Below are 112,497 nucleotides of genomic sequence, written 5' to 3'. Positions count from 1 at the left end.
CCTGAAGCAACGGAACAAATGTGAATGCCGTCGGTAACGCCTCTAACGCAAACAATCCGGATGCCGCTACGAATTATTTTGCCCCGGACGCTGTGTTCGACTGCGCCAGCGGCCCGAGGTGTTTGCCCGCAGGTTCGAGAGTGCAAAGACCCTGAATTGGGAAGCGTTGGGAAACCTAAGCAACCATCCATTTCAGACGCGCATGCGTGCGCTTTGCAGGAATCGAAAGCCGATCACGTTTCTTTTGCCGACCGCGATTTTAGCCAGTTTACGACTTGCATCACCGCGTGTTGGTTTGCGGCCGAACGCTCTATGAGGAGGTAAAAATCGCTACCACCGATGTCTCTTGCCGCACCAACCTCTACCAGGCGTCCTGCCTCAAGATCTCGGGAAACCATGAAACGGCTGACAAGGGCCACACCCTGTCGCGCGATGGCAGCGTCAACTGCAAGCGCTGTCTGGCTTAATCGAAGGCCGCGTTGCGATTTGTCACGAACCCCTAGGTCTGCAAGGTATCGCGGCCAAAGGTCATGCGTGTCATGAATTTTGGGCAGGCTTGCAAGGTCATCTGGTGTTAACGAATCGAATGCGTCGCTGATAAACTCGGGTGCGGCTACGGCAATCACCTCTTGTCTGAAAATAAGCGCCGCCCGAAGCGCGGCGCCAAACGGCGGCGATCCCTGCCGGACGGCAAGGTCGATCCCGTCGCTGTGAAAGCTGGAGACTTTTTCAGTGGCCATGATCCGCAAGTCGATTTCCGGATGGCTCTCAGCAAAGTCCGGCAGATTCGGGATCAACCATCTGGCAGCAAAAGTCGGGGTGACGCTTATTATAACCTTGTCCGGTTCCGGCTTTAGCTCGGCGGTTGCAGATCTAAGGCTCGCAAAGGCAACCGATATACGTGCGTGATAGCTACGGCCAACCGAGGTGAACTCCAATCCTTTGGGCACCCTTTCGAACAATGTGACTTCTAGGTGAGCTTCCAGCAGTCGCACCTGCTGCGCCACCGCCCCTTGTGTTACGCCCAACTCATCGGCAGCGGCGCGGAAACTGAGGCGGCGCCCAGAGACTTCGAATGCCCGTAAACCGTTGAGGGGAGGAAGATCAGCCATGAGACAATAGTATTTCTACTGTAATGAAACATCAAATCTCAATCGAATGACCCATCGAAACAGGATATTTTCGCAGAATACATAAGGGGAATCGTCAGATGGCAGTAGAAAAAGTAGCTTTGATTACCGCGGGCGGGAGTGGCATGGGGGCTGACGCGGCGCGCCGGCTTGCCAAAGATGGCTTCAAAGTCGGCATCCTCTCTTCTTCGGGTAAAGGCGAAGCACTCGGCGCCGAGCTGGGTGGTTTTGGCGTCACTGGTTCTAACCTCAGTGGTGACGATCTGACTGCTTTGGTCACGGGCGCGACGGAGCGTTGGGGCCGCGTCGATGTCTTGGTCAATTCCGCCGGTCATGGCCCGAAAGGGCCTGTATTAGAGATCGGTGACGATGACTGGCATCAAGGGATGGAAGTCTATCTGATGAATGTGATCCGCCCAACACGGCTGGTGACACCCTTGATGCAGCAACAGGGCAGGGGGGTGATTATCAACATCTCTACTTTCGCGGCGTTCGAGCCCGATCCGCTGTTTCCAACATCAGGCGTCTTCCGGGCAGGATTGGCCGCCTTTACCAAACTCTATTCCGATAAATATGCCGCAGAGAATATTCGCATGAATAACATCCTGCCGGGTTTCATCGACAGCTTGCCCGAAACAGAAGACCGCAAAGCCCGGATTCCGATGGGACGTTACGGTCATGCTGCGGAGGTCTCTTCGCTTGTCTCATGGCTGGCGTCTGAAGGCGGTGGCTATATGACGGGTCAAAACTTGCGCGTTGATGGGGGATTGACCCGCGCTGTCTGAGGCAACGTATCTGTTTGCACAACATCAAGCCTCGATGCATTTGTGCATTGCCTGAGGCAGTACAAAAGGAAGCGGGCCGGTCGGCACAATGCCGATCGGTAGGTTGATGCCGTAAACTTGCTGCATCAGGTCGTCGGTGAGGATATTTGAAGGTGTACCAGAGCCCCAGACAGTGCCCTGTGACATCACGTAAACACAGTCTGCAAATAGCGCGGTGAGGTTCAGATCGTGCATCACCACCACCACACCTCCACCTTGGGCGGCAAAATCGCTTGCGATACCAAGGACCGTAAATTGATGCGCGATATCCAGGCTGGCAACCGGTTCGTCCAGTAAAAGCCAACTGGGATGATCGGCCCGTTGTGCCTGCCAGACCTGCGTCATAACACGGGCTAACTGTACGCGCTGCTGTTCACCCCCGGACAGGGTCTGGTAAGACCTCTGCTCGAACCCGGCTAAGTCGACATGTGCCAGGGCGGTAGTGACCGAACTGTCATCTTGTGCGGCCAACCCGTTTGCCAGCCCCAGTCTGACAATCTCGTGCACTTTGAAAGGAAAGGCCACGCTGGTCGATTGTGGCAGCACGCCCCGTTTTGCGGCCAGTTGCCAGGGCTTTAACTCTGAGATGTCGTGGCCATTCAGGGTGATGGTTCCGGTCGAGGCAATCTCTCCGGCCAATGCCTTTAGTAAGGTCGACTTGCCCGATCCGTTGGGCCCGATGATTGCGGTGACCTGACCGGGATCGGCCTTGAAATTCACGTCGTGCAAGATGTCCTTTCGGCCCAGACTGACGCAGATATTCTTACCTTGCATGATTTACATTCCCATAATGCCGTGGCGGCGCAGGAGGATCCAAAGAAAGACCGGTGCGCCGAGAATTGCCGTGACGATCCCGATTGGCAGTTCCGCCGGGGCCACCACGACCCGGCTGATCATGTCGGCGCATAGCAGCAGATTGGCACCCAGCAGGGCGGAATTCATCAAAAGCCTGTGGTGGTCCGGCCCGGTTGCCAGACGTAGCAAATGGGGGACCACAATTCCGATGAATCCGATGCCGCCGGACACGGCAACAGCGGCCCCTGTTGCACCGGAAACTGCAAGAATGGCGATGTTCTTGCTGCGCTGAACCGGGATGCCCATGTGATGGGCCACAGCCTCTCCCATCGCCAGGCCGTTAAGCGCGCGAGCCAGAAATTGTGTGCTTGCAAGGGCAACCAAAATGATTGGCGCAGCCGAGGCGATTTTGGTCCAGGTTGCCCCAGCTAACGATCCCATTCCCCAGAACGTCAGGTCGCGTAATTGCTGATCATCGGCCATGTATACCAGAACACCCGATGCGGCGCCGGATAAGGCACCTAATGCAATGCCGGCCAGTAGCATGGTTGCGACCGAAGTCTGCCCCCCGCTGGTCGAGACACGGTATAGGATCAGAACAGACGCCCAGCCACCAAGAAAAGCAGCAATGGCCACTAACCCGTTTCCTGTCCAGACCAAAACCGACACTGGCAAGTGGCTGCCAAGGATGATGGCTGAAATTGCGCCCAGACCTGCGCCCGCGCTGACGCCGACAATTCCGGGGTCCGCCAACGGGTTTCGGAAAAGCCCTTGCATGACCACCCCTGAAACAGCCAGCGCGGCACCGACCAGAATCCCCATGGCAAGCCGGGGCAAGCGTATGTCCCAAAGGACAATCCGATTCAGGTCAGACAGGGACCGCCCATTGATTAGGTCGATCACCGCCATGTTTAACGACGCATCCGAAGCACCGACTGAAATGCTTGCGGCGCTGGTCAGGCCAAGCAATACCAGTAAGGCCAAAGTAACCCGCCGTGCGGTTGCTCGCCGATTGTACCCAGGTGCCTCGGCGCTCATATGATCCAACGTCAGCGTCATGAGCCACCTTCATCCTGCAGGGCTGCTGACAGATCAGAAATGGCACTGGCGGTTCTAGGTCCAAACCCAAGAAGATATGCACCCTGCATGCGGATCAGCATCTTGTTCTGGCCCGCCGGGGTCAGCTTGACTGCGGGCAGTGAAAAGAGCGCGGCATCCTCGGTATTATGATCACCCCGCCGATCCATCATAAGGATGACATCAGGCGCAGCCGACACCAGCGCTTCAGGCGTCATTGGCTTGTAACCTGACACTTTGGCGGCGGCATTTACACCGCCAGCCAATCGAATGATGCTGTCTGCTTGGGTATCCACACCTCCCACTGTGATCCGGTTATCCTGCACCGACAGAACAAACAGAACCCGTTTCGGGTTGGATCCTGCGGCACTACTAGCCGCCAATTCCGCCTGATTGATCTGGCGTATGGTTTGCGCTGCCAATCCCTCGGCAGCAACGTCAGCGCCCAGCACGGCCCCAACGGTTTGGATTTTTTCGACCACGCCTTCCAGAGAGAACTCATCCTTGATCGTGACGTATTGCACGCCCGCTTCCTGCAGAACCGCAATCGCCTCTGGTGGTCCTGAACCTTCAAGCGCCAGGATCAAGTCTGGTTCTACCGACAAAACGCCTTCGGGCGACAGCGCGCGTCGGTATCCGATATCGGGCAGGTTCATCGCTTCTGTCGGGTAGGTTGATGTTCGGTCGCGACCAACAAGCCTGTCTTGCTGACCCAGAGCGTAGACGATTTCAGTGATGGAACTGCCGATCGCGATGATCCGCTTTGGTTCGTCGTCCGCAGCCTGCGCGACCTGTGTACTTAGCAGCATAGCCAAGGCAGGCCAGATCACTCGCATCCTGTTCATGTCAGCGCGGCCTCGGGTTGTGGTTCAAGTTCGGCAACCAGCGCGTCCCAGACCGGGCGATGGTCGGTTTCGCTAGTGCGCAGACCGAATATCTGGAAGATCAGCCCACCTTCGGCATCGAACGCCTCGACAGAGACGGCGGGGCCGCGCTGCGTCGGTTTGGTGACAGCCCAGACCTCTGCAATATGGTCCGTCCTCAGATGCAGATTGAAACGCGGGTCAAGCACATTGAACCAGGGTCCCATCTGCTTGATCGTTCCGATAAGGCCACCGTGAATTTCGATACATCCACGATTGCCAACAAAGATCATCACCTCAATTTCCTTGTCGCACACCTGTTCGAACATTGGTGATATTACCGACGGCGTCAGTTCCCTGACAAGCGGTTGGCCGGCGATGCGATAGGCCCCCAATCGGTTCATCTTGAGCTTTGAGGTCAAGCGCATGAACTGGTGGGTGCCCGTCATCTTGGCCCATTCCGCACGTAGGATTTCCGTCTTTTCGGGGTTGGCCTTGGGCGCTTCGGTCGGTCGGCGCGGTTCTAAATCAAGAGTTTGCGATTGGTCCTCAGACGCAAGGGCGCTGACAAGCTTATCCCAATGGTCCAGATCCGATCTTTCGCGCAGGAATATCTTGTGCACCGCATCGCCTGCGGCATCAAAGACTTGAAGCGAGCGTTTCACACCGCTGTCGGTTTTGCGTTCGATCGCAAAGGCATGGACCCAGTGGCTGGGAAACATGCGCAGATCAATCTCATCCGTCAGAACCATCGAGGCATGCGCGCCCGAATGGTAATTGTCGTATTGTCCGACCTTTTCGATCACGCATGAGGAATTGCGCGTCAAAGCCATAACCTCTCCCAGACCGTTAAGCCTTGGAAAAAGGTCATCAAGTTTTGTCGTCAGCCGTGTAACGTCGTTCCCGGCGAAGGCAGCGACCAACTGGCCTTCGGTAAGTCCAATCGATTCTGCCAGATCGCGGTCACGTTTGCCGCTGTTTTGCGCATAGGCTGCACGAATTTGAGCCGGGGTGTTAGGCACCTGTTCCGTCATGGGTTTTCCCATCTTCGAGTTGATTTTCAGAGGTGCTGGCCCGGCAGCCGAATTGTTCGGGTGCCCGCTGGCGAGAGTCGGCGATGCGACTGCGATTTATTGTTGACTGTTTTAGTAACCTTTATTAACGAGCACAAGTCGCCAAAAAAAGGCGGCTCCAAAAAACAATAAAACAGACTGACCAAAGCCAGCATGGCGCAAGCATTTCAGGTCCTCCTACTGTTTCGAAGGGACAGAGATGCGTGTGCAAATACGGAAGATAGCTTTGCTGGGAACGGCTTCGTGCCTCAGCATGATTGCGGCTGGCGCTAGGGCGCAAGAACAGAATGACGGTTTCCTGGGCACCCTGATACTTGGGGAAAGCAAACGAGAGATTCAGACAGACACTGCCGTGCCGGTCACAAATATTGATCAGGAAGAGATCAACGACCGGCAGGCCAATACGGTTGCTGAGCTGATCGACTCGGTTCCGGGGGTAAGCCTGGTGAACGGCTCGACCCCTCAGGGATCGGGCATCAATATTCGCGGCTATGGTGCAAACGGCACGTTCGGAACCGACCAGAAGGTACTGATCCTGGTCGATGGCGCCACAACGGGCGCGGAAGAGCTGTATCGGATCGGCAACCAGCTTTTTACTGACCCCCAGCTTTACAAAAGCGTCTCGGTCATTCGGGGCACTGTCGGGTCATTCGAATATGGGTCCGGGGTTGTTGGTGGTGTCGTTCAGCTGGAAACCAAGGACGCGTCAGATTTCACCGGTGGAGAGCCGGGTTTCCGTTTCCGTCAAACCTTTGAAGGGTATTCCAACGGCAACGGTTTTGCCTCGTCCTCTATCCTGGCTTGGCAGCCGAATACCCAAACGGAATTCCTGTTCAACTACACCTATCGCGATCAGGACGATCAGGAGGATGGAAACGGCAATACGATCGGCAACAGCGCGTTCACGCTGCCGTCGCTTCTGGCTAAGGGCAAATACAGTTTCGGCAACGATCTCGAACATTCGTTCACCGCATCCTACAACCAGTCCACATCTGAAGAGCGCGACGTCCCTTATGACTCGTTTGGCACCACGTCGGATGCCTTTGGTAATGTAGACCGTGATATCGAAACAAAGATCGGTATCCTGCGGTATCAATATCAACCCACTGGAAATGATCTGGTCGATCTGGATGTGAACCTCAGCTATTCTGAGCAGGCGATCGAAAGCAGCTATGTTCCCGGGTCTTCCAGCCTTGAAGGCACGCCATTCTTCCCCGGCATTCAGGCCCTGGCAGATGCCACACATAACTATGAAACGACAAAGCTGACGATCAAGAACACGTCGTATTTCCAGACCGGCATCGCCTCGCATGATCTGCGGGCTGGGATTGAATTCATCAACCGCGAACGGTTGGACGCGGCATCGGCCCCGGGTGGAACCGACCGTCGATTTGCCCTGTTTGCTGTGGACGATGTGCAGATCGGTGACAATCTGACGATTACCCCCGCGGTGCGATATGAGATGCAGGACATCGACGGTGATGACGCCGCCGCGGCCCCGTTCAACGAAAGCTATGACAACAACGCGCTTATGGGCGGGTTGTCGGCGCGGTACGCGTTCAACAGCGGTTTCGCGATCTTTGGTGGTGCGGCCTACACGGAAAGCCTGCCGATCATCGATGATCTGGGCACGCCGCTTTACATGACGCAACCCGAGAGATCCCGCACGTGGGAAGCTGGTTTTTCCTATGATCGCGGTGACGTGTTTGCCGAGGGCGACGTGATCCGCGCCAAGGTCAATTTCTATCAAACGACCCTGTGGGATATCACCTCCTACGTCTCTGGCACCCCGTCTCAACCCCTGTCCGAAGTGGAAACGAAAGGTGCCGAAATCGAAGCCTCTTATGCCAATGCGGGTGGGTTCTACGTCGATTTCAACTCGAACATCGTGACGGGTACGGAAACCAGCGCCACCGGCGATGACTCGCGTTGGCGGAATGAGCCGTCGGATTCCGCGCGCCTGACATTGGGCAAGCGGTTCGGTCAGACGTTGGACGTCAGCTGGGAAATCTTCGGTGCCCGGGCCGGAACGGACTCGAGCGGAGAAGCGACCGCGGGATACGGAGTAAACTCTCTGCGTGCGACCTACATGCCGCAAGATGGTGTGTTTGAAGGCTTTGAGCTGCGCGCCGGTATCGAGAACATCCTTGATAAGGACTACCGCCCGAACCTGTCGACCCGCAATTCGACGGGCCGGACCTTCAAGCTCGGCCTGGCCAAAACCTTCTGATCCCAAGGAAAGGACCCGTTATGCGAAGTGCGGCAGCAAACAAAGCCAGCGCTGTCCTGTCGACCCTGCTCTCAGTCTTGGGGGCAGGGATCGCCAACGCAGAAGACGTGCCCAAGACTGGCGGCGTATCAATCGAACTCAGCTCTGCCGAAGCAAGGGGGCAAAACTGTCTGCTCAGCTTTGTCGCCGAAAACATGCATGAGGTCGACATCAACGGTGCGGTCTATGAAACCGTCCTGTTTGGCAAAAACGGTGCGGTCGCGTTAATTACCCTGCTGGATTTCGAAGAACTGCCCGCAGGCCGCCCACGGGTCAGGCAGTTTCAATTCACCGACATGGCCTGTGACCAGATCAGCCGGATTCTGTTCAACGGCGTGCAGGAATGCATGACCCAGAGCGGTAACAAAGATGCCTGCATGAATGGCCTCAGTCTAAAAAGCCGCCTTGAAACTGAGATGATAGGATAAAGCCATGTCCAAAATGCTGCAAAAACTGATGGAAATCCTGCAATTAGGGGGCCCGGTGGTGGCGATCCTGATTGCAGCCTCAATCGCGACTCTCGCCTTGGTCTTTTACAAAATCTGGCAATACAAAGCGGCGGGGGTCGGCCGTCACGTCGAATTGTCCAGGGCGATCGACGCATGGGACCGAGAAGACCCCACGGCCGCCAGAACATACCTGAACAAAAGCCGTAGTTATCTGGCGCCGGTGATCGCAATGGCATTGTCCGGGAATGATCGCACCTTGTCCGAGCGGGTCGATGCCGAGGCTGAGACGCAATTTGCTCAGCTGGAACAGGGCCTCAATGTTCTGGACATCGTCTCGCAACTTGCGCCCCTGCTCGGATTGTTCGGCACGGTGCTGGGCATGATCGAAGCTTTCCAGACTCTGCAGGGGGCGGGCAACGCCGTTGACCCGTCGCTGCTGGCTGGGGGCATCTGGGTGGCGCTGATGACAACAGCAGCGGGGCTGGCCGTAGCCATGCCGACGTCACTGATCCTGACCTGGTTTGAGGCCCGCGTGAACCGAGAACGCGTCTTTACCAACCGTGCGCTCAGAACAATATTTGCCCCCGGCCATGCCGAGGAGGCCGAGCAAACGGCAGGGGCGTCAATTACGGCGCTGGTACATGGCGCTTAATGTGCAAAGAAAGCGGCGCAAACGCCTGTCAATGACGTCGCTTATAGATGTCATCTTTTTGCTGCTGTTGTTTTTCATGCTGACATCCACATTCTCGAAATTCGCCGAGATTCAGTTTTCGACGGCCTCTGTCGGCGGCGCGGAGCCAGACCAAGCCATCCGGTTTATTAAACTGGATGCAGACCGAATTCTGGTCGATGGTGCGCCTGTACCATTGGCGCAGGTGGCCCCAATGCTGCTCGACGCCAAATCCCAAATCGCGCTTATCAGCCTGGGTCCGAGGGCAACCTCTCAGCAGCTTATTGATCTGCTCATCGTGCTGGCACCTGTCGAAAACCTGCGCACTCAGGTTTTGGGCTGATGCAGTTGAAATCGAAGCCCAGACAAAGCCGAGAGCCAACCATTGCGCTGATCAATGTCGTGTTCCTGATGCTCATATTCTTCATGATCGCAGGCACCCTTACGCCGCCGCTCAACGGATCGGTTCAGCTTGTCGAAACCATGGATCTGGAGGGGCGCGAGCCACCTGATGCATTGGTTATCCGTGCGGATGGCACACTTGAATATCGCGGGGCAGAGCTGACCAATGCTGCGGCCTATGTCGAGCGGGCGGCTGTTGATCTGCCCCTTGATGCGGTTCGGATCGTGCCGGATCGATCCTTGCCTGCGGTTGCGCTCAAACAGATCAGCGATGATTTGCGCGGGTTGGGTGCAAGTCAGGTTTATGTCGTGACCGAAAGGGGATTACGGTGATAACCAAATCCCGCGTGGTAGTTGTGATTTCTGTCGCATTGGCCGTAGCGACACATGGCCTTGCGCTTTTGGATTATTCGACCGCCGAACAGGTGCAGGTCGAAGGTGGCGGAGAAGAGAGGGCCGCCGCGCTGGGATCTGTATTCAAGGACTTCGTCGCCGGAACAAATGCACCAGCACCGGCCAGCACGCGCAAGAAATCGGCAGCACCTCATCGGTTGCAACCCAAGGCCCGCCCTGTCAAGCAGCAGCGCACAACGTCGCCGCAAACTCTCAGCCCGGTTGTGAGCAGCGCTACGGCCGCGACCGCTGTTGCGCCAAGCCCTCTCAGGCCTCAGGACGCTGAAACACCGAACAGACAGGGTGATGCTGCTTCGGTGTCGCCGACCGAGGATGCCAAGCCGCCGGAACCGAAGAAACAGGCAAGCAATCAAACTGCCACCGCGCATGGCAACGCGAAACAATCGGGGAAAAAAGGCGACGCCACCGGGAAAACCACGAAAGGCGCGGCAAAGGTTGTTACATCCACGTCAGCGCTGACCGCATCCGGCAATGCCGACGCCAGCAACTACGCCGGACAGATTAAACGCAAGATTATCCGCGCCCGGAGAAAGAGCGCCAATATTCGAGGTGCCGCGTTGGTGGCCTTTCGAATAGCTGAGAACGGGACATTACAGGCGGTTGGAATAGTACGCAGTTCAGGGTCAAAGCGGTTGGATCAGATCGCCCTTGCCCAGGTGAAAGCGGCTGCACCCTTCCCGCCACCTCCGGCAGGGGTGAGACGAGATTATACTTTCGAAATCATCGGGCAGCAATAAGTGCCATATCCGATCGAGCCAAAGGGCCCCTTCGTAAAGATGGGGACACGGCTGCGCTTTGCGCCATCAACTATGAACACCGGTGATCATGGCGACAATTTCGTTCTTGTCGGTCTCGGCAGTTGTCCTGACGCCTATCTGTTCACCCCGGCGTAAAATACAGATGCGGTCGGCAAGACGAAAAACCTGATCCAGGGAATGGCTGATGATCAAGATTGCCAGATTGCGATCCTTAAGTGACGCGACAAGGTCCTCAACCTTCGCAGTCTCTGCAACGCCAAGTGCTGCAGTGGGTTCATCCAGAAGGATCAATTTGCTGGCCCAATGGGTTGCGCGCGCGATAGCAATGCCCTGTCTTTGGCCTCCGCTCAAATCACGTATGGCTGCGCGCTCAGAGGGGATGCGCACGTCAAGCTGATCAACAAGGCCTTGGGTTTCGGCACGCATGCGTGCTTTATCCAGCAGTCCAAAGGGTTTGCGCGTCAGTTCGCGGCCCAGAAACATGTTCATATAAACCGGCTGTTCGTCAGCCAATGCGAGGTCCTGATAGACCACCTCAATACCATGTGATCGAGCCGCGCTTGCATCCGAAAAACCGACTTCTTCGCCGTCAAGCGCGATCTCACCGCTGGTTGGTCGATGCACGCCAGAGATGATCTTGACGAGCGTGGATTTACCCGCGCCATTATCACCGACCAGAGCCACGATTTCACCGGGGTAGAGGTCCAGTGAAAAATTCTGGATCGCGACCACTCCGCCAAAAGATTTGTGGATTTGCTTGAGGGAAAGAACCGGAGTCATTGCGCAAAGGCTCCCGGCCAGCTGACGTGGTCGCCAAAGCCGTTTTCGATTGAGGTAAGCTCTGGCATTCCGCTGTCTACGCCTTTTATCCCGGCAACCAAAGCGCGGGTCACAAAGGCCTGCCCACGGAAACCGAAGACAACCGTGTCGCCTGGTGCGGGGTTTTGATCGCTGTCGCTGTCGATCATGGCGTAGTAATCTATTGCGGAATAATCAGGAATTTCGACATTTCGCAGGGCTGACCGGCTGATTGTCGGGCTGCTGCTGACCAGCGCCCGAACCTGGTATTTCGGGAAAACCGGATCGATATAGAGCCCGCCGCCAAAGCAATAGGCTTTCCCGCCGTGATGGTGCGAGACCTCGGAAAGGTAAAGTACGGCGGGATCCTCAGGAAGGTCTTCTACCGCATGGAGAGGCGTCGTGCCATGTAGGCCATTGCCCGGTTCAACCTGCGTGGCCCCGGCTTCGGCTAATGCTGGAAGAACAGCTGAAGATGTCGTTCCGGGGGCATTGATTTCGATATCCGTACGCCCAGCACGCGCCAGAGCTTCTGCAGCCATGTTGAGCGTGTGGAGGTTTGGGGTCGGCACAACCTTGCGGGCATCCTGGTCGAAAAGCAGGGCGGGAAAGGTTGTAATGCCTGCAAAGCGCCCGCCCTGCAGCGCATCCAAACGGTCGGCCACCGCCAGGATATCATTCGCGTCAAATCCTCCCTCGTGGCCACGATAGAACGTATCCCCTTCGGTCTGGATGCGCGCCATCAGTGCCTGTTCTCTCTCGGCCCGAGCCGAGGCGTCTGCCGCCTCTTTTGCCTTGTTGTCCGAGAATACCGTCCAATAGTCCGGGCGTAGTTTGGCTGCGGCGAAGAAAGCTTCTTGGCGGGGTACCTGTACAAGGTGACCCAAATGACCTGTCCTTAAGCCAGCGCGGTCACATGCCAAGGCGCAGGCCATATCCACGGCGACGGACCGGCTGATGCCACCGCGCATGACCGCCTGACAAAAGCCGGAATGGCGGCCCACCTGTTTGGTCATGGCAAAAGTTGTAAGGCCATGCCCACGGGCCGCATCAGAGAAAAGGCGCGCGTTGCGTTCGACGACATCCAGGTCAAGCACATAGGCGTTTGCGGGGATCTTCCCTTGTTGATGCAAGGCCATGGCGGCCTCGATGAACTTGGGGTTGCGACGTATGAGAAGATCAAGAAACATTGGGTTGCTCCGGTGTCTATCGGCGGATTTCGCGGAGTGAAATTGCTACGGCGATCAGTATGATCAGCCCGCGTACGATCATCTGGTCCGAGACCTGAAGCCCCATCAGGATCAGCCCGTTATTCAGCATTCCCATCATGAGCGAGCCCAAAAGCGCACCTATTATGGATCCCTTGCCGCCATTAAGCGCAGTGCCACCTACGATGACAGCGGCAATGACCGTCATCAGGTCGCTTTCGCCCATTGTATATTTGGCGGCTTGAATACGCCCGGCATAGAGCAAACCAGCCAGCCCAGCGGTTGCACCGCACAAGGTTAGAACCATCAGCCGGATACGGGGAACCCTGATGCCAGAGACTTGGGCTGCGCGGGCATTGTCCCCAACGGCCAGAACGTGTGCGCCAAAACGTGTGTGTCGGTAGATGACATGGCCAATCAGCACTGCAATCACGGTCCAGATAACAAGTGAAGGTACACCAAACAGCTTGCCCGAGCCGAAGACCCCGGTGAAAGTCCCGTTAACGACAGGAATGGATCGCAGATCGGTCATCGAACGCGCAATTCCGGCAAATAAACCCATGGTGGCCAAGGTCACCAGAAATGATGGCAACCGCAGATAGGCCACCAATGCACCATTGAACGCGCCGATCAGAATGCCTGCGCCAAGCCCCGCTGCGACACCCAGGATCATTGGGCCGTTCTGCATCGCAACAGCTGCCGAGAGGGCTGCAACAGCTACGACAGAGCCAAAACTCAGGTCGATCTCTCCGGCTGACAGGGCAAAGACCAATCCGATGGCCATGATCGTGGCCGGGGCTGTCTGAAGGACGATATTTGTCAGATTCCGACTGGTCAGAAACCCGTCATCGTAGAGAGTGATCCCAAAAAACAGAAAGATCGCAAGAAAGCCGAAATAAATGACGCAGCGCTGTAGATCCAAGTCGCGCATACGTTGAAAAGCCTGTTCCATGGATGCCTCTGGGAATATCCGGTTGCGGCAGGTCGCCAGAGGCGACCTGCCCATCAGGTCTCTACTTCGATGTCAGACTGGCTGGTGCATCAATATTCAGCGAGTTTTGCCATCCATCGGCAACGTTGTCCGCTGTCACTGTCAATGCAGGGGCTACAACAAAGGATGGTACGTCCTCGCCCAGCAGGTCGAGCACGGCACTGGCGGCCATTGCACGCCCCAGTTCATAGGCTTCATCGGCAACAATCGCCGCGACATTACCACCCTTAACCATATCAAGGGCAATCGGCTCTGACAGATCCAATGTCACGATCTTGGTCGAGGTGTTTCCGTTCGTCCGCAGCGCTGCAAGAATACCCTCTGCCGGACCAGCCCAGGTTACGTAGATTCCACCCAGGTCTGGGTTTTTCAGCAGCATCGCATTGGCAATCTCTTCGGCGCGCGCAGGATCAGATATGCCTTGTTCTGCAACGATTGTGATGTTCGGATAGTCGTTCTCAATCGTGGTCTTGAAAGCGTTGTCGCGTTGATTGGTCACATAATAATCTGCGTCGTGATAAATCCATCCAACTGTTCCTTCATTGCCCATGGCAGCCGCAAGCGCATCCGCCGCTTGTTTGCCCATCTGAAACAGGTCATCCGTCACGATTGCCGCATAGTCGTCCGGGTGCTTGTAGCCGGCCGGCAGGTTCGAGAGGAAACTTAGGGCAACTCCGGCCTCTTTTGCCTCTGCAAATGCTGCGGCAGAGGTCACCGGGTCCAGAGGAAGCGACAGAATGATATTGGGCGATTTGGCCATGACCGTCTCGATATCGCTACGTTGTTTTGCAGCATCAAATCCTGCGCTTGTCACGGCAACAACCTCTATCCCCAGACGCGCAAATTCATCGCTGGCACCTGCTGTTACCGCATTCACAAAGTCGGATTGGTCATGCCACAGCAAAGCAGCGGAATATCCAGCCTCTTTCACCTTTTCGACATCATCATCAGCGACAACAACCATTGATGAAGGGGTGGCACTTTCCCCCGCTGGACCGATGGTTTCGGCGTATAAGCTGCCCGCCAGCGCGAACATCGCGGTAGCGGCAAATGTGCTTCTAACAAGTGACATGTTTGTCCTCCTCAGGTTGGATGCATTGCGAGCGTGTCCGACGCACCGAACTGCGCTATGAAAAGCGCAAAGGCCCGGACGGCGGCGAGGTATTCTTCGACCTCAATTCGTTCTTCAAAAGTATGCGCCACGGCGATATCCCCCGGTGCGCAGTAAACGGTTGGACAGCCGATCTGTTCTGTTAAAAATGGCATCTCAGACCAGTAGGGCGCGCCGCCGATTTCTACTTTTCGGGACAGAGTTTGCTGTACACAGTTCTGCAACAGGCGAACCGCCTCAGTATCGGGGTCGTTTTCAACTGGTGAGCCGCCCTTGGGATGATCACGACCGGCTGGGTAGTCGATGCACACCTCTATGCCCGTGGGTAGGTGATCCAGGCCAAGCGCTGATTCCAATGCTGCCACTGCAACATCAAGCATTTCGCCAGGTCTAAGTTTCCGGATCAGCGAGAGCCTGCATTCTCCGGGCACTGCGATAAACCCGCCGCCATCGATATGCGTCACCAGAACAGAAGAGGCACCGACAAGGTCATGACGCGGGCCCGCGTTCAGTTCTTTTTCATGATCCCAGATTTTCGACAGAAGCGTATGCGTTGCTTTCAATGCATCGACCCCCAATTCGGGTCGGCCGAAATAAGCTGTTTTTCCAGTTATCGTGATCTCGGCGATAAAGAACCCGATCTGGGCGGAATAAATGTCCAAACTCGTTGGCTCGACATAGATCGCGAAATCAGGACGGGGGATCTCGGCGGATTTGATGCGTCCAACCAGATCTTTCGCCCCGGCGCTGACGCCGCTGCCAGGTTCACCGCTTTCTTCGTCACCGATGAAGGCAAAGGTCAGACTGGCTGAAGGCATAGCGCCAAGTTTTTGCAGCAGGCGATACCCGGCAATCGCAGCGCAAATCCCACCCTTGAGGTCGCTTGCCCCACGTGACCAGATGTGCCCGTCCTTTTCGGTCGCGCCGAATGGATTTTTGCGTGCATCGTCTTCCCAATATTCCTCCCAGCCCCGGATATGCACCGTATCCGTATGGCCCAAAATCATGAGGTTGGGTCCCTCCACAGAAGCAATTCCCCAGACATTTTCGCGTTCACCCGCGAAACAGCTCCGTCCGGTATTCAGCCCCAGGGCCATAAGTTGCTGGTCCAGAAAACGCGCAAAACGTGTTTCATTGCCCGTCACGCTTTCGATGGACAGGGCATTGCGCAACAGAGTCAGGTCTGCATCAGCATCCTGTTCTTGACGCAAGCGTTCTGAAAGAGCCATAGCGGTCATGACATACTTGCCTTGAAGGTATCGAGCGCTGGAGGTGGTACGTTGATCTCGGCACCTTTCTGACCCTCGGCGAAAAGAGAAATATGTAGGTGCGACAGGGCTATAGACACACCTCCGGCAAGGGCAGCATGCGGACCCAGCTTTGAGGGCTGGATCTCTATTTCACGGGGGTAGCACTGAGCGGCAAAGCGTCTGATCCGGTGCATCAACTCGTCACGCGCGCCGATAGAGCCCCCCATCACGATAAGGGACGGATCAAGGACCGCTACAATCGACGCCGAAGCCCGCGCGATCTGATAAGCGACATTGTCCAGCGTTTGCTCGGCTGCTTTGTCGCCGTTATTGGCAGCCTCAAAGATCGCAGGAACTGAGCAAGTTTCGCCCGTAAGCATCCTGTATTCGCCGATGATTGCATCGGTGGCGGTTACGCGTTCTAGCGCGCCTATTTTATGGCTTTCCTTTGCAATGGGATCGGCACCAAAGGGAAGAAAACCTATTTCGCCAGCTGCACCAGATGCGCCACGCAGCAAAATACCTCCGACGACGATTCCTGCACCAATTCCGGTTCCGACGGAAACGAAGACCAGGTCATCCTGGTCGCTTCGATGATCCATCCAATGCTCGCCCAGAGCGGCAAGGTTCACGTCATTTTCGACAAGGATTTCTATCCCAAGCCGTTCGTTCAAAGTGCCAGCAAGATCAATCTGATCCAGCCCGGTTATGTTAGGCGCCATCAGGACCGCGCCGGTCCTGCTGTCCGGCACGCCTGGGACACCGACGACAGCTATTTTCAATTCGCCTGACGGGCATTGGGGGTCGTCTGCGGTTGCGCGAACCATACGGGCAACCTGATCGACCACTTGTCTGCCGCCGCTTTGTTCTGTCGGCTCTACGCGCTCGGCCAGAACGCGACCGGTCAGATCGCATAGTGCGACCCTGATCTTTGTTCCACCCAGATCGACGCTGGCGACCGTTGCCGCATCCGGAGCGATCTCATATACCACAGCGCGGCGTCCGACATGCCCCTCGGTCTGACCGACTGTCCGCACCCAGCCATCGCTTTCTAGGTTTCCGACAATTTCCGAGATTGTCTGTTTCGAAAGACCGGTCAGCTTCGACACGCTGGCGCGCGAAATGGGCCCATAGGTCGCAATCGCCTGAACGACCGCACTTTGAGACATTCGTCGAGAGATTTTCGTCTGCGTTGCCACGTCGATTCCATTTATTCGTTCTGTTACCGAACTAAATATGGAGTGCGATTTGAGTCAACCCGGTTTTTCTGCGCTAAAGCATGAAATACGAAAAATGAGCCTGCTGCGTCCGGGTCGAATTTTGGCTAAAGGCTTGGAAGCCGTTCTGAAAATTGGTGCTGGGTCAGAAGGTTTGGGTAAGGGTGCCCGAACCAGAAAGAATCTGATTGCGGGCTAAGAAAACCGGCTTATCCTAAGATGGCCTCGATCTTTTCAAGGGTCGCAATATTTACAGCCACGCCTTGTGTGGCCGATGCGACGCGTTTTGCGCGTCGGCCATCGCCAGGCAAATGTGCATCGTCTTGCGATCGAATGGCGTCGACGAGTTCCTCGATGCCCTGAGCAAAGCCACCCGACGACGATGTCGCCACAGGGTCGATCGCAATGAAAAACTGTCCGGTCTTGGGCGGGCCGCCAGCGGTTCCTGAAAAGGGCGAGGCGTTGATGCCCAGAGTGGCCCCTGTAAGAGCGGCCGCCATAACTTCGGTCAGAAGGGCCACACCGACGCCCTTGTACCCACCAGAAGGTGCCATGGAGCCCTTGAGGCCCACATTGGGATCAGTGGTCGGGTTGCCCTCGGCGTCCAATGCCCACCCAACGGGGATCGGCCTTCCTTCTCTGGCATGTTTCATGACCTCGCTCTTGGCGATTGTGCTGGCGCTTTGATCGATCAGCAGGGCGGGTTGCCCATCTGTACCGGGTACGGCAACGGAAAAGGGGTTGGTCCCTACAACCGGCTTTGCGCCACCCGATGGCGCGATCGAGGCTGGCGCGTTGGTAAAACCAAGCCCGACAAGCCCGGCCTGTGCCAGACGATAGGTGTGATAGCCCAGCACGCCGCAGTTATAGCTGTTGCAGATGCTCAGCACGGCAACGCCCTGTTCGCGCGCAGCGGTGATCAGCGTCTCATACCCGAGATCGATGGCTGAATGGGCAAATCCGGTTGCGGCATCTACGGTAACTACACCTGGCTTGGGCCGTGTCATGACCGGTTTGGCAAGCCCGTCGACCTTGCCACATTGGACATGCTCACAATAGATCGGGATATAGGCCAGTCCATGGCTTGCCACGCCGTCCGCCTCGGTTGCCGCGGTCGCAACCGCCAGCGGGCGGGCGTTTTCCGGTGAAGTCCCCGCAGCAACAAGCGCGCGAAACGACAGGTCTTCGATTTCGTTCAGAGTAAGGGTCCGGGTCTCGGTCAAATCAGTACCTCATCAGTCATTATCAGAAAGCCCGGCCCCTGCACCCAGCAGGCGGGATTCCTCGGTTGCGGGGGCATAGGTGCGGTGGGCAAAGCGATTCAGCGTTGCCCAAGCCTGATCAGTCGGGGCGGCGCGGGTCTGATGTGGGCTGGGGCCTGTACGCTGTTCCCCCAGCGAAACCACCACCCTGCGCGCCTGGGCGGGTAAGGTATCTGAGGTCGACACGGAATACCCATCACATGCCGCCAGATGCCCATCACAATCAAGCACCACACAGCCCTTGAGTTCACGTGCCGCATAGGCAGCAAAGGGCAGTAACAGGGCAGGGATTGCAATGTTGGCCATCTCAACCGGTCCGGCGCGCAGCTGTTCGGCACAATCCGACAGCAAGGTGCCAGTGGCCAGAGGGCACAAAGCGCCCTTGCCCTGCCATGGGCCCTGCATCGCATCTGGTCTGTGATCTGCCGGCGCCGCAGCCAAACCCAAGTCCAGCAGGTGGGCCAGCTCTGCAGTCCCGTTCAGCCCATGCCCGCACAACCAGCGTGTGGCTTTGGCGGCCTCTTCTGCCAGACCCCAGGCATACCCTGCCCCTCGGGCAGCGCGTTTAGAGGTGGCTTCGATCTCGTTCAGTGAATAGGTCATTGCGGCAACTCCGGATAAACCCACAGATCGGCATTTTCCGGCGTTAGCTCATCAGGATATGGTGCGCCGGAATACATGCAGATCCGCACCCAGCGGTCCGACCGGGGGTCAAAATGGGTTGCCCCAAAAAACGACAGCTTGGCCCGCAGCATGTCGATAGGCAGGACAGTGGCGCTAATCGTGTTGTCGTGGATTTCACCATAGGGGGCTACTCGGCTCATTTGAGCGCGGCGCAGGGTGTGGCGATGTTCAGGATGGCGCAGCAGAAACTCTGCAACGGAGGAGCGAGTATCCCATTCGGCAAGCGCCTTATACGCCATCGCGGCGTCACGGGCCGGGGCAAGGGGCTGTTCGTAACCGGATATCGGTTCCTCAAAGCGCTCACCCAGTCGCGGCTCCAGCTTCTCCTCGGAGACATACCAGGCCCGCGCACAGTTTTCCGCTGCGTTCCAATCCAGATCCAAGGCCCAGCCAAAACTGTTACTGATCAGATCGCGCGCAGCGCCTACCGACATTGATCCATCAATCACATGGGCACTTGAATTACTGTCGGCCATACAACAGCTCAGCCCATCGACCAATTCGCCATAGGGCTCAAGGATAAGCGAGGCGAGCAGTTCCTGGCCCTCCTCGCTCAGCGCGGATTGCGACCACAGGATCAACCGATCCCAGGGTTGGTTCTGCGTCAGATCATCCCTGTCCAGATACCCAGAGATTGCCTGCAGATCGTTGTTGAGCGCCGCCAGCTTATCGCGCTGAACCGGATGCTCAGACTGCCACCAGGACATCGAGAGTTTGCTACGATCATAGATGCCACGGAATTGACGGGCCTCATCTTCCGAGGCGGTCAAGAGCGACCGTACCCGGGCGATGGCCTCCTCTCGCGCCATGATCCAGTTATTGAACAAGATCGGATGGTTGACGATGAACGGGGCCATGCCCAGACCTGTGGAATTGCCAATGCCGAGCCAACTGGCGATCTGCGGATCTAACTGCGCGGTTTGATCGCCGCCCTTCACTTGGGCCATATGCTGCACCAGATCGCGCACAAAGGTCCGGGTCAGGTAGACCGACAACATCTCGGTCTGGAACGGGCCGTTGACCTCGGGGCGACTGGCTGTTTTCTCGCGATCTGCAGCCCCAAACTTGCCGGAACCATACACGGCGGTTGTCCGCATCAGGTAGCCAACCTGATAAATCTGTTCCAGATCGGGTTGTTGACCAGCGGCCAGACGGTCGACCACATGTGCCCACAGGCGGACTGACCGGTTGGCGCGCGACAATGACAGTTCTGACTCGCTGACGCGCCCGGCCTCTTGCACTGGTACGTTTTGCGACAGGCGGTGAATATCATCCGCCGTCGGAATGCCGTCAAATAGCGCGAAGGTGGCATCCCAGGCCTCGGCGATGACCCGGTCCGAGCGTTTTTCGGGCGGCAGATCATGGCCAAACGCCACCAGAGAATATGCGTGATCAGGGCCTTGCGCGGTATAGACCGCATGGCCAACGCCGTGTTCGTCAATCTCGAACGCAGGTCGGGAAAAACTCCAGTTTTCCTGCGCCATACGGCGGGTCAGTTGCCGCATAAAGCTGAGACGGCATTGATGCAGCGAGCCCAGCCGCGACAGCCGCATGACCATCGCGGGATCACGTCTGACATTTTCAGTCTGCACGCGTGTATACATAGTGTTACCCTTGTGGGACGAAGTTCTCGGCGAAGAACTGATACCAATTCCTGCCCATGATCCCGGCCACTTCGTCATCGTTCAGGCCGGTCGCGCGTAACCCTTGTTCGATGTTCCCAAAATCTCGGTTGTCCTGAAACCAGCCCGGCATGGGCGGAAAGCCTGGAGCCGAAGCGGATCCCTCGCCATAGTCGATTTCCTTGGTCCAGCGGCCAACCCGCATCCATTCCACAATGCTGTCGGGTTGATCCTGACACAGGTCTGTGCCGATCCCCAGATGCTGCGCGCCGTATTTGTCGGCGGCGCGTGCGATCATCTCGCAAAAACTGTCCAGCGTGCAATCGGATTTATCTTTCAGATGGTGGGGATAAACCGAAAAGCCAAGCATCCCGCCATTTTCCGTCACCGCACGAATGACATCGTCACGCTTGTTACGCAGCGCGGGCGACCAATCATACGGGTTCGCGTGAGTGATGGCTATGGGACGCTCGGACAATTCAGCGGCCTCGATGGTGGAACGGTCCGCCGAATGGCTCATGTCCACTACAAGACCTACGCGGTTCATCTCTTTGATCACCTGCTTGCCCATACGGGTTATGCCTGTGTCATCGGCCTCATAACAGCCGGTCGCCAGCAAGGACTGGTTGTTATAGGTCAGCTGCATGAAACGGGCGCCAAGATCGTGCAGGATTTCGACCAGCCCGATATCGTCTTCGATGGGCGAGGGGTTCTGAAAGCCAAAGAACACAGCCGTCCGGCCCGTTTTACGAGCCGTATCGATATCGCTGGCCCAGCGCCCTTTCATGATCAGGTCCGGGTTTTGTTCGAACCAGCGGTTCCATTTCTCGAAATTCAGAACCGTTTCGCGAAAGTTCTCGTGGTACGAGATGGTGACGTGGATCGCGTCCACGCCCCCGTCACGCAGTTGGCGGAAAATCTTTTCCGACCAGTTGGCATATTGTAGCCCGTCGATCCGCATCACACGGGGCCCGCGCTGATATAGGCGGTTTTGACCGTGGTATAGAACTCGGCCGCAGCCTTACCCTGTTCGCGCGGCCCGTAAGAGCTGTCGCCGCGGCCGCCAAAAGGCACGTGGTAGTCGGTGCCTGCAGTGGGCAGGTTCACAGTCACAACACCAGTGCGCGCATTGCGACGGAAATGCGTGGCGCGGGCCAGCGATTTGGTCACGATGCCCGAGGTCAGGCCAAAGTTGGTGTCGTTGACGACGCTCAGCGCTTCGTCATAGCTGCCAACCTTGATGACACTGGTCAGAGGTGCGAACATTTCTTCGCGGTTGATGCGCATGTCGTTGTTGGTGTTCAGAAACACGCCCGGCGACATGTAGAACCCGTCATGAGGCATCTCCAGCCGGGTTCCGCCACAGGCCAGCTCGGCCCCTTCGGATTTGCCCAGATCAACATAGGCCAGGTTTTCGCTCAGCTGCTGTTGGCTGACGACGGGACCCATCTGCACGCCTTCCTCCAGCGCGTGGCCGACCTTCATCGCTTGCGCACCGGCCACCAGCTTTTCGACAAACGCGTCATGGATACCCGCATGCACGACAAGGCGCGAAGACGCCGTGCATTTCTGTCCGGTGCCTCCAAACGCTCCTCCCAATGCCAGAGTAACGGCCAGATCCAGATCGGCATCGTCCATCACTGCCAGCGCGTTTTTTGATCCCATTTCCATCTGAACTTTGGTCAGGTTCTGGATGGCGGCTGCTGCGATACCCTTGCCGACCGGGACTGACCCGGTAAAGGAAATTGCATTGACCTTGGGGCTTTCGACCAGGCGTTGCCCGATGCTGCGCCCCGAACCCATGACCAGACTGAACAGACCTTTGGGGATGTCCTGACGTTCGATGATTTCGGTCAGTGCGACAGCGGATGCCGGGGTGATGTTGGCGGGTTTCCACACAACCGCGTTGCCATAGCACAGTGCTGGAGCAATCTTCCAAGAGGCAGTCGCGGTAGGGAAGTTCCATGGGCTGATGATGGCGACAACACCGACAGCTTCGCGGCGAACGTCTACTTCGATATCGGGGCGCACAGAATCCGCGTTCTCACCGATTTGACGCAGGCATTCAGCTGCGTAATAGGTAAAGAACTGCCCGGCGCGGAACACTTCGCCTTTGCCTTCGGCCAGCGGCTTGCCTTCTTCGCGCGCCAAGAGCGTACCCAGTTCTTCGGCCCGGACCATCATTTCATTACCGATAGCGTTCAGAACAGCTTGCTTCCGTTCGATGCCATAGGCGGCCCATTCAGCCTGTGCAACACGGGCTTGATCCAGCGTCGCCTCAAGCTGGTCAGCGCTGGCCTGTGCAAACATGCCGACCAGATCGCTCAGGTCCGAAGGATTGCGGTTTTCGATTTCAGACTCACCTGCCAGCCATTCGCCAGCAATCAGATTCAGTTGTGTCACGTTACGCCCCAGTGCGATTTCATTTGACCTAGGATGGATTTTTTGGCGAACATCAGTCAAACTCAATTAAATGAAACAAATTGCAGAAAAACTGAAGTATGGCGATCAAGATTGAAACACTGCGCAGTTTTTGCACGGTTGTGCAGACTGGTAATCTGACCGAGGCCGCCGACCGTCTTGGGCGAACGCAATCGGCGGTGTCGATGACGCTGAAGCAGCTTGAGGAGCACCTGGGTAAGAAGCTGTTCGAGGGAGAGCGCAAAAACCGACTGTCGGAAGTGGGTCGGCAGGTTCATGATTTGGCTTTGAAGCAGGTCAGACAGTTCGATCAAACAGTTCAGGATATCGAGGCAATAGCCAGCGCAGAGTACGGGCTGTTGCGGATCGTGTCTGTGCCGTCGGTGGCGGCTCTTGCCTTTCCCAAGGTGCTGAGTCACATGAATAGCCATTTCCCCGATATCAGGATCGAGCTCCGCGATACCGATACACAGCAGGTACTGGACGCGGTTGTGCAAGGAAAAGCGGATATCGGCATTGCATCCGGGTATCTTGCGCTAAACGGGGTCACAGCCACGCCCTTGTTCGAAGACAGGTTTGGGGTGGTTTGCACGGCTGCACACCCGCTGGCACAGCAATCGGAGATGCCAACCATCGAACAGGTGGCTTCGGTTCCCTTCATACGCAATGCTCTGTGCGATCTGGTTCAGTCCCCGCGGTTTCACGCGGCGATTTCGAAGGCCGGTGTGACCATTCAGAACACCCATTCACTGATCGCATTGGTGCGCACCGAGGAATGGGTGACGGTTTTACCGCAAACCGTTGCACGGTCTCTCCCTGAGGCTATCGTCTTCCGTCCTATCGCTGATCTCGAAGATCAAAGGCAGGTGTATCTTTATGTCTCGCAACGCTCGCGCTTTCAAACGCTGACGGACGCGTTTGGGGACTTCATCCTGAAGCAGGATCTTGTACTGGGATCTGAGGACTGACTGGATAAAATCTGTACCCCTGTCTGAGATGGCGCCGCTTAGGGGATATTGATGGCAGACAAGCCCACTCAAGAATCGGCTGCACCTATTTCAGGCGTCATATCGACCAAGATCAGAATAAACCGAATCTAATATTCGAGAAAGACGCATATATTGATTTGTGGCATGTTGTTCTTGATGGGTCATGTGTCGGCATGTTTGAATTTTCCTGTCAAACCGGCGCGCCCGGTAACTGGCTAAGAAAGGGGGATGGAACGTCATCCCGATGTCGTTTGGCAGGCGTACCGCTGCCCATAGGGTAAGAAGAAAAGCGCCTCGAACGCCCAACACGGAGAAATAATATGAACAAACTCACTATGTTACTGGGAGGCGCGTCGATGATAGTCGCTGTGCCTGCTTTTGCTGCTGACATTGTGATCGGTGTGCCGAACTGGCCATCGGTAAATGCAACAGCGCACATTCTAAAGGTTGCGATCGAACAAAATCTGGGGCTAGAGGTCGAGCTTCAGAATGGCACCAACCCGATCGTGTTCGAGGCGATGGATTCCGGCGCCATGCACGTACACCCCGAAGTGTGGATGCCGAACCAGCAGAACCTGCATGACACCTATGTAACCGAAAAGGGTACAGTTACCTTCAATTCCAATGGCGTTGAGGCGTTTCAAGGAATGTGTGTCGACAAAGCGACCGCTGATGCCAATGATATTCGGTCCATTGACGACCTGACCAATCCCGACATCGCGGCACTGTTCGACAGCAATGGCGACGGGCAGGGCGAAGTATGGATCGGTGCCCCCGGCTGGGCGTCGACCAATGTCGAGAAAATCCGGGCCAAATCATATGGCTATGACCAAGTCATGGAACTGACCGAGATAGACGAAACCGTCGCCTATGCGAACCTTGATAACGCGATCAAAGCGGGTGAGCCTTGGGTGGGTTTCTGCTATACGCCGCATTACGTGTTTGAACTGCATGATCTTCAGATCCTGGAAGAGCCGGCCTATGACGCGGCAAAATGGAATGTCCTGCAGCCCACGGATGATCCGGATTGGCTGGAGAAATCCGAAGCAGGTGTCGCCTGGGATTTGGCCTATCTGCACCTTCACTATGCCAAATCTCTTGAGGATGAGTACCCCGAAGTTGCTCGGCTGTTGTCCAACATGAAACTGGATACTGCCGCTGTCTCGGCCATGACTTATGCGCTTGTCATAGATGGCAAAGAGCCGCTCGCATATGCCGAAGAATGGGTCGGTGCGAACGAAGATGCAGTTCTGAACTGGATGTCAGAGTGATCGGTAACGCTCGGAACTGAATTACAGATAGGCCGCCGGGAATGCCTGGCGGCCTGTTTTGCATTGAAGGGGCAAGTATGACCGAAACAGTCGTTAAGCTGACAGATGTCTGGAAGATTTTCGGTGCGCGGGCAGAAGAGGCCATGACCGCAGTACGGGATGAAGGGATTGGAAAGCCTGAAGTTCTTGAAAGGTATAATTGTGTGGTCGGCGTACAGGGTGCGTCTTTCGAAGTCCCGCGCGGCGAAATCTTCTGCATTATGGGTCTTTCGGGATCCGGGAAATCCACGCTGGTGCGCCACGTGAACCGCTTGATCGAGCCGACCTCAGGCAAGATCGAGATTCTGGGCCAGGACGTATCCAAAATATCCGAGGCTGAGCTGCGCCGTATCCGCGCGCAGCAGATCGGGATGGTTTTCCAGCATATGGCGCTGATGCCGCACCGATCTGTCAGAGACAATGTGGCCTATCCTTTGGAAATTCGAAAAGTGTCCAAATCCAAGCGCTGGGCCGTCTCGGACCATGCGCTGGGTTTGGTGGACCTGACCGGGTACGAAGATCGCCTGCCCAAAGAATTGTCAGGCGGGATGCAGCAGCGTGTTGGAATTGCCCGCGCGCTGGCCTCTGATCCGGAAATCCTGTTAATGGACGAGCCCTTTTCTGCGCTCGATCCGCTGATCAGGCTGCAGCTGCAGGACCAGTTCAAAGCGCTGGTCGCCCAGTTGCAGAAGACCACATTGTTCATCACCCATGATCTGGACGAAGCTATCCGCATTGGCCACCGAATTGCGATCATGAAAGATGGTGTCATCGTTCAGATTGGCACACCGGAAGACATCGTGATGAATCCGGCCGATGACTATGTGCGCGAGTTTGTTCAGGGCATATCCAAACTGAAACTGGTCAAGGCGCATTCAATCATGGAGCCACTGGACAGCTATTCCGGCCCGACCGACGGCGCGCCGCGCGCGGATGAGGGGGCCGATCTGGATCAGTTGATCGACCTGGCTGTCGACACGGACCTGCCGGTGATCATCACCGATGCAGGACAGGACGTGGGCGTCGTGACCAAACCGCGCCTGCTGCGCGGAATTCAGGGGGGCAAGAATGACTGATGTAACCACCGAAGTGAAAGTCACCGCCGCCTCGGATATCGAGGTCGACCATGAGGCACTGGATCGGTCCATTCACGAGTTTGCTGGTCCGAATGGGGACTATTACGTCAAGGCGTTTCACAAGATCCATGATGCAACCAGCGCGGTTCCGAATACGTTCAATCTCTGGGCCGGGGTTCTGGGGCCTTTGTGGTCAGCATCACGAGCCATCTGGGGGATGTTCTGGACCTTTCTGATCCTGGAAATCATCGCTTGGGTTCAGATCGGGCGTGGTGCCTGGGGCAATCCGGGCGCTGACATGGTGGAACGTGCCGAACGTCAGCAGGCACGCGCCGACGAGCTGCTGGCGCGGGCGGCCGATGCGACAGAGAAGGCCGATATTGACCGTTTCACCAAGCTGGCAGCGAATATACAGAAAGCCGCCGATGCCAGCTTTGGAAAAGCCGCGGCCGCGCAGTCTGAAGCGCTGGGCATCATGATCACCGGATTGCTGATGCTGCTGGTCTTCAAACTGGCACAGGGCTTCTATGCCGACCGCGTCTATGAAAAACAGTATTCAAAATGGCGGACCGATCCGGACAGTACCGAAAGTGGCCAGTCCAGGCGAAATATGGTGCTGGGGGCTGTGCTTGTTGCGGCGATTGGGCCGTTGATCGTCTACAAATTCACGGTCAATGCTTCGCTGGCCATGTTGGATGCATTCCCCGAAAAAGAAGTGTCCGCACTGATATTGGGTGAGGGCGGCGGGACCCTGTTTTCAAACCTTGCAAGCTGGATGGAGGCGCAGATAGATGCGGCCGCTCTTGCTGGCGGGGACGTATTCGATGGGATTGTCGCTGGGGTTCGGTCGGTTCTGGATGCCCTGACCATTGCGCTGATCGGGTCGCCCTGGCCGGTTGTGATGCTGGTGATATGTGTGACGGCTTGGCGGGCTGCAGGCCCCCGAGTGGCGATCTTCACGGCGTCTTCATTGGCCTATATCGCCTTGCTGGGATATTGGGATGTGGCGATGGAAACCGTGGCGCTGGTCGGTGCGGCGGTGCTGTTATGCGTTGTTTTTGGCATTCCACTGGGCATTTGGTTTGGCAAGTCCAGGCGTGCCTACCGCGCGGCAGAGCCCGTGCTGGACTTGATGCAGACTTTGCCGGCCTTCGTCTATCTGATCCCGATTATCGCCTTCTTTGGCACCGGCAACCCGCCCGGCATTCTGGCCACGATCATCTTTGGCATGCCGCCGGTCATCCGACTGACCGCGCTGGGCATGCGCGGGGTGCCCGACAGTATCAAAGAGGCTGCTGTGGCCTTTGGGGCTTCGAAATGGCAGTTGCTGAAGGATGTCGAGATACCTCTGGCCTTGCCGTCGATCATGACCGGGGTGAACCAGACCATCCTGATGTGCCTATCGATGGTGGTGATCATTTCGCTGATCGGTGGCGGAGGGCTGGGCAAGGAAATCCTTGAGGCGTTGCAATACGCAGCCAAGGGGCCCGGCCTGTTGGGCGGCTTTGCCATTTTGTTCCTTGCTATGGTCATGGACCGTATTGTTCAGGGTGCATTCCGGCGAGAAGACGAAAGAATCTGAACTTCTATGCCCTCGGCCCAGGCCGGGGGCATTTTTTTACCGGAGGATGAAATGGTCGACCGCTATGAGCAGTCCATGATGGACAATTTGTACTGGTGGGGCATACCGACGATGTTTCGCTGCCCCAATATCGGACCCGAGGGGCAGGATATTGCACTTGTCGGTGTGCCGCATTCGACCGGAAACGGGACAACCGAAAGGGATCAGCATCTGGGCCCGCGCGCCTTGCGGAATGTCTCGGCGGTACAGCGCAGGGTCCATTCGGTTTTTGAGATCGACCCCTGGAGCCGCGCGAAGATTGCCGATGTCGGCGATGTACCCTTCCCGCGCGCCAACGATAACGAAGATTGCATCGAACGCATTACCGCCTTTTACAAGGACATAGATGCGGCAGGTGCACGCCCGGTATCCGTTGGCGGTGACCACTCCATTACCGGCGGGATCGTACAGGCCCTAGGATGTGGGAAGCTGGCCGGAGGAGAGCCGATCAGTTTTCTGCACCTGGATGCCCATACGGATGTGTTTACAAAGGTCGATCACTTTTTGGGGGCAAAGAAGTCGGCCGCTCATTGGGGGGCTTATCTGGCCGATCAGGGGCAGGTTGATCCTACCTGTTCGATGCAGATCGGCCTGCGAGGCCATCCGCGCAGCCTGGACTGGTTGCAGCCGTCCTACGACTACGGGTACAACATCGTCACCATGCGCGAATTTCGTCAGCGCGGGCTGGCCGATGTGGTGGCGCAGACCAAAGAGGTTCTGGGTGACCGGCCGGTCTATATCACCTTCGATCTGGATTGCCTTGACCCGACTATTGCCCCGGCGGTGTCCAATCTGGAGCCGGGCGAGAAGGGGTTCGACATTGATGAGGCCGTGGGCATTCTGCGCGCCGCGCGCGGCTTGAACATTGTCGGCGGTGACGTTGTTTGCATGATGCCCACCAAGGACAGCCCCAACGATATCACCGCCCTGACCGCAGCGGCGGTGATGTTCGAGATGATCTCGATGATCGCCGAAAACACCGGTTAGCGGCGGGCGTCCACAGCCTCTGCCAGAACACATAACAGCTCGAACATCAGTGAGATGCCCAGCCAGGCCGTGCCCCCAGCGGCATCGAAGGGGGGTGCGACCTCGACCAGATCAGCACCAACCAGATTGACACCGCTTAACTGGCGGATCACCTGCTGCGCCTGAAAACTGTTCGGCCCGCCGATCTCTGGCGTGCCGGTGCCGGGGGCATAGGTGGGGTCCACAAAGTCGATGTCATAGGTGCAATAGGTCTGACCTGTTCCGACGATCTCCCGCACCTCCGCCATGACATCGTCAATGCCGCGGTCGAACAGTTCTTCGATGCGGATGATGCGGATGCCCTGTGCCTCGGCCCAATCGATATCTTCTGTGTTATAGGCCGTACCGCGTATGCCGACTTGGACAAAGCGCTTGGGGTCCACAAGGCCCTCTTCAACGGCACGACGAAACGGTGTGCCATGGGTGTATTTGTAGCCACCGAAATAGCTGTCGAACAGGTCGGTGTGGCTGTCGAATTGAATAAGGCCCAATGGCTCCGACTTGGCCAGAGCGCGCAAGACGGGCAGGGTGGTCAGGTGGTCGCCGCCTGCGGTTAGCGGCGTTATGCCCCGTTCGGTCAGATCGTCATAGAAAGACGTGACTCGGTTCATGGTGTCTTCGATGTCCACCGGGTTCGGCGCGACATCACCCAGATCGGCGCAATTCACCATGGCAAAAGGAGCTACACCGGTGACCGGGTTCATTGCGCGGATCATGGTCGAATAGTCGCGCAACTGCCGAGGCCCATGCCGCGCGCCTGGGCGGTTTGTGGTGCCGCCATCCCACGGGATCCCGATGATCCCAATATCAACTTCGTTGATCCGGTCGTCTTTGGGGGTCAGTCCGGGAAGGCGCATGAACGTGGGGACGCCGGCGAAACGCGCAAGCTCCATTGCCGAGACCGGCTGAAAGAAGGGGTTTGTCATGAGGGCCTCATCTGAGTGTATGTGCTGCAAGCCTACTGGCTAGAGTCGGTCGACGTAAGTCTAATAGAGAATGCGAAACCGTCTGCGGATTTCAGCGTCCTGTTCTTCGGTCAGGTATTGCGGATGATGTCGTGCCAGGATGTCCTTTGCGTGCCGGCGGGCAACCGTCCACGCATCTGCGGCCCCTTCGGTCTGCCATGTCCGGGGTTCGTTCCGGTCAGCCAGCGCTGGATAGAAGTAGTCCCGTTCCATCGCAGCATAGGTGTGGGCGCTTCCCAGAAAATGACCGTCGCCCAGTACCGCATGACAAATGGCGTCGAATCCCAGGTTTTCGTCGGTCACTTCGATGCCGCGCAAAGCGCGATAGGTGTGAGAGTGCATTTCGTCGTCAAGGACGAACCCTTCGAAACTGACGCCCAGCAACGAAGCGGTCATGCCCGAGCTTTCGTAGATCAGATTGCCGCCAGCCAGCGCCGCAGCGAGCGAGGTCATTCCTTTCTCGGCCCCGTACTGTGCGTCGATAGCTTTGGCATCAGTCATCGAGGCGGCCACTCCCGAAGGCAGCCCCAGTGCGTTAGTGATCTGTGCCGACGCCGCGTTCAGGATGGCGGTCTCACCGCTGCCACCTGCGAAGGATCCTGTGCGTAAATCAACAATGAAAGGCCAGTTCGAAAACACCATCGGAAACCCAGGCTTGATCGCGTTGACCATAACAAGGCTGGCCAGTGTCTCGGCCAAAGACTGCGCCAGAAACCCGGCGAGTGTCGCGGGTGCTGTGGCGCCCGCCTGTGCGGCTGTAATGCAGGACATCGGGATATTATGTGCGATACATTCATAGACAACATCCACCGCATCCTCGCCATAGCGCAACGGTGAAATCACCGGGCTGATATGGGCCTTCAGAAACGGCCGCTTAGCGAACTCACCCGGCCCGCCTGCAACGATGTCGAGCATTTCGACGATCGGGGCCACATGTTCGGCAAGGGTAAACGACGTGGCAATCGGTTTGGTGGTATTGCGAACCAGAGCGTAAACCGTGTTCACGTCCAGATCGAAAACATCTGGCAGATCAGTCGCGACACAGCAGCGCGTAAACCAGCTGACATTGGCCAGCGTATCCTGAAGCCGCGTGAAATCATGCAGATCGGCCAGCGTGGATGGGCGATAGTGGCCGCTCTCCAGATCCAGCGTCTGCACCGCCGCACCGCCGGTGCCAAAGAACACACGATTTCCGCCCACTTCGATCGAGCGCGCTTCGTCCCGGCCATGAAAGGAGAAAGTCTTGGCAGCGGACCCAATAGCGTCTTCAACCAAGTTTCGAGGAAATAGAAGCCGCCCTTGCTGTCCGGTTTGTGCACCGGCTGACCGCAGGTCGTTGGCCAGCCTGTCCGGGACCTCGCCCATGCCCAGAGTTTCCAGAAGCCTTAAGGCGGTATTGTATATTTGTTTGACTTCGGACTGTGTCAAAGGTTGAAAGCGACCACCGGCTTGCCCGGGGGGGCACGGATCTATGGCGGGCTCTGCTGCGCGTTGCGCAAGACGCGCATTTCGACCGCTTCTTTTACTGCCCTTTGACAACGCCCAATCCTTTTCATGTCAGAATTCCCGGAACCGTAAAGGGCGATGCGGGGTCTCTGCAAAAGGGAAATGCGCCTTTCAGAATCCTCAATCGTAGTTTCGATTTTTCAGCACAAGCCATTCGTAAGCTGTTGCGAAGACCCGTTTTCAGCAAAACCTATTGGGGTTCAGAGGAGCAAAGCCGATGAAGTCGCGGACAAAAGTAGTGGTAATTGGTGGCGGGATCGCTGGGTGTTCGACGCTGTATCACCTGACGCAAGAGGGATGGACAGATGTTGTCCTAGTCGAGCGGGACGAGCTGACCTCGGGCACCACATGGCATTCCGCGGCGCAGGTGACGAATTTCGGAACAAACCAAACCATGGTTGGGCTGAAATCCCATTCGATCAAGCTGTACCAAGACCTGGCTGCCAATCCGGACTATCCCATCAACTATCACCACGGCGATGGCGGGATCAGGCTGGCGAATACCGAAGCGCAGATGCAGGGATACCGCCATTTCGCGTCGATGGCCCGGGGGATGGATGTCCATTTCGAGGTTATTGATGCCGAAGAATGCGCTCGGCGGCACCCTCTGATCTCGACCGAAAACCTAATTGGCGGGCTGTGGGATCCTTTGGACGGGGATATTGATCCGGCTCAGCTGTGTCAGGCGTTGGCCCGGGCTGCACGTTTGGCCGGGGCCGAGGTGTACCGGAATACCCCGGTTGTCGGGTTGACCCAACACAAGGATGACACCTGGACGGTGCAGACCGAACACGGTGATATCGACTGTGACATCGTGGTGAATGCCTGCGGATATCGTGTGAACGAAGTGGGCGCCTTGATGGGGGTGCACCACCCCGTGGCCTCGATGGAGCATCAGTATTTTCTGACGGAAGAAATTCCTGCAATCCGCGATGCTGGCCACCGAATGCCTTTGCTGCGATGTCCGATCAGCGATTTCTACTGTCGACAAGAAAAGAACGGCCTCTTGCTGGGGTTCTATGAGCAGGGCTGCAAAACCTGGGGCATGGACGGGATTGATCCGAATTTTGTCAATGCACTGTGCCCGGACGATCTGGACCGTGTCTCGGATGTGCTGGAGGGCGCTTTTGCCCGGATGCCTGCGCTGTTGGAGGCCGGGATTCACACCATCGTCAACGGGCCGATAACCTATACGATTGATGGTGCACCACTTGTCGGGCCGATCCCGGGCAAGCGCAACGCCTTCTGTATTATCGGCCTGCGGGCTGGATTGGGTGAGGGCGGTGGCCATGGTTGGCTGTTGGCCCAGCAGATTGTGCATGGAGAGGCCTGTTATGACACCTGGTGCCTGGACCCGCGCCGGTTCACGGGCCACGCAAATGTGGAATTGACGGCGCTAAAGGCAGTTGAAGATTACCAGAATGAATTCCGCTTTCACCTCCCGCATGAACACCGCCCTGCAGGAAGGCCCGCCAAGACCACGGCGCTGACCCCGGTTCTGGCGGCCGAGGGCGCCGAATTCACTGTCGTCAATGGATGGGAAAGGGTGGATTACATCAAGCCGGACCCCAGCTTTGAACCGACCCTCAGTTTCGATTTTGACGAAACCTTTGATCCGATCGCAGCCGAGGTGGCAAATGTTCAGTCCAATGTCGGGCTGTCCGAGGTGAATGGTTTCAACCGTATCGAGATTACCGGCGCGGATCGGCATGCCTTTCTGGATCGTCTGTTTTGCGGTGCTGTCACGCGCCGCGACGGCAGGGTTGGGCTGGGCTATCTTTTGAACCATCACGGGATGGTCAAAGCCGAAGCGACTGTGGCGAACCTGCCCGCCAGCGATCGCGGCCCTGCCCGGGTCTGGTATGGCTCGGCGGCGGCAAGTGAATTCCACGATATGGATTGGCTAAAGCAGAACCGCCACCCCGATGAAGACGTGCATTTACGCAGTCTGACCAACGACTGCACCATTCTGATCCTTGCCGGCCCGAAATCACGTGATGTGCTGGCGTCCTGCGCGCGCGGTGATTGGTCCCCGGCAGCTTTTCCATGGCTGAGCGTCAGGGAGTGCTTTGTTGGCTTCGCTCCGGCAACGGTAATGGCGGTAAGTTTTTCTGGCGAACTGGCATATGAAATCCACGTTCCCAACCCTTCGCTTTATAGCGCATATCTGGCGCTGCGGCGGGCTGGAGAGCGCTTCGGCCTCAAGTTGTTTGGCGCTCGGGCGATCGACTCCATGCGGATGGAAAAGACGTTCCTGCACTGGAAGGCTGATTTGATCACCGAGTTTGATCCTTTTGAAACAGGTCTGAATCGGTTTGTGAGGTTGGAAAAGGGTGACTTCATCGGGCGCGATGCCCTGCTGAACCGTGATGCTGATGGGCCGCGGAGAAAACTCGTGCCGCTCCGGTTGGAAACCGGACAGGGACCTGCCCATGCCGGGGCTTCGCTTATGATGGGTGACACGGTTGTCGGGACAATCACCTCGGGCGAGTGGGGGCACCGCACCGGCCTCAATCTTGCCCATGGATTTGTCGATCCGTCACTTGCAGAAATCGGGTGCAAGATAGAGTTGGATCACTGTGGAAAACGGGTCAACGCAACGGTGATCGCACCTTCGCCCTATGACCCGGACCATAGCAGGCTCCGGGCTTGACGCAGAACGGGTTGCAAGTTCATCATTGCAATGAGGGGCGTTCTTTGTTTCGCTAGTTTTGATGTAATCGAAACAACGGACTGTAAATGTGCCAAAGTCGCTAAGCCTCCGCTGGCTGGAAGTTTTTCAGTTGGTCGCAAAGTCAGGATCGATCCAACAGGTTGCATCGGAAACCGGTTTGTCCATCAGCACAGTTTCCAATCACCTACGAAGCCTTGAGACCGCGTTGGGCATTGATTTGGTGGATCACGGGCGTCGTCCAATGGGTCTGACACCTGCCGGTGAAGTCTATGCGCGCCATGTCCGCGATGGGCTGATCGTTTTGAAAAAGGCCGAGGCGGAGATCCGGTCGGGTAACTGGCGCCATGCGACGGATTTGAGGCTGGCACTGATTGATGATTTCGACAATCAAATCTCGCCAGACTTGTTTCGGTTTCTTGCGCATGCTTTGCCGCGCTGCAGTTTTCGGCATTTCACACGCCCCAGCCATGAGATCATTGCCAAGTTACAGGAACACAAGCTGGATGCAGGGGTGGCGACCCGACCGTTCGAACGGACCGAGGGCCTGATCGAATACCCGTTGATGCGCGACCCTTTTATCGTTGTTTTGCCCGGAGGGTTCAGTGGCATGCCCGAGGAGATGTTTTCATCAAACGCAGAATTGCCGTTGCTGCGCTATTCGCGTGATTACGTGATCGGCAAGCAAATTGAGATACAGCTCAGGCGAGGTAAATTTGATCTGCCCAACAGGTTCGAACTGGAATGCAATCAGTCGATCATAGGATTGGTCGCTGAAGGCACCGGTTGGACCATTACCACGGCCGCAAGTTTTCATAGGGCCCACAGATTTCACGACCAAGTTCGGGTGGTGCCATTTCCCGGCCGAAACTTTGTAAGAACAGTGTCTTTATTCACGACCGACGTATACCCCGAGACCACTTCGAAGCTAATCCAAAGAGCGATGGGAAAGCTCATCCGTCAACATTTTACCGACCCGATGTGCGCAAGTCACGCCTGGTTGAAAGGTGAGTTTCGCACCATGGAAAACGAGGCCGCCTGAAGTCAGCCGGGGCGCCCCAGCGATTGGCGTTCGACCAAATTGGTTCGCAACTGTACATTGCAACTTTCGGTGGGCTTTTCGATCAACCCAACCAGTTCCAGCGCAGCCCGTCGACCCATCTCGCGATGTGGGACATGCACGGTCGTCAAACCTGGATCGGTGATCTGCGCCAGTTCGATATCGTCAAACCCTGTGACGGATACGTCTTGAGGAACTCTAAGCCCCATCTCCTTGGCCCGGCGCGACGCACCGATAGCCAGAACATCGTTCCCGCACAGCACCGCTGTTGGTCGATCTTGCCGAGACATCAGACGGGAAAACGCCTCTGCCCCGTTTTCGATTTCATATGGCGTTTCTACGATCGTCAGCCGGTCATTTGGGATATTGTTGCGGCGCATTGCTTCTTGCACCCCTTCGATCCTCAGGCGGGCACGGTCGTTTCCGGTGCTGACACCAGAAATCATACCCAGGGTCCGGTGACCCAGCTTGATCACTTGATTTGCCAGTTCGGCCATGGCCGCACGGTTGTCAAATCCGACCGAAGGGACTGGTGCGTCTGCCTGAAACGACCACGCTATCAGAACCGGAATCCTGCGTTTTGCGAGATAGTCATAGATCCGCGAGTCTCGATCATGCCCGATCAGCAGCAACCCATCCGCCCCCCGTGCGACCAGGTTGCGTATCTGCTCTTCTTCGATCTCAGGCTGATAGGCCGAACTAGAGACAAGCAGGGTATAGCCATGCTGGCGCAGCTCTTCCTGAAAGGCCTGAAGTCCACGCGCAAAGATCGCGTTTTCCATGGTGGGAATGATGGCGCCGATGGTGTGCGACCGTCTGGCAGCCATAACACGCGCGGCAAAATTCGGCGTGTATCCCAAAGCGTCAACGGCAGACTGAACCCGATCACGCGTAGCCTGCACCACCAGGTTCGGAGAATTGAGGCAACGTGAAACCGTGGCGGTCGATACGCCCGCGAGTTTCGCAACATCCTCCAGGGTCGGTGCAGTTTTTGCCTTTGGCATTGTCAAACCTGAAATTTGATTTTGCAAATATGTGTAAGCTCTGCGCCGTTCAGGTGAAAGCGAATTGTAACCGCTTACAGAGATTGATTGCTTTGTCGCAGGCAAACCGGTGCTGGCTTGGCTCAGGAAAATACCAACCCGTCGCGAATTTGTGGATGGATATTCAGAACGTAGAAACTTCAAGTATAAAATATTTTTACTTGAAGGGATGGGCCACCTGGTCTAGCGTTTCAGGTAAAGCTGCGAATGGGGGAAGGTAACGATGCGTGTTGCATGTCTCGGCGGCGGGCCGGCTGGCCTCTATTTCGGGATTTCAATGAAGCTCCGCGATCCGGATGCCGAAGTGGTTGTTATCGAGCGAAACCGCCCGGATGACACATTTGGCTGGGGCGTCGTGTTGTCTGATGAGACGCTGGATAATCTTGCCGCCAATGACGCAGCCAGCGCGACGGTGATACGTAAACACTTTGCCTATTGGGATGACGTAGCACTTGTGCATAAAGGTCAGCGCACCGTGTCCAGCGGCCACGGATTTTGCGGGATCGGACGCAAGCAACTGCTGCTCATTTTGCAAGACCGAGCGCGCGAGCTTGGTGTCGAGATGCGCTTTGAGACCGAGGCGGCATCAGCCTCGGACTATATGATGAGCTACGACATCGTTGTGGCTTCGGACGGGCTGAACTCCAAGTCACGGGCCGAGTTCGCAGATGTTTTTCGACCCGATATAGACCAACGACGGTGTCAGTTCGTCTGGCTGGGTACGCATCAGAAGTTTGACGACGCCTTCACTTTTATTTTTGAGGAAACGCCAAAGGGCTGGGTCTGGGCACATGCCTATCAGTTCGACCGGGATACGGCGACTTTCATCGTGGAATGCTCACAACAGACCTTCGATGCTTTTGGGTTCGGTGAGATGACCAAGCAAGAGTCCATCGCTTTGTGCGAAGACATTTTCAAAGATCATTTGGGCGGCCATCCCTTGATGAGCAATGCCAGTCATATCCGCGGCTCGGCCTGGCTGCGGTTTCCTAGGGTCTTGTGCGAAAAATGGAGTTACAAAAACCTGGTATTGCTGGGAGATGCCGCAGCGACCGCACATTTTTCCATTGGCTCGGGAACAAAGCTGGCACTGGAAAGCGCTATTGCGCTGGCTGACTTCGTCCATAAAGAAGATACGCCTGAAGCGGCTTTCGCGCGGTATGAGGACGAGCGTCGTCTTGAAGTGTTGCGCCTGCAATCGGCAGCGCGGAACTCGGTCGAATGGTTCGAGAATGTCGAACGTTACCTCGATCAGGATTCGGTTCAGTTGAATTACGCGATGCTGACACGGTCTCAGCGGATCAGCCACGAGAACCTGCGCCAACGCGATGCCAACTGGCTGGGGCATGCCGAGGCCTGGTTCATGCAGCAGTCTGGGGGCGCTGTTGATGGTATGGCCCGGCCCCCGATGTTTGCGCCATTTCGCCTGCGGGGGATGCAGTTGAAGAACCGGATCGTAGTGTCACCCATGGCACAGTACAAGGCGGTTGATGGGTGCCCGGTTGACTGGCACCTGATCCATTACGGTGAAAGGGCCAAAGGTGGCGCCGGGCTGGTATACACCGAAATGACCTGTGTCAGCGCCGAAGGCCGGATCACCCCAGGATGCCCGGGGCTTTATGAGCCCGAACACGAGGCCGCATGGGCTCGACTCACCGAATTTGTCCATGCGGAAACCGACGCCAAAATATGCTGTCAAATCGGCCATTCGGGCCGCAAAGGTTCAACCTGCATCGGGTGGGAAGGAATGGACCAGCCGCTGAAGGAAGGAAACTGGCCTTTGATATCAGCTTCGGCCATCCCTTGGTCCGACGGTAACGCTGTGCCCAGCGCGATGGATCGTGCAGATATGGATAGGGTCACGTCCCAATTTGTGACAGCAGCCCGGATGGCAGATCGTGCTGGGTTTGACATGATCGAACTGCATGCGGCGCATGGCTACCTCATCTCGTCCTTTATCTCTCCTTTGTCGAACACGCGCGACGACATGTATGGGGGCAGTCTTGAAAACCGTATGCGTTATCCGCTTGAAGTTTTTTCAGCTATGCGGACGACCTGGCCCAAAGATAAGCCGATGGCGGCGCGCATTTCTGCCAATGACTGGGTCGGACCTACTGGCGTGACGCCGCAACAAGCTGTGGATATAGCGGCGATGTTCGATGCGGCGGGTGCAGATATAGTGGATGTTTCCGCCGGGCAGACTTCGACCGATGCTAACCCGGTTTACGGCCGTATGTTCCAGACCCCTTTCGCGGACCGCATTAGAAACGAATGCGGCATCAGTACTATGGCGGTGGGGAACATCTATGAAGCCGATCACGTAAATTCGATTCTCATGGCCGGTCGTGCGGATCTGGTGTGCCTTGCCCGGCCTCATCTGAACGATCCGTACTGGACCTTGCACGCGGCTACGGCGTTGGGGGACCGGCAGGAAACTTGGCCCCGCCCCTATGAAGCCGGGCGGGATCAGGCCTGGCGCCTGGCAGATCGCATGGCGGAAACGGCGGGTGAAGTATGAAACATGTCGTCATAACCGGCGGCGGCACCGGCGTTGGTGCGGCTATAGCCCAAGATTTCGCGAATGGCGGAGCAGCCGTTACCATTTTGGGCCGTACAGAGGCCAAGCTGCAGCAGCAAGCCTTGCCGTATGTCCTTTGTGATGTGACCGATGACAAGCAGGTCCTAGCTGCTATTGAAACAGCACGGGCAGAACGCGGCCCGATTTCAATAGCGATTGCGAATGCCGGCGCGGCTCATTCGCTTCCGTTTCATCGGATGACCGCCGATGATCTGCGGACCCTGACGGATGTGAATCTGGTGGGTGTTTTCAATCTATGGCAGGCGGCTTTGCCTGACATGCAAGCCGCAGGAGCGGGCCGTCTGATTGCCATCGCGTCCACCGCCGGTTTGAAGGGCTATCCATATGTTTCCGGCTATTGTGCGACAAAACATGCGGTGGTCGGGCTGACGCGGTCTCTGGCGGTCGAACTTGCGGCGACGGGCATCACCGTCAATGCGGTTTGCCCGGGGTTTGTGGAAACGCCGATGCTGGATCGCTCGATTGCGAACATCGTCGAGAAGACGGGAATGAGCGCGGAAAATGCGGTGAAAAGCCTGAAAAAGATAAATCCACAGGGCCGTTTCATCCAGGTCGAAGACGTAGCAGGTGCCGTGAGGTGGTTGTGCTCGGATGCGGCAAACTCAGTCAATGGCCACGCGCTTAGCCTGTCCGGAGGCGAGATATGAACCCAAACCCGCTTCAAGCACCATTGGAAGACCCTTCCAAAGAGAGATTGCGGTTATGGCTGCGGCTGCTCAAGACCACGCGTGGCATCGAGGCGGCGCTAAGAGAGAACCTCAGGGTAGAGTTCGACACGACACTGCCGCGTTTCGACGTGATGGCAGCCCTGTCGCGGTTCGAAGATGGGTTGAAGATGAGCGAAATCTCGGGTGCGCTGCGCGTTTCGAACGGGAATGTGACCGGAATCGTGGATCGGCTGGCTGATGACGGCCTGCTAGTGCGTGTACCTGTGCCTGGGGATCGCCGCGCCCATCGCGTACGCATGACACAAAAAGGATGCGAGGAATTCGCACGTCAGGCCGCGGCGCATGAGGCGTGGATATCCGATATTCTTGGCCAGTTTTCCGCCGAGGACGCCCGCACTCTGACAACCGAACTCACTATTTCGGAGGAAATCGATGACTAGTGAAGTCAAACATTTTCGCTGCGAAATCCGGAACCGGGTTGCAACGATTGCACTGAACCGACCAGAGCGTAAGAACCCTTTGACCTTCGACAGCTATGCCGAACTGCGCGATTGGTTCAGGGATTTGGTCTATTCAGAAGAGGTAGATGCAGTGGTGTTCGCCTCAAATGGTGGCAATTTCAGCTCGGGCGGAGATGTGCACGATATCATCGGTCCGCTAACGCGCATGAAGATGAAGGACCTGTTGCTCTTCACGCGAATGACCGGAGATCTCGTCAAGGCGATTGTGAATTGTGGCAAGCCGGTGATTGCTGCGGTGGACGGTATTTGCGTGGGGGCCGGGGCCATCATCGCTATGGCTGCGGATTTGCGTATCGCCACCCCGCAGGCCAAATGTGCATTCCTGTTCACGCGGGTGGGGCTGGCAGGGTGCGATATGGGGGCCTGCGCCATCCTGCCCCGTATCATCGGGCAGGGGCGTACGGCCGAACTGCTCTATACCGGACGCAGCATGACCGCTGATGAGGGGCTTTCCTGGGGGTTCTACAATGCGGTGGTTGATCCATCCGAGCTTGACGCTACCACGCAATCTCTGGCTGACCGTATCGTGGCTGGCCCCAATTTTGCGCATATGATGACCAAGACCATGCTGGCGCAGGAGTGGTCTATGTCGATCGAACAGGCAATCGAAGCAGAGGCGCAGGCCCAGGCGATCTGTATGCAAACCGGAGATTTTGAACGCGCCTACAAGGCCTTTGTTGCAAAAGACAAACCAGTATTCGAGGGCGATTGATGGCAGATCAGAGCTTTCTTTCGTGGCCATTCTTTGACCCTCATCACCGGGGCTGGGCGGATCGGGTGCAAGAGATTGCTCGGGGACTAGCTATTGACCATTGCGACCCGGACCAGGCTTGTCGCGATCTGGTCCGCCAGCTGGGCGACGCCGGGCTGCTGCAGCCTACTTCGGACGAAAATGGCCAATTGGATGTCAGGACGCTGTGCCTCAGCCGTGAAACACTTGCCCGCCATGATGGGTTGGCCGATTTCGCCTTTGCAATGCAGGGGCTTGGAACCGGTGCGATCTCGTTGTTCGGCTCAAAAGGCCAAAAGGCGCATTGGCTGCCGCAAACGCGCTCTGGTCAGGCTATCGCGGCCTTTGCATTGACTGAACCTCAATCGGGGTCGGATGTGGCAAATTCGACAATGACGGCTATCCGTGATGGCAACGACTTTGTCCTGAACGGTGAAAAGACATGGATATCGAACGGGGGTATCGCAGATGTCTACACCCTGTTCGCCCGTACTGGCGAGGCACCCGGGGCCAAAGGGTTGTCAGCTTTTATCATCACTCCTGATCTGAAGGGTTTCGAAGTTGTCGGGCGACTGGACACAATCGCGCCACACCCATTGGCGACTTTGCGTTTCAATGATGTGCGTGTGCCGGCTAGTGCGATGATCGGTCAAGCTGGCGCAGGATTTCGTATTGCAATGTCTGTGCTGGACCTGTTCCGCCCGACGGTGGCCGCCGCTGCGCTGGGATTTGCACGACGCGCGCTGGATGAGGCGCTGACACGGGTATCGGAACGGCAGGTGCAAGGCGCCCCGTTGTTTGATTTGCAGATGGTGCAGGGGCACATCGCCGAGATGGCATTAGATGTCGATGCTTCGGCGCTTTTGATCTATCGGGCAGCGTGGGCCAAGGACAGCGGAGCGGCGCGCATTACACGTGAGGCGGCGATGGCCAAGCTGTTTGCTACCGATCAGGCGCAGTTGATTATCGACAAGGCGGTTCAGTTGTTTGGTGGCGACGGGGTGCGTTCTGGGATGGCGGTTGAATCTCTGTACCGAGAAATCCGTGCCTTGCGCATCTACGAGGGCGCCTCGGACGTTCAAAAAGTAATTATTGCACGTCAGACGATGGCCGCACACATGGAGGGAAGGTGATGCTTGGACCGTCTGCACATACCGACACGTTCAGCCGCGATAACCTGCCCCCCCAGGATCAGTGGCCCGACTTCCTGTTGGCGGGTTTTGCATATTCCGATCATGTGAATGCAGCATATGAGCTGACCGATGCCATGGTTGCCAAGGGCTTTGGTGATCATACCGCTTTGATCGGCAATGGTCGGCAACGAACATATAAAGAGCTCAGCGACTGGACCAACAGGCTGGCACATGTATTGGTCGATGACTTGGGGGTCGAGCCGGGAAACCGGGTGCTGATCCGATCGGCTAACAATCCGGCAATGGTTGCGTGCTGGCTTGCCGCAACCAAGGTGGGTGCGGTCGTCGTCAATACTATGCCGATGTTGCGCGCTGCAGAACTGACGAAAACTGTCGATAAGGCGGAAATCCAGTTTGCATTATGTGATACCCGGCTGATCGACGAAATGCAGTCCTGCGCCAGTGATAGCCGGTTCCTGCAGCGGGTCGTCGGGTTCGACGGAACTTCAAACCACGATGCCGAGCTTGATCGTCTTGCACTTGAAAAGCCGGTACAGTTCGATTGCGTTAAAACCGGGCGCGACGACGTGGCCTTGTTGGGTTTCACCTCCGGCTCGACAGGTGAACCCAAGGCCACCATGCATTTTCACAGAGATATTCTGATCATTGCCGACAGCTATGCGCGTGAGGTGTTGCAGGTCGTTCCAGAGGACGTTTTTGTTGGTTCTCCACCTTTGGCCTTCACATTCGGGTTGGGTGGTTTGGCGGTGTTTCCGTTGCGGTTCGGCGCGACTGCAACCCTGTTAGAACAAGCCTCGCCTGCGGGCATGATCGAGATAATCGAAAAATACAAAGCGACTGTCTGTTTCACTGCGCCAACCGCCTATCGGGTCATGCTGCAGGCGATGGATGACGGTGTTGATCTGTCTAGTCTGCGTGCGGCCGTGTCGGCGGGCGAGACCTTACCGCAGCCAATCTATGACGAGTGGATTTCCAAGACAGGCAAACCAATGCTCGACGGGATCGGCGCGACCGAGATGTTGCACATCTTTATTTCAAACCGGTTTGACGATCACCGCCCGGCCAGTACCGGCAGGCCGGTTACCGGATATGAGGCCAAAGTGTTAAACCCAGACGGTACCGAAGCTGCAGTTGGGGATATCGGACGCCTGGCTGTACGTGGTCCGACAGGGTGCCGGTATCTGAATGATAAGCGGCAGTCGAGTTATGTAACAGATGGATGGAATATCACTGGTGACAGCTTTTATCGGGACGCGGAGGGGTATTTTCATTTTTCTGCGCGCAATGACGACATGATTATCTCGGCCGGATACAACATCGCCGGACCCGAAGTCGAAGCCGCACTTCTGGCGCATGAGGCCGTTGCGGAATGCGCGGTGATTGGCGTCCCAGATACTGAGAGGGGTCAAATTGTCCAAGCACATGTTGTTCTGGCTTCAGGCACGGCTGATGACGCTATGCGCGAAGCCCTTCAGGCTCATGTGAAATCTATGATTGCCCCGTATAAATACCCGCGCTCGATCCGGTTCTGCGATGATTTGCCCAAAACCGCGACCGGAAAAATCCAGCGTTTCCGCCTGAAATCATGATCAATGTATGTAGAATATAGCGGGCAGAAAGAATGTAAGAAAAAGACCGAATTGCCAAAGGCATAGACCGAACGTTGAGAATAATGACATAAATCGCGTTCATAGGGCCAACGAAGGGAGAAGACGATGAAGAGACTATTGGCGGCTGCAGCGATCACCGCGCTGTGCGCGACGGGTGTTACAGCGGAAGTTAAGGTGGGGATGATCACAACGCTTTCAGGCGGCGGGGCCGGTTTGGGCATCGACGTACGGGATGGGTTCATGCTTGCGATTGCTCAATCGGGGCGGGATGATATCGAGGTGGTGATCGAAGACGACCAGCGCAAACCGGATATCGCGGTACAGCTGTCAGACAAGATGATCCAATCCGAACGTGTAGATGTGATGACCGGTATCATCTGGTCAAACCTGGCGATGGCGGTTGTGCCAGCCGCTGTGAACCAGGACGTTTTCTATCTGTCACCCAATGCGGGCCCGTCACCTCTGGCGGGGAAGGGCTGTCACCAGAACTATTTCAACGTTGCCTGGCAAAACGACAACCTGCACGAGGCCGCGGGCGCATACGCCAATGGTGCGGGTTACAAGAGCAGCTTCATACTTGCTCCGAATTACCCGGCGGGTGTCGACGCGCTGACTGGCTATAAACGCTTTTTCGAAGGTGATCTGGCCGGTGAGAACTATACCGAGCTTGGCCAGACTGATTATGCAGCTGAAATCGCGCAAATCCGCGCAAGCGATGCGGATAGCGTCTTTTTCTTCCTGCCCGGCGGGATGGGAATTTCGTTTCTGAAGCAATATGCCGACAGCGGGATCGATCTTCCAGTTGTTGGCCCAGCCTTCAGCTTTGATCAGGGCATTCTGCAGGCGGTAGGCGATGCGGCGCTGGGCGTGGTGAACACTTCGCAGTGGAACAAGGATATCGACAACCCGACCAACGCTGCCTTTGTTGAAAGCTTTCAGGCAAAATACGGACGTCTGCCCTCGCTTTACTCCAGTCAGGGATTCGATACCGCCAACCTGTTGCTTGCCGCGCTTAACAAGGCTGACCCGTCAGATGCGGATGCCTTCCGCGAAGCGCTGAGGGCGGCGGATTTCAACAGCACACGAGGGGATTTCAGCTTTGGCCCGAACCATCATCCGGTTCAGACCATCTATGCGCGCGAAGTGATCAAAGAAGGTGATGTATTCACCAATAAGATCCTTGGCGTAGCTCTTGAAAACCACTCTGATGCCTACGCGGCCGAGTGCAAAATGTAACTGAATTTCTGCCTGCCCCTAAAAGTGGGGCGGGCAGATCACCGGAGTTTCCATGTCCTCGATCCTGATTATCGAGCAGATTCTGAACGGGCTGCAGTTCGGCGTCATGTTGTTTTTGATGGCTGCTGGCCTGACGCTGATCTTCGGGGTGATGGGCCTGATCAACCTGGCCCATGGCTCTTTGTACATGGTGGGTGCATTTGCCGCTGCAGCAGTTGCAGGGGCGACCGGGTCATTTCTGCTTGCTTTGATTGCTGCTCTGGCTGCGGCCGCACTGGCAGGGGTGATCGTAGAAATGCTCGTTATCCGGCGGCTTTATCAGGCACCACATTTGGATCAGGTTCTGGCCACCTTTGCACTGATCCTGATCTTTTCCGAAGGGACAAGGTGGGTCTTTGGGTCTTTCCCATTGTTCCTGGATATTCCAGCGGCACTTTCGGGTCCGATCACGCTGCAGGGCGGGATTGAATATCCCCTCTATCGCCTAACCCTGATCGGGATTGGTCTTGCTGTTGCAGTAGGTTTGTGGGCCCTGATCGAACGCACGCGTTTGGGGGTGCAGATACGGGCCGGTAAGAACGACCGGGAAATGATTGCCGCACTGGGCGTCGACATCTCGAAACTTTACACGTTGGTCTTTGCACTAGGGGCGGGGCTGGCGGGGCTTGCCGGTGCTTTGGTTGGGGCAATTCAGTCGGTACAGGTGGGCATGGGTGAACCTGTTCTGATCCTGGCCTTCGTGGTTATCGTAATCGGTGGCATAGGCTCGGTTCGGGGGGCGTTCATCGGGGCGCTGTTGGTTGGGCTAACCGACACGCTGGGCGGGGTTTTCCTGCCCGAGCTGTTCAAACTGTTCATGGAACCGGGAGCCGCTCAGAAAAGCGGCTCGGCTCTGGCATCAATGGGAATCTATGTCCTGATGGGACTGGTCCTGATCTGGCGCCCAACAGGTCTGTTCGGAGCCCGCGCATGAGAATGAATGAAAGATACATCAATGGCCTGATGATCGCCGGCCTGCTGGCGCTGCCCCTTTGGGCGCTGGCCGCGGACCAGCCCTTCACAATCACGCTTGTGACGCGGGCGGTGATCTTGGCGCTTGCAGCGGTTGGTCTGAATGTCATCCTGGGAATTGGGGGGTTGGTCAGCTTTGGCCATGCTGTTTTCTTCGGGATCGGCGGCTATGCGATGGGCATTCTGACCTATCACGCGCAGACCTACACGGCACTGGATCTGGGCTTGATTTCTATCGAAGGCAGTAAATCCATGCCCGTGATCTGGATAGTTGCGATGCTTACTTCGGGCATTGCTGCCTTTTTCGTCGGTCTTCTGTCCCTAAGAACGTCAGGCGTTTATTTCATCATGATTACGCTGGCCTTCGGACAGATGTTTTACTACTTCGCGATTTCTTGGGCGCAATACGGGGGCGAAGACGGATTATCCATCTATGTTCGCAACGGTTTTCCCGGCCTCAACACATTGGATCCGATCCAGTTTTACGGCATCTGTTTCGCGCTGCTATGTCTCGTCCTGTTCCTGTTTGCGCGGATGCAAGCCGCGCCATTCGGGCTGGCTCTTAATGCGACACGGCAATCTACGGCGCGAGTCGAGACTGTGGGATTGAACCCCATGCGGCTGAAACTTTTGGCCTTTGTTCTGTCCGGCGCTGTCACTGGTCTGGCCGGGGCGCTGTTTGCCGATCTCAACCGGTTCGTTTCGCCGTCTATGTTCAGTTGGCAGCTTTCGGGCGAATTGATTGTGCTGATAATCATCGGAGGTGTCGGACGCCTGATGGGTCCGGTAATTGGGGCTTGCGTGTTTGTCGCGCTCGAGCATTTTCTGGGTGAACTAACCGATTTCTGGCATGTATATTTGGGTATTGTTCTGCTGTGCATCGTTCTGTTTGGTCGCGGTGGCCTGATTGGGCTGCTAACCGGGAAAGAGGGGGCACATGTCTGATCCCGTCCTTGCCACCGAGAGTCTGAACAAAAGCTTTGGTGCGTTAAAGGCTACGGATAACGTCTCGATTGATCTTAGGCCAGGAGAGATCCACGCCATCATTGGTCCGAATGGAGCGGGAAAATCCACGTTGATCCAGCAGATCTGCGGAGGTTTGCAACCGGATTCGGGGCGTGTTTTGCTGTGCGGACAGGATGTGTCGGACCTTGGCACGCAAAAGCGGGCAAGGGCAGGGATGGGGCGGACGTTCCAGATATCGGAACTGTGCATGGAAGATACGATTCTGGAAAACGTCGTGTTGAGCGCCATGGGTGCGGAAAACCTCGTATGGCGGTTCTGGAAACCTGCCTTGAAACGGCCAGAGCTGCTCGAAAGGGCCGAGGCTGCGCTGGAAAGGGTGGGCTTGGGCGATGAACGCGAAACGCGTTGCGCAAATCTCAGCCATGGTCAACGCCGCCAGCTTGAAGTCGCCGTGGCTTTGACTTTGTCACCTAGGGTCTTTGTCATGGATGAACCGATGGCCGGGCTTGGCGCTGGAGGGTCCAAACGGTTGACCGGGTTTCTTGACGGTCTGCGGGAAGAGGCGCCCATCCTCCTTGTCGAACATGATATGGACGCCGTTTTTGCGCTGGCTGACCGGATCAGCGTATTGGTCTATGGCAAGGTGATTGCAACCGGGACGGCAGATGAAATCCGCGCAAGCCGTGAGGTGCGCGATGCCTATCTGGGGGATGAGGCATGACTTTGTTGCGGGTAGAAAACCTGACCGCGACATACGGCGTCAGTCAGGCGTTATTTGGGGTCGATCTTTCTCTGGCACAGGGCGAGGTTACAGCCCTTATGGGGCGCAATGGGATGGGCAAGACCACGACTGTCAAAGCCATTTGCCGGATGATCCGGTCCGAGGGCACTCTGTCGCTGAACAATCAGAATCTGCACGCTTTGCCCAGCTATAAGGTCGCGCGTCTTGGTGTCGGGCTGGTACCCGAGGGGCGCCGGTGCTTTGCCGACCTGACGGTGCGCGAGAATCTGATCGCCGCTGCCAGACCCGGTGCCTGGACATTGCAGAAGGTGGCTGAACTGTTCCCACGGTTAGAGGAACGTCAGGGCCAAAGGGCAGCCTCACTATCCGGCGGAGAACAACAGATGCTGGCTATCGGGCGCGCCCTGATGACAAATCCGCAGCTCTTGATCCTCGATGAAGCAACCGAAGGGCTGGCTCCGATCGTGCGACAGGAAATCTGGTCGGTCTTGCATCGCCTGAAACAGGAAACCAATGTTTCGATCCTGTTGATCGACAAGTCTCTGAAAGAGTTGGCGCTGGTGTCTGACCGCGCGGTCATTCTTGAGCGCGGTAAAACAGTCTGGTCTGGCGCGATGGTGGATCTCGGTCATGACATCACAGAAAAATATGTGGGGGTCTGATGACTTTTGAATTCCACCAAAAGGTTCTGTTCAAACATTGCGACCCGGCGGGGATTGTCTTTTTCCCGCGCTATTTCGAGATGATCAATGATTGCGTTGAGACCTATTTCGATCAGGTGCTGTGCAAACCGTTTGAAGAGATTCATCCTGTTGGCGCAGTGCCTACCGCACAGATACAAACCCGATTTTCAGCGCCCAGCCGTCACGGTGACCATTTGATATTCCGGATGAAGATCACAAAGATCGGACGCAGTTCAGCCGAATACTCGGTCGTGGCCAGTTGTGCGCAAGAGGAGCGACTGACAAGCGTAGCAACGCTTGTTCATGTAGATTCAAAGGGCGGTCCAACGGCCTGGCCCGCAGACATCCGTAAAAAACTCGAGGCATTCAGGGACGACGCGCTATGAGCCACAAGACAATTCACCCCGACGGCTGGTTGCCTGCCAAAGGATATGCCAATGGCGTTTTGACCAAAGATGGAACGTTACATATCGGCGGGCAAATAGGATGGGACGCGAACAAGAAATTTGTCAGCGGCGGGTTCATCGGACAGATGAAACAGGCGCTGCAGAATATCGTTGATATTGTCGAGGCCGCTGGTGGCTCGGCCCGCGATGTGACCCGCCTGACCTGGTTCGTAACAGACAAACGCGAATATCTGTCTCTGCAAGCCGAAGTTGGGGCCGCCTATCGTGAGGTTTTCGGCAGGCATTTTCCTGCGATGTCAATGATCATCGTGGCGGGTTTGGTCGAAGACGAGGCCTTGTTGGAAATTGAAGCGACAGCACATTTATCCTGAAGGCAAGCGACATTGAAACGGGCCCAGCGGAATGAATTTGAGCGATTTTCACCATAGGAGGTGAGAATTCTGCCAAACCTCTTTTCTGAAATCACAGGGCCGCCGAAGCGGGTTGCAGCGGCCTAAACCGGGCTGGATTTTGCGCTCGTACCAGAGTGAAAAGGCCAACGTGCAGGGCGTAACCAAGTCATTTGGGCGACCGATTGAATGGTGAGGGGAGACAAAGACAAACTTCCGCCGCTATTTCGTCAGATCAATCACAAATTCATATCTCAAACAGATCCTCAACAAAACATGAGGGTCGACGCAGTGAAAAGAGTCACAAGGCATCTAAGTCTCGAAAGACGGCGGTTGTCGCTGATTGCGGCTCTGGCTTTTGCCTCAGGTTTCACTCTTTACTCACATATAGAGGCAACGCGTTTCGGATTACCCGTCCCGGTTGTTATCGGCCTGATCTATATGGCTGTCATTGTATGCGCGACGGCTCTATCCACCTATTTCCTTCCTGGCTTGCGCCGCGTCACGGATACGGTGGCGATGACGCGTCTGGCATTTGCTCTTTGGGTGGCCGGAACCCAAAGCCATGAGATCGCAGCCTCGCCCACAATCAGCGCCGCCGTTGTGGTAGGGGGCGCGATCTTCGTGTTGCAAACGGGTTCTTTGGTTCAAAAGCTGGCCGGTAATCGACCGGATTTCGGCTTTGTCCCTCACATTGTTGGAAACACGCGTCTGTTTCTGGCCTGGTTGGATAACGCCTGCGAATATCAGGGTGCCCGGGTCCAGCCGGTATTTGCAGGAAAGACGCCTCGAACGGTGGTCTGATGGCAAAACTCTGGTTTATTTGGTCAGCGTTGCACAGGCCGTCTGGGCCCATCTAAGGGCCAGAGGCGAAAGATGCGGCCCGACCTGTCTGAGAACCTTGGCATGATAGTCATTGATCCAGTCAATTTCTGACTGATTCAGCATATCTGGCATCAACATATCCGTCTGGATCGGGATCCAGGTCATGTTCGAGAACTCCAGAAATCCGTCATCTGCCTCGACAATTTCGAACAGGTTTTCGATGCGAATGCCGAACCTGCCGGCCTCGTAATATCCCGGCTCGATCGACATAACCATGCCAGGCATCAGGTCGACCGGGTTGTAAGGTTTGCCAATGCGCTGCGGATGTTCATGGACAGACAACCGGTGGCCAATTCCATGACCCGTTCCGTGGTCATAATCCAATCCCAGATCCCACAGCGGGCGGCGACAGATTGCATCAATGTGATGGCCCTGTGTGCCTGCAGGAAAGCGCAGCGTGGCCAGAGCGTGAAAGGCCTTGAACACTGCGGTATAGGCCCGGTCATATCCATCAGGCCGCTGAGGCCCGAACGAAAAGCTGCGCGTGGCATCCGTTGTGCCGGTGTCGTACTGCCCCCCGGAATCCAGCAGGTATGTGCCCCGCGGTTGGATCGGAACGGTATTGTCGACCTCGGTAGCGTAATGACACATCGCGGCATTGCCATCGGCGGCCGAGATTGTGTTGAAGCTTTCGTGGATGAACCCATCCTGAACGCTGCGGAAGGCCAATACCCGCTGTTCTGCTTCGCGCTCGGTCACCGGTTCAGCCTGTTTCTGTACCTGAGCCGCCAGCCAGGCGCAGAATTCGGTCCAGGCGATCCCGTCCCGGATATGGCAAGCGCGCAACCCTTCCAGTTCCGTTGTATTCTTGCGGGCTTTGGTTTTGCTTAACAATCCGTTGACCGGCACGCCCTTTGCTCCGGTACGCTCCAGCACTTGTTTGACCGCCGTCGGCGAAAAATCGGGGTCGAAAATCACAGCTTGGCCGGGCGCTGTAAGATCACTGAGTGTAGACAGAAAACCATCCGGCGCCTGAACCGAAACATTTTCCGGCATGTGGTCAGTGACATCGGCATCCAGTTTTTGGTCAGACACGAACCAGTGAACCTGGCCCGAGCTTTGCAACAGAAGGAAAGAGTTGGGAACAGGGTTGAAAGCCACGTCTGAGCCACGCACATTAAGCAGCCAGGCGATGTTGTCGGGCTGAGTTTCCACCAGCAAGTCGGCCTCTCGGCGTGTTAGCTCAGTGGCCAGATCCGAGATCTTTTCACCCGCCGCCCGGCCCGAAAACTGAAGTGGAAATGGCTCGATCTGTCCTTGGGGGGCAGCGGGTTGGTCGGTCCAGATTGCATCGACCGGATTTGAAGCTGTCGCCACCATCGTGGCACCGCTGCCTTCCAGCCCGCGCTCAAATCGGTCAAACCAGACCGGCGGTAGGTGCATCGAGTCAAAGCCGATTTTCCATCCTTTCTGTGCAACGGCGGCCAGCCAGTATTCGGGCGGCTCGTTAAACAGATGATGGTGCGAGAAAACAGCCTCGGCACACTGGTTTGCAGTCTGTACCACATAGCGGCCATCGACAAACAAAGCGACAGTTTCGGGTGTGACGATGGCCATGCCTGCCGAGCCGCTGAAGCCAGTTACAAAGGCGAGGCGTTCATCATGAGGGGCAACATATTCGCCCTGATGTGCGTCGTAGCGGGGCACGATAAAGGCATCCAGACCTTGTGCTTTAAGCTCTGCGCGCAAGGCCGAAACAATCGCGGATCGGTCGGTTCCGGGGGCATCAAGCATCGGCATTTATCTCTTCAACATGGTGACAGGCGACCTCGCCACGATTTTCAAAAGGCATCAGGGCAGGCACTTTGGTTTCGCATATGTTGCTGGCGTGAGGGCACCGGACATGGAACGGACACCCTGAGGGCATGTTCAGTGGTGAAGGCAGCTCTCCCTCAAGCCGCTTGACGGCACCGCGGTTGTCGGGGTCCAGCGAAGGGGCGGCTGAAAGCAGAGCTTGGCTGTAAGGGTGGGAGGGGGCGGAAAACAAGGTTTCGCTGTCGCCGATTTCAACGATCCGCCCAAGGTAGATTACCGCGACCCGGTTTGAAACATGACGGACAAGCCGTAGGTCATGGGCCACAAACAGGATTGTCAGATCAAGTTCCCGCTGCAGGTCCAGCAACAGGTTTACCACCTGCGCCTGAACCGAAACATCTAGTGCCGAGACCAGTTCGTCCGCAATCAGAACTTCGGGTTCGACCGCCAATGCGCGCGCAATGGCGATCCGCTGACGCTGACCTCCGGAGAATTCGTGCGGCAGCTTGTCTTGCGCGTCCTTCGGAAGGCGGACCAGATCAAGCAACTCGGCCACACGGTCGGGAATTTCTGCTTCTGGGCGCATGTTGTGAACGCTCAGGGCTTCGGCCAGAATTTGCTCTGTCGTCATCCGGGGATTGAGCGATGAATAGGGGTCCTGGAACATCATCTGAACCCGGCGGTTATAGGTGCGGTCAGCTTTGATTTCGCCGTCGAATATGTCCTGACCTTCAAAGTAGATTGAACCGTCGCTGGGCTTATGAAGGCGCACGATACACCGGGCTAGTGTGGACTTTCCACACCCGGACTCTCCGACGACGCCCAGAGTTTCGCCGCGGGTCAGATCTAGGCTGACACCATTCAGCGCCCGTACTTCGCGACCAGGACGCCGCGAAATGACATCGCCGATGCTGCGGCCCATTGGGAACCGCAGATGCAGGTCGCGGATTTGCATCAGGGCAGTCATGCGGCGTTCCCTTGGGTTTTGGTTATCGGGTTGAAACAGGCGACCTGTCTTTGATCGGTGATCAGGGTCATCGCTGGGCGCTCTTGCGCGCAGGCGTCTATGCATGCGGCACAGCGCGGTGCAAACGCGCATCCGGCAGGCAGGGCATCCAGTGCGGGCGGCACTCCGGGAACAGAATATAGCGGCGTGCGAGGAGTGATGTTTTCGGGCACAGACCGCATCAGACCCACAGTGTAGGGGTGATGCGGTGCCCGCAGCACATCGCGGACCGGCCCTTGTTCGACGATCCGTCCCGCATACATAACGGCCACGTTGTCGCAAGTCTGGGCAACCACGCCAAGATCATGGGTGACCAGCACAACCCCCATATCCATATCCTGCGCCAGTCGCAGGATCAGATCGAGGATCTGGGCCTGAATGGTCACGTCCAGAGCTGTGGTGGGTTCATCCGCCAGCAACAGTTTGGGTTCTGCGGCAAGCGCTATTGCGATCATGACCCGCTGGCGCATTCCGCCGGAAAATTGGTGAGGATAATCCTTCAAGCGTTGCGCTGCCGAGGGGATGCCGACAAGGTCCAGCATTTCGATTGCCCGATCCAAGCGCGCGGCGCGGGGCAGGTCGGTATGGGCACGCAGGGTCTCTTCCAGTTGCAGTCCGACTGTCAGCAGCGGGTTCAGCGAGGTCATCGGTTCCTGAAAAATCATCGCGATTTCGCGACCCTGAAACCGACGAAGAGCCCTGTCTGACATGGATATCAGATCACGCCCATTCCAGCGCACCTGGCCGGTCACGTCGCCATAGCGGCGCGCCAGCCCCATGATCGAGCGCAACGTGACGCTCTTGCCCGACCCGCTTTCGCCGACCAGCCCCAAAACCTCACCCCGGTTCACGCCGAAACTGACATTGCGCAGCGCAGGCAACGCGCGACCGTTCTTGTGAAAGGTTGTGCATAGCCCGTTTACTTTTAGAAGTTTCGTTTGGTCCTGCATCGCTATCCCCGCGGTCTCAGCAGATCGGCAAGCCCATCGCCCAAAAGCGAAAAGCCAAGGCCGGTCAGAACGATGGCGATGCCGGGCATCAGGCTCAGCCACCAGGCGGTCGAGATAAAGTTGCGCCCTTCGGCGATCAGCACGCCCCATTCGGCCTGCGGTGGTTGCGCCCCCAACCCCAGATAGCCAAGGGATGACCCCAGCAAGATCACCAGCGCCATGTCGGTCATCCAATAGACGATAACCGGCGTTATCGCGTTTGGCAGCAGGTGGCGGAAGATGATGCGGCTGTCGGAATATCCCATCACCACCCCGGCCGAGGCATAGTCATTCCCCATTTGAGCGATCACCTCGGCCCGCATCAAGCGCGCATAATAGACCCAGTAAACAACTGAAATCGCGATATACATGTTGATCAGGCCCGGCCCTAGAACCGCAACCACGGCAATGACAAGAACCAGGAAAGGAAAGGTGATTACAGCGTCAACGATGCGGCCAAAGATCATGTCCGCGATGCCGCGATAATACCCGACCAGCGCGCCAACCGTTATACCGGTGACCAATGCGAATACAGTCCCGAAAATTGCCATCTGCATGTTGACCTGATAGGCCCAGATGACGCGGGATAGGCTGTCGCGCCCTAACAGATCTGTGCCGAACGGATGTGCCCAGGATGGTGGTTGGCGCAGGGCCAGATAGTCGATTGCGCTTGGGTCATAGGGCGCGAATACGCCGGGAAACAGGGCAAGCAGCACCGAAAACCCGATGATGATGCACCCGGCCACGAACCCAGGTTTGCGCAAGGCCCGCTGCATGAAGGTGGGGCGCTGCGAGGTGCTGTTGAAGGTCGCGTCACTCATTGCAGGCGCATCCTTGGGTCAAGGCGACTCTGAAACAGGTCGGTCATCAGGAAAACCACGGAAACCAGAACAGCAAATGTCAGGGTCAGCCCCTGAATCAGGGGGTAGTCGCGGGCAAAGATAGCCTCGAGCATCAGGCGCCCCATTCCGGGCACGGCGAATACGGTTTCGGTGACCAATGTCCCGCTCATCAGATTGCCGATGGACAGGCCCAGCAGGGTTACCGTGGAAATCAGCGCATTGCGCAGGACGTGGCGACCCAGAACCAAACGAGGCGGCAGGCCTTTGGCACGCGCGAACTGAACATATTCGGCGTCCAGAACCTCGATAATCGCGCTGCGCAGGTTCCGCATGATGATGGCCGAGGTGTAAAGCGCTACGGTCACTGAAGGCAGGAACAGGTGATAGAGCCGCTCGGTAAAGGTGTCGCCATATCCTCCGACCGGAAACAGGCGCAGCTGTGCTGCCAGAAAGGTCAACAGAACGAGGCCAATATAGAACACCGGCATCGACAGCCCGATCTGAAAGACGGTGCGGATCACCGCATCAGGCCAGCGGCCCCGGTTGAGCGCAGCAACAAAGGCCAGCGGACCGGCAATCAGCAGCGACAAAACCACCGAATACACGGTCAGGAAGACAGTGATAGGAAGACGGTCAGAAATCACATTGATCACATCCGAGCGCATCAGGATAGACCGACCCAGATCGCCCTGCACGGTATTGGTAAGGAACAGCCAGAATTGCACCAGCATAGGTTCGGTCAACCCAAGCCGTTCACGGATGGCCTGGATGTCGGCGTCCGAGGCACGATCACCGGCCATCGCAATGGCAGGGTCTCCCGGTAGCAATCGAACAAGAAGAAAAATAATGATCATGACCAGAAAAAAGGTCGGGATCATCATCAGGAGTCGTTTGAAGATATAGGACAGGCTGGACAAAGCGAGCTCCGCAAATTTGTCCCGCCGCCTGAAAGCGGCGGGACCAGGGGTCTTACCTTAGCGGCTGACGGTTGCTTGATCGAAGATATTGTTGCCCAGAGGGGTCTGGACATAGCCTTCGACAGCCGAGCCAACTGCAACGGCAAAGGGGGTCTCATACATGAACAGCAGGGGGGCTGCTTCGGCATAGAGCTCTTGCATTCGGGCGAATTTCGCTTTGCGCGCCTCGGCGTCCATTTCACCGGCGGCTTCGTCGAACAGGGTGTTAAACTCGGCGTTTTCCCAGCCGGTTCCTACTGCCTTGGCCGTGGGTGTGTGGCCCAGCCAGCCCACCACCTGACTGGGATCATTTACATCGTTGACCCAGCCATAGGTGTGAATGTCAAACTCACCTGATCGGTTCTTAGCGCCGCGTGTTGCGCCGTCCACTTGCTCGACCACAAGATCGACGCCCAGAGGAGCCCACATCTGCTGAAGCGCCGCAAAGATGGTTGCATCGTCCGCAGAACCTGCCAGCGTGGTAAAGGTGATTTCGGTTCCATCGGCAAACCCGGCCTCGGCCAACAATGCCTTGGCCTTGTCCACGTCATAGCCATAGAGCGGGGTCATGTCGGCGGCATATTGGGTAGCCTTGGCCATCAACGGCGAGCTCATCGGTTGACCCGCGCCATGCAGTACCAGCCCGATCAACGCTTCTTTGTTGGTGCCATAGTTCAGCGCCTGCCGGACGCGGGCGTCGGCCAGTGGGTTGGCAGAACCATCGGCTCGGTTATCGCGCGTATTGATTGGTGAATAGATGATCCGCGTGGACGGATAGAGGTTCATGTTGATGTTAGAATCCTGCTCCAGCTCGGCCACACGGCTGAACGGGATGAATTCTGCGGCATCAACTTCTCCGGCCTGCAAACTCAGAATGCGGGTAGCGTCATCCGGGATGATCTCAAAATGTACGGCATCCAGATACGGCAGAGCTTTGCCGTCTGCGCCCATGCGCCAATAGTTTTCATTGGCGCAGAAATCCATCGATGCTCCTTGTTCAAAGCCACACAGATAGAAGGGGCCAGAGCCTACTCCGGCGGCTGTGGCGGCAAATATCGCAGCGGATTTTTCCTGATCTGTTGCACCTTCTGCGGCCTCAAAGGCCGCTTTGGACACGATTGCCGTGTTGAATGTGGCCAGCATGGACAGGATGGTTGGATCCGGGCTGCCAAGGGCAACCGTGATCGCGTTTCCATCTGCGGTAACCGCGTCGATCGAACCCAACAAGCCAGCCCAGGGGCTCAGGTCGGGATTGCGCGCTCGGTCGAGGGAAAAGACTACATCGTCACCTGACATGGGCGTACCGTTTGCGAATTTGATCCCCTCGCGCAGGGTCAGCGAAACCGTTTTACCATCGTCAGAGACTGTATAGGTCTCAGCAAGGCCCGGTTCGACGGAATTGCCGTCGGCACTGCTGCGCAGCAGGGTGTCGAACAGGCTGCCGACCATCCAGATATCAGGGTTGCGATCTGCATAGATCGGATCAATCAGGCGCGACCCGTCATAGCGTGCAAAGTTGAGTGTGCCGCCTCTTTCCTGTGCCAAAGCAGGCATGGCCAGGGTAGCGGCAACGGTTAGTCCCAAAACCGTCTTCAATTTCATAATCAGTCCTCCCGCAGAATGAATTCATGCTCGGGGCGACCATATCCGATTCTTAACAATACTAAAGCTTTTTTTAGTGGTGGGTGAAAAATGGCCAAATGTATTTAGGCTGACCTCTGTTCGGTTGGTCAATTTAACTTGCCACAAAGCCGGAATCATTGATCGGAGAGGTTGTTACCCAAAGCTCTACGGCTTCTACGTCCCCCAATACGACTGAGAAATGACGGGTGGATGTGTCGTGGTGAACGACGTCACCTGGCGACATAATGAAAACCTTGTCACCAAGGTGATATTCAAGCCGTCCCGAGATCAGATAGCAAAACGCCTCGCCCTCATGCCGCATCTTTTCGGAAACGTGCCCCGGGGGGCGATGAACGATCTGTGGGTTGAACAATGCACCGGTAAAACCAGGGCCCAGCTTCTCATAAAACCTGCCCCGCATACCCAAGGAATATGTCTGGCGGTTGTCCTTTGCCACATATTCGCTGAACACCTCGGGTACGCTGAGCAGCTTTTCGATGCTGGTTTGAAGTGCCGCGGCAATCGCCATCAGCGAGGTCAGCGAGGGTGAGCTCAGGCCGCGCTCGACCTGAGACAGAAAGCCCGTTGTCAGATCAGAGGTCTGTGCGACCTTGTCCAAAGTCAGGCCCATCGCCTTGCGCCGCCTGCGAATTGCCTGCCCCAGTTCGGTCGGCGTGCCCTTCGGCTTTGATTTGTCGCGCGAGTTTGCTGCGTTCATTCCCTGTCTCCCGGAATCGTGGGTTGCCGCGCATTCAACCGGATCGCAGAGGAAATATCAAAATTTTTTTTAGCAGAGGTAAATTTTTTTGGGGAGATCTGGATATAGACCTTCAAACCCCTCAATTTTTCCAACGGCTTAGTATCTAGCGAAACAGAATCAGAGTTTGATTGAGTGACGCCGATCCGCCGAGATCATGTCGCGGATGTTCTGGACGATTTGTTCCGCATGGGCGCTCGCCAATCGGTCGGCCTCGGTGATGTCCTGGGCCGCTATAGCTGCGATTATGTCGTCATGTTCCAGGGAATACCGATCCGGTAACCGATCCCCAAAGGACGAATAATAGGGCCGCATGATCCGTTGCCCTTCGTTCAGCAATCTGCGCGTCAGGCTTTCGTAATATGGGTTGCGCCCTGCTTTGGCGATTGCATTATGAAGCTCTGCATTTTTTGCGATCATGGTCAGAACGTCATTTTTGGCAGCTGCATCCGAAAATTCCTGCTGCCGCATGCGAATGTCGCACAGATCCTGGTCCGTTCGGTATTCGGCGGCCAGCCGGGTTGTAACGCGATACATCAGGGTCATCGCATCAAAGAATGTGTGAAGATTCAAAAAGTCTATGGGCGCCACGATGCTCGCGCGGTTCGGCAGTGTCGCCACCAACCCTTCCGACGTCAGCCTGACAAGGGCTTCACGGATCGGGGTGCGCGACATCGAGAACCGCTCGCTCAGCTTGGCCTCGTCTATGGCGCTGCCGGGCGCAAGGGCGAGGTCGATGATTTCGTCCCGCAGGGTTTCATAGACGAACTGAACGCCTGATCCACGTTTGCGGCCGGCTTCGACCGGCTTTCGTTTTTCCATGTCAGAGCATTCCCTAGCCGCTGGATCGCGGTCCATCTGCGTTCGCACATCAATTTTGCCACACGTACCGGTGCTAAGTCGAGTGTTAATCCCAGCCAAAAACCAGTTGTTTTTCACGTATTTTAGGGCCTTATTCCTTCTTGTCGAAAATTTGTCGACAAATAAAATATTTAAAGTAGACTAACGGCAAGATTACACGAATCCCTAACCCGGTGGGGCATTCCACCGGCCCGGCAATAAAATACGGAGACCCAAATCGTGAACCCGAATGTCTTTTCCGGATGCATCCCGGCCCTGATGACGCCCTGTCGCGCGGATCGCAGTCCTGACTTTGAGGCGCTTGTGCGTAAAGGTCTTGAGCTGATCGAGACGGGCATGTCCGCGGTTGTCTATTGTGGCTCGATGGGTGATTGGCCCCTTTTGACCGATGCGCAACGTATGCAGGGCGTCGAGGCGTTGGTCGGGGCTGGTATCCCGGTGATCGTGGGAACAGGCGCGATCAATTCGGCCTTGGCAATCCAGCATGCCGCACACGCGCAGAAAGTGGGCGCCAGCGGCTTGATGGTCATTCCACGTGTACTGTCACGCGGTGCGTCCATGACTGCGCAGCGGCACCACTTCAAAGGCATTCTGGCCGCGGCACCGGATCTTCCCGCAGTGATCTACAACAGCCCTTATTACGGATTTACCACCCGTGCGGACCTGTTCTTTGATCTGCGCAAGGACCACCCGAACCTGATCGGTTACAAGGAATTCGGCGGCGCCGAAGATCTGCGCTATGCGTCCGAAAACATCACCAGCGGTGATGACAATGTTTCCCTGATGGTCGGCGTGGATACCGCGGTGTTCCACGGGATCGTGAATTGTGGCGCAACCGGCGCCATCACTGGGATCGGGAATGTGCTGCCCGATGAGATTCTGCATCTGGTGGATTTGTGTCAGGCGGCGGCCAAGGGCGATGCCAACGCACGTGCCCGGGCGTTGGAGCTTGAGGCGGCTTTGGGCGTTTTGTCGTCCTTCGACGAAGGCACCGATCTTGTGCTCTACTACAAACACTTGATGGTTATGACGGGTCATCCCGAATACACGCATCATTTCAACGAAACAGATGCCCTTACTGACAGCCAGCGCGGCTATGTTGAACAACAGTTCAGACTGTTCCGTACCTGGTACGAGAACTGGGCTAGTCAGGCCGATTCTTCGGCGCAAAATGCAGCGTGAGGATTGGGTATGTCGTTGAATAATGGATATGTTTTTCGCGGTCAGCACTTGATTGGCGGTCAGTGGGTTGGAGCTGATGAAAGCTTTGCCTCCAGCCCCGTCTCGGGTGAGGGGAGCAACTTTGCTGCGGGAACGCCTGAGTTGGTTGATCAGGCCTGTACCCTGGCCGAGGCCGTCTTTGGAGATTACGCCAATCGCAGCCGAGCGGATCGGGCCAAGTTCCTGAATGCTATCGCGGATGAGATCGAGGCCCGTGCCGAGGCCATCACCAGCATTGGCAGTGCAGAAACCGGTCTGCCTGAGATGCGTCTTCAGGGCGAGCGGGGACGCACGGTTGGTCAGTTGCGCATGTTTGCCGAATTCGTCCAGGATGGTGCGTATCTAGAGCGCCGCCATGATCTGGCGATGCCGGATCGCCAACCCGCCCCACGTCCTGACATCAAGATGATGCAGCGCCCGGTTGGCCCGGTGGCTGTTTTTGGCGCCTCGAACTTCCCCTTGGCATTTTCGGTTGCCGGAGGTGACACCGCATCGGCACTGGCCGCAGGTTGCCCGGTCGTGGTCAAAGGCCACCCCGCCCATCCGGGCACCGGCGAAATCGTCGCTGATGCCATCCACGCGGCGGCCAGGGCGACCGGTATGCCCGACGGCGTATTCTCATTGGTGCAAGGTGGGGACCGCAGCATCGGAGAAGCATTGGTAAAGCATCCGGCAATCCGTGCCGTGGGCTTTACCGGTGGGCTGGCCGGAGGCAGGGCGCTGTTTGACCTCTGCGCAAGCCGCCCAGACCCGATCCCGTTCTTTGGTGAATTGGGCTCGGTCAATCCGATGTTTGTTCTTCCAAACGCTATGGCCGCCAGAGGTGAAGAGATCGGCAAAGCCTGGGCGGGGTCGATGACCATGGGGGCAGGGCAGTTTTGCACCAATCCGGGCGTTGCCGTGATGATCACAGGCGATGATGCTGACCAATTTATCGATGCTGCTTCGAGTGCCCTGAGTACAGTGCCGTCACAGACCATGCTGACCGATGGGATTGCTGAGGCATTTCGATCCGGCCAATCGCATTTGGCCGAACATCCCGCCGTGCGCACGATCCATCAAGGTTCCACTGCAGGCCGTTCAGCTGAACCGGCGCTATTCGAAACCGATGCCGAAGCGTTTCTGGCTGATCCCAGCCTCAGCGAAGAAGTGTTTGGGCCCGCATCGCTGATTGTGCGCGTGGGCTCGGAAAAAGAGATGGTTGCCTTGTCAGCCCAGCTGGACGGGCAACTTACGGCCACGATCCAGATGGATGACAGTGACACCGCGCTGGCGCAGCAACTCTTCCCGATTCTGGAGCGCAAGGCCGGGCGGTTGCTGTTCAACGGCTTCCCAACCGGGGTCGAGGTGGTGGGGTCCATGGTCCACGGGGGGCCTTATCCTGCCAGCACGAATTTCGGCGCGACAAGCGTCGGCACAATGGCCATCCGCCGTTGGCTGCGACCCGTAGCATATCAGAACATGCCCGCCGCACTCAGCCCCGAAGATCTGGAAGGCTCGACGCAATAAGCGGTGAACCACAGGGCTGAGGCTAGAAATTGCCTCGGCCATATCAAAGGCTTTGGCCCCGGTGAACGGGGCCGGGCAGGGACACCCAGATCGGCTGTTCCGTATCATCCGCAACACTCTGCCATAGAAGCAGATCACCGGAAATTCCGCGTCATTCGACGTGCAAAATCGGGCTTTGGCCCATAACAGGAGGACAAGATGAAACTCTTCTCGAACTTTGCCGCCCTGGCGGTAACAGCCACGCTTGCAATGCCCGCAAGCGCCGCAGAAATTGAATGGAAGATGACCGCAGCGATTGGTGAAGGTTCATTCTTTTACCAGAACTTCATGGAACGATTTGCGGCTAATGTGGACACACTGACCGCGGGGCGCATGCATGTCCAACCTTTTGGCGCGGGCGTTCTGGCCCCGGCCTTCAAGGCGTATGAAGTAGTTCAGGACGGCATCGTCGAAGCCGGACATTCCACGCCGTCTTATCTGGTAAACCAGGACCCGACCAATGCCGTTTTCGCCAGCTTCCCCGGTGGAATGTCCGGCGAGGCGACCCTGCACTGGATCTATGAAGGCGGCGGTGAGCAGATGCTGCAGGATTTCCGCCGCGAAGAAATGGGTCTGCACACGCTGGTCGTTGGGATCGGTACGTCTGAAGTGATGGCGCATTCGAACGTCAAGATCGAAACAACCAACGATCTGAAGGGCGTCAAATACCGGACCTCGGGCGCATGGGCCGCTGTTCTACAGGACAGCTTTGGCGGCGTTCCGACGGTTGTCCCGGGAAATGAAATCTACACTTTGCTGCAGCGTAAGGGTGTGGACGCGGTCGAATGGTCGACACCAGGAGGCAATATCTCAGAAGGTTTCCACGAGGTTGCGCCCTATATGATCATGCCCGGCGTGCATCAGCCGTCCTTTCTGTGGGAAGTCTTCGTCAAACAGGAAACCTGGGATGCTCTGCCCGAGGATATCAAGCTTCAGGTTACCGCAGCGGCCAAGCTGACAACATACGAAAGCTTCACACATTTCGGTCACGCGGACATTCAAGCCATGGCTGCCTTCCGCGATACCAAAGTTGAAATCATCAACATGGTACCAGCGGAATCCGAAAAGATCCGCGCCGCCGGGCGCGATTGGGCCCGTAGCCAGGCTGCCAAAAAAGCCGAAGACGGAAGCGCCCGGATGCAAGAGGTTCTGGACAGCTACCTCACCTATCAAGCGAACTGGGCCGAGAATTCGGGTTATTTGGTTCGCGACAGCGCCGAATAGGCTCTGCCCTGACATTGGTTGGATGACCGGATATTCGTGCCGGTCATCCGTTTCCGGGGACATACATGACCACTATTCTCAGAGTCATCGACGCGATTGCTGGGGCGCTGGCCCTGCTGGGTCGATGCGTAATTTTTGCCCTGATCGTGGCAATGCTGTACGAGGTTGTTGCTCGCTATGCGTTTGGTGCGCCGACGCTTTGGGCGTTTGATATCTCGTACATGCTGAACGGTTCGGTTTTTCTGCTTGGGGCGGCTTATGCCCTGCGCTGTGACGTGCATGTCAGGATCGACTTTCTGTCGCAGCGTATGCCAATGCGGGCGCAGCAGCTGTTGAACGGTGCTGTCTTTCTGTTGGTCATGACACCGATCACGACCATTTTTGCCTGGGTTGCAAGCAAAAAAGCCGGGAAAGCACTGATCACCGGAGAGGTCGAAAGCGTCAGCCCCTGGGCGCCGGTTGTCTGGCCGTTTTACACGGTCATCGCCGTTGGTCTGGCGGCCTTGGCGCTGCAATTCCTGGCTGAGGCGATCAAGTTGCTTTCGGGGCGCAAGAACCCTGGTGAGGCGCCCGGCGAACTGGACGGCATGGAAGAAAACCAATGACACCATTACTGATGTTTGCAGCCCTTTTTGTGCTGGTCTTTGCCGGAGTGCCGGTGGCCTTTTCGCTCATCATCATCTCCGTCGCCTTTGGCTACATGGTGTTCGGTGAGCTGATCTTTTTGCAGCTTTATGGTCCGCTGCTTCATACGGCTTCGAATTTCGTACTGGCAGCAATCCCTCTGTTCATTTTCATGGGGGCGATACTTGAGCGTTCGGGGATCGCGAAACGTCTGTTCTTTGCATTGCAGTTGTGGCTGGGCGGCTTGCCCGGTGGATTGGCGCTGTCGACGATTGCAATGTGCGCAGTTTTCGCCGCCGCATCCGGTGTTGTAGGTGCGGTCGAGATAGTTGTGGGGTTGATGGCCATCCCAGCCATGACCAAAGCGGGTTATCGTAATGACCTCATCGCGGGAACAATCTGTGCAGGGGGCTCACTGGGGACAATAATTCCACCCTCGGTCATTGTGGTCGTCTATGCGTCGATTGCGCAGCTGTCGATTGGCAAGCTGTTTGCCGCATCTATCCTGCCCGGCTTGCTGATGGTGGTGTTCTTCGTGATTTATATTTTGGTGCGCAGCATGGTCCGACCTGCTGACGCTCCTCCGTTGCCACAGGCAGAGCGCGCGATGCCAACCGGCCGTAAGATGAAGGTGACGTTGACAGCATTGTTGCCCCCGCTGGCATTGATTGTCCTGGTGCTGGGCTCGCTTCTGGCCGGTGTTGCCTCGGCTACCGAAGCTGCCGCAGTCGGGGCCGCCGGTACGATCCTGCTGGCTTTGATGTTTCGGGAACTAAACCTGAAACTGATGTCCGAGGCACTGAATGTGACCCTGCGCATCACCGCTATGATCATGTTGATCGTGGCCGGAGGCACGATGTTCACCAGCATCTTTGCGGTCACCGGAGGCGGACAGCTGGTGCGCGATACCGTTGCCGGGATCGGGTATGGCAATGCCGGTATCATCGCATTCTTTTTGTTGGTGGTCATTTTCGCGGGCTTTGTACTGGACTGGGTGTCGATCGTTCTGATTTTCATTCCGATCTTTGCCCCGATCGTGAAATCCGCCGGAATCGATCCGATCTGGTTTGCCATGATGGTTCTAGTGGTGATTCAGACTTCGTATCTGACACCGCCAATGGCACCGTCGATTTTCTATCTTCGCTCAATCGCTCCGCGTGACATGAGCTATGGGCAGATGTATCGCGGCGTGTTGCCCTTTGTAGGGGCGCAAATGCTGGTTCTTTTGGTTATCATCCTGATCCCCGAAGTGGCGACATGGTTGCCAGAGATATTGGTCGGGCTTTGACATAGATCTTGGTCTTGCCCCTTCAGATGCCTGGCCCCTGTTCAATGGGCTAGGTCATAGCCCTAGTTGTTTCGAAAGATCTTTCGGTTCCGGTAACTTGTCCGCATTCTGCGCCGCCCATTGATGCATCTCATACAGCAGTGGAAGCAGGCTTTGACCCAGAGGTGTGAGGCTGTATTCGACATGCGGCGGTATGGTCTTGAAGTCTTTGCGAGAGACAAAGCCCGTCGTCTGCAACTCGGTCAGCTGGCGCGTCAACGTTCGATGCGTGATGCGTCCGAGGTTTCGCTGAAGCTGGTTGAACCGGCAGTCCCCCTGCGAAAGCCAGTAGATGATCAACAGCTTCCATCGACCTGAGATCGCTGAGATCAATGCTTCGATCTGACAATGATCCTCTAACTCATCATGTTTCAAGGCAGTATCCTATATGACCGTACTTGTTCGTGTGAACGTGCAATTTTAGATAGTGGTCAGAACGTTATGCCGCAACGGGGGGACCCTATGGCGAAGAAGAAAATTGTGATCATTGGCGGGGGCTATGTCGGGTTTGAAGTTGCCCGGGAACTGGACGCTTGCGCAGACGTCACCCTGATTGAGCAACGCGAAGCGTTCGTGCATCCGCCTGCAGCGATCCGCGCGCTGGTTGAACCCGCCTTGCTGGACCAGATCATCCTGCCATACGACAATCTGCTGCAATCGGGTAAGGTCGTGCGCGGGCGCGCCGTTTCGGTTTCTGAAACCGAGGTCACTTTGGAATCTGGAGCGGTCTTTCCGGCGGACTATATCCTGATCGCCACCGGATCATCCTATGCAGCGCCGTTCAAGCCGTCGGGTGACAGCATTGCGGATTTTCAGCAAGCGAGCAAAGACGTCAGCGCGCAACTGGCCAAGGCGAATTCAGTTGTGATCGTAGGGGCAGGCGCTGTCGGTACAGAGCTTGCGGGCGAAACAGCCTCGGCACATCCGGGTAAATCCATCACCCTGGTTTCGTCGGATGATACCTTGTTTCCCAAGTACCCGGCCAAGCTAGGCGCGCAGCTCAAAGGTAAGTTGGAACGGCTGGGCGTCACTGTCATTCTCGGCCAGAGGGCGCAGGATTTACGCCATTTGGATCGGCCCTACGAAGGATCCGTGAGCTTGACCGACGGTAGAGTGATTGCGGCAGATCTTATATTTCCGGTGGTTGGATCGAAACCCCAATCGTCTTTGGTTCAAAGCCTTCCGGGCGTGTCGGCTGATGCATTGGGTAGGGTCAAAACCGACAAATGGTTGCGACCGTCAAGCTATCCGAATGTCTTCGTCGGCGGTGACATTGCCGACATTGGCGACGGAATGACAATCGTAGCAACGGCACGGCAGAATCCGTGGCTGATCAAAACGCTTAAGAAAGTAATCGAGGGCGCACCCGTTGAAAGTCAGAAACCCTACGCGCCCTGGAAAAAAGCACCCATTCTGGTGCCCCTTGGGCCGGTCATCGGCAGCAGCTGGCTTTTTGTGACAGTGGGTGACTGGATCACACGCAAGATAAAGGGGAAAGATATTTTCATTCCCAAATATCGAAAGGCTTTTGGGATTTCGAGCTCCGGAAAATAGTTCCTCCTGAACATTGCGATTTGCCAACGTTCAGGCATCCCACACAGATGATGTCTCTGACATTCGTGTTGGCCTGCCTCTAGTCGTGTGCGAGGTTGCGACTGGCTTGTGCCTGCTGAATATCTTTCGGCCATGTGGAACGGATATAAGCCAGAACATCCCATATGCCGTCATCAGTCAAAGTGCCTTCGAAACCCGGCATGCCACTGTTGAAATTCTTGACGCCGCGTGCCGCCAGTGTCTTTGCACCGCCGAATTTGGTGTAGTCAAACAAAAGCAGGCTATCATGGTGCCATGTGTGCCTGGTCACGTCATGTGGTGGCGCAGGCATCACACCGTCTTCACCCGGTGTTTGCCAGTTGGGTTGGCCTTCCAGGTTAACGCCGTGGCACGCGGCGCATTGATCTACGTAGAGCCTCTGTCCATTCGCCACGTCTCTGTCTGTAAACGTATGATCCGCGGCAACGCTGGAATAAACGCTGCATAGGACCAATATAAATAAGTGCCTGGTCATCTCCACCCACCTCAATTCGGAAGCGTCAGAACGGTTGTTAGTGTCGCCGTAGTTGTCAGCACCGCCAGAACGATCAGCGCCTCAACTTCGATGGAACGGGCGAGGTGCTGCGCCGCCTTGGTATCTCCGTCTAGCATTGCCGGAACAAATCGAAGCTTGTTCGCGGCGGCTAGGATCAATAGCAGCCCTACAAATAGTACTTTGAGCAACAGGGCCTGCCCATAACCAGTGGAGATGAGCGCTCGGAGATCACCAACAAGCAACCAAGCCATCCAGAAACCTGCGACGATCAATGCGGGTACCATCAGTGCCGCAGCTTGGCCAAACCTATGCCCAAGTGCAGCAGCGTCTGCAATTTGCTCAGGTTGAAGAGCCATACTCCGCAGCGGGCTGAAGATGCCTACCCAGAAAGCTACACAGATCAGGTGTGCTAGTAACAAGAGTTGGGTACCAAAATTCTCTAGATCCGATAGGTGCCCGATCTGTGCAAAGGACCACAGAGCCATCGTGCCACCCACAAGTGCGATCCCTAAACCAAAGCGCGGAACAGACAATCCGACAAGGATCATTGCTGCGCCTATCACTCGAAGAACAAATACATCGCCTACGGAAGTCTGCCAGAGTAATCCAAGCATTTCGAGGTCGACCAGCCCATCCGCTCCGCCTGTCAGGAGGGCACCACTAAGCATGAATCCCAGTGCCGTCGCGATGAGGGCAAGCCACGCCAAGGCCATGGATTGACGTTTCATCGCCAGGCTTATCGGTGTGACCAAGCTGGAATAAAGACACTTAACGATCACAAGGCCAGTGGCCCCCGCAAAGCCGATATAGAGTGCTAGCTTTGCGAGGATTGCAGCAATTCCCCAGATGTCTGGCATGTTCATTTCACAGTAAAGGTAAACGCGCCCTGCATCGCATGACCGTCCTCACCTAAACCGCGCCACTCGATGACATAGGTGCCCGCGCCATTGCCTGGCAGTGGAATTTTGAACTTCTGAGCAAATCTTGCCTGGTCGCCCAAATCCAGTCGTACTGCCCCGTGTTCTTCGTGTGCCATCTCTATCCGGGTCAGCCGGATGTCTTTCGAGAAATTGAGGCCAACTTCAGCAGGCACAGTCGTTACTGTGGTTCCGTCTGCAGGTGTTGTTTCTGTGACCTTGGAATGCGCCAGCGCAAAATTGGGGAGCGCAGCCAAGAGTATAAGCATTACAATCTTCTTCATGGGGCTATCCTCAATTTATTCCGTTGGCGCGCTGTATTTCACGAATGTAGGCGATCACCATAGCGACGTCACCTCGCGTCAAGCCGTCGACGGGTGGCATGTCTCCAAACTGCCAATGGTGACTTCTTACACCCTGTGAAACCGCCCTCTGAAACGCTTCATCAGCGTGGTGACTAGGTTCGTATATCTTGTGGATCAGTGGCGGTCCTGCGCCGTCAATTCCGACCGCATTGACACCGTGGCAAGTGGCACAGGAGGCATCAAAGACCCGCTGGCCGATTGCTGCATTGCCCTCAATAGGCGGCATCTGAATTGCGACTAGGCCGTCTCTTGAAACTGTCGCCTGGGGGCTGGCTTCTTCGATTGGGTCTGAACGAAAAACTATGAAAGCGGCAACAGCCGAGACGACGCAAGCGCCGATTAACACGTGACTTTTCTTCATGGGTTGAACCTGACTTTGTAGAAGCTGGAAGTGCTGCGGCACATCGCAAACAGCCGCAAGGGCCGGTCACTTAGGCGCGCGCGGATTTTGGCAGCTTCAAAGGTCAGGGGGTCTGTAGGGGCTATCTGGTTCAGTCAACTTGGATTGGAATCCAATCTGGAACTCTCGGTCAAGCTGATATTGATTCCACACGACTTGGCTGTTCTGCGAGATCAGTACGACGGCTTGGCAAAGCGAAGGGTTACACTCTCCGGTTCCGGCATTATCCGTGTCGTGATGGCTGCTTTGGGCCGAGATGTCAGGGATGCTTTTCACCGCGGCGGAGTGTCCCGCCGATTGCATATGGTCCCCGCAGTGAAGCCCGACGCAGGCATGAGACTCGCCACCAAATCCGGCCAGAATGACCAGAAGACTCGTCAATAGCGCAAATGTGTATCGTCGGATGACCATGATTCCGGACGCTAATGCAGCGGAACACACAAGACAACGCCTGCAGCTTCATTATGCCCCACGCCGTTCTAAAGGAAATTACGACGCTGATTTTCGTGATGGGGCATTCCCCGCTCTTGTCCGGCGCGCGATTCTCATCAAATGCAGAGAGTCCGGGTCTATTTTGATTTCTATCAGTCGGGCCTAGCAACTGATTAGCGGCCAAACGGCAACACAGGTCGCAACATTGTCAACGCGCAGAATCTCACTGGAACCAGCCAAGTTCCAGCCGTGCGGTGCCAATAATTTGGGGCAACGTAGTGGTCTGAGGGTGCTGGTGTTTCTGCTTCTTTGACCCGCGTTCAGACGCGCTTATTGAGAACTTTGAACCAAAGATATATTTTGACCGGATTGCGAACGAAAAGGAAAGTTCATGATCAGAACTACTGCACTGGCGCTCCTAGCGCTCCTTTCGGCTACCTCGGCATTCGCAACTGTTGGGCTGTATTGCGAGGCCCCTGATGGATCAGGCGCTGTATTTGATGTCGGATTGGGAACTGTCCCTGGTCTCGCAGTCGTAAGCGCGACCATTCACGCAGACGGCAAACACTGGAGCCTTACTGAAGTCGATGGTGCGATACCAATCATCGTGGCACAGGGGGCCGATGTCGATATGCGTACTGTAATCGACTTCGCCGATCCCGAATACAGTCGGATCGTTGCCTCTGTTCGATTGATAACCGCTGTCGAAGGAGACGAATCCGTCACTGTAGGCACGCTCACGATTCCGGAAATCGGTGCCTTCCCGCTGGTTTGCGAAGGGCCGTAGCCGGCCGATGTTGTTCAATGTACGGGGCTAACTCGGCGGAAGCGGTCATCCGAAATTCTGCTTTGCTCAAATGTCTGAAATTTGGCCGAGAGCGAGAGTAGTTTTAGATTGGAGGTGCCGCACGTTCTGTGACCAATTGTCTGGCTACGACTCTTTCGCGATGAATCATGTACAGCCCTGCACTGATGATGATTGCAATACCAAGTAGGCTAAGCGTGTTCGGGAAGTCATTGAAGACAAGATAGCCGAACAGGGTCGCAACTGGCAGCTCAAAGTACTGCAAAGGTGCCAATGTGGCTGAAGGCGCGAACGAAAGCGCATAGGTCATCATCATGTGGCTCACCGTTGCAAAAAAACCAGCTCCCAAAAGCCACAACAAAGCGATGTCTGTCGGCCAAACAGGATCGAACAGCTCCGAACCAGAGCCTTGCGCAAATATTAAGATTGGAATGGAAAACAGGCTGGCAATCAGGCCAGTGTGGAATTGCAGAGCCACGGGATGCATCCGACGTGACAATCCTCGCGTCACAAGAATGTAGAAAGCGAAAGCAACTGCCGTACCAAGCGGAATTATTGCAACCGCGCCGAAGGCCGCGAAACTGGGCTGGATGACGAACATTACCCCAACAAACCCGACAAGAGCTGCCCCGACACGACGCGGACCTACGTCTTCACCAAGGTAAAACTTACCAACCAACAAGACAATGAACGGGGCCACAAACACGATTGCCAACGCATCGGCGAGTGGCATCACACGGATGGCAGCAATGAAGCAAAAAGTTGCGAACAGCAAAAGTAATGAGCGGAATGCGAGTACGATCAATTTGCCTCGCGCTACATGCAACGACAGCCCCATTATCCAGACGAACGGGGCCATCAACACGCACTGCACTACAAAGCGAGCAGCCGTAATCTGCCCAACTGGTACGCTAGCCGACGCGAGTTTTGCAGCTACGTCCAGCAAAGGAGCGGTGAGGCAAAATCCAAGCATCAGTGCAACTCCCGCAAGAATGCGATCCGTAGATTGAGGTATGGAATCAGCCGAGGACATCTCATCTTGTAGAAACGTCGCTAAACGCGTGTCTGTTCTCTATGCGACGCGGAGCAAAAATCCCTCAACTTGCGAGTTGGGGGTGGGTTCGAATTTGCGCTAACAACGAACATCAGGTTCGATGAGATGCGCAGCAGCAGATGGCCGGTTCAAAATTGGTCTACAAGCTCTTGATCTCGATTGCTGCTGCGATGGCAAAGGCGTCTTCAAGCTCGACGCTCAGATGCCGAACCGTGCTTACCATCTTTGCATGACCCAAGAGCAACTGAATCGCCCGAAGATTTCCTGTCTTTTCTTGTCGAACTGCGTGACTTTGGTTCGGCGCATTGAGGGAGTTCCGTAGGCGCTGGCCCCAAAGCCAATGGGCTTCATCCAGTCCCGGACAATCCGCGCATACTGGCGTGTTGAGATGTGTAGGAAAACCAAGTGATAGATCCGCGGTCACAGCAACTTCTTTCTTCCCAAGGGAGACACATACAAAAAGCTGTAATTCCGACCCCTGTGAAGCTCTTGGTGATCGATCTGCTTGTTCGCGAATTCGAATTGGTTACTATTGTCGCATGACAAATTGGAAACCATCCCGAGATACGCTGAGTTCACCGCTGCATACGAGCCTTGCCACGATGATTGCAGGCGCGATCGAAGACGGCAGTTTGTCACCGGGACAGAAATTACCAACACACCGGAAACTGGCCGATGACCTGAGGTTGAGCGTTAATACCGTCAGCAAAGCTTACGACATTCTGCGTCGCCAAAACCTGATCGATGGTCAGATTGGGCGTGGCAGCTATGTTGTCGACACTGACAAAACCGACGGACAGCCATTCAAGTTAGAGTCAGAACCTCGAAACTTGTTCGACATGTCGATTTCGCGCCCCTTGTTTAATGGCCTGCATGTTGAGGCGATGCAATCAACGCTGAGGACTTTGCATGCCGGGCTCGACCCGGCAATATATCTTTCTACACGCCCGAATGTAGGCCACGAAACTCACCGAAAAACGGGAGTCAAATGGCTTTCACATTGCGGCCTTGAGACAAATGCAGATTCAGTCCTCATGACGAACGGGGTAACGCATGGAATGTCGGCAGCAATGTCTGCGATATTGCGTCCTGGCGACGTCATTCTGTCAGATATGGTCACGCATCACCTCTTGGTTTCGAGTGTCGCATATTTCGGATACCGACATGTTGGCCTTGAAACTGATGAGCACGGAATCCTGCCCGATGCATTGGAAAGGGCGTGCGTTGATAAGTCTCCTAAAGCATTGTATTTATTACCATCTCTTGCCAACCCTAATGTACACATGATGCCAGAGGAACGTCGGCGCCAAATTGCTGCAATCGCCCGCAAACATAAGCTGCATATTATTGAAAACGATGCGTTTGGTCCGGTCGCAGCGGATCGCCAGCCGCCTGTTTCGATGTTCGCACCAGAACTGTCGGTCTACCTGACAACGTTCACCAAATGCACGGTCAGCGGGTTGCGTGCGGGTTATGCCGTTGCTCCGGACCATTTGCTTCCTGCATTGACAGCGAGACTGATCGTATTTGGTTGGATGGCAACGCCGCTGATCTGCGAACTTGCCTCACGCTGGGTGGAAGATGGCACAGCACAAGCGCTGGCGGATTGGCAGCGCGCAGAAATAGTCAAGCGGTATCACATAGCAACGCAAGAGCTTGCTGGTTTTAAATGGACGGGCCATCCGGCCAGTTTGCATCTTTGGTTGCAGCTCCCTCCAGATTGGGATTCCAACAGTTTTGTCGCCCATGCCCGCGAACTAAATGTTGCGGTGTCCCCTGAAAGCCCATTCCTTTCTCCCAAGGCTACCCCAACAAATGCAGTGCGCATTTCGGTGGGAAGCATTCGCGAAATCGAACGTTTTCGCCAAGCTCTGAAGCTTCTGGCCGGTTTACTTTTGCGCCCACGCGAGCCTTTGCCGCAATTCGCTTATTAGAATGTAGCGCAACAATATAATAATTGACTCGCAGTACAATCTTCGGGATGTGGTGGAACATCACTAACAAAGAAGGTGATATCTGGGAGGATATGATGACCAAGACTGCACGTTTTACCCTGCGCGTCTGCGCACCCCTTGCTGCTGCATTGCTAACCTCAACTGCCGCTTATGCGGACAATTGGCGCTATGCTATGGAAGAGGGGCTGACAGATCCGCAAGGCCTGTACGCCACCAAGTTCAAAGAGGAAATCGAAGCCAACTCGGATCACACAGTCCAGATTTATCCTGTGGGTACGCTTGGTGAATCGGCCGACGCCATGGAGCAGGCCCAGGCTGGATTGCTGCAGTTCATTGATCAATCTCCAGGTTTCACCGGTGCGTTGATCCCAGAGGCCGAAGCCTTTCTGGTGCCATATATCCAGCCGACGGACCCTCAAGTCGTGCGCAAGTTTTTCAAAGAAGGCGTCGCTGTAAACGAGATGTTCCACGATATCTATCGCGAACAGGGATTGGAATTGTTGTCGGTGTTCCCGGAAGGTGAAATGGTGGTCACCACAATGGAGGAATTTCGGACACCTGCCGATTTGGAAGGTATGAAAATTCGGACCATGACCTCACCATTGCTTTTGGAGACTTACACGGCCTTTGGCGCTTCCCCGATTGCCATGCCTTGGGGCGAGTTGATCGGCGGACTGAAAACTAAAATGGTTGACGGGCAAGAAAACCCGGCAATTTGGATCGAGGCCTATGATCTGGATAACCTGACTAATGTGATGACTTATACCGGACATGGTCAGTACACGACTGCTGTGATGGCAAACGCAGAGTTTTACGACGCGCTAAGCGATGCGGACAAAGAACTTGTTCAGAATGCGTCGCAAGTCGCACTCGATTATATTCTTGATGTTGCCGTCGAACTGGATGCAACCGGTCTGGCAAAAATTCAGGAGAGCAATCCGGGCTACACAATAAACCGGCTAACCGAGGAAGAGCGTGCACCCTTTAAAGAACGTGCAAAAGCGGTCGAAGCAGCCTTTGTCGAAAGAGCGGGCGAACGTGGCGCTGCCATCCTCGAGCAAATGAAGAAGGATCTAGCGGCTGCGCAGCAGTAGCGCTTTGCCACAGGCATCCATCACGTTTGCGATGTGTTCATCTGAAAAATCGGTGCAGGCCCAGAACCATAGTTCGGGCCTGCAATTTGGAAATAGTAAACTGGCGATCAGCCTATATTGCGAATGTTCGGGGGGAATATGAGCGAAACGACGAAGAAAAAGTCGGGCCTTGCCGGAATTGTTGATGGCATTGACAAGGGGATCGCTGCGCTTGAGCGGGTGATCATGGCCACAGGCGTCATTCTGATGGCAGTCAACACCATCGCAAATGTCATCAGCCGGTTTGTTTTCAACCACTCCATTATATTCGCCGAAGAGTTGAACAGTATATTCATATTGTTGGTGACATTTGCTGGTATCGGCTACGCCGCGCGCCATGGTCGGCATATCCGCATGTCCGCCATCTCAGACGCGTTACCCGAACGGGTCAGAAAAATCTTGATGGTTGTAGTCACGGGGGTCACCGCTGTGCTGTTGCTGCTCTTGGCGTGGTACGCTGTGCAATACATCATCAGCATGTACGCCAAGGGGCGGGTCTATCCTGCCCTCGGATTCCCTGTTTATCTCAGCTACCTCTGGGTGCCGATTGGGCTGTTTGTGACCGGGGTTCAATACGCGCTCACTTTCATCAAAAACCTTCAGGAACCTGAAATCTATCTGTCAACTGATCTGCGAGAAGCAGATGCGCGGGAAACGGAAGTGGAGCTTTAACCATGGCACTTTTAATGTTTTCCGCAATGGTTGTCCTGCTGCTTATGGGGTTTCCGATGATGGTTCCCCTCATTGCCGGCGCGTTCATCGGCGTGATCGAGCTGTTTGGCACAATCGACAAAACCGAGTTTATGATTCAGCAAATGTTGGGTGGCATCCGGCCCTCTTCACTGATCGCCGTTCCTATGTTCATTCTGGCAGCGGATATCATGACACGTGGCCAGTCCGCAGGGCGGCTGATTGATATGGTCATGGCATTTGTTCGCCATGTTCGAGGGGGGTTGGCCGTCAGTACAGCTGCGGCTTGCGCATTGTTCGGTGCCGTGTCCGGGTCCACCCAAGCCACGGTCGTTGCGGTGGGAACGCCACTCAGGCCCCGAATGCTGAAAGGTGGCTACAAGGATTCTTTCATTTTGGCCCTGATCGTCAACTCAAGTGACATCGCGTTCCTGATCCCACCCAGTATTGGGATGATCATCTACGGTGTAGTTGCCAAGGCCTCCATCCCTGAACTGTTCATCGCGGGCATCGGGCCCGGATTGTTAATCCTGTTCATGTTCTCGGTCTACAGTATGATCTACGCCAAAATAAATGACGTCCCCACTGAACCGGCCGCCACATGGTGCGAACGCGCGGCAGCGGTGAAACGGGCCTTGTGGCCGCTGGGTTTCCCGGTTCTGATCATCGGCGGCATCTTCTTCGGCGTTTTCAGCCCGACCGAAGCCGCAGCAATCAGCGTGGCCTATGCGGTGTTGCTGGAAGTCTTCATTTTCAAAACAATGAAAATCACCGGCCTATACCAGGTCGCCCTGTCAACGGGCATGGTAACGGCGGTAGTTTTTATTTTGGTGGGGGCAGGTGCTGCCTTTGCCTGGGTTCTGTCATTCGCGCAGATACCGCAACAGATTTTGGGCGCTCTTGGCATTGATGAAATGGGGCAGATCGGCGTCCTGTTCACAATCGCGATTGCGTTCTTCATCGGCTGTATGTTCGTGGATCCCATCGTGGTCATCTTGATCTTTGTTCCGATCTTTGCGCCCGTGGTCGAGAAAACCGGGCTGGACCCAATTCTGGTCGGCACTTTGATCACATTGCAGGCCGCCATCGGCTCGGCCACCCCGCCGTTCGGATGCGATATCTTCACGGCGGTTGCGGTGTTCAAACGTCCCTATCTGGAAGTAATCAGAGGAACGCCGCCTTTCGTGATCATGCTTTTGAGTGTCTCGGTCTTGATGATCTTCTTCCCGCAGGTGGCACTGTTTTTGCGCGACATCGCATTTAACAAATAAAAGGAGCGACAAATGTTCAAATCAATACTCGCTGCTTTTGACGGGTCTGAAGGATCAGAGGCCGCCCTTCGCAAAGCCGCTGAATTGGCTAAGTTGTGTGATGCGGAAATGTTGGTACTGACGCTTTACCGTCATCATTCGATACTGGAAGGATCGATGTATGTCATCGATGCAGAAAAGCCCGATGATATTGACGGGATCATGCGCGATCACGCAAAGATAACTGCTGAACGCGGCGCGTCCATTGCGCGCGAGGCGGGGTGCGAGAACATCCGGGCCTTTGTCAAAGGCGGGCCAACGGCGCGGACTATCGTCAGCTTTTCCAAAGAACATGAGAATGACCTGATCGTCATGGGCAGCCGGGGATTGGGATCGATTGAGGGCTATTTGCTGGGCAGCGTCTCTCACAAGGTGACCAGCCTTGCGCAATGCCCAGTTCTGGTGATGTGAGGATGGCAATGGCTTTGGATATACAATCTTCGACTTCGTCTGTGGCTCTCGCCCTGGATGCTCGCCCTGTCACACATCGTATCGGGCTGGTCACGCTGGCCACGGATCATACGACGGAAACTGACTTCGCACGCATTCTGCAAGGGCATGATGTGGGCGTATATGTAAACCGGATCGGGTTTGAAAACCCAACCACACATGAAAGCCTTTTGAAGACAGGGCCGCTGCTGACCGATGCCGCAGCAGAGATTCTGCCTGGCGAGGCGCTAGATGTATTGGTCTATGGATGCACGGCAGCTTCGGTAGTTTTGGGGAACGACAGAGTGGCCGAGCACATGAACAGCGCAAAGCCGGGCACGCCTTGCGTCACACCCAGCTCGGCAGCCTTTGATGCATTTGAGGCTTTGGGGGTAAAAAAAGTAAGCGTTCTTACGCCCTATACGCAGGATGTGACGGATTCTCTGGTCACCTATTTCTCGCAACACGGCCTCGACGTGGTGAACGCTGTTTGCTTTGGATTGTCCGATGATCGCGACATGGCGCGCGTCTCAATGGACAGCATTATCGAAGGTGGTGTTGCTGCGTGCGATCCCGATGCTGATGCGCTTTTTATTTCCTGTACGGCGGTGCGTGCCGCCCCATGTGTCGCACAATTGGAGGCCCGGCTTGGCAAACCGGTTGTTACCTCCAATCAGGCGATGGTTTGGCGCTGCATGAGGCATCTTGGGATTACTTCGAATTATCCCGCGGGCGGTATGTTGTTCAGTAAATAGGAAGAAAGTCAGGACAAGAGATGAGCTCTGAAATCACACTTCAGGATAGTTTTGCTGCGCGCGCGCGGATCGCACAGTCGATCCGGGTTACACCGACGATGTCTTCAGACGTGCTGAGCAAAACCACGGGCAGTGATATTCGCCTCAAGCTGGAGCAAGGCCAGATCACCGGTAGTTTCAAGCTGCGCGGGGCATCCAATGCTGTGTTGTCACTTAGCGATGCGCAGCGCGCCAAAGGTGTGGTAGGTGTATCGACGGGCAATCACGGGCGCGGTTTGGCCTATGCGGCAAAGCAGGCCGGGGTGCGGTGTATCATCTGCATGTCCGAGCTGGTTCCACAAAACAAAGTGGATGGGATCAAGGCGCATGGCGCAGAGGTGCGCATTGTCGGGCGTTCTCAGGATGACGCACAGGTAGAAGTTGACAGGCTGGTCGCCGATGGGATGGTCATGCTTCCCCCGTTTGATCATCGCGATATCATTGCCGGGCAAAGCACCGTTGCACTGGAAATGCTGGAACAATCCCCGGATCTTGAAACGGTTCTGGTGCCGCTGTCGGGCGGCGGGCTGATTTCCGGCGTCGGGATGGTGATGAAGGCGGTTAATCCGCAGGTCCGCGTTATCGGAATTTCGATGGAGCGCGGGGCGGCTATGTATGAAAGCCAGAAGGCGGGGAAACCGGTTCTGGTCGAAGAACTGTCGACACTGGCCGACTCGCTGGGCGGTGGGGTTGGATTGGACAACCAGCACACTTTTGCCATGACTCGTGCCTTTGTTGATGATCTGATTCTTGTGACCGAGACCGAGATCGCTGCTGCTATCCGCCACGCCTATTGGCAGGAACGTCAGATCATTGAAGGGTCCGGCAGTGTCGGCATTGCCGCGCTTCTGGCGGGAAAAATCAAAGACCCAGGTCGGTGCGTCGCGCTGATCTCGGGGCAAAACATCGACATGCAACTGCACCACCGGATCATCTCCGGCGAAGATGTAGATGTAACGGCGGAGGGGTAGGATGCCGGAGATCAAAATACTGACCGAGGCCGAACTGCGAGATCTGGTGCCACTGGATATGGACGCGGTGGACTGCATCGAACAGGGCTTTACGACGCTCGCCGGGGGCAAGGTTATCATGCCGCCGATCATGACACTGATGGTCCCCGATCATAATGGCGAGGTATGTGTAAAGTCTGCTTATGTCCCCGGCATAGACAGCTTTGCCATGAAGATGAGTCCTGGCTTTTTCGATAATCCCAAGCTGGGCCTGCCCAGCACATCAGGCTTGATGGTGCTATTCTCAAGCACCACTGGCGTTCTGGAAGCTTTGCTTCTGGATAATGGTTATCTCACGGATGTGCGCACCGCCGCTGCGGGAGCGGTATCTGCGCGCCACCTTGCGCGCGCGGATGCGACACGCGCGTGTATCATCGGTGCTGGTGTGCAGGCGAAGCTACAACTCAAGGCGCTGACCCTTGTGCGCGGCATCGAAAGCGCTGTGATCTGGGCGCGGGATGCGGCCAAGGCCGAAACATTGGCTTCCAGCCTTCGCGAAGAACTTGGGGTCGACGTCACGGCCAGCACTGATAGGGCGGGTGCCGTGTCCTCGGCAGATATCATCGTCACGACAACCCCTTCGGACATTCCGCTGATCAAAGCGGACTGGCTGCAACCGGGGCAGCTTGTCATTGCGATGGGTTCGGATCAGGAACACAAGGTCGAGCTTGACCCGGGTTGTCTTGCCAAGGCAACGCTCTATGTGCCCGACAGCCAAGCCCAATGCGCCCTCAAAGGCGAGCTGCGCAGCGCCATTGCGGTGGGCATTTTCCCGGCTGATGGCAGGTTTGCTGAACTGGGTGATATCACCTCCGACAAGGCGCCGGGGCGACAATCCGACAGTGACATCATTATTGCTGACCTGACAGGTACGGGTGTCCAGGATACCGCCATTGCCACGCTTGCTCGCCAGCGCGCGGAAAACTCAGGCAAAGGCACCACGTTTTCAAGCTAACAACGGATTAATTCTATGCCAGAATCAAAACTCCACTTCTCACGCGATGAGTTCAGCCAGCGCATTGCAAAAACCCGCGCCGCCATGGCCGAACGTGGGCTTGACCTTCTGATCGTGACGGACCCTTCGAACATGAACTGGTTGACCGGCTATGACGGTTGGTCTTTTTACGTGCATCAATGCGTAGTGCTGAGTCTCACTGGCGAGCCGGTCTGGTACGGCCGTGGACAAGATGCCAATGGCGCGCTTCGCACCTGCTTTATGGATCCCGCCAATATCATCGGTTACCCGGACCATTATGTACAATCCACCGAACGTCACCCGATGGATTACCTGTCGGCACAGCTGGCCGATCGTAAGCTGGATAAGGGCCATATCGGCGTTGAGATGGACAACTACTGGTTCACAGCTGCGGCCTTTGCCGCGCTACAGCACCACATGCCAAATGCCAAATTTTCCGATGCGACTGCGTTGGTCAACTGGCAGCGCGCGGTAAAATCTGAAACCGAGCTGGAATACATGCGCCAAGCAGGCCGCATTGTGGGCCGTATGCATGAACGTATCTTTGAAAAGGTCGAGCCGGGCATCCGCAAATGCGATCTGGTGGCGGAAATCTATGATGCGGCCTTACGCTATGACGCACAGATCGGTGCGGGCGGAGACTATCCCGCGCTGGTGCCACTTTTGCCCTCAGGCGCGGATGCCTCAGCCCCGCATTTGACATGGGACGATCAGCCAATGAAATCCGGCGAAGGCACGTTTTTCGAGATCGCAGGTGTCGTCAAACGCTACCACTGCCCGCTGTCGCGCACGGTCTTCCTTGGAAAGCCCACGCAAACATTCCTCGACGCTGAAAAGGCTGTGCTTGAGGGCATGGAGGCCGGGCTGGAGGCTGCAAAAGAGGGCAACCTCTGCGAGGATGTCGCCATTGCCTTCTTCAGCGTGCTAAAGAAATACGGGATCACCAAAGATAATCGCACCGGTTACCCGATCGGTGTCAGCTACCCGCCTGACTGGGGCGAACGGACCTTCTCGCTTCGTCCCGGCGACAAGACGGTTCTGCAGGAGAACATGACCCTGCACTTCATGACCGGCCTCTGGATGGAGGATTGGGGTTTTGAGATTACTGAAAGCATCCGCATCACCAGAACCGGCCATGAGTGCCTGGCCAACGTGCCCCGCAAAATGGTTGTGAAGGATTGAGTAATGACACCCAACCCAATTTCCCCGACGATCCCGCTGGATAGCGATGGTATCCACCACGGCTTCCTACGGCTGCCTTACAGCCGGGATGACAGTGCTTGGGGGTCAATTATGATCCCGCTAACGGTTATCAAAAACGGAGATGGGCCTACGGCTTTGCTGACCGGCGCCAACCATGGCGATGAATATGAAGGGCCCGTGGCGTTGCAAGAACTGACGGTTAAGCTAAAGCCCGAGGACATCACCGGACGTGTGATCATCGTGCCTGCCTTCAATTATCCCGCTTATCGCGCCGGGTTACGCACGTCCCCCATCGACAAAGGCAATATGAACCGTGCCTTTCCGGGCCGGCCAGATGGCACCCCAACCGAAAAGATTGCCGACTATTTCCAGCGCGTTCTTTTGCCAATGGCCGATATTGCGGTGGATTTTCACTCGGGCGGAAAAACGCTGGATTTCGTGCCCTTCGCGGCGGCCCATATCCTTGAAGATAAAGCCAATGAAACGGCCTGTTTCGCCGCGATGGCCGCCTTTAACGCCCCCTATTCGGTGCAGCTACTGGAGATCGACAATGTCGGAATGTACGACACCGCGGTCGAAGATATGGGTAAGGTTCTGGTTTCAACAGAATTGGGCGGTGGTGGCTCTGCAACAGCCAAGTCGATTGCTGTTGCAAAAAAGGGCCTGCGCAATGTGCTGATTCACGCTGGAATTCTGAAGGGGGAGATGCAGATTGACCCCACCGTGCGCCTGGATATGCCCGATGGTGACTGCTTTGTTTTCTCGGAAGACGATGGCCTCTACGAGCCGATGGTTGATCTTGGTGAACAGGTCAGCCAAGGCGATGTTGTGGCCCGCGTTTGGCCCGTTGATCGCACCGGGATTGCCCCGATTGAATACCGTGCCAAAGTTGCGGGCCTTTTGATCAGTCGCCACTTTCCCGGTCTCATCAAAGCGGGCGATTGCGCGGCGGTGATCGGGTTGAAAGTTGGATAACTTTATTCCCCGGAGGTGAGACCATGCGGCTCGACGCCCGCGATCTGGATATTCTACGGGTGCTTTCAACCGACGGGCGCATCACAAAAACGGCTTTGGCCGACCGCGTTGGCCTGTCGCCCACCCCCTGCTGGGAGCGGCTGAAAAAGTTGGAAAAAGCCGGGTTGATCAAGCGATATAGAGCCGAGATCAACCTGCGCAAACTTGGGCCACATGTAACTGTCTTTGTTGCGGCCGAACTGTCCGATCATACCGCTGCCAGCTTTCAGGCTTTTGAGGCCGCAATGCAACGCTATGAAGAAGTGTTGGCCTGCTGGGCGCTTGGCGGAGGATTTGATTACATCCTGCAAATAGTGACGCGCGATATCGATGCCTATCAACGCCTGATTGATGAAATGCTCAATGCTGACATAGGTCTGGAAAAATATTTTACCTATATTGTCACCAAACGAGTGAAGGGGCAGGGCGTTCCGCCGATTTCCCTCATTGCTGGATGGCAGGAGTAACCCTCTGCCTGAGAGATGATTTACAGCAGAATACTCTGCTTTGGACCCGAAATTTGGTCTCATCCTTTGCCTGTAATGCCCGACATTGTCGGGCATCGAGGGAGAGGTATCCATGAAAGACACTGCACTTTCTGCGCGCGATGATATTGCTGACAAATCTTTGGCGCGCAGTTTTTCCTATGTGAATGGTAAATGGTGTGCAGCTTCGTCGGGTTACACCATCCGCGTCACCGATCCGGCAACTGGCGATGTTATCGGTGAGGCCGCCAGCCTTTCGGCAGAGGAATCCTCTGCCGCCGTGGATGCGGCACAAGCTGCCTTTCCGACCTGGTCGGGCCTCTTGCCACAAGACCGATCCGCCATTCTGCGCCGTTGGTTCGACCTGATGCTGCACCACAAAGAAGATCTGGCACGGATCATGGTACTGGAACAGGGCAAGCCCCTGTCCGAGGCGCGCGGTGAAATTGATTATGCTGCGTCTTTTGTAGAATTCTACGCCGAAGAGGCCAAGCGACCCAATATTGAAGGCGTCACCAGCCATCTGCCCGATGCCGAGGTTGAGGTTTGGCTTGAGCCGGTCGGGGTGGTGGCAATGATCACACCGTGGAATTTCCCTGCTGCCATGCTGACCCGCAAAGCAGCAGCAGCCATGGCCGTGGGGTGTACGGTTGTGGCTCACCCCTCAGGTGAAACTCCGTTTTCGGCCCTCGCGTTGGCTGAACTGGCGGAAAAGGCGGGTATTCCGGCGGGCGTGTTCAACGTGGTCACCGGCCAGGCCTCGACCGTGGTCGAACCTTGGACGAAAGACACCCGTGTTCGGGCACTCTCGTTCACAGGCTCCACCGAAATCGGACGATTACTTTACCGTCAGTCCGCCGACACAGTGAAAAAACTTGTAATGGAACTAGGCGGGCATGCACCGGTGATTGTGTTCAAAGGGGCCGATCTTGAAATTGCGGTTTCTGAAACGATCAAGGCCAAATTCGCCACATCCGGGCAGGACTGTCTTGGCGCCAATCGGATATTTGTGGAGCGCTCAATTTACGACGCATTCTGCTCGCAGTTTACCGAAGCGACCCGCAGGCTGTCCCTTGGCATCGGTATGGACGACCCCGACATCGGCCCTCTGATGAATGAAAAGGCGGTTCAAAAGCAGGAAGAACATGTCGCCGATGCGCTGGCCAAGGGGGCCAAACTGGCGTGCGGAGGTGCAAGGGATCCTCTCGGCCCGCTGTTTTATCAGCCCACGGTTCTGACCGACGTGCCCGCCGATGCCGTGCTTATGTCAGAGGAAACATTTGGCCCTGTGGCGGCCATTGCGCCCTTTGATACCGAAGAAGAGGTGATCGCCCGGGCCAATGACACCGAATACGGTCTGGTTGCGTATCTGCACAGCCATGACCCACGCCGTATTTACCGCGTATCTCGTGCATTGCAATTTGGCATGGTGGCGGTGAATCGCACCAAGGTCACCGGCGCGCCGATCCCCTTTGGCGGCACCAAACAATCCGGTCTGGGCCGTGAAGGGGCAAGACGGGGAATGGAAGAGTTTACCGAAATCAAATATGTCTGCCGCGACTGGGCATGAGGAGTGAAAAGATGCTGAAGAACGATCAACTTGACCAATGGGACCGCGAGAACTTTTTCCATCCCTCCACTCATCTGGCCCAGCACGCGCGGGGCGAAACAGCGACCCGTGTGATCAAAACCGCAAGCGGGGTCCATATCGAAGACCGTGATGGTACCAAATTGCTGGACGCCTTTGCAGGACTTTATTGCGTGAATGTGGGCTATGGCCGTCAGGAAATTGCCGAAGCGATTGCGGATCAAGCCCGCGAGTTGGCCTATTATCATTCCTACGTGGGCCACGGCACAGAAGCCTCCATCACGCTGTCCAAGATGATCCTTGATCGCGCGCCTTCGAATATGTCCAAGGTCTATTTCGGCCTGGGCGGTTCAGATGCAAATGAGACCAACGTCAAATTAATATGGTATTACAACAATATCCTGGGCCGCCCCGAAAAGAAAAAGATCATCTCGCGCTGGCGAGGGTATCATGGCTCGGGCCTTGTCACCGGGTCGCTGACTGGGCTGGAACTATTCCACAAAAAGTTCGATCTGCCGCTCACGCAGGTGGTTCATACCGAAGCGCCCTATTATTTCCGCCGCGATAATCTGGACCAAAGCGAAGCCGAATTCGTCGCGCATTGCGTTACTGAACTGGAGGCGCTGATTGAACGTGAAGGCGCTGATACAATCGCCGCGTTTATTGGCGAGCCGGTGCTGGGAACCGGTGGTATCGTGCCCCCGCCCGAAGGCTACTGGGCCGCCATCCAGGCCGTATTGCGCAAGCATGATATCCTGTTGGTTGCCGATGAAGTTGTGACCGGGTTTGGCCGCCTGGGCAGCATGTTCGGGTCGGAGCATTACGGCTTGGAATCCGATATCATCACCATCGCCAAAGGCCTCACCTCGGCCTACGCGCCGCTGTCAGGTTCGATTGTTTCTGAAAAAGTGTGGAAGGTGCTGGAACAGGGCACGGATGAAAACGGCGCCATCGGCCACGGCTGGACCTATTCGGCACACCCGATCGGGGCGGCGGCCGGTGTGGCAAACCTCAAACTGATTGATGATCTGAACCTGATCGAAAACGCAGGCAAAGTCGGCGCTTATCTGAAGCAGTCGATGAAGGATGCACTGTCAGCACACGCCAATGTCGGCGATGTGCGCGGCGAAGGAATGTTGTGCGCGGTCGAGTTCGTGAAGGATAAAGATAGCCGCACCTTCTTTGACTCCGCGGACAAGATCGGCCCGCAAGTCTCAGCCGCTCTTTTGGCACAGGATAAGGTCATCGCACGCGCTATGCCGCAAGGCGACATCTTGGGCTTCGCGCCACCGTTTTGCCTGAGTCGTGAAGAAGCTGATACCGTCGTCGCCGCAACTCTGCGCGCGGTTACAGCAGTATTAGGCTAGGGGATGTCTGTCTCGCCCACCCTTGGCTGAGTGGATAGTGGTCGACATTACCGCATCAAACTCCGGGGTGGGCACAGCACTCGATTGAGACCGCTTTGATTTGGCAATATTGCCTGGATCAGGCCGCAATTCCAAGATTCCTTACTATACGGCCCAATCCGGTCAAAGCGGCCAAGATTGAAACTTGAAACAAGCACACGTCACAATTGTCGCAATGTGCTACAGACCAGATATTATCAATCATGGGTGGAGCGGCGGAAAAGTCCGCAACGTGTGGGTTGTCATTCCTGTAGCCAGACAGACGATGAAGCAGGAAGAGCTCAAGCGGAAGTTGGAAGATTTCGAAGTTCCGCATAGGAATTTTGAAGAGATGTTCGAACCGGTCGCCGAAATTCTGTCAAAATCTTGGAAAGTATGGAAAAAAAGCGACTATAGGGGCAAGAGAGTGCTGCTTAGAATGCTATTTGTTCAGAAGGGAAGTTACTCTTCCAAATCGGATCTTCGAACCGGTGAATTATCTTTTCCATTCAGATTCTTAAGTGACGCAAAATATCTGAATGAGGTTTTGGTGGAGCCTAGGGGAGTCGAACCCCTGACCTCTTGCATGCCATGCAAGCGCTCTCCCAACTGAGCTAAGGCCCCATACAGGTACTGCAGAAGCAGTGGGCGGACGTTTATGAGACAGTGGCGCTAAGCGCAAGTCCAAAAACAGGCGTCGCCGTTAAAATTTTGCAACCAGATTGCAAATGGCGCGAGGCGGCGCGAGGCCGCCTCTGACCGTGATCAGCTATCGTCCTCTGCTGGAATGTCAGTGATGTCGTCCAGCGGAACTTCATCACTGCTGTCATCATCGTCATCCAGCAAATCATCATCCAGATCGACTTCGACATCGTCGTCGTCATCCAGAACCAGTTCTTCCTCAGGCGCGTTTTCGCGCGCCTTGGCCGATGCGGCATCTTCTGCATCTGCTGCGATCATCCGGCTTTTACCGGTTTCGAGTTCCACGATCTCGCCGGTATAAGGGCTAACGATCGGGTCTTTGTTCAGGTCATAAAACCGTTTACCGGTGGTCGGGCAAACGCGCTTTACACCCCATTCTTCCTTGGGCATGTCCAATCCCCTTGATATCAGGTGAGTCGTATCGACGATTCAGGTCAGGTGCCACAAGCAGCGGGCACTGTCAAAGCCTTTGAGCAGGAGAAACAGACCTATGGGAGATCACGCACTGCCAGGATCGCCTCCGGTGCCGCTGACATTGCGCAAATCGGCGCGGGCACGGCGGATCAGTCTGCGTATATCCCAGTTGGACGGGCGTGTTACACTGACCTATCCAAATGGCGTTGCTGAATCAGATGCGTTGAACTTTGCCCGCCAAAAAGAAAGCTGGATTCGGCAGCACCTGAGTGATCGGCCAGACCCCTCGGTGGTTCAATTTGGGCAGCATATTCCTGTTGAGGGCACCCAACGGCGCATTGTCCGGGCAACGGGCCGACGCGTTCTGTTGCAGGCGGACCAGATTTCAGTACCTGAAGGCGCTGAAGCGCGACGTTTGGCGCGCTTTTTGAAAGAACTGGCACGCGACCGGCTGACCGGCGCATGTGATGACTACGCAGCGATGTTGGGTAGGGCTTATGCCAGCATCTCCATTCGGGATACCCGATCGCGCTGGGGATCATGCAGTTCTGAGGGTGGGTTGATGTTTTCCTGGCGGCTGATTCTCGCTCCACCAGACGTCCTGCATTATGTTGCCGCACATGAGGTGGCGCATCTGGCCGAGATGAACCATTCCCCAGCCTTTTGGGCCCAGGTCGAGCGGTTATTCGGAGATTACAAAGAACAGCGGCGCTGGCTGCGCGACAACGGGGCGCAGTTGCATCAGTTCAGATTTGACGCGCCTGCGAGTTGACCTGTGCGGTGTTTGTGATCACATAGAGACATGTTGAACACACGCCCCTCGGAAACGCAGACCGCAACGCATGACCGGGTGTACCGGGCCCTGCGATCCCGCATCATGCATGGCGACATCGCCCCCGGTCAGGCACTGACCTTAAGGGGAATTGGGAAAGAGTTTGGTGTCTCGATGACTCCGGCCCGCGAGGCGGTGCGTCGGCTTGCGGCTGAAGGGGCGCTGTTTCTGTCGTCCTCGGGCCGCGTCTCGACGCCCGAGCTGACCAATGACCGGATCGAAGAGCTTGCTGCGCTGCGGGCCTTGCTTGAGGTCGAGCTGGCCAGCCGGGCATTGCCCCGTGCGCATATTGCCCTGATTGACCGATTGCAGAGCATCAACATGACGGTGGCCGAGATGGTCACCAAACGTGATGCCGTTGGATATATTCGCACCAATCTGGAGTTTCACCGAACTCTGTATCTGCGGGCGCAGGCCCCGGCGATGCTGGCGATTGCCGAAACCGTATGGTTGCAGCTTGGGCCGACGATGCGCGCGCTTTACGGGCGGCTGCGGCGAACGGAACCACCGCATCACCACAAGCTGATAATTGCGGCGCTAAAGGCCGGGGATGAGCCGGGCCTGCGCCTTGCGGTTCGCTCGGATGTTACACAGGGCCTGCGGATGCTGGTCAGCTAAGCGGCTTGTTGCCGAAGCTGCCGAAATCGCCCGGTTCGGTATCGCTGTTCTGGCCCCGGCGATTTCTCTGCGCTAGGCTGTGAGAAATCACAATAAGAGCAGTTTTCAACCATGATTGATCGACGGTTATTTTCCCTTGGGCTGGGCTCCGGCTTGTTGGTTGCCTGTACGGACAGCGTGCCTTCTTCTTCGGCGCCGGCCGCGCGCATGCAACCGGTTCGGAACGCGGGCTGGGACGCCTGGGTGGCGGGCTTCAAAAGCCGCGCGGCCGCACAGGGGATTTCGCAAAGCACAATTAACCGCGCCTTCCAGGGCGCCGGATATCTGCCCGGAGTGATCGAGCGGGACCGAAATCAGGTCGAGTTCAAGAGGTCGCTTGAAGACTACCTGGCGATTGCAACCTCGGATGAACGGATCGCGACCGGCAAGCAAATGCTGGTGCGTCATGCGGGAACGCTGTCTCAGATCGAGGCGCAGTACGGCGTGGACAAAGAAGTTGTCGTGGCAATTTGGGGGCTTGAAAGCCGTTATGGTGCGCGGCGTGGGGATGTGCCTGTTGTATCGGCCCTGTCGACGCTGGCCTATGACGGTCGGCGCGGGCAGTTCTTTGAGAGCCAACTGATGGCAACGATGAAGATTCTGCAGAACGGCGACACGGCGCCTGCCAACATGACAGGTAGCTGGGCCGGTGCCATGGGGCACACGCAGTTCATCCCGACCTCTTATCTGGCCTATGCGGTAGATTTCACCGGCGATGGACGGCGCGATATCTGGTCCGACGACCCAACGGATTCGCTGGCATCAACGGCGGCTTATCTGGCGCGTTCCGGTTGGGTGCGTGGGCAGCCCTGGGGCGGTGAGGCCGGGACGGTATCCGGTACGCCGGTTGCTGTGCTGCAACCCCAGGTGCCAGGGCCCCGCATTGCCGTGTTCCGCAATTTTCAGGTGATCAAACGGTATAATAACTCGGACAGCTATGCGATCGGGGTAGGGCATCTATCAGACCGAATTGCCGGAGGGGCGCCGTTCCAGGCCTCGTTCGGCCCGGATGAGACTGGGCTGACACTTGAGAACCGCAAAGAGTTGCAGCGCCGTTTGACATCCGCGGGCTACGATACGCAAGGGGCGGATGGTGTCATCGGGAATAACACGACATCCGCGATTTCTGCGTACCAGCGGGCCAATGGGCTGCCCGCGACCGGAGAGCCCTCAGTTGCGCTGCTGAGGCAGTTGGGGGGCTGAGGGTTACGCAGCCAGCCCTTTTGAGCCGATGTCGAGGAATTTTTGACGACGATCTCTGATCAGGGCGGCGGAATCCTTGCCGTCCAGATCCTTGAGCATCGCCGTAATCGCATCCCGCACGGAGTCCACGGTCGCAGCGCGATCGCGATGTGCGCCGCCCTTGGGTTCCGAAATGATCCGGTCGCAAACGCCCAGCTTGTGCAGGTCTTGCGCGGTCAGCCGCAACGCTTCGGCTGCTTCGCGCATTTTCTCTGAATCTTTCCAAAGGATCGAGGCGCAGCCTTCGGGTGAAATGACCGAATAGACCGAATGCTCCAGCATCGCGACACGGTTTGCCGTTGCAAAAGCCACCGCACCGCCTGATCCACCTTCGCCGATGATGACCGAGACCAACGGGACGCCGATCTTCAGGCACATTTCGGTCGAGCGGGCAATCGCCTCGGACTGGCCGCGCTCTTCGGCGCCTTTGCCGGGATAGGCGCCAGCCGTGTCGATCAAGGTGATAACCGGCAGTCCAAAGCGTCCTGCCATTTCCATCAGTCGGACAGCCTTGCGATACCCTTCGGGGCGAGCCATGCCGAAATTGCGTTCGATGCGCGATTTGGTGTCGCTGCCCTTTTCGTGGCCGATCACCATAACGGGTTGATCGTTGAACCGCGCCAGACCGCCGATCACGGCCAGGTCGTCAGCAAAATTCCGATCGCCTGCTAGAGGTGTGAATTCGGTGAACAGATCTTCCACGTAGTCTTTGCAATGGGGACGTCCAGGGTGACGAGCGACCTGACATTTTCTCCATGGCGTCAGATCGGCATAGAGTTCGTCCAACAGCTTTTCAGCCTTGGCATCCAGAGCGGCGGCCTCTGCGGCCACATCCATCTCTTCATTGGCGCGCGCCAGTGCACGCAGTTCCTCGGCCTTTCCTTCGATCTCGGCCAAAGGTTTTTCGAATTCCAGATACTGGGTCATGACGCCTCTCAACGCGGAAGTTCCCTGCTATATGGCCTGACGTTGCCCCGGATGCAACTCAGCAAGATTTAAAGGGTTGGTAGGGGTGCCCGTATTCACCCTCAAAAGGACCTTGATGACCGGTCATTGCTAGCCTTCGAACGTTCTCAAACGGGCCAAAGCACAGGGTAGAGCGACGCGACCAGCAGCCCCGCCATCACCCAGTTGAACAGCATCAGTCGGTGTGGGTTCGTGAGAATCCGCGCCATCTGCTGCCCGAGTACCGTCCACGTGCTGACCGAAGGTAAATTGATTGCGCCGAAAACAATCGCGACACCAACGATGGCGTTCAGGGAGCGATCGGGAGTGTATACGGTTGTTGCTGTCAGGGCCATGGCCCAGGCTTTTGGATTGACCCATTGGAATGCTGCGGCCTGTAAAAACGTCATCGGTGTCCCCGCAGGTGCGCCCGCTTCGGCTGGGGCCGAATGCGCGATTTTCCATGCCAGATACAGCAGATAGGCCACCGACGCCGCTTTCAACACGGTATAGCTGATCGGATAGGCATCAAACACCTGCACCAGCCCCGTTCCGACCAGAAGGACCATGACTGTAAAGCCCAACCCGATTCCGAACATATGTGGGATTGTGCGTCGAAACCCGAAATTCGCGCCCGAGGCCATCAGCATCAGGTTATTGGGTCCCGGCGTGATCGACGAGACGAAGGCAAAGGTGACGAGGGCAAAAAGCAATTCAGGGTTCATAGCGCAGATAATTGATGGAATCCGCCCAAATGAAATTGCGTTTGCGCTGGTTATTGCGGTAATTCTGCAATTAATGATCAAGTTGGATGATATAAATCGCCATATATTGCGTGAGCTGACACGTGATGGGCGGATAAGCAACCTTGAATTGGCCGATCGGGTCGGGCTGTCAGCCTCGGCCTGTTTGCGCCGTGTTCAGGAATTAGAGCGCGCGGGCGTGATCTCGGGCTATCGTGCTGTATTGAACCCACCTGCGCTGGGCATCGGCTTTGTCGCCTATATCGGCGTTGGGCTGGGCGAACATACAAAGGCCGCTCAGGAAGGGTTCGAGCGTGCTTTGCAGCGCGCGCCTGAAGTGGTGGAGTGCCATAACATCACCGGCACGATCGAATACCTGTTGCGCGTGGAATGTGCAGATCTGTCGTCTTACAAAACTTTTCACACCGAAGTTCTGGGGACTTTGCCCCATGTCACGTCGATCACGTCCTATGTCGTCATGGGCTCGCCCAAGGATATGCGGGCCTGACATTGGAAAGATGATTCTGTACCGACTTGCCGGAGTTGGATTCACGTTTTACTGTCTTGCCAAAGAATTGACCAAAAATGGGGACAACCCCAACCGGTCGTATTCAGGGAGAAGACGATGAAACTTGTTCGGACCGGAGCACTGGTCGCAACTTTGGTGATGATTGCGGGTGCATCTTTTGCAGCTCCGTTAAAACTGCAACCTGCCAACCCACAGCCTAGCCCCAAGGCGGGATTGAATGTGAATTACTTTGGCACTGGCAATCAACACAAGAAGATCCGAGATCTGAGCCATGCAAAAAGCATGCTGTCTAAAGCGCAGCCCGGACAACCGTTGCGGGGCTTGGATTACAGGGACACCAGTAAGGGTCAGGACGTCATGACGTTTGACGGCGCTTACAATGTCGCCGCCGAAATTACGGGGTACATGCGGTTCGACTCTGCTGGAATCTACGAGTTGGAAACGTGGTCAAATGACGGGATAGAGGCATTCGTCGGAGGCCAGAACATTGGACAAGTCTCGGGCATTCAGGGCTGCGAGGCCAATCAGCGGACCGAAGTCGATGTGCCCAAAGCCGGGTGGTACGCGCTCAAGATCATCTATTTCCAGAAGCTCGGAACATCCTGTCTGATGATGAAATCTGGTAAAAAGGGCGAAAGGTTCACCTGGACACCCAATGATGTCTTCGGACGGTAAGAAAAAGGCGCCCGGTGAGGCGCCTTTCTACTATTAGCTATTGGCAGCGATCAATTCGGCCTGGGCCACGATCACCTCGGCCTGTTTGATCGAGGCGATATCCACCAGACGCCCCTTGTAGACCGTCGCACCTTCGCCATTGGCCTTGGCCTGCTCCATTGCGGCCAAGATCTCGCTGGCCTCTGACACGGCTTCATCGGACGGAGTAAAGACCTGGTTGGCCAGTGCGATCTGCTTGGGGTGGATTGCCCATTTGCCGACCATGCCCAAAGTGGCAGAACGTTTGGCCTGCGCGATAAAGCCTTCGTCATCGCTGAAATCGCCGAACGGTCCATCCACCGGCAGCACGCCATGGGTGCGGCAGGCGGCAACGATGGCGGCCTGCGCCCAGTGCCACGGGTCGGACCAGTGTTTTTCACCTTCGCGCAGCATGTAATAATTTTCCTGCGTGCCGCCGATGCCAGTTGTCTGCATGCCCATCGAGGCCGCAAAGTCGGCGGCCCCAAGGCTCATGGCTTGCATCCGGGGGGACGAGGCGGCGATTTCTTCGACATGGGCGAGGCCAGCTGCGGATTCGATGATGACCTCAAAGCTGATTGGTTTGGTACGGCCTTTTGCGCGTTCGATGGCGGTGACCAACGCGTCCACCGCATAGACATCCGCCGCACAACCGACCTTGGGGATCATGATCTGGTCCAGTCGATCTCCGGCCTGCTCCATCACATCTACGACATCGCGGTACCAGTAAGGCGTATCCAGTCCGTTGATTCGTACGGACATGTATTTGGAGCCCCAATCAAGGGTGCTCAGCGCCTCGATGACATTGGCACGTGCTGTATCCTTGTCAGATGGTGCAACCGAATCCTCAAGGTCAAGATTGATCACATCCGCCGCAGAGGCCGCCATCTTGGGGAACAGCTTGGTGTTCGACCCGGGGCCAAACAACTGACAACGGTTGGGGCGCGCGGGGGCGGCGGGTTGAATGCGAAAGCTCATCTGGACCTCGTGCAGGAAAGGAAATTGCGATTTTGTTGTCTTATGAGGTATTAAATTGCGCAGGTCTCCGCAAGCATGTTTGTGCATCTGCGGCAATGCAGTCGCAGCATTCGCCGCAATGCGCCGTGTCTCTGGTGATTAAAGTTTAATCGCTTTAAAAACTTGAAAGAATTTTGCGCAAGCTGAGATATTTGCGCGAAATTTTCCTGCGGGATCCAGCGATGCTGGGCGAAATCGAGAAACACTCGCCTTGCCCGTCCCATAGCCTGCGCCAGAATCAAAGGAGTGCACCGCAATGATCGAGACACCGTATCTGTTGTTTTTGGGCGATGCGCCCGACCAGCTGGCGGCCAAGGTTGCCGTTGGAATCAAGGACTGGCGTCCGGAAAACGCCGTGGGTCAATACCGGATGGAGGGCTGTAAAGCCGATCTGGGCCTGACCGACATGTCCCTGGCTAAGGCCAAAGAGGCCGGGGCCAAGACTTTGGTCATTGGCGTGGCCAATCGTGGCGGTGTGATCAGTCAGGAATGGAAAAAGGTGCTGGTCATGGCATTGGAGGAAGGTTTCGACCTGGCCTCGGGCCTGCACAACCTTTTGTGTGATGAACCCGATCTAGTCGCAGTCGCCGAAGCAACAGGCCGCAAGCTGCATGATGTGCGGGTTCCGTCGGTCGACTATCCAATCGCCAACGGCATCAAACGTAAAGGTAAGCGCTGTCTTGCCGTGGGCACCGATTGTTCGGTTGGCAAGATGTACACCGCGATGGCTATGGATGCCGAGATGCGCAAGCGTGGCATGAAGTCGACCTTCCGAGCTACTGGCCAGACTGGCATTCTGATCACCGGTGACGGTGTACCGCTGGACGCGGTGATCGCAGATTTCATGGCGGGATCGGTCGAATGGCTGACACCCGACAATGATGACGACCACTGGGATTTGATCGAAGGGCAAGGGTCACTGTTTCATGTGTCATATTCCGGTGTGACAATGGCGTTGATCCATGGCGGTCAACCGGACGCGTTGATCCTGTCCCATGAACCCACCCGCGAGCATATGCGCGGTCTGCCGACCTATAGTTTGCCATCTTTGCAGGCTCTGCGGGACACGGCGCTGGCGCTGGCCAAGGTTGCCAATCCTGAGTGTCAGGTCATCGGTGTTTCGGTCAACACGCAGCATATGAGCGAAGCAGACGCATCCGCCTATCTGGCACAGGTCGAAGCCGACATGGGGCTGCCCGCGACGGACCCGTTCCGTTTTGGTGCAGGCAAGCTGGTCGACGCGCTGGCAGCAGTATAAAGCGGTCTGGTCCCGCCGACCCGGATCTAAATTGGAAAATCCGGGCGGCTCAGCCAGGAAAAGGTATGTTATGCAAATTGACGTCTCTCGCGATGTATTCAGGCTGGCTCAGGTCTTTACAATTTCACGTGGGTCACGGACCGAGGCCAAGGTTCTGACTGTACGCATTTCTGACGGCCAGTATCAGGGCTGGGGCGAATGTGTGCCCTATGCGCGTTATGGTGAAACACTGGATTCGGTCGAGGCTGAAATTGCCGGATTGCCCGACAGTTTCGACCGAGTGCAACTGATAGACCTATTGCCTGCGGGCGCTGCACGGAATGCCGTAGATTGTGCGCTGTGGGATCTTGAGGCCAAGCGTGCCGGTAAACGCGTCTGGAATCTGGCTGGGCTGCCTCAGCCGGGCCCCGAAATCACGGCCTATACATTGTCATTGGACACCGCCGAGGCGATGCAGGCGCAGGCGGCTGCGAATGCACATCGCCCGCTTTTAAAGATCAAACTGGGCACGCCGGATGACATGCCCCGACTTGAAGCCGTTCGCGCAGGCGCACCGGATGCGACAATCATCGTGGACGCAAATGAAGGTTGGTCCGCCGCCGTTTACACCGATCTTGCGCCACATCTTGTGCGCCTGGGTGTGGCCTTGGTCGAGCAACCTCTGCCCGCCGGTGACGATGACGCGCTGATCGGGATGGAGCGCCCGGTTCCCGTATGCGCCGACGAATCCTGCCATGATCGTGCCAGCCTGCCCAAACTGAAGGGCAAATATGATGTGATCAACATCAAGCTCGACAAGACCGGAGGTCTGACCGAAGCGCTGGAGCTGCGCAAAGCGGCGATTGCTGAAGGCTATGACATCATGGTCGGCTGTATGGTCGGCAGCTCTTTGGCGATGGCCCCTGCGACATTGCTGGCGCAGGGTGCGATGGTAACGGACCTTGACGGACCACTTCTGTTGGCCGAAGACCGCGACAACCCGCTGACTTTTGATGATGCCGGAGTGTACCCGCCATTGGCGGCGCTCTGGGGCTAAGGAGATTGACATGACCCGCACCGTTTATGTGAATGGCGACTACCTGCCCGAAACCGAAGCCACAGTGTCGATCTTTGATCGTGGCTTCCTGATGGCCGATGCCGTGTATGAGGTGACCAGCGTTCTGGACGGCAAGCTGATCGACTTCGAAGGCCACGCGGTCCGCCTCAAGCGCTCGCTGGACGAATTACAGATGGCTGAACCCTGCGCGAAGGACGAGCTGCTGGAGATCCACCGCAAGCTGGTTGAGTTGAACGGCATTGAAGAGGGGCTGGTCTATCTTCAGGTCACGCGCGGCAGCGACGGCGACCGGGATTTTGCATTTCCTGCGGCTGATACCAAACCCACACTGGTTTTGTTCACCCAAAACAAGCCGGGTCTGGCAGACAGCCCTGCTGCCCGGAAAGGTGCCAAGGTCATCTCGATCGAGGATATCCGTTGGGGCCGGCGCGACATCAAGACGACACAGCTGCTCTATCCCTCGCTGGGCAAGATGATGGCCAAGGCCGCGGGCTGTGATGATGCCTGGATGGTCGAAGGCGGCTATGTGACCGAGGGCACCAGCAACAACGCGTATTTTGTCAAAGGCAACAAGATTGTCACCCGGCCCTTGTCGAGCGACATCCTGCACGGCATCACCCGCAAGGCCGTTCTGCGAATGGCAGCCGAAGCGCAGATGGTTGTCGAAGAACGCCTGTTCACTATCGACGAGGCCAAGGAGGCTGATGAGGCGTTCACCACCTCTGCCAGTGCTTTTGTCATGCCTGTGGTTGAAATTGACGGCACAGCGCTGGGCGACGGCACGCCGGGACCCATAGCCAAACGTCTGCGCGAGATTTATCTGGACGAAAGCCGCAAGGCAGCACTCTAAAGAAATCCCATGCTGGGCGTTTGTGTGGCATGGGGTGGTCGCAACGAATTTGACAACATTTGGTGCCGCGTGCAGATCTTGGTCGGGATGAACGGCGCAAAGAAGGTGCGGCACCAAAATCTCAGAGCGCGCACTGAACACGATAGTTGGTGATCCTGCATCCTGACAGGCCGCTTTGAGAATAGGCATACTCAGCCTGACAAAGGGTATTGGTATGGCCGAAACCAGGCGGCATATTACGCGCTGAGTTGCGGTTTTCAGGAGCCAACTTCACACATGATGATGGCGAAGCCCCTACGTGTTGCTGGTGTAGCTAGGGGGCAGAGGGCCGGAGATGCCCCGTCACACGACCAATGGGCCTCAATGGCGGCTATTGGTGCCGATGAAAATGTTGGTCTATCATGTCCTCCTGTGGTCCATTTCAAATGAGTTAACTTATGGCCGATCCATACTCTGACCTCGGCGCGCAAGACACCGCCCTTCAAGAGCGGATCGCAACAGCAATGGAAGTGCGCTGTTTAGAGCCTGCGCAGATTGCAATTCGCAAAGCCTACATGGAAAACCTGAGGCTCCCCAAAGGTGCACGGGCGCTGGAGCTTGGTTCAGGAACAGGACACGTTACCCGAGATTTGTTGGAGCTTGCAGGAGCCGCAACGGCCCATGGAATTGAACCCTCGCCCGTCATGGTCGCACGGGCCCAGAAGAGCTTTGGGGATGATGATCGACTTAGCTTCGATATCGGGGATGCCAAAAACACAGGTTTTGAAAGCGAGACCTTTGACCTTGTGTTAATGCACACGTTGTTGTGCCACGTCCCTGGACCTGAAGACGTTGTCCAAGAGGCCTTCCGCCTTTTGAAGCCCGGAGGTGTACTGGCAATTTGTGATGGCGACTACAGTACCGCAACTGCGCAGATCGCGGACTTTGATCCGCTCGATCAACTCATCAAATTCATGATCAATCAAAATGTCACTAATCTTTGGATAATGCGTCAGATTTCAGGCATCCTGGTCGATGCCGGATTTCAACTTGGGGCCCGGAAAGGTCATGGATATGTGGCAGAAGGGGAAGCGACCTATTTTCTCACCGTAATTGAACGCGGAGCGGACCGCATGGTGGAAGAGGGTCTGTTATTTTCCGAAACTGCAGAGGCTTTGAAATCAGAAGCGAAACGCAGAGTATCTGCCAAGATGTTTTTTGGTTTTATGTCCTATGTGAGCCAAATCGCAAATAAACCCAAGATCGTTTGACCGTTCTCAGTAATCGGGCAGACAGACATTGCACAGCATCCGGCCTTCTTGGTTCAAAGCGGACCCTACCAGTTACCAGTAACAAAAAAGGCCGCCCCAAACGGAACGGCCCTTTATTCACTGTCTCTTTACAGAGGATCAGGCGGTCAGAGCAGCCTGAGCCTGGGCGACGATCGCGCCGAACGCTTCCGGTTCGTGCACGGCCAGATCGGCCAGAACTTTACGGTCCACTTCAATACCGGCCAGGTTCAGGCCGTTGATGAAGCGGGAATATGTCAGGGCTTCGTCATGCGAACGTACAGCAGCGTTGATCCGCTGGATCCAGAGCGCGCGGAAGTTACGCTTGCGGTTCTTACGGTCGCGGGTTGCATATTGGTTGGCCTTGTCTACGGCCTGACGGGCAACCTTGAAGGTGCTTTTGCGGCGGCCATAGTAACCTTTGGCGGCCTTGATAACCTTCTTGTGACGGGCGTGAGTTACGGTTCCACCTTTAACGCGGGACATGTCTTAATCTCCTCTTATCGATCGTAGGGCATATAGCCCTTGACGATTTTGGCGTCGGGGGCGGACAGGGTGGTGTTGCCACGAGCATCGCGGATGAATTTCTTGGTCCGCTTGATCATGCCGTGACGTTTGCCGGCCTGGCCAGCAAGGACCTTACCGGTCGCAGTCACCTTAAAGCGCTTTTTGGCGCTCGACTTTGTCTTCATCTTAGGCATTTCCGTCTCCTTTCGGGGTTCGGTTCGAAACGCGACTCGGCATGCCATCTCGGCCGGTCACGCGATCAGAAGCGCCGTTTACGCAAGTTCGACCATACTGGCAAGGGGGTTTTGGCTGAATCTGCAATTTTAGCAGCCCAGTCAGGCACCGGGGCGACGCAGGCCGCCCCGGTGGTCTATTTAGTGACCGTATTTGCGGATCTCACCGCTTTTCAGTCTTTCACTATACGATGCCAGTTCCTGACGAACGATCTTCATCAGGAAGTAGAGCGCAAAGACGTTCACAACCGCCATCGCAAAGATCGCCGCATCCGAGAAGTCGATAACCGGGCCGAGGTTGGCCGCAGCACCGATCACCACGAAGACGCAGAAGATGATCTTGAACACCAGCTCTTTGGTGTGCCCCTCACCGAACAGATAGGTCCAGGCCTTCAGGCCATAGTAGGACCAGCTGATCATAGTCGAGAAAGCAAAAAGGATCACCGCAATCGCCAGAACATAGGGGAACCAGCTGAACGCGCTGCCAAAGGCGGCAGAGGTCAGGCTGACGCCCGAGTTGCCGTCAACGGTCGCAATAGCGCTTCCTGCTCCGTTCAACATATAGTTGCCGGTCTCGGGGTCGATGATCAGCTGCTGTGTGATGATGATCACCAGCGCGGTCATGGTACAGATCACGACCGTATCGATGAACGGCTCAAGCAGCGAAACAAAGCCTTCTGTGATCGGCTCCTTTGTGCGCACCGCCGAGTGGGCAATCGCAGCAGACCCAACGCCGGCCTCGTTCGAGAACGCGGCCCGTTTGAAGCCCTGGATCAGAGCACCGACCATTCCGCCGGCCACACCAAGACCGGTAAACGCACCGGCAAAGATCTGACCAAAGGCCCAACCGATCATATCCGCATTCATGACGATGATGACCAGAGCCGCCGCGACATACATCACGCCCATAAAGGGCACAACTTTTTCAGTCACTCGCGCGATGGATTTAAGTCCACCGACGATCACCATGAACACGACAACCGCAAAGACCACACCGGTGATCCAACCCGGGTAATTCCCGACGATGCCTGCAATCTGCTGATGCGCCTGATTGGCCTGGAACATGTTGCCCCCGCCCAGCGCTCCAAGAATACAGAAGATCGAGAACACAACCGCCAGAATCTTACCTCCGGGCAGGCCAAGCTCGTCAAAACCCTTGGACATATAGTACATCGGGCCGCCCGAGACGCTGCCGTCTTCGTATTCGTTGCGATACTTTACGCCAAGTGTACATTCGGTGAATTTTGACGCCATGCCCAGAAGACCAGCCAGGATCATCCAGAAGGTCGCCCCGGGGCCACCAATGCCAACAGCAACGGCAACGCCTGCGATATTGCCAAGCCCGACCGTGCCCGACAGGGCAGTGGCCAATGCCTGAAAGTGGCTAACCTCACCAGCATCGTTGGGATCGGAATAGTCGCCTTTGACCAGACTTATCGCGTGGCCGAAAAAGCGCATCTGCACAAAAGCAAAGTACAGAGTAAAGACCGACGCCGCGATAACCAACCACATCACGATCCAGGGAAATCCTGTCCCGGGAATTGGTGCGAATATGAAGCTAACGAATGGCCCAGTGATATCAGCAAAAGCCTGATTGATCTTTTCGTCCAACCCGGGCGCCTCTTGCGCGGCGACGGGGCTGGCCATCAGGGTGGCGGCTGCCAATCCCAGTTGAGATAGTGTTTTCATTCCTGTGCCTCCCTCAATTCACGACCGTGACCGGTACATCGGCATGCATTACAAGGTTTTGCGTTGAGCTGCCGAAGATACGCTTTTTGAGGCCATCCGCGGACGAGCGTCCAACGACAATCTGTACGGCCTTGCTGTCTACCGTGATGGCATTCAGCGTTTCAGCCACATCTCCGTGGCGCACCACTCCGGTCGCGGCGAAACCCGCGGCCTTCAGGGCGTCGACGGCGGGTGCCACCACCCGTGTCGTTGCTAGTTCAATCTCCTCCTCACGCCGCATGTGCCGCTTTGCGTTTTCTTCAGGTGTCTGAAAAGTGTAGGGCGACCATTCAATGACATATGCAACCAGAAGCTCGCATGAACCAATTCTTTCAGCCAAATCTTTGGCGAAGGCGATGGCACGTTCTCCGGATTCTGTCCCGTCCAGTCCTATGACAATTTTTGTTGTCATCTCGTTCCTCCATTTATTGTTCATTTGACCGGGGCCCGTGCCCCCGGCAGGGCAGCCGGAACTTGGAGCATTTATTGTAGACTGCCCTCAAGTCAGTATCAGGAAAAATCACTAGGAAATGGTATTATTTTTGGTCTATTCTCAGTAAATTATCCCATTATGCGCCAAAATTACAGGGAATTTACCTAATGGACAGAGAATTGGACAAGATCGATCAACGCATCCTGCAGGAATTGGAAGCCAATGGCCGCCTGCCAATCGTCGAGCTTGCCATGCGGGTAAACCTGACCAACACCCCGTGCTCAGAGCGTGTAAAACGACTGGAAAGAACCGGCTATATCACCGGATACAGCGCCGTTCTGGACAAGGAGCGGTTGGGTCTCGGGCATATGACGGTTGTGCAGGTTTCCCTGGCTGCAACGTCTGAGAACTCATTGGATAAATTCAACGATGCCGTGCGCGATGTCACCGAAATCGAAAGCTGCCTGATGGTGGCGGGGTCGTTTGATTATCTGTTAACCGTTCGCACACGCGACATCGCCCATTTCCGCCAGACCCTGGGGGAAAAGATCAATAAGCTTCCGGGCATTCACCAGACCAGTTCCTTTACCGTGATGGAAATCGTCAAGGAACCGGTCGGGCAGAATGTCATACCCGCCTGATCAGCCAGGATCCGTGTTATAGATCAGCCTTTCGTCGCAAGGCGCGATCCGCAGGATATTGGTCGTGCCGGGCACGTTGAACGGAACACCAGCGGTGACAACGATCTGATCCGTGTCAGTTGCAAATCCACCAGAACGAGCAGCACGGGCGGCGCTCACGACCGCCCCTTTGAAACGCTCAAGCTCGGGCGTCATTACGCAATGGCAGCCCCAGCTCAGGCATAACCGACGGGCCGTTCCCTTTGCCGGGGTCATTGCAATGATCGGAACTCCGGGGCGTTCGCGCGCGGTCAACAGCGCAGTTGTGCCGCTTTGAGTGAAACAACAGATGGCCTTGATATCCGTTTTCTCGGCAATTTCGCGAGCGGCGGCGACGATGCCGTCGGCCACGGTAGTCCCCTTCGCCGTGCGCGATGCTGCGATAATCTGATCATAAGTGGGGTCGGCTTCGACCTCGATGGCGACCTTGTTCATGGTCTGCACGGCCTCGATCGGATATGAGCCAGCGGCAGATTCCGCACTCAGCATGATGGCATCCGTGCCTTCGTAGATTGCGGTTGCCACATCTGAAACCTCGGCGCGTGTGGGCATCGGGCTTTCGATCATGCTTTCCAGCATCTGTGTGGCCACAATCACCGGCTTGGCGGCGCTACGGCACCGGCGGACCAGACGTTTCTGGATCGGGGGTACCGCGGAAACCGGTAGCTCCACGCCCAGATCTCCGCGCGCAACCATAATGCCGTCAGAGGCATCGAGGATGTCGTCAAACGCTTCAACCGCAGCAGGCTTTTCAATCTTGGACAGGATCGAGGCGCGCCCATCGGCCAGTGCCCGAGCCTCAAAAACATCCTTGGCCCGCTGAACGAAACTCAGCGCCAACCAATCCACACCCAGCTGGCAGACGAATTCCAGATCACCACGATCCTTGGCGGACAACGCAGCCAAGGGCAGCACGACATCCGGCACGTTCACGCCCTTTCGGTTCGAAATTGTCCCGCCGACCTCGACGGTACAATTAGCATGATCCTGGCCGCAATCCTGTACGATCAGGCGAATTTTGCCATCATTGACCAAGAGGCGCGCACCGGGTTCCAGCGCAGCAAAAATCTCGGGATGGGGCAGGCATACGCGGCCTGCGTCGCCCGGGGCCGGATCCAGATCCAACCGAAACACGGCACCCTCGATCAGCTCTTCCGCATCATTGGCAAATACGCCGACACGCAGCTTTGGCCCCTGCAGATCTGCAAGAATGGCGATAGGGCTGTCCAGATCCTTTTCGACCTGACGGATGATCCGGTGCCGCTCGCGGATTTCGTCATGGCTGCCATGGCTCATGTTCAGGCGAAATACGTCGGCTCCGGCTTCGTGCAATGCGCGAATGGTGTCATAGTCATTGGACGCCGGCCCCAGCGTCGCCACGATTTTCACATTTCTCAGGCGTCGCATTGACCTTGTTCTCCTCAAATCATGTCCTGAATTTGCGCGAATGTTACCGCAAACATCGACTCTGCCCGCTTATTGCGCAATTCCCTTTCCGAAGCAACTGTCCTAAACCTGCCGGAAACAACATGACAGGCTTATGACGTATTCTCCGTTTTTTATCCATGGCGCGGATCGCCCTTCCCGCTGGCTGATCACATGTGACCACGCGACCAATACTGTTCCACCGGGAATCAATGGTGGGGATCTTGGCTTGCCGCGTGAGGATATGGAGCGCCACATCGCCTATGACGTGGGCGCCTATGAAGTATCGAAACATCTGGGTGAAATTCTGAACGCGCCTGTGATCGCCGCGAATTTCTCGCGCCTTGTGATCGATCCGAACCGAGGCGAGGACGACCCGACTCTTGTGATGAAACTGTATGATGGGTCAATCATTCCCGGCAACCGTAGCGCCGATGCGGATGAGCGCGAGCGGCGTCTGAACATATGTTACCGCCCTTACCATAGGGCATTGGCTGAGCTGGCCGCACTGCCCCATGCGGTGATCGTGTCGATGCATTCTTTCACCCGGCAGTTGCGTGGACGCGAACCGCGTCCCTGGCATGTCGGTGTGCTGCACACTCCGGATGAGCGTTTTTCGCGCCCACTGATCCACCGGTTGCAGGCTGAAAAGGACCTATGTGTTGGCGTCAATGAACCCTATACTGGCGTTCTGCCGGGCGATGCGATCGACAAGCATTGCACTGCCTTTGGCCGCCCTAATGCGTTAATCGAACTGCGCAATGACCTGATCGCCGATCACGCGGGGCAGCGTGCATGGGCCGAGCGTCTGGGAATTGTCCTGGAAGACGCCCTTTCGCATAGCGAATTGTGACTTTCGGCAGCTGAGAGCACACGCACCATTGAGCGACCACGCCCGAAACCCCATATATCAGGCGAAAGGAGGCGATCATGACGCAAGAGCTTTTGACATCTGTTTTCGGCTGGATGGTGGTGATCAACCTTGCTGTGTTACTATTTTCGACCCTGATGGTCGTGCTGATGCAGGATTGGGCGGCTGGCATCCATAGTCGGATGTTCCAGATGGACCGCGCGGATGTAAAACGTGCGTATTTCAGGTATCTGGCCAATTACAAAATTCTGGTGCTTATCTTTTCCATCGTGCCCTGGCTGGCGTTGAAACTGGCCTAGCGCACTGAGGTGTTGCTGATGATTGAAACGGCCCGCTTTGGTTGTTAGGTCATCTTGAACATATTGGGCAAGCATCCGGAGCGAGAACATGGACCAGAAAACTGAAACCGAACTTCAGGCCGCCGCATTCCGCAGGTTGCAGCAGCACCTGATGGAAGACAGGACCGATGTTCAGAACATCGACATGATGAACCTGGCCGGATTTTGCCGCAACTGCCTGTCGCGCTGGTATCAGGAAGCGGCCAATGAACAGGGCATTGAGATGGACAAGGACGAAGCCCGTCAGATCTTTTACGGGATGACCATGAGCGAATGGAAAGCCAAGTATCAGACCGAAGCCAGCCCTGAAAAAAAGGCGGCTTTTGAAGTCTCATTCGAAGAAAATGTCGGCAAAAAGAGCTGAACGTGAAAATAGAAAGGCCCACCATTCCAGCGGGCCTTTTCTCAGTGAGGCGGCTGTCAACAAAGGTTTCACTGCCTCCGCTACATTCGCTTCTTACGGTTGTTCCGATCCGAAAGCGACGGGCGCGGCGAATTGCGCAAATGCCCAGCTTTACCTCAGCGCTCCTAAAGATTTGCCTTTATGGCCTGCGCCCGACATTTACGCTTTCTCCGAATTAAGGGATGGTTCTTCTGCTGACTTTCAGTGCAAGAAAGAATGTCTTTGCTCTTACTGACGGGTATGAAACGTGTTGAAACTGATCAAGAATGCGCGGCTCTATACGCCTGAGCCTGTTGGTCTAGGCCATATTCTCACCGCGGGGGAACGCATTATTTACCTCGGTAGCGCTCAACCCGAACTGCCGGATCCGCTTCAGGCTGAAGTCGTTGACGTCGAAGGTGCATCGGTTGTTCCGGGTTTGATCGACGGACATGCGCATATCACGGGTGGTGGCGGTGAAACCGGGCCAGCCAGCCGGGTGCCGCCGATGGTCTTGTCCTCGTTCACCCGTGCCGGGGTCACGTCGGTTGTCGGGGTGTTGGGGACGGACGATCTGACCCGCAACACGCAGACGTTGGTGCAGCAGGCCTATGGGCTGCGGGAGGAGGGGCTTTCGGCTTGGTGTCACACTGGTGGCTATCACGTCCCTCTGACCACCCTGACCGGTTCCGCCCGGGGTGATATCGTATTCCTTGATCCGGTTATCGGCGTTGGGGAGCTGGCGATCAGTGATCACCGGTCAAGCCAACCGACAATGGACGAGTTTCTGCGGATCGCAAGTGAGGCGCATGTCGCGGGCCTGATGACCGGCAAGGCAGGGATCGTGCATTGCCATATGGGCGACGGCGACAGGGGCCTGTCGATGTTGGAACAGGCAATCGCGACCTGCGAAATCCCCGCACGCGTCTTCAATCCAACTCATGTCAATCGCAACAAACCCCTCTTTGAACAGGCTGTCGCGTTGGCGCGGCACGGATGTTACATCGACGCGACCGCATTCCCATGCGAGCATATCGAGCCGGGCATATCAGCCGCCGAGGCCTATATCCAGTTCCGCGATCAAGGTGGCCGCGCGGACCGGTTCACCATCAGCTCTGACGGGGGTGGCTGCCTGCCGGCCTTTGACCGTGAGGGCAATCTGACACGGTTTGGTGTGGGGTTGTCCGACACTCTGCCTGAAACACTGCGCGACCTGACCGATAAAGGAATGCCTCTGTCTGATGCGCTTGCTCCGATGACCTCTAATGTCGCCGATCTGCTCAGGCTACATCGAAAGGGCCGTTTGAAAGTGGGTATGGACGCCGATCTGGTGGTTCTTGACGAAAACACCGCTGTGCGGCATGTGATGGCCCGGGGGGAATGGCATGTCCGCGATGGCCAGATAGCCCGGCGCGGCATGTATGAACAGATTTGAACGTCCGCGCGGTCCCCGGTGGCTGCCCGCTATAGCTCCGGAAGGTAGTTAAGATATGTGCCCTGCACCCATTGATGCAGAGACCCCGCGCGGGTTCATCATCCCGATCGGCGGTGGCGAAGACCGCGTCAAGGAAATGCAGATTCACCGCAAATTCGTGGAGCTGTCCGGCGGCGGCGATGCCGATATTGTCGTGATCCCGACAGCCTCGATGCTGGAAGAAACAGGGCCGGATTATAACCGCATTTTCTCTGAGCTTGGAGCGGGTCAGGTTGAGTTCCTGCCCATCTCGCGCCGCGCCGATTGCGACAATCCCGACTATGCCGAGATGTTGGACCGCGCCACTGGGATATTCATGACCGGCGGGAACCAGCTTCGGTTGTCGGCGATTCTGGGTGGCACGCTTGTTGCTCAGAAAATCCGGCGCCGGAATGCGGCGGGGATACCGATTGCGGGAACCTCAGCCGGGGCGTCGGTCATGTCCGAGCATATGGTTGCAGGCGGCAGCAGCAATTCGGCCCCGGCTGAAGGCAATATCACTCTGGCCCCGGGCATGGGTTTGACCAATGCGGTCATCATTGACCAGCATTTCACGCAGCGTAACCGCCTGGGGCGCCTGTTAACCGCCTCATCTTTCAACCCTTTCCTGATCGGGCTGGGCGTTGACGAAGACACGGCGGCCTTCATTGGGCCCGATAACGTCCTTGAGGTAGTGGGCAGCGGAACGGTCACTGTGGTGGATGCCAGCCATCTGACGCATTCATCGATGTGGGATGCCCGTCGCGGAGAGGCGTTGAGCCTTCTGGGACTTCGGCTTGACGTTCTGGGCGAAGGGTGCCGTTATGATCTGACGGCTCGCCAGGCGTTTCCGCCGGATGAGCATATGGCGTTCTGTACATTGCCGGACCTGTCCGGGGACGAGGGCGCCGGCGGGGGAAAATAAAAACTAACCAACAGGGTGCCTCATGAAAGTAATTTCGACCAACGTCTTTGTCGGCCCGAATGTTTGGGCAAGTTTTCCGGTTATTCGCCACGTTATCGATGTGGGTATTCTGGAAGAATGGCCTTCGGCAAAAATTGGTTCGGAATTTATCGACGCTCTGGTCGCGGCACTTCCCGGTTTGGCAGAACATGGCTGTTCCTATCGCGAACCCGGCGGGTTCATCCGCCGCCTGCGCGAAGATGAGGGCACATGGCTGGGTCATGTGCTGGAACATTGCGCTATCGAGGTGCAGAACGTAGCTGGTACGGATGTGACTTTTGGCCGAACGCGCGGCACTGGCGAACCCGGCCAGTACAACATGGTCTATGAATACCGCCAGCGCGATGTCGGACTGGATGCGGGCAAGCTGGCGATGCGTCTGCTAATGCATCTGTTGCCACACTCCCTCAAGGACCAGGTGGATTACGACTTCGATCCGGATTTCAACTGGGATGATGAGTTACGCAGCTTTGTGCTGCGGGCGCAGCGCAAAGAATTTGGCCCCTCGACCGGCTCGTTGGTCAAGGCGGCACAAGAGCGGGACATTCCGTGGATCAGGCTGAACTCTGGCTCGCTGGTGCAGTTCGGACACGGGAAGTATCAGAAACGCATCCAGGCTACCATCACTTCTGAGACCAAACATATCTCGGTCGAGATTTCCTGCGACAAGGAAGATACCCACAATCTGCTGAACGATCTGGGCCTGCCGGTACCACAGCAGCGCATGGTCTATTCGGCGCGCGAGGCGGCAAAAGCAGCGGGGCGTATTGGATTTCCTGTCGTCGTCAAGCCGCTTGACGCCAATCATGGGCGTGGTGTTTCGATCAATCTGAATTCAGAGTCCGAGGTCGAGGCCGGTTTTGCCGAAGCCAAGGAACATTCTCGCAGCAGGGCCATTCTGGTGGAAAGCTTCATCACCGGTTTTGACCACCGAATGCTGGTTGTGAACAACAAACTGGTTGCGGTGGCCAAGCGTGTCCCCGGACATGTCGTTGGTGACGGCACACACACGATTGCCGAACTGGTTGACATCGTGAACCAGGATCCGCGCCGTGGCATCGGACACGAGAAAGTGCTGACCATGCTGGAAATCGACAATCAGGCCAAACGCCTGATGGAGAATGCGGGCGTGACCGAAGAAACCGTGCTGTCGGAAGGCGAGATCTTCTATCTCCGTTCAACGGCAAATCTGTCGACGGGGGGTACAGCGATTGATCTGACGGATGTGGTGCATCCTGACAATCGTGACATGGCCGAACGCGCCATAATGGCGGTTGGATTGGATGTGGGAGGTGTGGATTTTCTGATCGACGACATCACCAAATCCTACAAGGATATTGGCGGAGCTATCGTCGAGGTGAACGCCGCCCCGGGCTTTCGGATGCACGTGGCGCCGTCCGAAGGTCAGCCCCGCGACGTGGCGGGCAGAGTGATCGACATGTTGTTCCCAGCCAATGAGGAAACCCGCATCCCGATTGCGGCGATCACAGGAACCAACGGCAAGACGACGACCTCGCGGATGCTGGGGCATATTATGAAAACCAGCAGCAAGACCGTTGGCATGACCTCGACCGATGGCGTCTATGTGGACGGTAAACTAAGCGTCAAGGGCGATATGACGGGACCGAAATCCGCACAGATCGTCCTGCGTGATCCGGCGGTCGATTTTGCGGTGATGGAAACCGCACGCGGCGGGCTTGTGCGGTCCGGTCTGGGCTATCAGCGGTCGAACGTGGCGGCGTGTCTGAATGTCTCGGCCGATCATCTGGGTCTCGGCGGCATAAACACGGTCGAGGAGCTGGCCGTTGTCAAGCGCGTGGTGGTTGAAAGCGCTGTGGATACTGCAGTGCTGAATGCCGATGACATCAACTGTCTGAAAATGGCCGACTACGCTCAAGCGGATCAGATTTTCTATGTCACGACCAATCCAGCGCACAGTCTGGTCAAGGAACATATCAAGGCCGGCGGCAAGGCTATCGTGCTTGAAAAAGGCATGAATGGTGACATGCTGACCATCTATGACAACGGGCTTCATATCCCGGTTCTGTGGTCGCATCTGATCCCGGCGACGTTGGAAGGCAAGGCAATTTTCAACGTCCAGAATGCGATGTTCGCCGCCGCGATGGCCTATAGTTTCGGCGTGGACCTAGATAATATCCGTCATGGGCTGCGCACCTTCGACACCAGCTATTTTCAGGCACCTGGACGGATGAATGTCTATGACGAACATCCCTTCAAGGTGATCCTCGATTATGGCCATAACCCCGCCGCGCTGAAAGCGATGGCGGCGCTGGCCGATCAGTTAGAGATCAAGGGCCGCAGGCTGTGCGTGGTAGCGATGCCTGGCGACCGGCGCGACGAAGATATTGTCGATGGGGCCGCCGCCCTGGCCGGACATTTTGATCATTTCATCTGCAAGGCAGATGACCGCCGTCGCGGACGCGGGCATGACGAGGTGCCGCAGATGATGCGTCAAGCCCTGATCGACAACGGCGTGGATGCCGCAGCCATCACGGTCATCCCCGACGAGGTTGAAGCGGTCAGTGCCGCGTTGGTGCAGGCCGGACAGGGCGATCTGTTGGTGATCTTTGGTGATGACACAACGCGCTGCTGGAAACAGATCATCTATTTCAATTCTGATGGCGAAGAACCCGAGGTCGCACCTGTGGCAGCCCCCGCCGAAACCTCGTTCGAAGATATGTTCGAAGGCGACCAGAACCTGATCCGGGATGAGCGTGGCGTGCGTCTGGCCCGTGAAATCAGCGAAGACGCGGATTGAGCGGAGGCACCGGAATGGACCGGATCGAAGAGCTTGAGACCGCGCTGACAATAGAAAGCGCGACCGTTGACCATATTCAGGTGGATGACGCCCGGCGTCTGACCGGGCCGGGCCTGCTATGGAACCGACCCGGCGCTGTGATGGATGTTTTCTTCACTGATATCGACGCGACGCAGATCACCGACTTGTGGGAGAAGCATGCGCGCCGGGTTCTGGACGCACTGGGCTGGCAGGGGCAGGGTCTGATCCACCGTACCTTTACGGGCGGCGTCAATCTGGCGATCTCGGCACCGATGGATCAGCTCTATTCCGGGATATTCGCAGCGCAAACCGCCTGGCATTTCTGTGCTGCAGAACTGCTGGCATCCGAGCCCGGAGATTTCGATCAGATGGTTGCGGATGTCAAAGGCGTCATGGAAATGGAAGCCAATCCCGCACTGATCGCCTTGATTGCCGCGGCTGAGGCGCATGGCGTGGATATCCTTTGCGATGATGACGAGGTGTCGATCGGGCATGGTACAGGCAGTCAGACTTGGCCTGTTGATGGGCTGCCCACCCCGGGTGAGGTGGACTGGTCTGCGCTGCATGATATCCCGGTCGCGTTCATCACTGGAACCAACGGCAAGACCACTACGACCCGGCTGCTTGAGGCTATCGCGCGCGCTTCGGGCAAGGTCGCCGGGCTAACCTCGACCGAGTTTGTCCGCGTGGGCGATGATATACTGGACCGTGGCGATTACTCGGGCCCCGGCGGCGGGCGGATGTTGCTGCGCGATAAAAGGCTGGAGGTTGCCTGCCTTGAAGTCGCCCGTGGGGGCATCCTGCGCCGGGGTCTGCCGACCCGCGCCGCCACGGCGGCGGCTGTCACCAATGTGGCGAACGACCATCTGGGCCAATATGGGGTCAACACGGTGCCGGAACTGGCCCAGGCCAAATTCGCCGTACATCGAACATTGGCCGAAGGGGGCGTGCTGGTCCTGAATGCCGATGATGACTTTGTCCGTGCCGAGGCGAAGAATACCTCGGCGAATATCTGGTGGTTTTCGCTGGACGCGCAGAACGACCTGATCCGCCAGGCGCGCGATGCAGACAGGTGCTGCGCCTATGTGCGGCAGGGTGATATCGTGTTTTTCGACGGTGCGGCGGAACAGGTGGTGATTGCAGTTTCCGATGTTCCCCTGACCATGGGCGGCGCTGCGAAATACAATATCCTGAACGCGCTAGCGGCCTTGTGCCTGGCTTTGGCGCTGGACTTGCCCGTTCAGGCGGCTCGGGATGGATTGGCCGGGTTCAAACCAGACGCCAAGGATAATCCAGGCCGTTGCAACGAGTTCCGATACAACGGGGCACGGGTCTTTGTGGATTTTGCACATAACCCGCATTCGATTTCCGCCGTTTGCGATGCGCTGTCGAGCTTGCCAGCAAAACGGCGTTTCATCATGCTCAGCCATGCGGGGGACAGATCGGATCAGGATATCCGGGACGTAACCGCGACAGCGCTGAATTTCCAACCTAACGTGGTCGTCGCAACCGAGCTGGAAGGATATCTAAGAGGCCGCGATTCGGGGGAAATTTCTGATCTGATCGAAAAGACAGCGTTGGAACATGGGTATGGTGCAGAACAAATACTCAGAGCCGCTTCGCCCACACAAGCCGCATCAATGATACTTGAAAAGCTACAACCGGATGATATCGCTTTGTTGCTGGTTCTGTCCGATCGTGACGCTGTTCTCGCTATGCTCGACGGGTAAGAACAGAGGCGCGTGTCGGGATCACAGAGAGGGCGTGTTAGGAAATGAGTTTTTGGGCGGTCGGCAGTCCACATCCGACGCCCTCACCCAGTGTCAATACGGCCCTGTCGGACCTTCGTCCCTATCGTATATCCGCCTCATCCTCGGATTTTTTGTTTTGCGCATTGTATCATACCGTCCCGCAATTCGAGGCCGAGTAAGCTGGTGCGACGCCGTTCAAAGGGCATTGAGCCTCTGAGCCTCTGAGCATTGGCCGTCGGGGCAGGTATGATACCTGCCCTCAACTTGCTCGTGGCTGCTGAAACGGGCTCTAGCTGCCGGCAGAGACGCGCGACGAACCCTGCGGGATCACCTCGTATCCAGGCTCTTCTGGTTCGTCATCCGCCATTTCCGCAGGGAAGCCGGGGGCAAGGATGGAAAGACCGGTGGCGTCCTCTAACCGGCGGATAATGTTGGGCGATAGCTCGCGATCGCCATAGCGTGCAATGCCGTCGTCAAAAATCTGGCAAATCAAGGGTGAGACTTCCAGCGGCACATTGTTTCGTTCGGCAATACTCTGGAACAGGCCCACATCTTTTTTCACCAGATCCATGGTGAATGAGATATCGCGCGAACCGTTCAGGATTACCTGGCTTTCGGTAACATGGGAAAAGCTGTTACCGGACGAAATTTTGATCGCCTCGTAAGCTGTGTTCAGGTCCATACCTGCAGCCTTCGCCGTCACCAACGCTTCGGCATTGGCGACCAGATGGACGGTGGCCAGATAATTGGTAAGTACCTTGAGCATCGAGGCGCTGCCAAGCTCACCGGTATGCAGGATACGTCGTCCCATGGTCTTCAGCAACGGCAGAACTCGCTCGAACGTTGAGCGGTCACAGCCCGCAAAGATCGAGATATTACCAGTGTCGGCGCGGTGGCAACCGCCAGATACCGGGCAATCGACTGCGGCACCACCGGCGGCGATGACGATACCGCCAAGGCGTTCGGCTTCAGCTTGATCAGTGGTAGACATCTCCAGCCAGATCTTGCCTTCTTTCACCTCTGGCAGCATCTCCTGCATGACAGCGTCCGAGGCGGCAGGCGAGGGTAGGCAGGTGATGACGACATCGCAATCACGCATCAATGTTGCGGCATTTTCCGCCAACTTGGCACCCTTGGCCGCCGCCGCTTCCATCAAGTCGCGGTTTAGATCAAGAACCGTCAGGTCGATTCCGTTCCGCAAAAGGCTGCCTGAAAGCTTTCCGCCGACATTACCAAGTCCAATGAACCCTACTTTCATCTTCTATTCCTTCCGAGTGTACGAAAAATCCAAACAAACAGATCCGCTAGGTGAGCGGTCGATAAGCGATTCCCGAGAACAAGGTGCCACCGACCCCTTTGTCTGATGAACGACGTTGGAACCTGCAATAACGCCAGGACCGGCCGCGTTTGCCACAAAGTCGAAGCCAAGCGCCGGATTGGCCACGAATGCGGCAATCCTGACTTTCGTCGATGAGACGTCTGGTTTGATCAAGTCCAGATTTCCTGTTCGGATTTGAGACAATTCAAAAACTTGTATCGCGACCTGAGCTGCAAGTGAAAATGATAAAACAGGCTATCTACCACAAAAACTATTTGTCGCTAGATTAGATCAAACCCAATACCCATAGTTGGTTATGCAGCTTCGAGGCTGCGGCCCGGCATTTGAACGTTTCGCATATCGATGTCGACCTGTTCAAAGCTTGGCTGCGTGGACAGTTAGCCACGGCTTAGGTTCTGGACCTATTAATTTGGTTGCCGTCATCCCGCCTGCGTGATTCATACCCGTGAGTTTCAGGGGTATA

109 protein-coding genes, 1 tRNA gene and 1 pseudogene (1 of these 111 only partly in view) are annotated in these 112,497 nt (G+C 56.3%); 66 read left to right on the top strand and 45 right to left on the bottom strand.

What is annotated here, in order from left to right:
• Positions 1–5 carry the end of an alpha-hydroxy acid oxidase gene (locus tag AC2FIZ_RS12120; protein WP_281973198.1) on the top strand. The gene continues 1,087 nt to the left of window position 1, outside the view, so the window shows 5 of its 1,092 coding nt (coding positions 1,088–1,092); its start codon lies beyond the left edge, outside the window; its stop codon occupies positions 3–5.
• Between the two features lie 228 nt (positions 6–233).
• Here the strand turns inward: AC2FIZ_RS12120 and AC2FIZ_RS12115 are convergent, their stop codons facing one another.
• Complete coding sequence (locus AC2FIZ_RS12115) at positions 234–1,112, bottom strand: LysR substrate-binding domain-containing protein (protein ID WP_281973197.1); 879 nt, start codon at positions 1,110–1,112, stop codon at positions 234–236.
• A 98-nt stretch (positions 1,113–1,210) separates the two neighbouring features.
• On the opposite strand from AC2FIZ_RS12115, the gene AC2FIZ_RS12110 reads away from it, so the two are divergent.
• Positions 1,211–1,915 (top strand): SDR family oxidoreductase, encoded by a 705-nt coding sequence (locus AC2FIZ_RS12110; RefSeq protein ID WP_281973196.1) that lies wholly within the window; start codon positions 1,211–1,213, stop codon positions 1,913–1,915.
• Between the two features lie 24 nt (positions 1,916–1,939).
• Here AC2FIZ_RS12110 and AC2FIZ_RS12105 read toward each other — a convergent pair whose 3' ends face one another.
• Genes AC2FIZ_RS12105 through AC2FIZ_RS12090 form a run of 4 tightly spaced genes read right to left on the bottom strand, consistent with a single transcriptional unit; the run spans position 1,940 to position 5,723 of the window.
• A complete protein-coding gene (locus tag AC2FIZ_RS12105) occupies positions 1,940–2,728 on the bottom strand; it encodes a heme ABC transporter ATP-binding protein (protein WP_281973195.1) in 789 nt (262 codons plus the stop codon).
• 3 nt (positions 2,729–2,731) lie between these two features.
• Entirely contained in the window at positions 2,732–3,808 is a 1,077-nt protein-coding gene (locus tag AC2FIZ_RS12100; protein WP_281973194.1) for a FecCD family ABC transporter permease, read from the bottom strand.
• Positions 3,805–4,671 (bottom strand): heme/hemin ABC transporter substrate-binding protein, encoded by an 867-nt coding sequence (locus tag AC2FIZ_RS12095; RefSeq protein ID WP_496791073.1) that lies wholly within the window; start codon positions 4,669–4,671, stop codon positions 3,805–3,807. The genes AC2FIZ_RS12100 and AC2FIZ_RS12095 overlap by 4 nt, the downstream gene beginning before the upstream one ends.
• A complete protein-coding gene (locus tag AC2FIZ_RS12090) occupies positions 4,668–5,723 on the bottom strand; it encodes a hemin-degrading factor (RefSeq protein ID WP_496791092.1) in 1,056 nt (351 codons plus the stop codon). The genes AC2FIZ_RS12095 and AC2FIZ_RS12090 overlap by 4 nt, the downstream gene beginning before the upstream one ends.
• Before the next feature lie 238 nt (positions 5,724–5,961).
• Here AC2FIZ_RS12090 and AC2FIZ_RS12085 point away from each other — a divergent pair, with 238 nt between their 5' ends.
• The 6 genes from AC2FIZ_RS12085 to AC2FIZ_RS12060 are packed head-to-tail and all read left to right on the top strand — an operon-like array spanning position 5,962 to position 10,703.
• On the top strand, positions 5,962–7,992 hold the full coding sequence (locus tag AC2FIZ_RS12085) for a TonB-dependent receptor domain-containing protein (RefSeq protein ID WP_281973192.1): 2,031 nt from the start codon (positions 5,962–5,964) through the stop codon (positions 7,990–7,992).
• Positions 7,993–8,012: 20 nt separating this feature from the next.
• Positions 8,013–8,459, top strand: a complete 447-nt coding sequence (locus tag AC2FIZ_RS12080; RefSeq protein ID WP_281973191.1) for a hypothetical protein — start codon at positions 8,013–8,015, stop codon at positions 8,457–8,459.
• Positions 8,460–8,463: 4 nt separating this feature from the next.
• Positions 8,464–9,132 (top strand): MotA/TolQ/ExbB proton channel family protein, encoded by a 669-nt coding sequence (locus AC2FIZ_RS12075; protein ID WP_281973190.1) that lies wholly within the window; start codon positions 8,464–8,466, stop codon positions 9,130–9,132.
• A gap of 31 nt (positions 9,133–9,163) precedes the next feature.
• Complete coding sequence (locus tag AC2FIZ_RS12070) at positions 9,164–9,493, top strand: biopolymer transporter ExbD (protein WP_425595599.1); 330 nt, start codon at positions 9,164–9,166, stop codon at positions 9,491–9,493.
• Positions 9,493–9,885: an ExbD/TolR family protein gene (locus AC2FIZ_RS12065; protein WP_142637739.1), complete on the top strand. Its 393-nt coding sequence runs from the start codon at positions 9,493–9,495 to the stop codon at positions 9,883–9,885. Before AC2FIZ_RS12070 ends, AC2FIZ_RS12065 begins: the two co-directional genes overlap by 1 nt.
• The gene (locus AC2FIZ_RS12060) at positions 9,882–10,703 is read left to right on the top strand and encodes an energy transducer TonB (protein WP_496791072.1); all 822 of its coding nucleotides are present in this window, start codon (positions 9,882–9,884) and stop codon (positions 10,701–10,703) included. Before AC2FIZ_RS12065 ends, AC2FIZ_RS12060 begins: the two co-directional genes overlap by 4 nt.
• 66 nt (positions 10,704–10,769) lie before the next feature.
• Here AC2FIZ_RS12060 and AC2FIZ_RS12055 read toward each other — a convergent pair whose 3' ends face one another.
• The 11 genes from AC2FIZ_RS12055 to AC2FIZ_RS12005 all read right to left on the bottom strand — a co-directional run bounded on the left by AC2FIZ_RS12055 (position 10,770) and on the right by AC2FIZ_RS12005 (position 23,270).
• Positions 10,770–11,504 (bottom strand): ATP-binding cassette domain-containing protein, encoded by a 735-nt coding sequence (locus AC2FIZ_RS12055; RefSeq protein WP_496791071.1) that lies wholly within the window; start codon positions 11,502–11,504, stop codon positions 10,770–10,772.
• On the bottom strand, positions 11,501–12,712 hold the full coding sequence (locus AC2FIZ_RS12050) for an alanine racemase (protein WP_496791069.1): 1,212 nt from the start codon (positions 12,710–12,712) through the stop codon (positions 11,501–11,503). The genes AC2FIZ_RS12055 and AC2FIZ_RS12050 overlap by 4 nt, the downstream gene beginning before the upstream one ends.
• Positions 12,713–12,728: 16 nt before the next feature.
• Positions 12,729–13,682: an ABC transporter permease gene (locus tag AC2FIZ_RS12045; RefSeq protein WP_282022025.1), complete on the bottom strand. Its 954-nt coding sequence runs from the start codon at positions 13,680–13,682 to the stop codon at positions 12,729–12,731.
• Positions 13,683–13,743: 61 nt separating this feature from the next.
• Positions 13,744–14,793: a substrate-binding domain-containing protein gene (locus tag AC2FIZ_RS12040; RefSeq protein WP_271949970.1), complete on the bottom strand. Its 1,050-nt coding sequence runs from the start codon at positions 14,791–14,793 to the stop codon at positions 13,744–13,746.
• Between the two features lie 11 nt (positions 14,794–14,804).
• A complete protein-coding gene (locus AC2FIZ_RS12035; protein WP_281995500.1) occupies positions 14,805–16,070 on the bottom strand; it encodes a M20 family metallopeptidase in 1,266 nt (421 codons plus the stop codon).
• Positions 16,067–17,251, bottom strand: coding sequence for an ROK family transcriptional regulator (locus tag AC2FIZ_RS12030; RefSeq protein WP_496791067.1), 1,185 nt, complete (start codon positions 17,249–17,251; stop codon positions 16,067–16,069). The genes AC2FIZ_RS12035 and AC2FIZ_RS12030 overlap by 4 nt, the downstream gene beginning before the upstream one ends.
• A 257-nt stretch (positions 17,252–17,508) precedes the next feature.
• The gene (locus AC2FIZ_RS12025) at positions 17,509–18,522 is read right to left on the bottom strand and encodes an Ldh family oxidoreductase (protein WP_281973183.1); all 1,014 of its coding nucleotides are present in this window, start codon (positions 18,520–18,522) and stop codon (positions 17,509–17,511) included.
• Positions 18,523–18,534: 12 nt separating this feature from the next.
• A complete protein-coding gene (locus AC2FIZ_RS12020) occupies positions 18,535–19,164 on the bottom strand; it encodes a DUF3726 domain-containing protein (protein ID WP_496791066.1) in 630 nt (209 codons plus the stop codon).
• Positions 19,161–20,849, bottom strand: a complete 1,689-nt coding sequence (locus tag AC2FIZ_RS12015) for a hypothetical protein (RefSeq protein ID WP_496791065.1) — start codon at positions 20,847–20,849, stop codon at positions 19,161–19,163. Before AC2FIZ_RS12015 ends, AC2FIZ_RS12020 begins: the two co-directional genes overlap by 4 nt.
• Positions 20,850–20,853: 4 nt before the next feature.
• Complete coding sequence (locus tag AC2FIZ_RS12010) at positions 20,854–21,828, bottom strand: membrane dipeptidase (protein WP_281973181.1); 975 nt, start codon at positions 21,826–21,828, stop codon at positions 20,854–20,856.
• A complete protein-coding gene (locus AC2FIZ_RS12005) occupies positions 21,828–23,270 on the bottom strand; it encodes an aldehyde dehydrogenase family protein (RefSeq protein WP_271949981.1) in 1,443 nt (480 codons plus the stop codon). The genes AC2FIZ_RS12010 and AC2FIZ_RS12005 overlap by 1 nt, the downstream gene beginning before the upstream one ends.
• 98 nt (positions 23,271–23,368) lie before the next feature.
• Here AC2FIZ_RS12005 and AC2FIZ_RS12000 point away from each other — a divergent pair, with 98 nt between their 5' ends.
• The 5 genes from AC2FIZ_RS12000 to AC2FIZ_RS11980 all read left to right on the top strand — a co-directional run bounded on the left by AC2FIZ_RS12000 (position 23,369) and on the right by AC2FIZ_RS11980 (position 29,271).
• A complete protein-coding gene (locus tag AC2FIZ_RS12000) occupies positions 23,369–24,256 on the top strand; it encodes a LysR family transcriptional regulator (RefSeq protein ID WP_142637763.1) in 888 nt (295 codons plus the stop codon).
• A gap of 341 nt (positions 24,257–24,597) precedes the next feature.
• Complete coding sequence (locus tag AC2FIZ_RS11995) at positions 24,598–25,548, top strand: ABC transporter substrate-binding protein (RefSeq protein ID WP_271949984.1); 951 nt, start codon at positions 24,598–24,600, stop codon at positions 25,546–25,548.
• A gap of 77 nt (positions 25,549–25,625) precedes the next feature.
• On the top strand, positions 25,626–26,663 hold the full coding sequence (locus tag AC2FIZ_RS11990) for a quaternary amine ABC transporter ATP-binding protein (protein ID WP_142637767.1): 1,038 nt from the start codon (positions 25,626–25,628) through the stop codon (positions 26,661–26,663).
• Entirely contained in the window at positions 26,656–28,245 is a 1,590-nt protein-coding gene (locus tag AC2FIZ_RS11985; protein ID WP_496791063.1) for an ABC transporter permease, read from the top strand. The genes AC2FIZ_RS11990 and AC2FIZ_RS11985 overlap by 8 nt, the downstream gene beginning before the upstream one ends.
• Before the next feature lie 51 nt (positions 28,246–28,296).
• Positions 28,297–29,271 (top strand): arginase family protein, encoded by a 975-nt coding sequence (locus AC2FIZ_RS11980; RefSeq protein WP_496690019.1) that lies wholly within the window; start codon positions 28,297–28,299, stop codon positions 29,269–29,271.
• Here the strand turns inward: AC2FIZ_RS11980 and speB are convergent.
• Together speB and AC2FIZ_RS11970 are read right to left on the bottom strand one after the other, a co-directional pair.
• Positions 29,268–30,236 carry an agmatinase gene (gene speB, locus AC2FIZ_RS11975; protein WP_496694021.1) on the bottom strand — a complete coding sequence of 323 codons (969 nt, stop codon included), beginning with the start codon at positions 30,234–30,236 and terminating at the stop codon, positions 29,268–29,270. The genes AC2FIZ_RS11980 and speB overlap by 4 nt on opposite strands.
• 60 nt (positions 30,237–30,296) lie before the next feature.
• Positions 30,297–31,814 (bottom strand): trimethylamine methyltransferase family protein, encoded by a 1,518-nt coding sequence (locus tag AC2FIZ_RS11970; RefSeq protein ID WP_142637775.1) that lies wholly within the window; start codon positions 31,812–31,814, stop codon positions 30,297–30,299.
• A 184-nt stretch (positions 31,815–31,998) separates the two neighbouring features.
• Between AC2FIZ_RS11970 and AC2FIZ_RS11965 the strand changes: the two genes are divergently transcribed.
• Both AC2FIZ_RS11965 and AC2FIZ_RS11960 read left to right on the top strand, forming a co-directional pair.
• Positions 31,999–34,434 carry a GcvT family protein gene (locus tag AC2FIZ_RS11965; protein ID WP_281995508.1) on the top strand — a complete coding sequence of 812 codons (2,436 nt, stop codon included), beginning with the start codon at positions 31,999–32,001 and terminating at the stop codon, positions 34,432–34,434.
• Positions 34,435–34,522: 88 nt separating this feature from the next.
• Positions 34,523–35,494 (top strand): LysR family transcriptional regulator, encoded by a 972-nt coding sequence (locus AC2FIZ_RS11960; RefSeq protein WP_142637779.1) that lies wholly within the window; start codon positions 34,523–34,525, stop codon positions 35,492–35,494.
• 2 nt (positions 35,495–35,496) lie between these two features.
• Here AC2FIZ_RS11960 and AC2FIZ_RS11955 read toward each other — a convergent pair whose 3' ends face one another.
• Entirely contained in the window at positions 35,497–36,516 is a 1,020-nt protein-coding gene (locus AC2FIZ_RS11955) for a LacI family DNA-binding transcriptional regulator (RefSeq protein ID WP_281973175.1), read from the bottom strand.
• A 262-nt stretch (positions 36,517–36,778) separates the two neighbouring features.
• Here AC2FIZ_RS11955 and AC2FIZ_RS11950 point away from each other — a divergent pair, with 262 nt between their 5' ends.
• The 14 genes from AC2FIZ_RS11950 (at position 36,779) to AC2FIZ_RS11885 (ending at position 50,075) form a co-directional block, all read left to right on the top strand.
• On the top strand, positions 36,779–39,073 hold the full coding sequence (locus AC2FIZ_RS11950) for a bifunctional salicylyl-CoA 5-hydroxylase/oxidoreductase (RefSeq protein WP_281995509.1): 2,295 nt from the start codon (positions 36,779–36,781) through the stop codon (positions 39,071–39,073).
• Positions 39,070–39,801: an SDR family NAD(P)-dependent oxidoreductase gene (locus AC2FIZ_RS11945; protein ID WP_281973173.1), complete on the top strand. Its 732-nt coding sequence runs from the start codon at positions 39,070–39,072 to the stop codon at positions 39,799–39,801. The genes AC2FIZ_RS11950 and AC2FIZ_RS11945 overlap by 4 nt, the downstream gene beginning before the upstream one ends.
• Positions 39,798–40,262, top strand: coding sequence for a MarR family winged helix-turn-helix transcriptional regulator (locus AC2FIZ_RS11940; RefSeq protein WP_281973172.1), 465 nt, complete (start codon positions 39,798–39,800; stop codon positions 40,260–40,262). Before AC2FIZ_RS11945 ends, AC2FIZ_RS11940 begins: the two co-directional genes overlap by 4 nt.
• Positions 40,255–41,055, top strand: a complete 801-nt coding sequence (locus AC2FIZ_RS11935; RefSeq protein ID WP_281973171.1) for an enoyl-CoA hydratase family protein — start codon at positions 40,255–40,257, stop codon at positions 41,053–41,055. The genes AC2FIZ_RS11940 and AC2FIZ_RS11935 overlap by 8 nt, the downstream gene beginning before the upstream one ends.
• Positions 41,055–42,206: an acyl-CoA dehydrogenase family protein gene (locus tag AC2FIZ_RS11930; RefSeq protein WP_281973170.1), complete on the top strand. Its 1,152-nt coding sequence runs from the start codon at positions 41,055–41,057 to the stop codon at positions 42,204–42,206. Before AC2FIZ_RS11935 ends, AC2FIZ_RS11930 begins: the two co-directional genes overlap by 1 nt.
• Complete coding sequence (locus AC2FIZ_RS11925; RefSeq protein ID WP_281995510.1) at positions 42,206–43,816, top strand: AMP-binding protein; 1,611 nt, start codon at positions 42,206–42,208, stop codon at positions 43,814–43,816. The genes AC2FIZ_RS11930 and AC2FIZ_RS11925 overlap by 1 nt, the downstream gene beginning before the upstream one ends.
• A gap of 126 nt (positions 43,817–43,942) precedes the next feature.
• Positions 43,943–45,073 carry an ABC transporter substrate-binding protein gene (locus AC2FIZ_RS11920; RefSeq protein ID WP_281995511.1) on the top strand — a complete coding sequence of 377 codons (1,131 nt, stop codon included), beginning with the start codon at positions 43,943–43,945 and terminating at the stop codon, positions 45,071–45,073.
• A 52-nt stretch (positions 45,074–45,125) separates the two neighbouring features.
• Entirely contained in the window at positions 45,126–46,046 is a 921-nt protein-coding gene (locus tag AC2FIZ_RS11915) for a branched-chain amino acid ABC transporter permease (RefSeq protein ID WP_281995512.1), read from the top strand.
• 2 nt (positions 46,047–46,048) lie between these two features.
• Positions 46,049–47,029, top strand: coding sequence for a branched-chain amino acid ABC transporter permease (locus AC2FIZ_RS11910; protein ID WP_271950103.1), 981 nt, complete (start codon positions 46,049–46,051; stop codon positions 47,027–47,029).
• Entirely contained in the window at positions 47,022–47,771 is a 750-nt protein-coding gene (locus AC2FIZ_RS11905; protein ID WP_281995513.1) for an ABC transporter ATP-binding protein, read from the top strand. The genes AC2FIZ_RS11910 and AC2FIZ_RS11905 overlap by 8 nt, the downstream gene beginning before the upstream one ends.
• Positions 47,768–48,454 carry an ABC transporter ATP-binding protein gene (locus AC2FIZ_RS11900; protein ID WP_271950007.1) on the top strand — a complete coding sequence of 229 codons (687 nt, stop codon included), beginning with the start codon at positions 47,768–47,770 and terminating at the stop codon, positions 48,452–48,454. Before AC2FIZ_RS11905 ends, AC2FIZ_RS11900 begins: the two co-directional genes overlap by 4 nt.
• Complete coding sequence (locus AC2FIZ_RS11895) at positions 48,454–48,861, top strand: acyl-CoA thioesterase (RefSeq protein WP_142637803.1); 408 nt, start codon at positions 48,454–48,456, stop codon at positions 48,859–48,861. Before AC2FIZ_RS11900 ends, AC2FIZ_RS11895 begins: the two co-directional genes overlap by 1 nt.
• Positions 48,858–49,253 carry a RidA family protein gene (locus tag AC2FIZ_RS11890; protein ID WP_142637805.1) on the top strand — a complete coding sequence of 132 codons (396 nt, stop codon included), beginning with the start codon at positions 48,858–48,860 and terminating at the stop codon, positions 49,251–49,253. Before AC2FIZ_RS11895 ends, AC2FIZ_RS11890 begins: the two co-directional genes overlap by 4 nt.
• Positions 49,254–49,562: 309 nt before the next feature.
• Positions 49,563–50,075: a hypothetical protein gene (locus tag AC2FIZ_RS11885; protein WP_142637807.1), complete on the top strand. Its 513-nt coding sequence runs from the start codon at positions 49,563–49,565 to the stop codon at positions 50,073–50,075.
• 15 nt (positions 50,076–50,090) lie between these two features.
• On the opposite strand, the gene AC2FIZ_RS11880 is transcribed toward AC2FIZ_RS11885, so the two are convergent.
• The 8 genes from AC2FIZ_RS11880 to AC2FIZ_RS11845 all read right to left on the bottom strand — a co-directional run bounded on the left by AC2FIZ_RS11880 (position 50,091) and on the right by AC2FIZ_RS11845 (position 58,906).
• The gene (locus tag AC2FIZ_RS11880; RefSeq protein WP_496791062.1) at positions 50,091–51,890 is read right to left on the bottom strand and encodes an aminopeptidase P family protein; all 1,800 of its coding nucleotides are present in this window, start codon (positions 51,888–51,890) and stop codon (positions 50,091–50,093) included.
• Positions 51,883–52,878 carry an ABC transporter ATP-binding protein gene (locus AC2FIZ_RS11875; RefSeq protein WP_142637811.1) on the bottom strand — a complete coding sequence of 332 codons (996 nt, stop codon included), beginning with the start codon at positions 52,876–52,878 and terminating at the stop codon, positions 51,883–51,885. Before AC2FIZ_RS11875 ends, AC2FIZ_RS11880 begins: the two co-directional genes overlap by 8 nt.
• On the bottom strand, positions 52,875–53,867 hold the full coding sequence (locus tag AC2FIZ_RS11870; RefSeq protein ID WP_496791061.1) for an ABC transporter ATP-binding protein: 993 nt from the start codon (positions 53,865–53,867) through the stop codon (positions 52,875–52,877). The genes AC2FIZ_RS11875 and AC2FIZ_RS11870 overlap by 4 nt, the downstream gene beginning before the upstream one ends.
• Before the next feature lie 2 nt (positions 53,868–53,869).
• Positions 53,870–54,727, bottom strand: a complete 858-nt coding sequence (locus tag AC2FIZ_RS11865; RefSeq protein WP_281973161.1) for an ABC transporter permease — start codon at positions 54,725–54,727, stop codon at positions 53,870–53,872.
• Positions 54,724–55,665, bottom strand: a complete 942-nt coding sequence (locus AC2FIZ_RS11860) for an ABC transporter permease (protein WP_142637818.1) — start codon at positions 55,663–55,665, stop codon at positions 54,724–54,726. The genes AC2FIZ_RS11865 and AC2FIZ_RS11860 overlap by 4 nt, the downstream gene beginning before the upstream one ends.
• 57 nt (positions 55,666–55,722) lie before the next feature.
• Complete coding sequence (locus tag AC2FIZ_RS11855; RefSeq protein WP_271950020.1) at positions 55,723–57,306, bottom strand: ABC transporter substrate-binding protein; 1,584 nt, start codon at positions 57,304–57,306, stop codon at positions 55,723–55,725.
• A gap of 133 nt (positions 57,307–57,439) precedes the next feature.
• Positions 57,440–58,045 carry a helix-turn-helix domain-containing protein gene (locus tag AC2FIZ_RS11850; RefSeq protein WP_281995518.1) on the bottom strand — a complete coding sequence of 202 codons (606 nt, stop codon included), beginning with the start codon at positions 58,043–58,045 and terminating at the stop codon, positions 57,440–57,442.
• A gap of 159 nt (positions 58,046–58,204) precedes the next feature.
• The gene (locus tag AC2FIZ_RS11845; RefSeq protein WP_142637824.1) at positions 58,205–58,906 is read right to left on the bottom strand and encodes a GntR family transcriptional regulator; all 702 of its coding nucleotides are present in this window, start codon (positions 58,904–58,906) and stop codon (positions 58,205–58,207) included.
• A 255-nt stretch (positions 58,907–59,161) separates the two neighbouring features.
• Between AC2FIZ_RS11845 and AC2FIZ_RS11840 the strand changes: the two genes are divergently transcribed.
• The 5 genes from AC2FIZ_RS11840 (at position 59,162) to AC2FIZ_RS11820 (ending at position 64,850) form a co-directional block, all read left to right on the top strand.
• On the top strand, positions 59,162–60,127 hold the full coding sequence (locus AC2FIZ_RS11840; RefSeq protein ID WP_425595862.1) for a dihydrodipicolinate synthase family protein: 966 nt from the start codon (positions 59,162–59,164) through the stop codon (positions 60,125–60,127).
• A gap of 9 nt (positions 60,128–60,136) precedes the next feature.
• Entirely contained in the window at positions 60,137–61,675 is a 1,539-nt protein-coding gene (locus AC2FIZ_RS11835; protein ID WP_496791059.1) for an aldehyde dehydrogenase (NADP(+)), read from the top strand.
• A gap of 198 nt (positions 61,676–61,873) precedes the next feature.
• Positions 61,874–62,938, top strand: a complete 1,065-nt coding sequence (gene dctP / locus AC2FIZ_RS11830) for a TRAP transporter substrate-binding protein DctP (protein ID WP_281973155.1) — start codon at positions 61,874–61,876, stop codon at positions 62,936–62,938.
• A gap of 65 nt (positions 62,939–63,003) precedes the next feature.
• Positions 63,004–63,543 (top strand): TRAP transporter small permease subunit, encoded by a 540-nt coding sequence (locus tag AC2FIZ_RS11825; RefSeq protein ID WP_281973154.1) that lies wholly within the window; start codon positions 63,004–63,006, stop codon positions 63,541–63,543.
• A complete protein-coding gene (locus tag AC2FIZ_RS11820; RefSeq protein ID WP_496791057.1) occupies positions 63,540–64,850 on the top strand; it encodes a TRAP transporter large permease in 1,311 nt (436 codons plus the stop codon). The genes AC2FIZ_RS11825 and AC2FIZ_RS11820 overlap by 4 nt, the downstream gene beginning before the upstream one ends.
• Before the next feature lie 54 nt (positions 64,851–64,904).
• Here AC2FIZ_RS11820 and AC2FIZ_RS11815 read toward each other — a convergent pair whose 3' ends face one another.
• Entirely contained in the window at positions 64,905–65,264 is a 360-nt protein-coding gene (locus tag AC2FIZ_RS11815) for a winged helix-turn-helix transcriptional regulator (RefSeq protein ID WP_496791056.1), read from the bottom strand.
• Positions 65,265–65,351: 87 nt separating this feature from the next.
• On the opposite strand from AC2FIZ_RS11815, the gene AC2FIZ_RS11810 reads away from it, so the two are divergent.
• Positions 65,352–66,443, top strand: coding sequence for an NAD(P)/FAD-dependent oxidoreductase (locus AC2FIZ_RS11810; RefSeq protein ID WP_496677999.1), 1,092 nt, complete (start codon positions 65,352–65,354; stop codon positions 66,441–66,443).
• 79 nt (positions 66,444–66,522) lie between these two features.
• Here AC2FIZ_RS11810 and AC2FIZ_RS11805 read toward each other — a convergent pair whose 3' ends face one another.
• The 4 genes from AC2FIZ_RS11805 to AC2FIZ_RS11790 form a co-directional block, all read right to left on the bottom strand.
• The gene (locus tag AC2FIZ_RS11805; protein ID WP_496791055.1) at positions 66,523–66,876 is read right to left on the bottom strand and encodes a c-type cytochrome; all 354 of its coding nucleotides are present in this window, start codon (positions 66,874–66,876) and stop codon (positions 66,523–66,525) included.
• 92 nt (positions 66,877–66,968) lie between these two features.
• Positions 66,969–67,841, bottom strand: a complete 873-nt coding sequence (locus AC2FIZ_RS11800) for a CopD family protein (RefSeq protein ID WP_496690000.1) — start codon at positions 67,839–67,841, stop codon at positions 66,969–66,971.
• Entirely contained in the window at positions 67,838–68,179 is a 342-nt protein-coding gene (locus AC2FIZ_RS11795; RefSeq protein WP_282027709.1) for a copper resistance CopC family protein, read from the bottom strand. The genes AC2FIZ_RS11800 and AC2FIZ_RS11795 overlap by 4 nt, the downstream gene beginning before the upstream one ends.
• Before the next feature lie 10 nt (positions 68,180–68,189).
• A complete protein-coding gene (locus AC2FIZ_RS11790; protein WP_142637844.1) occupies positions 68,190–68,621 on the bottom strand; it encodes a c-type cytochrome in 432 nt (143 codons plus the stop codon).
• Positions 68,622–69,483: 862 nt separating this feature from the next.
• On the opposite strand from AC2FIZ_RS11790, the gene AC2FIZ_RS11785 reads away from it, so the two are divergent.
• Positions 69,484–69,879 carry a hypothetical protein gene (locus tag AC2FIZ_RS11785; RefSeq protein WP_142637846.1) on the top strand — a complete coding sequence of 132 codons (396 nt, stop codon included), beginning with the start codon at positions 69,484–69,486 and terminating at the stop codon, positions 69,877–69,879.
• 103 nt (positions 69,880–69,982) lie between these two features.
• On the opposite strand, the gene AC2FIZ_RS11780 is transcribed toward AC2FIZ_RS11785, so the two are convergent.
• Entirely contained in the window at positions 69,983–70,930 is a 948-nt protein-coding gene (locus AC2FIZ_RS11780) for a DMT family transporter (protein ID WP_334223312.1), read from the bottom strand.
• Positions 70,931–71,090: 160 nt separating this feature from the next.
• Positions 71,091–71,347 (bottom strand): annotated as a pseudogene (locus AC2FIZ_RS11775) (site-specific integrase); the annotation flags it as partial.
• 143 nt (positions 71,348–71,490) lie between these two features.
• On the opposite strand from AC2FIZ_RS11775, the gene ehuR reads away from it, so the two are divergent.
• From ehuR to AC2FIZ_RS11710, 13 genes are all read left to right on the top strand, one after another.
• The gene (gene ehuR, locus AC2FIZ_RS11770; protein ID WP_281973148.1) at positions 71,491–72,885 is read left to right on the top strand and encodes a MocR-like ectoine utilization transcription factor EhuR; all 1,395 of its coding nucleotides are present in this window, start codon (positions 71,491–71,493) and stop codon (positions 72,883–72,885) included.
• 95 nt (positions 72,886–72,980) lie between these two features.
• Positions 72,981–74,000: a TRAP transporter substrate-binding protein DctP gene (gene dctP, locus AC2FIZ_RS11765; RefSeq protein ID WP_142637852.1), complete on the top strand. Its 1,020-nt coding sequence runs from the start codon at positions 72,981–72,983 to the stop codon at positions 73,998–74,000.
• A gap of 138 nt (positions 74,001–74,138) precedes the next feature.
• Positions 74,139–74,711, top strand: coding sequence for a TRAP transporter small permease (locus tag AC2FIZ_RS11760; protein WP_282027708.1), 573 nt, complete (start codon positions 74,139–74,141; stop codon positions 74,709–74,711).
• Between the two features lie 2 nt (positions 74,712–74,713).
• Positions 74,714–76,000, top strand: coding sequence for a TRAP transporter large permease (locus tag AC2FIZ_RS11755; RefSeq protein WP_282027707.1), 1,287 nt, complete (start codon positions 74,714–74,716; stop codon positions 75,998–76,000).
• Between the two features lie 12 nt (positions 76,001–76,012).
• Positions 76,013–76,450, top strand: coding sequence for a universal stress protein (locus AC2FIZ_RS11750; RefSeq protein WP_282027706.1), 438 nt, complete (start codon positions 76,013–76,015; stop codon positions 76,448–76,450).
• Positions 76,451–76,458: 8 nt separating this feature from the next.
• Positions 76,459–77,223, top strand: a complete 765-nt coding sequence (eutA, locus tag AC2FIZ_RS11745; RefSeq protein WP_281995530.1) for an ectoine utilization protein EutA — start codon at positions 76,459–76,461, stop codon at positions 77,221–77,223.
• A 20-nt stretch (positions 77,224–77,243) separates the two neighbouring features.
• Positions 77,244–78,233 (top strand): hydroxyectoine utilization dehydratase EutB, encoded by a 990-nt coding sequence (eutB, locus tag AC2FIZ_RS11740; protein WP_496791054.1) that lies wholly within the window; start codon positions 77,244–77,246, stop codon positions 78,231–78,233.
• A 1-nt stretch (position 78,234) separates the two neighbouring features.
• Positions 78,235–79,227, top strand: coding sequence for an ectoine utilization protein EutC (eutC, locus tag AC2FIZ_RS11735; RefSeq protein WP_496791053.1), 993 nt, complete (start codon positions 78,235–78,237; stop codon positions 79,225–79,227).
• A gap of 15 nt (positions 79,228–79,242) precedes the next feature.
• Entirely contained in the window at positions 79,243–80,430 is a 1,188-nt protein-coding gene (gene doeA, locus AC2FIZ_RS11730; protein WP_271950057.1) for an ectoine hydrolase DoeA, read from the top strand.
• A 3-nt stretch (positions 80,431–80,433) separates the two neighbouring features.
• The gene (gene doeB / locus AC2FIZ_RS11725; protein WP_281995533.1) at positions 80,434–81,426 is read left to right on the top strand and encodes a N(2)-acetyl-L-2,4-diaminobutanoate deacetylase DoeB; all 993 of its coding nucleotides are present in this window, start codon (positions 80,434–80,436) and stop codon (positions 81,424–81,426) included.
• 23 nt (positions 81,427–81,449) lie between these two features.
• Positions 81,450–81,932 (top strand): Lrp/AsnC family transcriptional regulator, encoded by a 483-nt coding sequence (locus AC2FIZ_RS11720; RefSeq protein WP_281995534.1) that lies wholly within the window; start codon positions 81,450–81,452, stop codon positions 81,930–81,932.
• Positions 81,933–82,044: 112 nt separating this feature from the next.
• A complete protein-coding gene (locus AC2FIZ_RS11715) occupies positions 82,045–83,520 on the top strand; it encodes an NAD-dependent succinate-semialdehyde dehydrogenase (protein ID WP_142637873.1) in 1,476 nt (491 codons plus the stop codon).
• A gap of 11 nt (positions 83,521–83,531) precedes the next feature.
• Positions 83,532–84,905 carry an aspartate aminotransferase family protein gene (locus AC2FIZ_RS11710; RefSeq protein WP_271950065.1) on the top strand — a complete coding sequence of 458 codons (1,374 nt, stop codon included), beginning with the start codon at positions 83,532–83,534 and terminating at the stop codon, positions 84,903–84,905.
• Between the two features lie 566 nt (positions 84,906–85,471).
• Here the strand turns inward: AC2FIZ_RS11710 and AC2FIZ_RS11705 are convergent.
• Positions 85,472–85,547: transfer RNA gene (locus AC2FIZ_RS11705), tRNA-Ala, on the bottom strand.
• 141 nt (positions 85,548–85,688) lie between these two features.
• The gene (locus AC2FIZ_RS11700; protein WP_271950067.1) at positions 85,689–86,015 is read right to left on the bottom strand and encodes a TIGR02300 family protein; all 327 of its coding nucleotides are present in this window, start codon (positions 86,013–86,015) and stop codon (positions 85,689–85,691) included.
• 100 nt (positions 86,016–86,115) lie between these two features.
• On the opposite strand from AC2FIZ_RS11700, the gene AC2FIZ_RS11695 reads away from it, so the two are divergent.
• The 3 genes from AC2FIZ_RS11695 (at position 86,116) to AC2FIZ_RS11685 (ending at position 88,731) form a co-directional block, all read left to right on the top strand.
• On the top strand, positions 86,116–86,811 hold the full coding sequence (locus AC2FIZ_RS11695; RefSeq protein ID WP_142637879.1) for a M48 family metallopeptidase: 696 nt from the start codon (positions 86,116–86,118) through the stop codon (positions 86,809–86,811).
• A gap of 30 nt (positions 86,812–86,841) precedes the next feature.
• A complete protein-coding gene (locus AC2FIZ_RS11690; protein ID WP_271950069.1) occupies positions 86,842–87,489 on the top strand; it encodes a GntR family transcriptional regulator in 648 nt (215 codons plus the stop codon).
• Positions 87,490–87,600: 111 nt separating this feature from the next.
• The gene (locus tag AC2FIZ_RS11685) at positions 87,601–88,731 is read left to right on the top strand and encodes a lytic murein transglycosylase (RefSeq protein ID WP_281973131.1); all 1,131 of its coding nucleotides are present in this window, start codon (positions 87,601–87,603) and stop codon (positions 88,729–88,731) included.
• A gap of 3 nt (positions 88,732–88,734) precedes the next feature.
• On the opposite strand, the gene AC2FIZ_RS11680 is transcribed toward AC2FIZ_RS11685, so the two are convergent.
• On the bottom strand, positions 88,735–89,697 hold the full coding sequence (locus AC2FIZ_RS11680) for an acetyl-CoA carboxylase carboxyltransferase subunit alpha (RefSeq protein WP_142637885.1): 963 nt from the start codon (positions 89,695–89,697) through the stop codon (positions 88,735–88,737).
• A gap of 146 nt (positions 89,698–89,843) precedes the next feature.
• Entirely contained in the window at positions 89,844–90,440 is a 597-nt protein-coding gene (locus tag AC2FIZ_RS11675; protein WP_142637887.1) for a LysE family translocator, read from the bottom strand.
• A 73-nt stretch (positions 90,441–90,513) separates the two neighbouring features.
• Between AC2FIZ_RS11675 and AC2FIZ_RS11670 the strand changes: the two genes are divergently transcribed.
• Positions 90,514–90,966 carry an Lrp/AsnC family transcriptional regulator gene (locus AC2FIZ_RS11670; RefSeq protein WP_281973130.1) on the top strand — a complete coding sequence of 151 codons (453 nt, stop codon included), beginning with the start codon at positions 90,514–90,516 and terminating at the stop codon, positions 90,964–90,966.
• A gap of 117 nt (positions 90,967–91,083) precedes the next feature.
• Complete coding sequence (locus AC2FIZ_RS11665; RefSeq protein ID WP_142637891.1) at positions 91,084–91,662, top strand: PA14 domain-containing protein; 579 nt, start codon at positions 91,084–91,086, stop codon at positions 91,660–91,662.
• Positions 91,663–91,695: 33 nt separating this feature from the next.
• On the opposite strand, the gene AC2FIZ_RS11660 is transcribed toward AC2FIZ_RS11665, so the two are convergent.
• Positions 91,696–92,658, bottom strand: coding sequence for an L-malyl-CoA/beta-methylmalyl-CoA lyase (locus AC2FIZ_RS11660; RefSeq protein WP_282027703.1), 963 nt, complete (start codon positions 92,656–92,658; stop codon positions 91,696–91,698).
• A 295-nt stretch (positions 92,659–92,953) separates the two neighbouring features.
• Here AC2FIZ_RS11660 and dgcN point away from each other — a divergent pair, with 295 nt between their 5' ends.
• From dgcN to AC2FIZ_RS11640, 4 genes are all read left to right on the top strand, one after another.
• Positions 92,954–93,955, top strand: coding sequence for an N-acetyltransferase DgcN (gene dgcN, locus AC2FIZ_RS11655; protein ID WP_271950080.1), 1,002 nt, complete (start codon positions 92,954–92,956; stop codon positions 93,953–93,955).
• Between the two features lie 70 nt (positions 93,956–94,025).
• Positions 94,026–94,991, top strand: coding sequence for an N-acetyl-D-Glu racemase DgcA (gene dgcA, locus AC2FIZ_RS11650; protein ID WP_281973128.1), 966 nt, complete (start codon positions 94,026–94,028; stop codon positions 94,989–94,991).
• A gap of 10 nt (positions 94,992–95,001) precedes the next feature.
• Positions 95,002–95,862 (top strand): D-amino-acid transaminase, encoded by an 861-nt coding sequence (locus tag AC2FIZ_RS11645; RefSeq protein ID WP_142637899.1) that lies wholly within the window; start codon positions 95,002–95,004, stop codon positions 95,860–95,862.
• 437 nt (positions 95,863–96,299) lie between these two features.
• Positions 96,300–97,112 carry a methyltransferase domain-containing protein gene (locus tag AC2FIZ_RS11640; RefSeq protein ID WP_345742204.1) on the top strand — a complete coding sequence of 271 codons (813 nt, stop codon included), beginning with the start codon at positions 96,300–96,302 and terminating at the stop codon, positions 97,110–97,112.
• 138 nt (positions 97,113–97,250) lie between these two features.
• On the opposite strand, the gene rplT is transcribed toward AC2FIZ_RS11640, so the two are convergent.
• The 4 genes from rplT to AC2FIZ_RS11620 all read right to left on the bottom strand — a co-directional run bounded on the left by rplT (position 97,251) and on the right by AC2FIZ_RS11620 (position 100,010).
• Positions 97,251–97,616, bottom strand: a complete 366-nt coding sequence (gene rplT / locus AC2FIZ_RS11635) for a 50S ribosomal protein L20 (protein WP_142637903.1) — start codon at positions 97,614–97,616, stop codon at positions 97,251–97,253.
• Between the two features lie 14 nt (positions 97,617–97,630).
• Complete coding sequence (gene rpmI / locus AC2FIZ_RS11630) at positions 97,631–97,831, bottom strand: 50S ribosomal protein L35 (protein ID WP_010443552.1); 201 nt, start codon at positions 97,829–97,831, stop codon at positions 97,631–97,633.
• Positions 97,832–98,011: 180 nt separating this feature from the next.
• Positions 98,012–99,559: an alanine/glycine:cation symporter family protein gene (locus AC2FIZ_RS11625; protein ID WP_282022059.1), complete on the bottom strand. Its 1,548-nt coding sequence runs from the start codon at positions 99,557–99,559 to the stop codon at positions 98,012–98,014.
• A gap of 13 nt (positions 99,560–99,572) precedes the next feature.
• Positions 99,573–100,010, bottom strand: a complete 438-nt coding sequence (locus AC2FIZ_RS11620; RefSeq protein WP_142637907.1) for a universal stress protein — start codon at positions 100,008–100,010, stop codon at positions 99,573–99,575.
• A 188-nt stretch (positions 100,011–100,198) separates the two neighbouring features.
• On the opposite strand from AC2FIZ_RS11620, the gene AC2FIZ_RS11615 reads away from it, so the two are divergent.
• Positions 100,199–100,672 (top strand): Lrp/AsnC family transcriptional regulator, encoded by a 474-nt coding sequence (locus tag AC2FIZ_RS11615; protein ID WP_271950091.1) that lies wholly within the window; start codon positions 100,199–100,201, stop codon positions 100,670–100,672.
• On the opposite strand, the gene pyk is transcribed toward AC2FIZ_RS11615, so the two are convergent.
• Positions 100,673–102,118, bottom strand: a complete 1,446-nt coding sequence (gene pyk, locus AC2FIZ_RS11610; RefSeq protein ID WP_142637911.1) for a pyruvate kinase — start codon at positions 102,116–102,118, stop codon at positions 100,673–100,675. It lies immediately after the preceding gene.
• 133 nt (positions 102,119–102,251) lie between these two features.
• On the opposite strand from pyk, the gene AC2FIZ_RS11605 reads away from it, so the two are divergent.
• The 7 genes from AC2FIZ_RS11605 to AC2FIZ_RS11575 all read left to right on the top strand — a co-directional run bounded on the left by AC2FIZ_RS11605 (position 102,252) and on the right by AC2FIZ_RS11575 (position 110,674).
• Positions 102,252–102,989, top strand: coding sequence for an N-formylglutamate amidohydrolase (locus AC2FIZ_RS11605; RefSeq protein WP_496708860.1), 738 nt, complete (start codon positions 102,252–102,254; stop codon positions 102,987–102,989).
• Between the two features lie 77 nt (positions 102,990–103,066).
• Complete coding sequence (locus AC2FIZ_RS11600; RefSeq protein ID WP_496696785.1) at positions 103,067–103,306, top strand: DUF6868 family protein; 240 nt, start codon at positions 103,067–103,069, stop codon at positions 103,304–103,306.
• A gap of 88 nt (positions 103,307–103,394) precedes the next feature.
• Positions 103,395–103,709: a DUF1244 domain-containing protein gene (locus tag AC2FIZ_RS11595; RefSeq protein ID WP_496791050.1), complete on the top strand. Its 315-nt coding sequence runs from the start codon at positions 103,395–103,397 to the stop codon at positions 103,707–103,709.
• Positions 103,710–103,995: 286 nt separating this feature from the next.
• Complete coding sequence (gene iadA / locus AC2FIZ_RS11590) at positions 103,996–105,162, top strand: beta-aspartyl-peptidase (protein WP_496791049.1); 1,167 nt, start codon at positions 103,996–103,998, stop codon at positions 105,160–105,162.
• 55 nt (positions 105,163–105,217) lie between these two features.
• On the top strand, positions 105,218–106,105 hold the full coding sequence (locus AC2FIZ_RS11585; protein ID WP_142637921.1) for a cyanophycinase: 888 nt from the start codon (positions 105,218–105,220) through the stop codon (positions 106,103–106,105).
• A gap of 22 nt (positions 106,106–106,127) precedes the next feature.
• Positions 106,128–108,923, top strand: a complete 2,796-nt coding sequence (gene cphA, locus AC2FIZ_RS11580; protein ID WP_281995545.1) for a cyanophycin synthetase — start codon at positions 106,128–106,130, stop codon at positions 108,921–108,923.
• Between the two features lie 14 nt (positions 108,924–108,937).
• The gene (locus AC2FIZ_RS11575) at positions 108,938–110,674 is read left to right on the top strand and encodes a Mur ligase family protein (RefSeq protein WP_281973122.1); all 1,737 of its coding nucleotides are present in this window, start codon (positions 108,938–108,940) and stop codon (positions 110,672–110,674) included.
• 310 nt (positions 110,675–110,984) lie between these two features.
• On the opposite strand, the gene AC2FIZ_RS11570 is transcribed toward AC2FIZ_RS11575, so the two are convergent.
• Positions 110,985–111,953, bottom strand: coding sequence for an NAD(P)-dependent oxidoreductase (locus AC2FIZ_RS11570; RefSeq protein ID WP_496689972.1), 969 nt, complete (start codon positions 111,951–111,953; stop codon positions 110,985–110,987).
• Positions 111,954–112,497: the final 544 nt, after the last annotated feature.

The organism is Ruegeria sp. CDSB022, from assembly GCF_059611145.1.
Note: the sequence above shows the minus strand (reverse complement) of the source record. Positions and strands in the feature narration are given on the sequence as shown.

What these genes read in the sequence shown, in the direction of transcription:
- AC2FIZ_RS12115 (WP_281973197.1), bottom strand. Translation starts at nt 1,112, where the DNA reads ATGGCTGATCTTCCTCCCCTCAACGGTTTACGGGCATTCGAAGTCTCT.
- AC2FIZ_RS12110 (WP_281973196.1), top strand. Translation starts at nt 1,211, where the DNA reads ATGGCAGTAGAAAAAGTAGCTTTGATTACCGCGGGCGGGAGTGGCATG.
- AC2FIZ_RS12105 (WP_281973195.1), bottom strand. Translation starts at nt 2,728, where the DNA reads ATGCAAGGTAAGAATATCTGCGTCAGTCTGGGCCGAAAGGACATCTTG.
- AC2FIZ_RS12100 (WP_281973194.1), bottom strand. Translation starts at nt 3,808, where the DNA reads ATGACGCTGACGTTGGATCATATGAGCGCCGAGGCACCTGGGTACAAT.
- AC2FIZ_RS12095 (WP_496791073.1), bottom strand. Translation starts at nt 4,671, where the DNA reads ATGAACAGGATGCGAGTGATCTGGCCTGCCTTGGCTATGCTGCTAAGT.
- AC2FIZ_RS12090 (WP_496791092.1), bottom strand. Translation starts at nt 5,723, where the DNA reads ATGACGGAACAGGTGCCTAACACCCCGGCTCAAATTCGTGCAGCCTAT.
- AC2FIZ_RS12085 (WP_281973192.1), top strand. Translation starts at nt 5,962, where the DNA reads ATGCGTGTGCAAATACGGAAGATAGCTTTGCTGGGAACGGCTTCGTGC.
- AC2FIZ_RS12080 (WP_281973191.1), top strand. Translation starts at nt 8,013, where the DNA reads ATGCGAAGTGCGGCAGCAAACAAAGCCAGCGCTGTCCTGTCGACCCTG.
- AC2FIZ_RS12075 (WP_281973190.1), top strand. Translation starts at nt 8,464, where the DNA reads ATGTCCAAAATGCTGCAAAAACTGATGGAAATCCTGCAATTAGGGGGC.
- AC2FIZ_RS12070 (WP_425595599.1), top strand. Translation starts at nt 9,164, where the DNA reads ATGACGTCGCTTATAGATGTCATCTTTTTGCTGCTGTTGTTTTTCATG.
- AC2FIZ_RS12065 (WP_142637739.1), top strand. Translation starts at nt 9,493, where the DNA reads ATGCAGTTGAAATCGAAGCCCAGACAAAGCCGAGAGCCAACCATTGCG.
- AC2FIZ_RS12055 (WP_496791071.1), bottom strand. Translation starts at nt 11,504, where the DNA reads ATGACTCCGGTTCTTTCCCTCAAGCAAATCCACAAATCTTTTGGCGGA.
- AC2FIZ_RS12050 (WP_496791069.1), bottom strand. Translation starts at nt 12,712, where the DNA reads ATGTTTCTTGATCTTCTCATACGTCGCAACCCCAAGTTCATCGAGGCC.
- AC2FIZ_RS12045 (WP_282022025.1), bottom strand. Translation starts at nt 13,682, where the DNA reads ATGGAACAGGCTTTTCAACGTATGCGCGACTTGGATCTACAGCGCTGC.
- AC2FIZ_RS12040 (WP_271949970.1), bottom strand. Translation starts at nt 14,793, where the DNA reads ATGTCACTTGTTAGAAGCACATTTGCCGCTACCGCGATGTTCGCGCTG.
- AC2FIZ_RS12035 (WP_281995500.1), bottom strand. Translation starts at nt 16,070, where the DNA reads ATGACCGCTATGGCTCTTTCAGAACGCTTGCGTCAAGAACAGGATGCT.
- AC2FIZ_RS12030 (WP_496791067.1), bottom strand. Translation starts at nt 17,251, where the DNA reads ATGTCTCAAAGTGCGGTCGTTCAGGCGATTGCGACCTATGGGCCCATT.
- AC2FIZ_RS12020 (WP_496791066.1), bottom strand. Translation starts at nt 19,164, where the DNA reads ATGACCTATTCACTGAACGAGATCGAAGCCACCTCTAAACGCGCTGCC.
- AC2FIZ_RS12015 (WP_496791065.1), bottom strand. Translation starts at nt 20,849, where the DNA reads ATGTATACACGCGTGCAGACTGAAAATGTCAGACGTGATCCCGCGATG.
- AC2FIZ_RS12010 (WP_281973181.1), bottom strand. Translation starts at nt 21,828, where the DNA reads ATGCGGATCGACGGGCTACAATATGCCAACTGGTCGGAAAAGATTTTC.
- AC2FIZ_RS12000 (WP_142637763.1), top strand. Translation starts at nt 23,369, where the DNA reads ATGGCGATCAAGATTGAAACACTGCGCAGTTTTTGCACGGTTGTGCAG.
- AC2FIZ_RS11995 (WP_271949984.1), top strand. Translation starts at nt 24,598, where the DNA reads ATGAACAAACTCACTATGTTACTGGGAGGCGCGTCGATGATAGTCGCT.
- AC2FIZ_RS11990 (WP_142637767.1), top strand. Translation starts at nt 25,626, where the DNA reads ATGACCGAAACAGTCGTTAAGCTGACAGATGTCTGGAAGATTTTCGGT.
- AC2FIZ_RS11985 (WP_496791063.1), top strand. Translation starts at nt 26,656, where the DNA reads ATGACTGATGTAACCACCGAAGTGAAAGTCACCGCCGCCTCGGATATC.
- AC2FIZ_RS11980 (WP_496690019.1), top strand. Translation starts at nt 28,297, where the DNA reads ATGGTCGACCGCTATGAGCAGTCCATGATGGACAATTTGTACTGGTGG.
- speB (WP_496694021.1), bottom strand. Translation starts at nt 30,236, where the DNA reads ATGACAAACCCCTTCTTTCAGCCGGTCTCGGCAATGGAGCTTGCGCGT.
- AC2FIZ_RS11965 (WP_281995508.1), top strand. Translation starts at nt 31,999, where the DNA reads ATGAAGTCGCGGACAAAAGTAGTGGTAATTGGTGGCGGGATCGCTGGG.
- AC2FIZ_RS11955 (WP_281973175.1), bottom strand. Translation starts at nt 36,516, where the DNA reads ATGCCAAAGGCAAAAACTGCACCGACCCTGGAGGATGTTGCGAAACTC.
- AC2FIZ_RS11950 (WP_281995509.1), top strand. Translation starts at nt 36,779, where the DNA reads ATGCGTGTTGCATGTCTCGGCGGCGGGCCGGCTGGCCTCTATTTCGGG.
- AC2FIZ_RS11945 (WP_281973173.1), top strand. Translation starts at nt 39,070, where the DNA reads ATGAAACATGTCGTCATAACCGGCGGCGGCACCGGCGTTGGTGCGGCT.
- AC2FIZ_RS11940 (WP_281973172.1), top strand. Translation starts at nt 39,798, where the DNA reads ATGAACCCAAACCCGCTTCAAGCACCATTGGAAGACCCTTCCAAAGAG.
- AC2FIZ_RS11935 (WP_281973171.1), top strand. Translation starts at nt 40,255, where the DNA reads ATGACTAGTGAAGTCAAACATTTTCGCTGCGAAATCCGGAACCGGGTT.
- AC2FIZ_RS11930 (WP_281973170.1), top strand. Translation starts at nt 41,055, where the DNA reads ATGGCAGATCAGAGCTTTCTTTCGTGGCCATTCTTTGACCCTCATCAC.
- AC2FIZ_RS11925 (WP_281995510.1), top strand. Translation starts at nt 42,206, where the DNA reads ATGCTTGGACCGTCTGCACATACCGACACGTTCAGCCGCGATAACCTG.
- AC2FIZ_RS11920 (WP_281995511.1), top strand. Translation starts at nt 43,943, where the DNA reads ATGAAGAGACTATTGGCGGCTGCAGCGATCACCGCGCTGTGCGCGACG.
- AC2FIZ_RS11915 (WP_281995512.1), top strand. Translation starts at nt 45,126, where the DNA reads ATGTCCTCGATCCTGATTATCGAGCAGATTCTGAACGGGCTGCAGTTC.
- AC2FIZ_RS11910 (WP_271950103.1), top strand. Translation starts at nt 46,049, where the DNA reads ATGAATGAAAGATACATCAATGGCCTGATGATCGCCGGCCTGCTGGCG.
- AC2FIZ_RS11905 (WP_281995513.1), top strand. Translation starts at nt 47,022, where the DNA reads ATGTCTGATCCCGTCCTTGCCACCGAGAGTCTGAACAAAAGCTTTGGT.
- AC2FIZ_RS11900 (WP_271950007.1), top strand. Translation starts at nt 47,768, where the DNA reads ATGACTTTGTTGCGGGTAGAAAACCTGACCGCGACATACGGCGTCAGT.
- AC2FIZ_RS11895 (WP_142637803.1), top strand. Translation starts at nt 48,454, where the DNA reads ATGACTTTTGAATTCCACCAAAAGGTTCTGTTCAAACATTGCGACCCG.
- AC2FIZ_RS11890 (WP_142637805.1), top strand. Translation starts at nt 48,858, where the DNA reads ATGAGCCACAAGACAATTCACCCCGACGGCTGGTTGCCTGCCAAAGGA.
- AC2FIZ_RS11880 (WP_496791062.1), bottom strand. Translation starts at nt 51,890, where the DNA reads ATGCTTGATGCCCCCGGAACCGACCGATCCGCGATTGTTTCGGCCTTG.
- AC2FIZ_RS11875 (WP_142637811.1), bottom strand. Translation starts at nt 52,878, where the DNA reads ATGACTGCCCTGATGCAAATCCGCGACCTGCATCTGCGGTTCCCAATG.
- AC2FIZ_RS11870 (WP_496791061.1), bottom strand. Translation starts at nt 53,867, where the DNA reads ATGCAGGACCAAACGAAACTTCTAAAAGTAAACGGGCTATGCACAACC.
- AC2FIZ_RS11865 (WP_281973161.1), bottom strand. Translation starts at nt 54,727, where the DNA reads ATGAGTGACGCGACCTTCAACAGCACCTCGCAGCGCCCCACCTTCATG.
- AC2FIZ_RS11855 (WP_271950020.1), bottom strand. Translation starts at nt 57,306, where the DNA reads ATGAAATTGAAGACGGTTTTGGGACTAACCGTTGCCGCTACCCTGGCC.
- AC2FIZ_RS11850 (WP_281995518.1), bottom strand. Translation starts at nt 58,045, where the DNA reads ATGAACGCAGCAAACTCGCGCGACAAATCAAAGCCGAAGGGCACGCCG.
- AC2FIZ_RS11845 (WP_142637824.1), bottom strand. Translation starts at nt 58,906, where the DNA reads ATGGAAAAACGAAAGCCGGTCGAAGCCGGCCGCAAACGTGGATCAGGC.
- AC2FIZ_RS11835 (WP_496791059.1), top strand. Translation starts at nt 60,137, where the DNA reads ATGTCGTTGAATAATGGATATGTTTTTCGCGGTCAGCACTTGATTGGC.
- dctP (WP_281973155.1), top strand. Translation starts at nt 61,874, where the DNA reads ATGAAACTCTTCTCGAACTTTGCCGCCCTGGCGGTAACAGCCACGCTT.
- AC2FIZ_RS11825 (WP_281973154.1), top strand. Translation starts at nt 63,004, where the DNA reads ATGACCACTATTCTCAGAGTCATCGACGCGATTGCTGGGGCGCTGGCC.
- AC2FIZ_RS11820 (WP_496791057.1), top strand. Translation starts at nt 63,540, where the DNA reads ATGACACCATTACTGATGTTTGCAGCCCTTTTTGTGCTGGTCTTTGCC.
- AC2FIZ_RS11810 (WP_496677999.1), top strand. Translation starts at nt 65,352, where the DNA reads ATGGCGAAGAAGAAAATTGTGATCATTGGCGGGGGCTATGTCGGGTTT.
- AC2FIZ_RS11800 (WP_496690000.1), bottom strand. Translation starts at nt 67,841, where the DNA reads ATGAACATGCCAGACATCTGGGGAATTGCTGCAATCCTCGCAAAGCTA.
- AC2FIZ_RS11795 (WP_282027709.1), bottom strand. Translation starts at nt 68,179, where the DNA reads ATGAAGAAGATTGTAATGCTTATACTCTTGGCTGCGCTCCCCAATTTT.
- AC2FIZ_RS11790 (WP_142637844.1), bottom strand. Translation starts at nt 68,621, where the DNA reads ATGAAGAAAAGTCACGTGTTAATCGGCGCTTGCGTCGTCTCGGCTGTT.
- AC2FIZ_RS11785 (WP_142637846.1), top strand. Translation starts at nt 69,484, where the DNA reads ATGATCAGAACTACTGCACTGGCGCTCCTAGCGCTCCTTTCGGCTACC.
- AC2FIZ_RS11780 (WP_334223312.1), bottom strand. Translation starts at nt 70,930, where the DNA reads ATGTCCTCGGCTGATTCCATACCTCAATCTACGGATCGCATTCTTGCG.
- ehuR (WP_281973148.1), top strand. Translation starts at nt 71,491, where the DNA reads ATGACAAATTGGAAACCATCCCGAGATACGCTGAGTTCACCGCTGCAT.
- dctP (WP_142637852.1), top strand. Translation starts at nt 72,981, where the DNA reads ATGACCAAGACTGCACGTTTTACCCTGCGCGTCTGCGCACCCCTTGCT.
- AC2FIZ_RS11760 (WP_282027708.1), top strand. Translation starts at nt 74,139, where the DNA reads ATGAGCGAAACGACGAAGAAAAAGTCGGGCCTTGCCGGAATTGTTGAT.
- AC2FIZ_RS11755 (WP_282027707.1), top strand. Translation starts at nt 74,714, where the DNA reads ATGGCACTTTTAATGTTTTCCGCAATGGTTGTCCTGCTGCTTATGGGG.
- AC2FIZ_RS11750 (WP_282027706.1), top strand. Translation starts at nt 76,013, where the DNA reads ATGTTCAAATCAATACTCGCTGCTTTTGACGGGTCTGAAGGATCAGAG.
- eutA (WP_281995530.1), top strand. Translation starts at nt 76,459, where the DNA reads ATGGCTTTGGATATACAATCTTCGACTTCGTCTGTGGCTCTCGCCCTG.
- eutB (WP_496791054.1), top strand. Translation starts at nt 77,244, where the DNA reads ATGAGCTCTGAAATCACACTTCAGGATAGTTTTGCTGCGCGCGCGCGG.
- eutC (WP_496791053.1), top strand. Translation starts at nt 78,235, where the DNA reads ATGCCGGAGATCAAAATACTGACCGAGGCCGAACTGCGAGATCTGGTG.
- doeA (WP_271950057.1), top strand. Translation starts at nt 79,243, where the DNA reads ATGCCAGAATCAAAACTCCACTTCTCACGCGATGAGTTCAGCCAGCGC.
- doeB (WP_281995533.1), top strand. Translation starts at nt 80,434, where the DNA reads ATGACACCCAACCCAATTTCCCCGACGATCCCGCTGGATAGCGATGGT.
- AC2FIZ_RS11720 (WP_281995534.1), top strand. Translation starts at nt 81,450, where the DNA reads ATGCGGCTCGACGCCCGCGATCTGGATATTCTACGGGTGCTTTCAACC.
- AC2FIZ_RS11715 (WP_142637873.1), top strand. Translation starts at nt 82,045, where the DNA reads ATGAAAGACACTGCACTTTCTGCGCGCGATGATATTGCTGACAAATCT.
- AC2FIZ_RS11710 (WP_271950065.1), top strand. Translation starts at nt 83,532, where the DNA reads ATGCTGAAGAACGATCAACTTGACCAATGGGACCGCGAGAACTTTTTC.
- AC2FIZ_RS11700 (WP_271950067.1), bottom strand. Translation starts at nt 86,015, where the DNA reads ATGCCCAAGGAAGAATGGGGTGTAAAGCGCGTTTGCCCGACCACCGGT.
- AC2FIZ_RS11695 (WP_142637879.1), top strand. Translation starts at nt 86,116, where the DNA reads ATGGGAGATCACGCACTGCCAGGATCGCCTCCGGTGCCGCTGACATTG.
- AC2FIZ_RS11690 (WP_271950069.1), top strand. Translation starts at nt 86,842, where the DNA reads ATGTTGAACACACGCCCCTCGGAAACGCAGACCGCAACGCATGACCGG.
- AC2FIZ_RS11685 (WP_281973131.1), top strand. Translation starts at nt 87,601, where the DNA reads ATGATTGATCGACGGTTATTTTCCCTTGGGCTGGGCTCCGGCTTGTTG.
- AC2FIZ_RS11680 (WP_142637885.1), bottom strand. Translation starts at nt 89,697, where the DNA reads ATGACCCAGTATCTGGAATTCGAAAAACCTTTGGCCGAGATCGAAGGA.
- AC2FIZ_RS11675 (WP_142637887.1), bottom strand. Translation starts at nt 90,440, where the DNA reads ATGAACCCTGAATTGCTTTTTGCCCTCGTCACCTTTGCCTTCGTCTCG.
- AC2FIZ_RS11670 (WP_281973130.1), top strand. Translation starts at nt 90,514, where the DNA reads ATGATCAAGTTGGATGATATAAATCGCCATATATTGCGTGAGCTGACA.
- AC2FIZ_RS11665 (WP_142637891.1), top strand. Translation starts at nt 91,084, where the DNA reads ATGAAACTTGTTCGGACCGGAGCACTGGTCGCAACTTTGGTGATGATT.
- AC2FIZ_RS11660 (WP_282027703.1), bottom strand. Translation starts at nt 92,658, where the DNA reads ATGAGCTTTCGCATTCAACCCGCCGCCCCCGCGCGCCCCAACCGTTGT.
- dgcN (WP_271950080.1), top strand. Translation starts at nt 92,954, where the DNA reads ATGATCGAGACACCGTATCTGTTGTTTTTGGGCGATGCGCCCGACCAG.
- dgcA (WP_281973128.1), top strand. Translation starts at nt 94,026, where the DNA reads ATGCAAATTGACGTCTCTCGCGATGTATTCAGGCTGGCTCAGGTCTTT.
- AC2FIZ_RS11645 (WP_142637899.1), top strand. Translation starts at nt 95,002, where the DNA reads ATGACCCGCACCGTTTATGTGAATGGCGACTACCTGCCCGAAACCGAA.
- AC2FIZ_RS11640 (WP_345742204.1), top strand. Translation starts at nt 96,300, where the DNA reads ATGGCCGATCCATACTCTGACCTCGGCGCGCAAGACACCGCCCTTCAA.
- rplT (WP_142637903.1), bottom strand. Translation starts at nt 97,616, where the DNA reads ATGTCCCGCGTTAAAGGTGGAACCGTAACTCACGCCCGTCACAAGAAG.
- rpmI (WP_010443552.1), bottom strand. Translation starts at nt 97,831, where the DNA reads ATGCCTAAGATGAAGACAAAGTCGAGCGCCAAAAAGCGCTTTAAGGTG.
- AC2FIZ_RS11625 (WP_282022059.1), bottom strand. Translation starts at nt 99,559, where the DNA reads ATGAAAACACTATCTCAACTGGGATTGGCAGCCGCCACCCTGATGGCC.
- AC2FIZ_RS11620 (WP_142637907.1), bottom strand. Translation starts at nt 100,010, where the DNA reads ATGACAACAAAAATTGTCATAGGACTGGACGGGACAGAATCCGGAGAA.
- AC2FIZ_RS11615 (WP_271950091.1), top strand. Translation starts at nt 100,199, where the DNA reads ATGGACAGAGAATTGGACAAGATCGATCAACGCATCCTGCAGGAATTG.
- pyk (WP_142637911.1), bottom strand. Translation starts at nt 102,118, where the DNA reads ATGCGACGCCTGAGAAATGTGAAAATCGTGGCGACGCTGGGGCCGGCG.
- AC2FIZ_RS11605 (WP_496708860.1), top strand. Translation starts at nt 102,252, where the DNA reads ATGACGTATTCTCCGTTTTTTATCCATGGCGCGGATCGCCCTTCCCGC.
- AC2FIZ_RS11600 (WP_496696785.1), top strand. Translation starts at nt 103,067, where the DNA reads ATGACGCAAGAGCTTTTGACATCTGTTTTCGGCTGGATGGTGGTGATC.
- AC2FIZ_RS11595 (WP_496791050.1), top strand. Translation starts at nt 103,395, where the DNA reads ATGGACCAGAAAACTGAAACCGAACTTCAGGCCGCCGCATTCCGCAGG.
- AC2FIZ_RS11585 (WP_142637921.1), top strand. Translation starts at nt 105,218, where the DNA reads ATGTGCCCTGCACCCATTGATGCAGAGACCCCGCGCGGGTTCATCATC.
- cphA (WP_281995545.1), top strand. Translation starts at nt 106,128, where the DNA reads ATGAAAGTAATTTCGACCAACGTCTTTGTCGGCCCGAATGTTTGGGCA.
- AC2FIZ_RS11575 (WP_281973122.1), top strand. Translation starts at nt 108,938, where the DNA reads ATGGACCGGATCGAAGAGCTTGAGACCGCGCTGACAATAGAAAGCGCG.
- AC2FIZ_RS11570 (WP_496689972.1), bottom strand. Translation starts at nt 111,953, where the DNA reads ATGAAAGTAGGGTTCATTGGACTTGGTAATGTCGGCGGAAAGCTTTCA.